We start from the raw sequence: 112,747 nt of genomic DNA, 5'->3' as shown, positions 1-112,747 counted from the left end.
CTCGTTGACCCCGCCGACGCGGGCGGCGTCGATCTGCAGGTAGGAGATGGCCCCGGCCTGCAGGAGCTGCTTGAAGACGATGCGGTTCTGCACGTGCTCGCCGGTCGCGACGGGGATCGGCGCGATGCCGCGGGCGATGGCGGCGTGGCCGAGCACGTCGTCCGGGCTGGTCGGCTCCTCCACCCAGTGCGGGCCGAACTCGCTCAGCGCGTTGACCCACTCGATGCCCGAGCCGACGTCCCAGCGCTGGTTGGCGTCGATGGCGATCGGGAAGTCGGGGCCGCAGACCTCGCGGGCGACCCTGAAGCGCCGCCTGTCGTCCTCCAGGTCGGCGCCGACCTTGAGCTTGATCTGCCCGAACCCCTGCGCGATGGCCTCCTCGCAGAGCCGCCGCAGCTTCTCGTCGTCGTAGCCGAGCCAGCCGGGGGAAGTCGTGTAGGCCGGGTAGCCGGTCTCGATCAGCTCGGCGATCCGCTCCTCCTTGCCGCCCTCGGCCTTGCGCAGGATCTGCAGGGCCTCCTCGGGGGTGAGCGCGTCGCTGAGGTAGCGGAAGTCGACCAGGCCGACGATCTCCTCGGGGGACATCTCGGACAGCAGCCGCCACACCGGCTTGCCGGCCCGCCTGGCCTTCAGGTCCCACAGGGCGTTGACCACGGCGGAGATCGCCATGTGCATGACGCCCTTCTCCGGCCCCAGCCAGCGCAGCTGCGAGTCGTTGACCATCTCCTTGTAGAGGGCGCCGAGGTCCTCGACGTCCTTGCCGAGCACGTACTGCTCCAGCGCGCTGATCGCGGCGGTCTGCACGTCGTTGCCGCGCCCGATCGTGAACGCGAACCCGTGGCCCTCGTGGCCGTCGTCGGTCCGCAGCACCACGTAGGCGGCGGAGTAGTCGGGGTCAGGGTTCATCGCGTCGGAGCCGTCGAGCTCGCGCGAGGTCGGGAAACGCACGTCGTGCGTCTCCATCCCGACGATCCGGTACGCCGGTCGGTTGTCGTTGTTCGTCATGCCTGGGTTCGTCATGCCTGGCCCACCGTCTGCCGCTGCCGCCCGAGACCCTCGATCTCCAGCTCCACGACGTCCCCGGCCCTGAGGTACGGCTGCCCCGGCATGCCCATCGCCACACCGGCGGGGGTGCCGGTGTTGATGACGTCACCCGGCTCCAGCACCATGAACTGGCTGAGGTAGCGCACGATCTCGGCGACGTCGAAGATCATGTTCTTGGTGTCGCCGTCCTGGCGCAGCTCACCGTTGACCCAGAGGCGCAGCGACAGGCTCTGCGGGTCGCCCACCTCGTCCGCGGTCACCAGCCAGGGCCCGAGCGGGTTGAACGTCTCGCACGACTTGCCCTTGTCCCACTGGCCGCCGCGTTCGAGCTGGAACTCGCGCTCGGAGACGTCGTTCGCCACGGCGTAACCGGCGACGGCCTCCAGCGCCTCCTCCCTGCTCTCCAGGTAGCGGGCCCGCTTCCCGATGACGATGGCCAGCTCGACCTCGTAGTCGGTCTTGACGCTGTTGCGGGGGACGAGCACCTCGTCGTACGGGCCGACCATGGTGTCGGCGGCCTTCATGAAGACCACGGGCTCGGCCGGCGGCTCCGCGCCCGACTCGGCGGCGTGGTCGCGGTAGTTCAGGCCGATGCAGACGATCTTGCCGGGCCGCGCGACGGGGGCGCCCACCCGCAGGCCCTCCTCGGCCACGATCGGCAGGTCACCGCGGTCGAGCGCGGCACGGACGCGCGCCACTCCTCCGGAGGCGAGGAAAGCACCGTCGATGTCGGGCTCTCCGATGTCGCGCAGGTTACCGGCCTCATCCAATACCACCGGCCGTTCCTGTCCGACAGGTCCTACTCGCAGCAGCTTCACACCGCATCCTTCATCTATACATCGGATGTCTCGTCTCCCGATGCTGAAGCGCCTACCCGGGATGTGTCAAGGGTGAGGCTACGGAAACATCCGATCTGTGACCTGGACATATTGCTCAAACATCATCACCGGCGACATGAACCGGCCATATCGCCCCGATGACCCGGTTCACGCACAGGATACGTGGCCGTCACACAGACATCGGACGTCGCTCCTACCGGCTCGCCGTGGCTCCTTGACGGTCGTACAGTCACGTAATAGAACACGTTCCAGTACCACTTAACCAAGCGCTTGATCAAGAGGGTGAGCCGGGTGCACATCGACCTCGTCGACAGGGACCGTTACGCGACCGCTGGACCACCGCACGAGCAGTTCGCCTGGCTGCGCGCCAACTCCCCCGTCCACTGGCACGACGGCGAGCCCGGATTCTGGGCCGTCACCCGCTACGAGGACGTGGTCCACATCTCGCGCCACTCCGAGCTCTTCTCCTCCCACCGCAGGCTCGCGCTCTTCGACGAGCTGGAGGAGGAGCAGATCGCCCTTCAGCGGCTCATGATGCTCAACCAGGACCCGCCGGAGCACACCCGGCGCCGTTCGCTGGTAAACCGGGGCTTCACCCCGCGCACCATCAACGCCCTCGAAGAGCACATCCGCGACATCTGCGACGACCTCCTCGACAAGTGCTCGGGCGAGATCGACTTCGTCACCGAGGTCGCCGCGCCGCTGCCCCTCTACGTCATCTGCGAGCTGCTCGGCGCGCCCGTCTCCGACCGCGACAAGCTCTTCGCCTGGTCCAACCGCATGATCGGCGCGCAGGACCCCGACTACGCCGACGTGCCGGGCGAGGGCCCCGACGCCGCCATGGAGGTCTACGCCTACGCCAACCAGCTCGCGGCGCAGCGCAAGGCCAACCCCAGGAACGACATCGTCACCAAGCTCCTGCAGCCCGACGAGCACGGCGAGACGCTCGACGAGAGCGAGTTCGACCTTTTCGTCCTCCTGCTGATCGTCGCCGGCAACGAGACCACCCGTAACGCGGCCTCGGGCGGCATGCTCGCCTTCTTCGACCACCCGGACCAGTGGGACCGCCTCGTCGCCGACCCCACGATGGCCAAGACGGCCGCCGACGAGATCGTCCGCTGGGTCTCCCCCGTCAACCTCTTCCGCCGGACCTCGACCTGCGACCAGGTGATCGGCGGCCAGCCCATCAAGGCCGACGACAAGGTGGTCGTCTTCTACGGCTCCGCCAACCGCGACGCCTCCGTCTTCCCTGACGCCGAGGTCTTCGACATCGGCCGCAGCCCCAACCCGCACATCGGCTTCGGCGGCGGCGGCGCCCACTTCTGCCTGGGCAACCATCTGGCCAAGCTCGAACTCCGGGTCCTGTTCGAACAACTGGCCCGCCGCCGCCCCCGCCTCACCCAGTCCGGCCCGGCCAGCCGCCTGCGCTCCAACTTCATCAACGGCATCAAGGAACTCCCGGTCACCATCAGCTAGGCGGGCAGGTGGACGTGATCGTCGCGGCCGTGCCAGACTTCGTGCGAAATATCAACACACGTAGCTAGTCAGCGCCGGTCGGTCGGTGGAGTGCGCTGGCGTGCTCGCTCGGTCGCGGGCACGTCCGGTCACGCCTCCGCGCGGGGTCCTGGACGTGTACGCGCCGAGCCGTACACCGAAAGGACCGACCATCATGTCCACCGACCAGTTCGGGCTCGCCGGCGGCGACTACGTCCCCGACCCCGATCGCGACACCACGCTGCTGCTGGACGCCTTCTACGAGCGCCTGGCCACGACGGAGGCCGACCTCACCGCCGCCATGCGGGCCCGTCAGGACGAGCTCGAAGCGGCCAACCGGTCGCGGATCGTCGACGAGCCCGCCCGGCACAACCTGCGCCTGACCCTGGCGCTGGTCGCCGCCTATGAAGCCCTCCGGCCCAGGCTCGGCAGGCAACGGGCCATCGACGCCGTCCAGGCGGCGTTCGTCGAGCCGTTCGGCGACGCCATGAAGGAGGGCACCCGGGCCATGCTGGACCATGCGCCGGACGCCTTCCGCGCCATGGTGGAGATGAGCAAGTCGCGGGAGGAGCACGCGTTCGGCAAGGGGTTCGTCTTCGAGCGGCCCGTGGACGACGACGAGCGCTATCACCTCGACGTGCGCCAGTGCTTCTACCACGACGTCCTGGTCGCCAACGGGGCGCCGGAACTGACCCCGGCCATGTGCGCGTTCGACGCCAACTGGATCGAGGCCATCGAGCCGAGCAGGCACGGCTTCCGCTTCGAGCGCCGCACCACGATCGGCCTGGGCGGCACCCACTGCCCGTTCCATTTCGACCGCGTCAACGAGTAGCGGACGCGGCGTCCCGGCGTGCCGCCGGGACGCCCTCCGTCGAACGCCTAGCGGGACGACCGACGGGCACGCCGGTGGCCGGGCGGGTCGTTGACCTCAAGCGCGGTTGAGTTTCTAGGCTCGTCAGCGACTCACCAGGACGAGATGACGAAGGAACTCCACTGTGACGACTTTGGTGACGGGCGCCACCGGGAACACGGGCCGGCACGTTGTGGCGGAGCTGGTCCGCCGAGGAGAGCGGGTCCGGGCCCTGACCCGGGACCCGGCGGCGAACGCGGGAAGATTTCCGGCCGAGGTGGAGCTGGTGGCCGGCACGCACACCGCGCCGGAGAAGTTGGACGCCGCGCTCCACGGCGTCAGCCGGCTGCACATCACGGTGACGGCCGGACTGGCCGAGGTCGGGCCCGAGCTGGTCAAGCGGGCGGTCGCCGCGGGCGTTCGGCGCATCACCGTGTTGTGGGGCGGCTGGGTGGGCCCGGTCGAGCAGGCGGTGGCGGACTCCGGCGTGGAATGGACGCGCCTGGAGGCACAGGAGTTCATGTCCAACACCTTGACCTGGGCCGAATCGATCCGGGCCGAGGGAGTGGTCCGAGAGCCGTACGACTTTCCCAGCGCGCTGGTGCACGAGGCCGACATCGCGGCTGTGGCAGCCGTCGCGCTGCTCGACGACGGCCACTCCGGGCACGCCTACAACCTGACCGGGCCTGAGTCGCTGACGACGAGTGAGCGGATCGCGATCCTGGCGCGGAGGCTCGGCCGCCCCATCGCCTTCGAGCGGATCACGCACGAGCAGGCGGTCGAGAGGCTGATGGCCACGGGCGTGTCCCGGGCGGACGCCGAGTATGTCATCGGCTGGTATGCCGAGCCCACTGATGACTCCACGACCGTGGACGACACGGTCTCGCGGGTGATCGGGCGTCCGGCACTTACGTTCACGCAGTGGGTTGACGAGCACGCGGACCGTTTCTGAGCTGGGATGATCTCCGCCGAGGTGTGCGGTCACCAGGACGTCCAGTCGTTGCCGGGGTTTCGGCGGCGTCTGCCGCCTTGGTAGGAGCGGTGGCGGGCGGCGCGGATGTTGCGGAGGATGCGGGTCGTGGTCTCCGGGGCGGGGCGCCAGCCGCGCTCGATCAGGGCGTCCGCCACGTGGTGGAGGAGGTCGGCGATCTGGCCGGGGATGACGTCACGGCGTACGGCGATCACGCGCCAGCCGCGGCGGCGGAGCTCCTCGCGGCGGTCCGTGTCGCGTCGGCGGTCGGCGGGTGAGGTGTGGTGTTCCTGGCCGTCGTACTCGACGGCGACCTTGAACGCCTCCCAGCCCAGGTCGAGATAGGCGTGGTGGTCGTCGCCCAGGTCGACCCTGATCTGGGTGGAGGGTCTGGGGAGGCCGCCCTCGACGAGGATCACGCGGAGCGAGCTCTCCCTCGGCGAGGCGGCTCCCCCGTCGGCGAGGCTGAGCGTGTCGCGCAGTTGCCAGGAGTTGAGCGGGCGGTGCCACAACGCCTCCAGGTCGAGCCCCTTGCGGGCGAACTGGTCGAGGACCGCCACCGCCTCCATGCGGGGGAGGTGGCGGGCGCAGTCGAGGGCCGTACGTTCCATGGTGGTGAGGCGGACGCCCTTGTGCAGGATGATGTCGTCGTCCGGCAGCGGGGCCAGGTAGGTCACGCAGCCGGGGAGGGTGACATGGCCTCGGGCGATGAGCTCGACCGGCCAGTCGTCGCCCGTGCGGGTCGGGAGGACGTCGAGGCCCCAGATGTGGGCGGCGGTCCGGCGGCAGGCGGTGGCTTGTGGGATGGCTCGGGTGATCTGACGGGTCCGGTCGATCAGAGGGTCTTCGGCGGGTGAGGGGGTGAGCGGAGCCTCGGCTGGTTGGTGCATGGGGTCAGGATGGTGGCCGGCGCGTACGGGCGAGCGGCCGAGCGGGGTTCTGTGGATAACCGGCGGGGTCAGGGGTGCAGGGACAGGCCCTTCAGGGTCTTGTCGAGGGCGTTGCGGGGGCCGTGGACGGCCAGTCCGACCAGCATCAGCTCGTCGCTCGCCACGGCCCGCACCACCGCCCGGTTGTCCGCGTCGTGGCCCGTCTTGAACATCTCCTCGATGTAGACGGCCACGTCCATCCCCCGCCCGATCGCCTTCTCCCGGATCCCGCGCAGTTGCGCCAGGCCGCCCTCGTACACGAGCACCGGCTGGCGGAACATCGGCAGGTACGCGACGCCCGACCCGTCCGCGTACGGCTCCCCCATGGTCTCCGGCACCCCGCCCGCCACCGCGCTCGCCAGGAAGGCGGTCACGTTGAGGCGCTGCCAGACGGCCAGGTCGTCGCGTACCACGATGGCGATCTTCGTATCGAAACGCATGGCCCCCGAGCCTTCCCGACCGAGGGCCTGCCCGTCTTGTACGCTCGTGCGGCCCCAGCCCCTACGCCGGCTCCAGGATCGGACGCCAGTCCGGCACCTCGTGGTAGCGCCGCAGCTCCGCCAGCCCCGCCAGGATGCCGCCCCACGCCGAGTACGGCGGCTGCCCGGCGTCGAAGCCGCTCTGCACCAGCGTCAGCCGGGTACGCCCGCCGCTGCCCTCCAGCTCCCACGTCCCGATCCTGCCGCCGCCCCAGTCGACCGAGAACGTACGCTCGGGCACCAGCTCCAGCACCTTGGCCGGGCTCGGGTCGTTGGCCAGGCCGCCCATCGCGAAGCGCCCGCCCACGTACGGCTCGATCTCGATCGGGTACCCGAACCACTTCGTCACGGCCTCGCTCTCGATCAGCGAGGCGAACACGTCCGCCGGCGAGGCGTCCACGACGGCCTCGGCGCGCAGCTCGGACGAGGTGAAGTCGACCCGCGGCGTCAGCTCCCGCCCCTCCAGGTGCTCGGCCAGGTTGGCGATGGCCAGGCACCAGTACGTCTGCAGCACGCCCCGGATGCTCTTGCCCGTCATGGCGTCCTGGAAGTCGAAGTGGCTCTGGGACACCGTGACGAACGTGGCGACCGGGCCGTCGGGCTCAAGGGCGAACTCGGTGGTGGTCTCCTCGCCGTCGAGGACCCACGCGAAGCGCACGGTGCGGTCGTCGGCGTGCAGTAACCGCTGGTGCGGCGCGTCGCCCTCGGGGGTGGTGGGGCCCCAGAAGGCGTAGCGTCCGGCGGGCAGGTCCACCTCGGCCTGCTCGGCGAGCCAGACGCGCAGCTCGGCGGGGTCGGTCAGCGCCTCGCGGACCCGTGCGATCGGGGCCGGGACGCGGGCGCGCAGCATCATGGGGGCGGCGGGCTCAGGCGTCTGCAGGTCGTCGGTCATCGTCATCGTCTCCTCGACGGTCGTCGGTCTTCGGGTAGCAGGCCACGGCGAGCTTGAAGGCGTCGCCCTCGGCGCCGCCGTAGCGGGTGAACAGGTCCTGGAGCATCGTCTGCAGGTCGGTGAGGAACTGCTGGCGCTGCTCGGTCCGTAGGTGGATCTCGCCGGACAGGCCGACGGAGGGCAGCTCGGGCGCGGTGCGGTCGAGCGCCGCGATGTCCTCCTGCACCTCCTCCATGAGATCCAGGAGGTAGCCGAGGCTGAGCTCGTCGCGGGCCCGGCGCAGGCCGCCGATGCGGCCGACCAGCCGGGGCGACAGCCAGTACGACCGCGCGCCGGCCTGGTAGATCCCCTCGGAGATCCCCCGGACCTTGCGCTCGGCGACCTGGTCCACGAGGCCCGCCTCGACCAGGCGTTTCACGTGGTAGTAGACGCGCTGCGGCGTCTGGCCCAGGACGGCGGCCACCTCCGAGCAGGTACGAGGCTCGGCGAGTTGCCGCAGCACCTCGACGCGTTGCGGCTTGAGCAGCGCCTCGGCCTGCTCGATGGCTTCCAGGTACAGGATGTCTCTCATCGCAAAAATCATCCTTTACGTAAAAACTCTCTTTGTCAATGGGGGACGCGAGGAGGATTGGAGGCGTGGGAAGGGACTGGGCGCGGTACTGGCGGGCCGGGCGGCGACCGCTGGAGGCCATGCACGCCCACTTCGAACGGCACGTCTACCACCGCCACAGCCACGACACCTACTCCTTCGGCGTGACGGAGACCGGCGCCCAGTCGTTCACCTGCCGAGGCGCGGCGCACACGAGCGCGGCCGGCATGGTGATGGCGTTCAACCCGGACGACCCGCACGACGGCCACGCCGCCGACGCGCTCGGCTTCACCTACCGGATCGTGCACATCGGTCCCGGTCTGGTGACGGAGGCGCTGGCGGACGCGACGGGCCGCCGGGCGCCGCTCCCCCTGTTCGCCGCCCCGCTGGTGGCGGACGCGGCGGCGGCGGGCGCGCTGCGCGCCTTCCACCGGGCGCTCCTGGACCCGGCCGCGACGGCCCTGCGCCGCGACGAGCTGCTCGCCGGCACGGTCGCCCACCTGGTCAGGGCGGCGGCGACGCAGGCACCGCCGGACCCGCCAAAAACCGGGACGTCAGCGGCGATGGCCGCGCGGGCGTGCAGGTTCCTGGAGGACCGCCTGTTCGATGACCCGACCGCAGAGGAACTGGCGCGGGCGACGGGCGGCAGCAGGTTCGCGGTGTACCGGGCGTTCGTGGCGCGGTACGGCATGCCGCCCAGCGACTACCAGCGCCTGCTCCGGCTGCGCCGCGCCCGTACGCTGATCGCGGACGGCGTCCCGATCGGCGAGGCGGCGGCGGCCACGGGCTTCGCCGACCAGAGCCACCTGACCCGCTGGTTCGTCCGCTGTTTCGGGCTCACCCCCGGCGCCTACCGGGAAGCCGCACGGGTCTAGGGCCAGGAGCCTTCCTGGTCGGGGTCGCCGCCGTCGGTGAGCAGCTTCATGTCGGCCTCGACCATCATGGCCACCAGCTCGTCGAACGACACCGTCGGCTCCCAGCCGAGCTGGTTGCGCGCCTTCTTCGGGTCGGCGCAGAGCAGGTCCACCTCGGCCGGCCGGTGCAGCGTCTGGTCGGTGACGACGTACCGCTCCCAGTCGAGCCCGGCGGCGGTGAAGGCGGCCTCGGCCAGCTCGCGCACCGACTTCATCCGCCCGGTGCCGATCACGTAGTCCTCGGGCCTGTCGGCCTGCAGCATGAGGTGCATGGCCCGGACGTAGTCGCCGGCGTACCCCCAGTCGCGCCTGGCCTCCAGGTTGCCGAGCCGCAGCTCGGCGGCGAGCCCCAGCTTGATCCTGGCCACGCCGAGCGAGACCTTCCTGGTGACGAACTCCGCCCCGCGCCGCGGCGACTCGTGGTTGAACAGGATGCCGGACACGGCGAACATCCCGTACGACTCGCGGTAGTTCTGCGTGAGGAAGTGCCCGTACGCCTTGGCCACGCCGTACGGCGAGCGCGGGTGGAAGGAGGTGCGCTCGTTCTGCGGCGTCTCGCTGACCTGGCCGAACATCTCGGAGGACGACGCCTGGTAGAAGCGGATCTGCCCGGAGGCCGCCGAGGCGCCGCCGCGCGAGACGCCCGAGCACACCCGGATCGCCTCCAGCATGCGCAGCACGCCCATCCCGGTGACCTCGGCGGTGAGCTCGGCCTGCTCCCAGGACATGGGCACGAACGAGATCGCCCCCAGGTTGTAGACCTCGTCGGGCTGGACCCGCTCGACGGCGGAGATGAGCGACCCCTGGTCGAGGAGGTCGCCGCGGACGACCTGGACGTCCGACAGCAGCCTGCGCACGCGGGAGACGCGCGGGTTGGCCTGGCCTCGGGCGAGGCCCCAGACCTCGTACCCCTGCTCCAGCAGGTGCTCCGCCAGATAGGAACCGTCCTGGCCGGTGATGCCGGTGATCAGAGCGCGCCTGGCCAAGGGTCCTCCAACTTCGCGTCACGCAATCCCGTTGGGACGGAATGTACCGCTATGCACCAGGAAAGAGCAGCAGCCCGGCCTAGAACGTGTTCCACAGAACCACGTTCGGTTACCGCAACGTCGCATGTCGCACGGCCTGCGGGGACGAATGTGAGCAATTCTCGGTGACCTACCGAATGGTAGCCTTCTCGGGCTAAGGTCACATTCAACTGATCTCAGGCGCCTACCGGCGGAGAAAGGGGTGTCCGTGCGGGAGCGAACGCTGCGGATCGCGCTGCTGTCCTACCGCAGCAAGCCCACCTGTGGCGGCCAGGGTGTCTACCTCCGCCATCTGAGCCGCGAGCTGGTCGCGCTCGGACACCACGTCGAGGTGTTCTCCGGCCCGCCCTATCCCGAGCTGGACGAGGGCGTCATCCTGCGCGAGGTGCCCAGCCTCGACCTCTACCGCGACGAGGACCCGTTCCGCACCCCCAAGCTGCACGAGTACCGCGACTGGATCGACCTGCTGGAAGTCGGCACGATGTGGACCGCCGGGTTCCCCGAGCCGCTGACGTTCACGCTGCGCGCCCTGCGTGAGCTGAAGAAGCGGGTCGGCGACTTCGACGTGGTCCAGGACAACCAGACCCTCGGCTACGGCCTGCTCGGCATCCAGAAGCTGTTCCCGGTGGTCGGCACCATCCACCACCCCATCAGCGTGGACCGCCGCATCGAGCTGGAGGCCGCCCAGGGTGTGAAGAAGCTCACGATGCGCCGCTGGTACGGGTTCGTGAAGATGCAGTCGCGCGTCGCGCCCCGGCTCAGCCCGATCCTCACCGTCAGCGAGTCCTCGCTCGCCGACATCCACCGCGACTTCAACGTCCCCCAGGCCAATCTGCGCCTGATCCCGCTCGGCGTGGACACCCGCTACTTCCACCCCCGCCCGGACAAGCCGAAGCGCAAGGGCTCGATCGTGGCCGTGGCGAGCGCCGACTCCCCCATGAAGGGCGTGGCCACGCTGCTGCGGGCGGTCGCCAAGCTGTCCACCGAGCGCGACGTCAACCTCACCGTGGTCAGCAAGCCCACGCCCGGCGGCCCCACCGAGCAGCTCGTCCAGGAGCTGTCGCTGCAGGACCGGGTGCGCTTCGTGCACGGCATCTCCGACGACGAGCTGGGCGAGCTGATCGCCACCTCGGAGATCTCGGTCGTGCCGTCGCTGTACGAGGGCTTCTCGCTGCCCGCCGTCGAGCACATGGCCTGCGGCACGCCGCTGATCGCCAGCCGCACCGGTGCGCTGCCCGAGGTCGTCGGCGACGCGGCCGTACAGGTGCCGCCCGGCGACGCCGAGGAGCTGGCCGCCGCGCTGCGCCGCCTGCACGACTCTGCCGAGGAGCGCGAGCGGGTGGGCAGGGCGGGCTACGACCGCGTCATGGAGCGCTACACCTGGCACGTCGTGGCCAAGCGCACGGTCGAGGCCTACCACGAGGCCATCGCCGCACACCGCCCCTGACCCCCACCCCCGACACCGATCGCGAGGAGAGACCACCAGTGCTGACCGTGGACTTCGCCCGGCTGCCCGTCGGCCCCGGCGTGCGCGTGCTCGACCTGGGCTGCGGCGGCGGCCGGCACGCCTTCGAGGTGCTACGTCGCGGGGCGGACGTGATCGCCTTCGACATGGACCAGGCGGAGCTGGACAACGTGGCGAACATGTTCGCGGCGATGGACAAGGCGGGCGAGGTGCCGCCGGACGCGAGCGGCCGCACCGTCCAGGGCACGGCGCTGGACATGCCGTTCGAGGACGGCAGCTTCGACCGGGTGATCGCGGCCGAGGTGCTGGAGCACATCCCCGACGACATGGCGGCCATGGCCGAGATCTTCCGCGTGCTGAGGCCGGGCGGCACCGCCGCGATCACCGTGCCGAGCTTCCTGCCCGAGCGCATCTGCTGGGCGCTGGACGAGGCGTACCACACCGCGCCGGGCGGCCACGTGCGCATCTACACGCTCGCCGAGCTGTCGGCCAAGCTCAAGTCCACCGGCTTCGAGATCGGCCCGCACCACCACGCGCACGGGCTGCACTCCCCCTACTGGTGGATCAAGTGCGCGGTCGGCGTCAACAACGACGACCACCCGCTCGCGAAGGCGTACCACGAGCTGCTGGTCTGGGACATCATGAAGCGCCCGGCCGTCACCCAGATCGCCGAGGCCGTGCTCAACCCGATCATCGGCAAGAGCGTGGTCCTCTACGTAAAGAAGCCATGATCTCCCGAGCGGAGGTCGTACGCACGGCCGAGAGCATCGCCGCGCTGCAGCAGGAGGACGGCGGCGTCCCGTGGCCGGAAGGGCACGTGGACGCCTGGAACCACGTCGAGTGCCTGATGGCCATGACGGTCGCGGGGCTCGCCGAGCCGGTCCGGCGCGGCTACGCCTACCTGGCCCGCCACCAGCGCGCCGACGGCTCCTGGCCGATGAAGCTGGTGGACGGGGCCGGCGTGGAGCTGGGCGGCGAGACCAACCACGCCGCCTACGTCGCCGTCGGCGTCTGGCACCACCACCTCGTCACCGGCGACCGGGCCTTCACCGAGGAGTCCTGGCCCATGGTCAAGGCCGCGCTCGACTACGTGGCCGGGCTGCAGACCGAGCGCGGCGAGATCGTGTGGGAGCGTGACGCGCGGGGCAGGCCCTCGTCGTACGCGCTGCTCACCGGCTGCTCCTCCATCCACCAGGGGCTGCGCTGCGGCGTGCTGCTCGGCGACCTGCTGGGCGATCCGCAGCCGCACTGGGAGCTGGCCGCCGACCGGCTCGCGCACGTGCTGGGCGCGCATCCGGAGGCGTTCGCCGACAAGAGCCGCTTCTCGATGGACTGGTACTACCCGGTGCTGGGCGGCGCGGTGCGCGGACAGCAGGCGTTCGAGCTGCTGGACCGCGAGTGGACGACGTTCGTGGTGCCGGGGCTCGGCATCCGGTGCGTCTCCGACCAGCCGTGGGTGACCGGGGCCGAGACGTGCGAGCTGGTGCTGGCGCTGGACGCGCTCGGCGACCGCGAGCGGGCCGCGCGGCTCTTCTCCGACATGCAGCACCTGCGGCACGAGGACGGCTCGTACTGGACGGGCTGGCAGTTCGTGAACCGCAAGCACTTCCCGCACGAGCGCTCCGGCTACACGGCGGCGGCGGTGGTCCTCGCGGCCGACGCGCTCATGGAGCTCTCCCCCGGCTCCGGGCTGTTCCGCGACGTGGAGCGTACGGCGACGTTCGATCCCGACGTGTGCGGCTGCGCGGCAGGCATCCGCGTCCCCCCGCAGGCGGCCGAGCGGGAGACCCCCTAGGCAAGCGCTTTTGCCGCTTCTTTGCCCCGGACGTCCGGTGTGCCGCCGGTGAGGGCCGCATTGGGGTCACTAGCTTCGTGAGTGGCCGTACGAGGCGTCTTCGGGGGAAGCGTGGGCGACACGGGCACAACTTCGTTCTTGGACCAGGCCGGGATCGAGCCGACACTGACGCCGGCGAAGAGACTGCGAAGGTTCCTGACCAAGGATCCACTGGAGTCCGATCTGAGCCGGCGGAGATTCCGGCTCAGGCCCGGGCCGGCTCGAACGGTCTTCTCGGAAGCCGAGAAGTCATACATTTTCGGCTTCAATGCGGTGATGTCGAAAGAAGTGGAGAAGGTCGAGGAGGTTCCCGCGGACCGGCGGCCCTTCGGCTACGAGGGGGCGGCGGCCGCCTGCACCGTACTCGACCTGCTCACGCTCTCACGGGGCCGGCGCCTTCACGAGCTGCTCGCCGGCCCCGCCCGGCACCACCGCCACGCCGCCTACCTGGGGGCCGGACGCGGCTACGCGCTGCTGCGGCTGCGGCCGGTGCGCGGCGCGCGCCTGGCTCACCCGCTGCTGCGCTGGCTGGCGGTGGACGGCTTCGGCTTCCAGCGCTCCCTCGCCAGGACCGACCGGCTGGTGGGCGAGCGGGTCATGCCCGACCTGCTGACCCGGGCCCACTGCGCGGCCTTCGACCAGGGGCTGGGGCGGCTGCTGTGGTACCACGACTGCGCCGCGCCCGACGACGTGGCGGCCAGGATCGCCGGGTTCCCCGCCGTGCGGCGGGCGGACCTGTGGAGCGGGGCGGGGTTCGCGGCGGCGTACACGGGCGGTGCCGAGCCCGAGGAGCTGCGGTGGCTGGCCGAGCACGCCTCGGCCGACGGCTTCCGCGCCCATCTGGCGCAGGGGTGCGCCCTCGCGGTGGCCGCCCGGCTGTGCTCGGGGACGCTGCCCGAGCACACGGGGCAGGCGGCGGCCGTCCTGGTGGGAGCCGACGCCGAGGAGGCGGCGTCCTGGACCGACCAGGCGCTCATCGAGCTCGGCCACGAGGCCCGCACGCACGACGACTTCCGCGGCTGGCAGGCGCGGATCCGCCAGTCGTGGACCCGCACCCGGCGCCGCCAGAGCGCCTGAGCGGGCCCGGACGGGCCGGCGCCGTGCCGAGAGTCAGATGCCCGGCGCGACGCGCTCCAGCACGCGCAGCGAGCCCTCCACGGACTTCTCCTGGAACGCTCCGGACTCCAGCGCCCGCAGGTAGACCCGGTAGGGCGCCTGACCGCCGTCGGCCGGGTCGGGGTAGATGTCGTGGAAGACCAGCGCCCCGCCCTCCCGGACGTGCGGCGCCCAGCCCTCGTAGTCGCGGGTGACCGGCTCCTCGGAGTGGCCGCCGTCGATGAACAGCATGCCGAGCGGCGTGTTCCACAGGGCGGCCACGCGCTCGGAGCGCCCGACGACCGCGATGACCTCCTCCTCCAGGCCCGCGTTCGCGATCGTGGCGCGGAAGGTCGGCAGGGAGTCCATCTTGCCGAAGCGGGGGTCCACGAGGGTGGGGTCGTGATGGGCCCAGCCGGGCTGGATCTCCTCCGAGCCGCGGTGGTGGTCGACCGTGACGACGACGGAGCCGGCCTCGCGGGCGGCGGCGCCGAGGTAGACGGCGGACTTGCCGCAGTAGGTGCCGATCTCGCAGATCGGGCCGAGCGCGCCGTACTGACGGGCCGCTTCGTAGAGTGCCAGCCCTTCGGCGAGCGGCATGAACCCCTTGGCGTGCTTGGCTGCGTGGAGCAGCTCCGGCGGCATCGACATGGAAGGCCACCCTAGCCGAACCGAACAACATTCCAGGAGCCTCTTGCAGCCCACTTCTGGAACCTGTTCTACTGGCCACGTGAATCAGCGCGCTCGCATCGCGATGTCGGACGAGGAAGTGGCCGCCCTCCTGGAGGGCTCGCGCAAGCTGCAGCTCGCGACGATCAACCCCGACGGCACGCCCCACCTGGTGACGATGTTCTACGGCCTCGACGACGGCCGCATCGCCTTCTGGACGTACGGCAAGGCCCAGAAGGCCCGCAACCTGGCCCGCGACCCCCGCGTGAGCTGCCTCATCGAGGCCGGCGACGACTACGCCGAGCTCCGCGGCGTCCTGCTGTACGGCAAGGCCGAGCGGATCGACGACCCCGACCGGATCATGGACATCGGCATGCTGGTCGCCCGCCGCATGACCCCCGGGGTGGCCGACGACCTGCTCCGCCCGTACGTCGAGCAGACCGGCCGCAAGCGGATCGCGTACGTCGTCGAACGCACCAAAGTGGTCTCATGGGACCACAGGAGGCTGTCATGAAGGTGAAGGTGGACGAGCTGGTCTGCGAGGCCAACGCCGTGTGCATGGGCCTCGCGCCGGAGGTCTTCGACGTCGACGACGACGACCAGCTCCACATCCTGCTGCCCGAGCCACCCCCCGAGCTGCACGACCGCGTCCGGCACGCGGTCCGCTCCTGCCCCAAAGCCGCCCTCTCCATCGAGGAATAGGTCCACCGCCGAGGAGGAACGCCCCATGCGTGCCGCAATCCTGACCGCCGTAGGCAACGACAAGCTGGAGATCCGCGACGACGTGACGCTGGCGCCCATGGGCCCGGCGGACGTGCGCGTACGGATCAAGGCCACCGGCGTCTGCCATTCGGACCTGTCCGCCATGTCCGGGGTGCTGCCGCAGCCCGTGCCGCTCGTCCCCGGCCACGAAGGGGCGGGCGAGGTGGTCGAAGTGGGCGAGCACGTCGACAACCTCCAGCCCGGCGACCACGTCGTCATCAACTGGTCGCCCGCCTGCCACGCCTGCGACCTGTGCCTGGGCGGGCAGCCCTACCTGTGCACCAAGTTCATGATCGAGTCGTTCAGCAACGGCCGGTTCCGGCTGGGCGGCGACACGACGGCGTTCGGGATGGCGGGCTGCGGCACCTGGGCCGAGGAGATCATCGTGCCCTGGCAGGGCGCGATCAAGATCGACCCGGAGGTGTCGTGGGAGGCGGCGGCGCTCATCGGTTGCGGCATCACGACCGGCGTGGGCGCGGCGATCAACACCGCCAAGGTGCGCCCCGGCTCTACGGTCGCGGTGATCGGCTGCGGCGGCGTCGGCCTGTCGGTCATCCAGGGCGCCCGCGTCTCCGGCGCGCGGACGATCCTCGCCGTGGACCCGCTGGAGTCCAAGCACGAGCTGGCCAAGAAGGTCGGCGCCACCCACGCCGTGACGCCCGACCAGGTCCCCGACGCGATCAACGAGCTGACCGGCGGTGCCGGCTTCGACTACGGCTTCGAGGTCGTCGGCAAGGCCGCCACCGTCCAGACCGCCTGGCAGATCACCCGGCGCGGCGGCGACGTCATCGTGGTCGGCGCGGGCGCGATGGACGACATGTGGTCGGTCTCGGCCTTCAGCCTGCTCTTCGAGGGCAAGCACCTGCACTCCAGCCTGTACGGCGAGTCCGACGTGCGGCACGACTTCCCGTACTTCGCCAAGCTCCACCAGGCCGGCAAGCTGGACCTCGACTCGATGATCAGCGCCAGGATCCGCCTCACCGACCTCAACGACGCCGTGGCGGCCCTGCGCGGCGGCGAGGTGCTGCGCCAGATCGTCGTGATCGACTGACGGGACCAAGCGCCTGGTCCCGCCGGATCGATCCGGCGGGACCGGCGCGTGTCACTCGGTGGCGAAGGCCGCGTCGAAGGCGGTGGCCGGCGGCGTGATGGCGTTGAGCGTACGGATGTAGCCCACCGCCTCACGCGCGCCGTCCAGCCGGTCCATGCCGGCGTCCTCCCACTCGATGGAGATCGGCCCGTCGTAGCCGATCGCGTTGAGCGCCCGGAAGCAGTCCTCCCAGGGCACGTCGCCGCGCCCGGTCGAGACGAAGTCCCAGCCGCGCCGCATGTCGGCCCAGGCCAGGTGCGACGACAGCCGGCCGCGGCGGCCGTCGCCGACGCGCATCCGGGTGTCCTTGCAGTCGACGTGGTAGATGCGGTCCTTGAAGTCGAGGATGAAGTTCACCGGGTCGATGTCCTGCCACACCATGTGCGACGGGTCCCAGTTGAGCCCGAACGCCGGCCGGTTGCCGACCGCCTCCAGCGCCCGGACCGTCGTGTAGTAGTCGTAGGCGATCTCGCTCGGGTGCACCTCGTGGGCGAAACGCACGCCGACCTCGTCGAAGACGTCGAGGATGGGGTTCCAGCGGTCGGCGAAGTCCTGGTAGCCGGCGTCGATCACCGAGGCGGGCACGGGCGGGAACATCGCGACCGTGTGCCAGATGGACGAGCCGGTGAAGCCCACGACCGTGTCCACGCCGAGCAGCGCGGCGGCCCGCGCCGTGTCCTTCATCTCCTCGGCCGCGGCCTGACGCACGGACTCGGGGTCGCCCTCGCCCCAGATGCGGGCCGGCAGGATGCCCTTGTGCCGCTCGTCGATCGGGTGGTCGCAGACGGCCTGGCCCACCAGGTGGTTGGAGATCGTCCACACCTTCAGGCCGTGCTTGTCGAGCTGGGCGCGCTTCTGCTCGACGTACGACGGGTCGGCGATCGCCTTGTCCACCTCGAAGTGGTCGCCCGAGCAGGCGATCTCCAGCCCGTCGTAGCCCCACTCGGCCGCCAGCCGGCACACCTCCTCGAACGGCAGGTCCGCCCACTGTCCGGTGAACAGGGTGATTGGTCGGGTCATCGTCAATCCTCCACGTTCGTGTAACGGCCGCCGTCGGCCGCGCTGCGCTCGACCGCCTCCAGCACCCGCTGCACCCGCAGCCCGTCGGCGAAGGACGGCGACGGGTCGGCGCCGGTGGCGACGGCCTCCAGGAAGTCCTTGATCTCGTGGGTGAAAGTGTGCTCGTAGCCGAGGCCGTGGCCGGGCGGCCACCAGGCTCCCGCGTACGGATGGTCGGGCTCGGTGACCAGGATGCGCTCGAACCCGCCGCCGCCCTCGGAGACCCACAGCTCGTTCATCGACTCGAAGTCGAAGGCGAGGCTGCCGAGCCCGCCGTTGATCTCCAGGCGCATGGCGTTCTTGCGCCCGGTGGCGAACCTGGTGGCCTCGAAGGAGGCGAGCGCCCCGCCCGACAGCCGGCCGATGAACAGCGCGGCGTCGTCGACCGTGACCTCGCCGGTGGACTCGGCCCGCGACGCGCCGAGCCCGGCCGACTCGCCCGCGAGCGGGCGGTGCTTGACGAAGGTCTCGGTCAGGCCCGAGACGCCGACGACCTGCTGGCCGGTGACGTACTCGGCGGCGTCCACGATGTGCGAGCCGATGTCGCCGAGCGCGCCCGCGCCCGCCTTGTCCTTCTGCAGCCGCCACACCAGCGGGAACTCGGGATCGACGATCCAGTCCTGGAGGTATTGGGCGCGTACGTGCCGGATCTCGCCGAGCCGGCCCTCCTCGACGTACCGGCGGGCCAGCGCGATCGCCGGAACCCGCCGGTAGTTGAAGGCCACCATGCTCTTGACCGAGGGCGGCGCGGCGGCGGCGGCCCGCACCATCGCCTCCGCCTCGGCCACGGTGTTGGCCAGCGGCTTCTCGCAGAGCACGTGCTTGCCTGCGGCGAGCGCGGCCACGGCGATCTCGGCGTGCGAGTCACCGGGCGTGCAGATGTCGACGATCTGCACGTCGTCCCGCTCGATCAGCGCGCGCCAGTCGGTCTCGGCGGCGGCCCAGCCGAGCTGCGCCGCCGCTGCCTCGGTGCGCTCCTTCGACCGGCCGCAGATCGCCGCCATGCGCGGCGCCAGCGGCAGGTCGAAGAAGGCCCCGACGCTCCGCCAGGCCTGGGAGTGGACGCGGCCCATGAACGCGTAGCCGATCATGCCCACGCCGATGGTGGTCTTGTCTGACATGCAACCCCCGATCAGGATTCGAAGCCGAGTTCCAGGTATTTCTCGACGTTGTCCTTGGTAATGGTCTCGGAAGCGAGCGTGATGGACTGCGGAACGGAGTTCTCCACGAGGTCACTCATCCCCTTCCCCTGCGCGACCAAGCGAGCCAGCCTGATCGCCGAGGAGGCCATGGTCGGGCTGTAGGTGACGGTCGCCTTGAGCACCGAGGTGCCCGACTGGATCTCCTTCATCGCGTTCAGCGAGCCGGCGCCGCCGACCATGATGAACTCGTCGCGGCCCGCCTCCTTGATCGCGGCGAGCACGCCCACGCCCTGGTCGTCGTCGTGGTTCCACATGGCGTCGATCTTCTTGTGCGCCTGCAGCAGCGACGTCGCCACCTGGTTGCCGGTCTCGACCGTGAACTTGGCGTCCTGCTTGGCCGTCACGCTGAACCCGTAGGTCTTCAGCGCGTCGGCGAAGCCCTTGCTGCGGTCCTGGGTGAGCGGCAGCGTGGCGATGCCCTGGATCTCGACGATCACCGGGTTCGACACGCCCTTGTCCTTGAGCTGCTTGCCGATGAAGTGGCCGGCCGCCACGCCCATGCCGTAGTTGTCGCCGCCGATCCACGTACGGTAGGCCAGCTTGTCGGGGAAGACGCGGTCCAGGTTGATCACCGGGATGCCCGCCGCCGTGGCCTGCAGGGCGACCTGGTTGAGCTGCTGGCCGTCGTTGGGCAGGATGACCAGCGCGTTCACCTTCTGCGCGATCAGCGACTCGACCGCGGAGATCTGCTGGTTGATGTCGTTGGTCGGCTCGACCGGCTTGAAGTCGATGTCGCTGTACTGCTTGGCGGTGGCCTCGGCGTTCTTGGCGATCGCGGCGATCCAGCCGTGGTCGGCCGCCGGCGCGGAGAAGCCGATGGTGACCTTGGTGCCGGGCTGGTCGTTGCCGCTCGCGGCGGGGGCGGGGGCCGCCGCGGCGCTGCTGGGCGCCGCTGCGGGCTCGTTGCTGGTGCAGCCCGCGGCGAGCAGTGCGGCTCCGCCGAGCCCGCCGACGAGGAATCCCCTGCGCGCGACGTTCTCACTCATGTTGCTCTCTCCTTCAGGTTCCGTCGCTGGAGAAGGACGGCGACGACGATGATCAGGCCCTTCGCGATCAGCTGGTCGCTGGTGTCGAGGCCGTTGAGGATGAACAGGTTGGTGATGAGGGTGAAGATCAGCAGACCCAGGATCGAGCCGATGATCGTCCCCCGGCCCCCGGTGAGCAGCGTGCCGCCGATGATCACGGCGGCGATGGCGTCCAGCTCGTACAGATCGCCGTGCGTGGACGAGCCCGTGGTGGTCCTGGCCATGATGAGGATGGCGGCGATGCCGCAGCACAGCCCGGACAGCGCGTAGAGCAGCATGGTGTGCCGGCGCACGTCGATGCCGGCCAGGCGGGCCGCCTCGGGGTTGCCGCCCACCGCGTACGTCCGCCGCCCGAACGTGGTGCGGTTGAGCACCACCCATCCGAGCGCCACGACCAGGGCGAAGATGTAGACCAGCAGCGGGACGCCGAGCACCCGCGTGGTCGACAGCTCGACGAGGGCGGCGTTGTCGGGCTGGACGAGCTGCGTCCTGCGGTCCGACATCCGCTGGGCCAGGCCGCGCGCGGCCACGAGCATGGCCAGCGTGGCGATGAACGGCACCAGCCGCCCGTAGGCGATCAGCCATCCGCTGACCAGCCCGGCCCCGGTGCCGACGAGGATCGCGCAGATGGCCATGACCCATGGCCCGTACGCCTGCGTGGCCAGCGTCGTCGCCCAGACCGAGGCCAGCGCCATGACCGCGCCCACCGACAGGTCGATGCCGCCGCCGATGATGACGAACGTCGCGCCGACCGTGATGACGCCGATCGTGGCGGCCAGCGACAGGATGCTGACCAGGTTGGAGGTGGTGGCGAAGTTCTCCGGCCGGGTCACCAGGCCGACCACCACCAGGATCGCCAGCGCCACCAGCAGTCCGAGGTGGCGCATCTCGCCCAGGCGGCGCGTGGGCGCGAGCGCCGCCACCCCCGCCGCGCGGCGGTCCGTCGTGGGCTCGCTCATCAGGCCGCCCTCCCATTCATGATCATGTCCAGTACGCGGTGCTCGTCGAGCTCCGCGGCGTCGCCCTCGTGGATGACCGACCCCTCGCGCAGCACCAGCACCCGGTCGGCCAGGCCCAGCACCTCGGGCACCTCGCTGGAGACCAGCAGCACGCCGATGCCGCGTTCGGCCAGGTCGTGGATGACGGCGTAGAGCTCGGCCCGCGCGCCCACGTCGACGCCGCGGGTGGGCTCGTCGAGCAGCAGGAGCTTGCGCCCGCCGAGCAGCCAGCGGGCCAGCACGGCCTTCTGCTGGTTGCCGCCCGACAGGGTGCGGATCGGGCGTTCGATGTCGGGTGGCCGGATGTCCAGCATCTCGGACAGGCGCTGGGCCTCGGCCCGTTCCCGCTTGCGGTCGAGCCAGCCGAACCTGGCGAAGCCGGGCAGGCTGCCGAGCGTGATGTTGGCGGTGACGCTCTGGTCGAGGAGCAGGGCCTGGGCCTTGCGCTCCTCGGGGGCGAGCCCCATGCCGCGCCGTACGGCGCCGACCACGCCGCGTCCCGCAGGCTGCCCGTCGAGCAGCACGCGGCCGGTGGCGGAGCGGGCTCCGTAGACGGCCTCCAGGATCTCGGAGCGTCCCGAGCCGACGAGCCCTGCCAGCCCCACGATCTCCCCCGCGCGGACCGAGAACGACACGCCGGAGAAGACGCCGGGCGCGCTCAGGTTCTCCACCCGCAGCACCTCCTCGCCGAAGGTGCGCCCACCGCGCGGCGGGAAGACGTACTCGACGTTGCGGCCGGTCATGAGGGAGACGATCTGCGTGGTGGGCGTGTCGCGGGCGGGCAGGCCGACGGCGACCGTACGGCCGTCCTTCAGCACCGTCACCCGGTCGCCGATCTCGCGGATCTCCTCCAGACGGTGGGAGATGTAGACGACGGCGACGCCCTGGGCGGTCAGCTCGCGGATGATCCGGAAGAGGTTGCCGACCTCGTCGTGGGCGAGTGCGGCCGACGGCTCGTCCATGATGATGAGCCGGGCGTCGTGGGAGAGCGCCCGCGCCATCGACACGACCTGCTTGGCCGCCGGGGACAGCCGGCCCACCTCGGCGGACGGCCGGATCTCGCCGTGGCCGAGGCGTTCGAGCACCTCGCGGGCGGCCTTGTTGGCCGCCGCGCGGTTGACGAAGCCGAGCTTGGCGGGCTCGTGGCCGAGGAAGATGTTCTCGGCCACGCTGAGCCCGTCGACCAGGTCGAGCTCCTGGTAGATGGTGGCGATGCCGAGCCTGATGGCGTCGATGGGACTGGTGGGGCGCACCTGGTCGCCGTTGAAGACGATGGTGCCCTCGTCCGGCTGGTGCGCGCCGGCCAGGACCTTGATGAGCGTGGACTTCCCCGCGCCGTTCTGGCCGAGCAGGCAGTGCACCTCGCCGGCCCGTACGTCGAGGTCCACGCCGTCCAGCGCGCGCACCCCTGGGAACTGTTTGACGATGCCCTTGATCACCAGCATCGGTGGTCCTTGTCTGTCGGCCCGGTGGTCAGGCGCTGACGATGCGGTTGATGTTCTCGGGTGAGAGGTAGTGCTCGATGGCGAGCAGGCCCGCCCCGAGCGCGGCCGCGTCGATCCCGGTGCGGCTCGGCGTGATGGACAGGTGGTGCGTGGCGAGCGGCAGCGAGCGGCGGTAGACCGTCTCCCTGATGCCGGCCAGCAGATGTTCGTGCACCCGCGACAGCGCGCCGCCGATGACGATGACCTCGGGGTTGAAGAAGTTGACCAGACCGGCCAGCACCTCGCCGATGTGCCGGCCGGCCTCCCTGACCAGGCGGAGCGCCTGCGTGTCGCCGGCCTGGACGAGCGCCACCACGTCGGCGCCGCTCTCGGCCGGCAGGCCCAGCTCGGCGAGTTTGCGGGCGATGGCGGCGCCGCCGGCCACGGCCTCCAGGCAGGCGCTGTTGCCGCAGCGGCAGCCGGCGTCGTCCTGGCCGCTCACCCGAATGTGGCCGATGTCGCCGGCCGAGCCCTGGGCGCCGCGGTGCAGCTTGCCGTCGGCCACGATGCCGCAGCCGATGCCGGTGCCGACCTTGACGAACAGCAGGTGCCTGGTGTCCGGGAAGGAGTGGCGGTGCTCGCCGAGCGCCATCACGTTGACGTCGTTGTCGACGAGGACGCTGACGCCGCCGAAGTACTCAGGCACGGGGTAGTCGTTCCAGCCCGGCATGATCGGCGGGTTGTTCGGCCGCCCGGTGGCGAACTCGACCGGCCCCGGCACGCCGATGCCGATCGCGCGGAGCATGGGCCGGGTCCGGCCCGCCTCGCCGAGCAGCCGGTCGAGCCGCTGGTCGACGTGGGCGAGCACGTGCTCCGGGCCCTCGCCGATGAGCAGCGGGTCCTCGCACTCGGCGAGCACCTGCCCGGAGATGTCCATGAGCGCGACCCGGCAGTGCGTGGCCCCGAGGTCGACGCCGGCGAAGGCGTGGTCCTCGGCGTGCAGGCGGAGCTGGCGCGGCGGCCGGCCCCCCGTGGACTCGCCGCTCTCGCTCTCCTCGACCAGGCCGCGCTCGATCAGAGCGTCCACACGCTGGGAGATCGTGGACCGGGCGAGGCCGGTAAGCCTCGCGAGGTCGGAACGGGTCGTCGCCGAGCCGGCGCTGATGAGCGTCAGCACGTCGCCGGCGGAGCCCGGCTGGGGGGTCATGCCGCCGACAATAAGGTCACCGATGCGGCAAATCAATAGTGAGAATCGACCGAACTCGCCTGACTTCCGTCGATGACCGAACAAAGTGGGTGTTGTTGCCGTACAAGCGGAAAGCCGGTCCCCGTGTGGGGACCGGCTTCCTGACAGGCGTCGTACGCCTCTAGAGCATGGCCTTCATCGAGTCGCTCGCCGACAGCACGTACGGCTGCTCCGCCATGATCGACTCCCAGTTGTCCGCGATGGCCTCCGGCGTGATGTCGTCGGTCTTCCAGCCGGGCCCCTCGGCCACGAACACCCGCGCCACCCGCCCCGCGCCGACCGTGAACACCTCGCCGCTGACCTCGCAGGAGTCGTGCACCAGATAGGCCACCAGCGCGCTCACCCGCTCCGGCGTGAACTTGGCCTCGAACTCGGCCGGCAGCAGCGACTCGGTCATCCGGGTCCAGGCGACCGGGGCGATGGCGTTGGCCCTGATGCCGCTGCGCGCGCCCTCGATGCCGAGCGTCTTGGTGAGCCCGACCAGGCCCATCTTGGCCGTGGAGTAGTTGGCCTGGCCGAAGTTGCCGAACAGGCCGGCCGGGCTGGAGGTGTTGACCACGCGGCCGTAGCCGGCGGCCTTCATGATCGGGTAGGCGGCGAGGCTGACCAGGAACGAGCCGCGTACGTGCACGGCCATGACCGCGTCGAACTCCTCGACCGTCATCTTGCCGAACGACTTGTCCCGCAGGATGCCCGCGTTGTTGATGACGATGTCGACCTTGCCGAACGCGTCCACGGCCGCGTTCACGATGTCTCGCGCGCCCTCAGGGGTGGCGACGTTGCCGGCGTTGGCGATGGCCTGGCCGCCGTTCTTGTTGATGAGCTCGGCCACCTCCGCGGCGGGGCCCGCGGAGGCCCCCGTGCCGTCGAGCGCGCCCCCGAGGTCGTTGACGACGACCTTGGCGCCTCGCTCGGCCAGCAGGAGCGCGTGCGACCTGCCGAGGCCGTGCCCGGCCCCTGTGACGATCGCGACCCTGTCATCGAACCGAAGCATGGAACCTCCATGGCAGGAGAACAACGTTCTAGTACGAGTACCATAACCCGCCAGGAGCCCCGCGCCACTGATCCCTACGGATGCCAGAGGTCGGGCTCTCCCGGCGTACGGCGTACCCGTCCCTTGGCCTCCAGCCACACCAGGTGCGCCAGCGTCTCGTTGTTGGCCGAGCGCCGCATGAACGGCGGGATCGTCTCCCAGGGCCGCGACCAGGTGAGCCGCGTCGCGGTGTCCCAGCAGGTGACGCCGTCGTGCCCGGCCACCACCCGCTCGATCTCGGCCAGCCGCTCCTCGTGGTGGGCGAGCACGCTGTCCACCCGTCCGGCCAGCTCAAGGAAGCGGTACTCGTGGGCGGGCAGCACCTCGTCCACCTCCAGCCCGCCCACGGCGGCCAGGGAGTCGAGGTAGTCGGCGAGCGGGTTGGGCGGCGACTGCGGGTGCACGGCCACCATCGGGGTGATCCTGGCCAGCACGTGGTCGCCGGAGAACAGCACCCGCCGCTCGGGCGAGACGAAGCACAGGTGACCGGGCGAGTGGCCGGGCGTCCAGATCGCGCGCAGGTCCCAGCCGGGCAGGCCCAGGTCGTCGCCGTCCTCGACGAGCCGGTCGGGGCGGGCCATGGTGACCATGTGACGGATCATCATCGACGCGCCGGCCAGCTCGTCCAGCGTCGCCGCGGGCACGCCGCACCGTTCCAGCAGCGCCCGCTCGCGGCGGACGAGGCCGTCGATGGCCTCGTCGTCGTAGCGCTCGCGCAGCAGGCCGGCGTCGGCGGAGTGCAGGGCGATCCACGCCCCTGACGCCTCGCGGACCCGGCCGGCCAGGCCGTAGTGGTCGGGGTGGATGTGGGTGACGAGCACGCCCTTGACGTCCGTGATCGCGTATCCGGCCACGCCCAGGCCGGCGCAGAGGGCCTCGTACGCCTCGTCGGTGTCCCAGCCGGCGTCCACGATCGCGACGCCGTCCGGCAGCTCCAGGGCGTAGACCAGGACGTACCGCAGGGGGTTGACGGGGATCGGCACGGGGATGGACCACAGCCCCGGCCGCACCCGCTCCACGTCGGGGATCGCCCCGCCCGTCCACGCCTCCCGCTGCGCCCGGCTGGCAGGGGTCACCACGAATTTCGTCATGAGCTGGATTCTGCCCGAACGAGGTTCTGGATCCGAATCATGTTCTACTGGGACCATGAAGCCGAGCCGCGAGATCTCGGGCGATGGCCGCTTCGTCCGGCAGCCCAACCACTTCACCGGCCGCCTCGGCCCCCCGGAGCCGGGCCGCTACCGCCTCTACGCCTCCTACGCCTGCCCGTGGGCGCACCGGGTGCTGATCGTCAGGCGGCTGCTGGGCCTGGAGGACCTGCTGGACGTCACGATCGTCGACCCGATCAGGGACGAGAAGGGCTGGCGCGTCCCCGGCGGGGACCCCGAACACCTGTCGGAGCTCTACCACGCCACCGACCCCGGCTACACCGGCCGCTACACCGTCCCCTGCATCTGGGACACCCACGAGAAACGCCTGGTCACCAACGACTTCCCCCAGATCACCCTGGACCTGGAGATGTCGTGGGGCACCTCGCCCGACCTCTATCCCGAGCGGCTGCGCCCCGACATCGACATCATGAACGACCGCCTCTACCACGGGCTCAACAACGCGGTCTACGAGGCGGGCTTCGCCCGGGACCAGCAGGCGTACGAGGAGGCCGTGGCGCGGGTCTTCACCACCCTCGACCACCTGGAGGTGCGCCTGGCCGAGTCCGCCTACCTCTTCGACACGCTGACCGAGAGCGACGTGCGGCTCTACACCACACTCGCCAGGTTCGACACCGTCTACTACCCGCACTTCAAGTGCATGGTGCGGCGGCTGACCGACTATCCGGCGCTGTGGGCCTACGCCCGCCGCCTCCACGCCATCCCGGCCTTCGGCGAGACCACGGACTTCGACCACATCAAGCGCCACTACTTCATGACGCAGACCGGGATCAATCCGAGCCGGATCGTACCGGTGGGGCCGGAGCTGGACTGGAGCGTGTGAGCACCGGCAGCCGCACGTACAGCAGCGCCGAGACCAGGGTGACCGCGGCGGCCACGGTCCAGGCGGCGGCGAGGCCCGCCTGGGCGGCCAGCGCGCCGAGCGTGAGGTTGGCCGCGACCCCGCCGGACTGCAGGGACAGCGAGGAGATCGAGGTCAGGGTGGTGCGCTCGGCCGCGGTGACCGCGTTGTGCGTCAGCTCCAGCGACAGCACGGAGGTCACCGCGAGCCCGGCGAACAGCACCACGTAGGCCGCCGCGGCGCTCACCAGGCCGGCGGTCCCGCCGAGGTCCGACGTGGCGGCCAGGGTGGCGACCGAGAGCCCGCACACCACCGCGCCCGCGATCGCGCCCCTGGCCGAGCTCCCAGCCAGGCGGGCCGCGCGGGGCGCGAGCGCGCTGCCCGCCGCGCTGCCCGCGAAGCCGAGCGCCGCGACGACGGCGTAGGCGAAGCTGCCCTGCTCCGCCGAGCCGGCCAGCTCGGCCAGCCGGCCGGGCGTCAGCAGCTCGATGGCGGTCAGCATGACGCCGGAGCACACCGCGGCCAGCATGAGCCGGCGCAGCAGCGCGCGCCCCGCCGCCATCCGCAGCCCGCCGGCGATCGTGGCGGGCACCCCGCGCAGCACCCCGGCCGGCGACATCCGCTCGCGGGACGGCTCGGGCAGCGCCACGAGGACCACGGCCAGCAGCAGCGCCGCCGCCACGGCGGCCACCAGACTCGGCGCGGCCAGCGGGAACATCAGCTTCGGCGGCACCACCGCCGGCAGGACGCCGCCGGCCAGCACGCCGACGCAGAGGGACGCGGACTCCATGGCGCCGCCCCTGGCAAGCCCCGGCTTGAGGTCGGCGTCGTGGCCCTCGATCCGGTGCAGGGTGTCGACGTACCAGGAGGTGGACGGGCCGCTGGACAGCGCCCGCGCCACGCCCTTGAGCACGCCGACGGCCAGGAACGCCCACAGCGTCGTGGCCACGCTCATCAGCGCGAGGCCCGCCGTGAGGAACGCGGCCGAGGCGGCCAGCACCATGCGCCGCCCGATCACGTCGGCCAGCCCTCCGGTGGGCAGCTCCAGGCTCGCGGTGACGACGGAGAACACGGTCACCGTCAGGCCGATCTCGGCCAGCCCGAGCCCCCGCTCGGTCATGAGCAGGACCTGGGAGGACATCATCAGGCCGAGCGGCAGCCAGGTCAGGAAACAGACGAGCAGGTAGCGGCGTAAGGCCGAGCGGGCGGTCATGACTCCTCCTGTCCGGGGCTGCGGGGGACGCCGCCGTACCAGACCTGCACCTGCCTGGCGTCGGGGTCGCCGGCGTGGCGGTCGGCGAGCTCGCGCAGCAGCGCCTCGGCGCGGTCGGCGAACTCGCGGAGCGCGGCGGGGGGCAGCGTGAGGATGTGGTCGCTCATGCCGGAGACGTCCACCCATTCCCGCGGCCAGTCCGCGAGGTCGAACTCCCCCAGCATCCGGCCGACCGTCTCGGCCTGGCGCAGGTGCATGATCCGGATTGCCTCGCGGCCCTCGGGCGTGGCGCTCATCTCGGCCGCGTCCCACGAGGTGTAGACGTGACGGGCGCGCCAGCGCCGCTCACGGCCGTCGCGTCGCTCGTCGTCCTCCTCGACGAAGCCGAACTTGAACAGCTCGCGCAGGTGGTAGCTGGTCGAGCCGGAGCTCTCGCCCACCCTGCGGGCCAGCTCGCTGGCGGTGGCCGGGCCGTCGCTGCGCAGCAGGCCGAGCAGGCGCACCCGCAGCGGGTGGGAGACGGCCCTGAGCACCCGCGGGTCACTGATCCTGTACTGCTCCTCCATACCTGCCACGGTAAACCGCAAAGGCAATTTTGCAAAGTGAATTTTGCGATTTGCTCCCCTCGTAGACTTGGGAGCGTGCTCGACGACATCTGGGTGGACGACGCCGTCCACGAGCTCCGGCCCGACTTCGCCGTGCTGGTCATGACCGCGCACGGGTTGACCAACGGCCCCACGGACGACCGCTCCCGCGCCTGGCTGGCGGCGGCGGCCGAGGCGGAGGCGCAGCCCGTGAAGATCGACGCCTGGAAGGACGCCTACCGCGCCTTCGGCGCCAAGCCGCAGCGCACCCGGCCCTCGGTCGACGCGCTCACCCGGCGCATGCCGCTGCCGGAGATCAACCGGGCGGTCGACGCCTACAACGCGATCAGCGTCAAGCACGCGCTGCCGATCGGCGGCGAGGACCTCGACCGTTACTCCGGCCCGGCGCGGCTGGTGCGCGCGACCGGCGACGAGCCCTCGGAGGAGGCGCTCGGCACGCCGGAGCCGGGCGAGGTGATCTGGCGCGACGACCTCGGCGTCACCTGCCGCAGATGGAACTGGCGCCAGGTGGCCCGCACCCGGCTCACCGAGGAGACGGTCAACGCCATCTTCCTGCTGGAGCGGCTGGAGCCGATGACGCTGGAGGAGCTGAAGGAGGCCGGCGAGGAGCTGGCCGATCTGCTGGCGGAGCTGTCGCCGGGTGTCCGGATCGCCACCAGACTGTTGTCCGCGCGGAACTAAACCTGCCGCCCCGGTGTTGATATCAAACAGTAACAATCCCCAGTGCCACCCGGATTGGCAAGGGGGGGCGTGACCTCTTTGCGCGGTCCTGAGAGGATCGTTCGGGGCGGCGCGCGCTCTTCGGCACGTGCTGCCAGTCCGGGCGAGTAGCCTTGGACAGGTTCTCTAACATCAACGCCGATCTGCGGAAGAGGGCGATTTCCGCCGTGTCGTCTGAGTCGTCGCGGACAAACCCGCTGGCAAGCTTCGGTCAGAACGAGTGGCTTGTCGACGAGCTGTACCAGAAGTACCTCCAGGACCCCGAGTCGGTAGACAAGGCCTGGTGGAACTTCTTCGCTGACTACAACCCTGATTACGGGCCGGGCCGAACCCCGGTCAGGGAGGCGGCGAACGGCACTACGACCGCGCCCGCCCCCGCACCTGCCAAAGCGACGGTGACGGCTCCGGCCGCGGCCAAGGCTCCCGCCGCGGCCGAGAAGCCGAAGCAACCCTCAACCCCCGTGCCCAAGGACGCCGAGGAGGTCAGGCTGCGCGGCGCCGCGGCCCGCACCGCGGCCAACATGGACCTGTCCCTGTCGGTCCCGACGGCGACCAGCGTGCGCGCCATCCCGGCGAAGCTGCTCATCGACAACCGCATCGTGATCAACAATCACCTCAAGCGGGGTCGCGGCGGCAAGGTCTCCTTCACGCACCTGATCGGTTTCGCGATCGTCAAGGCGCTGCGGGCCATGCCGGAGATGAACTACTCCTACGCGGAGGTCGACGGCAAGCCGACGCTGATCAAGCCGGAGCACGTCGGCTTCGGCCTGGCGATCGACGTCCAGAAGAGCAACGGCGACCGCCAGCTCCTCGTGCCCTCCATCAAGGGCGCGGAGGAGATGGACTTCCGCCAGTTCTGGATGGCCTACGAGGACGTCGTGCGCAAGGCGCGCGGCGGCAAGCTCGGGGTCGACGACTTCGCCGGCACCACGATCTCGCTGACCAACCCCGGCACGATCGGCACGGTCCACTCCGTCCCGCGCCTGATGCCCGGACAGGGCACCATCATCGGCGTCGGCGCGATGGAATACCCGGCCGAATACCAGGGCGCCTCCCCCGAGACCCTGTCGCGCCTGGCCGTCTCCAAGGTCATGACGCTGACCAGCACCTACGACCACCGGATCATCCAGGGCGCCCAGTCGGGCGACTTCCTGCGCCAGATCCACCGGCTGCTGCTCGGCGAGGACGGCTTCTACGACGAGATCTTCGAGGCGCTGCGCATCCCGTACGAGCCGGTGCGCTGGGTCCAGGACATCTCGGCCACCCACGACGACGACGTGGCCAAGTCCGCCCGGGTGATCGAGCTGATCCACGCCTACCGCGTGCGCGGCCACCTCATGGCCGAGACCGATCCGCTCGAGTACAAACAGCGCAAGCACCCCGACCTCGACATCCAGTCGCACGGCCTGACGCTGTGGGACCTGGAGCGGGAGTTCGCCACCGGCGGCTTCGGCGGCAAGCCGCTGATGAAGCTGCGCGACATCCTCGGCGTGCTGCGCGACTCCTACTGCCGCACCGTCGGCATCGAGTACATGCACATCCAGAACCCCGAGGAGCGGGCCTGGATCCAGGCGCGGGTGGAGAAGCCGCACAAGTCGCCGGAGCGCGACGAGCAGCTCAACATCCTGTCGCGGCTCAACACCGCCGAGGCGTTCGAGACGTTCCTGCAGACGAAGTTCGTCGGCCAGAAGCGCTTCTCGCTGGAGGGCGGCGAGTCCCTGATCCCGCTGCTCGACTCGGTGCTCAGCGACGCCGCCGACGAGGACCTCGACGAGGTCGTCATCGGCATGGCCCACCGCGGCCGGCTCAACGTGCTGGCCAACATCGTGGGCAAGTCCTACGCCCAGATCTTCGGCGAGTTCGAGGGCAACATCGACCCGCGCACCGCGCACGGGTCGGGCGACGTGAAATACCACCTGGGCGCCACCGGCACGTTCACCGCGCCGAGCGGCAAGACCATCACGGCGTCCGTCGTGGCCAACCCCTCCCACCTGGAGGCGGTCAACCCGGTCCTGGAGGGCGTCGTACGCGCCAAGCAGGACCTCATCGAGCGCGGCGAGGAGGGCTTCACCGTCCTGCCCGTGCTCGTCCACGGCGACGCGGCCTTCGCCGGCCAGGGCGTCGTGGCCGAGACGCTCAACCTGTCGCAGCTGCGCGGCTACCGCACCGGCGGCACCGTGCACGTGGTGGTCAACAACCAGGTCGGCTTCACGACCTCGCCGGCCTCGTCCCGCTCGTCGGTCTACGCCACCGACGTGGCGCGGATGATCCAGGCCCCGATCTTCCACGTCAACGGCGACGACCCCGAGGCCGTGGTCCGCGTCGGACAGCTCGCCTACGAATACCGGCGGGCGTTCCGCAAGGACGTCGTCATCGACCTCATCTGCTACCGCCGCCGCGGTCACAACGAGGGCGACAACCCGGCGTTCACCCAGCCGCTGATGTACGACCTCATCGACGCCAAGCGCTCGACCCGCAAGCTCTACACCGAGGCCCTGATCGGCCGCGGCGACATCACGGTCGAAGAGGCCGAGTCGGCGCTGCGCGACTACCAGGCCAAGCTGGAGCAGGCGTTCACCGAGGTCCGCGAGGCGGCGAAGAAGCCGCAGGAGGCGGCCGCGATGCGGGTGCCGCCGACCGAGGTCGTCAAGTGGTCGCACGACGACACGCCGACGGCGATCACCCACGAGACGCTCAAGCGCATCGTCGACACCCAGCTCAACCTGCCCGACGGCTTCACGCCGCACCCGCGCCTCGCGCCGGTACTGCAGCGCCGCGGTCAGATGGTCGAGCAGGACGCGATCGACTGGGCGATGGGCGAGACGCTGGCCTTCGGCTCGCTGCTGCTCGACGGCCACCCGGTCCGCCTGGTCGGCCAGGACTCCCGGCGCGGCACGTTCACGCAGCGGCACGCGGTGCTGGTCGACCGGATGACCGGCGCCGACCACACGCCGCTGAAGAGCTTCAACCAGGGCACCACGAAGTTCTACGTCTACGACTCGCTGCTCAGCGAGTTCGCGGCGCTCGGCTTCGAGTACGGCTACAGCGTCGTACGCCCCGACGCCCTGGTGTGCTGGGAGGCGCAGTTCGGCGACTTCGTCAACGGCGCCCAGACGATCATCGACGAGTTCATCTCGTCCGGTGAGCAGAAGTGGGGCCAGAAGTCCTCGGTCACGCTGCTGCTGCCGCACGGCTACGAGGGCCAGGGCCCCGACCACTCCTCGGCCCGCATCGAGCGGTTCCTGCAGGTCTGCGCGCTGGACAACATGACCGTCGCGCAGCCCACCACCCCGGCCAACTACTTCCACCTGCTGCGCTGGCAGGTGGAGTCGCAGCGGCGCAAGCCGCTGGTGGTCTTCACGCCGAAGTGGCTGCTGCGCCACAAGGCGGCCACGTCCAAGGCGTCCGACTTCACCTCGGGCACCTTCCAGCCGGTGCTCGGCGACACGACGGTGGACCCGGCGAAGGTCACCCGCGTGGTGATGTGCTCCGGCAAGCTCTACTACGAGCTGCTGGCCGAGCGCGGCAAGCTGGGCCGCGAGGACGTGGCGCTGGTCCGGCTGGAGCGCCTCTACCCGTTCCCGGGTGAGGAGCTGGCGGCCGAGCTGGGCCGCTACGGCCAGGTCGAGCTGGTCTGGGCGCAGGACGAGCCGGTCAACATGGGTCCGTGGCCCTACCTCACGCTCAAGCTGGCCGAGGACCCGCAGGCGCTGGGCGGCCGGCCGGTGCGCCGGGTCTCGCGCACGCCCAACAGCTCGCCGGCCTCGGGCTCGCACAACGCGCACGACACGGAGCTGGAGGAGATCCTGCGCCAGGTCTTCGCCTGATCCGGGTTTCTCCACGGATGCCGGTGGCCCTTCCGGGGCCACCGGCATCCGCCGTTTCCGGGTCCGTGCTGGCCAGGGGCTAGAGTTCGGGCGAGACGCAGTGAGCGGACGGATGACGGGATGGAGAGCGATGTACTTCACCGACCGGGGGATCGAGGAGCTGGTCGAGCGCCGGGGCGAGGAGGAGGTCAGCCTGCTGTGGCTGGGTGAGCGGCTGCGCGAGTTCGTGGACCTCAACCCCGAGTTCGAGACCCCGGTGGAGCGGCTGGCCACGTGGCTGGCCCGGCTGGACGACGAGGACGACGAATAGCCGCCGGCCGGATAAAACGCGATACATCTTGAGTTTCCGCCGAACGCGACATATCGTGTTCTCATACGAGGTGTTGCCAGAAGGGCGGAAGCATGCAGCAGTGGACCGTCGAAGCGCCGGAGCAGCTGACCTTCGGCGCCGTGGAATCGCTCGACGTGCGCATCGTCGCCGGCCGGCTGGCGGTGCTCGCCAGTGAGGGCCCGCCGACACTGGAGGTGGCCGAGATCGACTCGGCCTCGCCGCTCATCGTGACCTACGACGAGGACACGCGCTCGCTCACCGTCGCCTACAAGGACCTCACCTGGGACGGCCTGCTCGGCTGGCTGCGCCGCGACCGGCGCAGGACCGTGCTGTCCATCGCCGTCCCCAAGTCGTGCCGGGTGAGCGCGGGCGTGGTGTCGGCGCCCGCCGTCGTGGCCGGCTTCGAGCGCTCCACGCGCGTCAAGGGCGTCTCGGCGGAGATCGTGCTCGACGGGGTGAGCGGCGAGGTCACCGCCAACACCGTCTCCGGGCCGGTCGAGAGCCGGGCGATGGAGGGCGACCTGTCGTTCAACAGCGTCTCGGGCGACCTGACGGTGGCCGACGGCACGCCGCGCCGGCTCAGGGCCAACACCGTCTCCGGCCGCATCACCGCCGACCTGGCGCTGCGACCCACCGGACATGTGACGTTCACCAGCGTCTCCGGTGACATCCTGGTCAGGCTGCCGGACAACGTGGACGCGGACGTCACCCTCCGCTCCACCTCCGGGCGGCTGGTCAGCACGTTCGACGAACTGTCCGACTCGAGCGGGCCCGGCATGAAGACCATGTCGGGGCGGCTCGGCGGCGGCATGGCCTCGGTGTCGGCGACCACGGTCTCCGGCGAGGTCGCACTGCTCAAGGGGGAGAAGGAATGAGCCCTGTCTTCGGTCACGGCCGGCTCCGGCTGTACCTGCTCAAGCTGCTGGAGGAGAGCCCGCGGCACGGCTACGAGGTGATCCGGCTGCTCCAGGACCGCTTCCTCGGCGTCTACTCGCCCTCCCCCGGCACGATCTACCCCCGTCTGGCCCGGCTGGAGGAGGAGGGCCTGGTCACCCACGAGGTGGCCGACGGCAAGAAGGTCTTCTCGATCACCGACAAGGGCCGCGAGGAGCTCAACGCCCGCCTCGACGAGCTCGACGACCTGGAGGAGGAGATCTCCGCCTCCGTGCGCGACATCGCCCGCGAGGTCAAGGAGGACGTGCGCGAGACGGTCAAGTCCCTGCGCGACGAGCTGACCCGGATGGCGAAGGACGTGCGCACCGGCGGCCGCGAGGACCCGGTCGGCTTCGGCCGGCGGCAGAAGGAGGAGTTCCAGCGGCTGCGGGACGAGCAGTGGCGGCAGTGGCAGGACCACGCCCACCAGTGGCAGGGCGAGAGCGAGCGGCTGACCAGGGAGTGGCGCCGGATGTGGACCGAGATCTGGGGCACGCTCGGCGGCGCGCCGCCGTCCCGCGCCGATCTCGACGCCGAGCTGGGCGAGCTGCTGGCCGACTTCGTGGCGCAGGCGCGCAGGGAGGCGTCCGACGCCCGGCTGACCGGCGAGAAGCTGCACGACCTGCGGACGGCGCTGGACGACGCCTCCCGCCGGATCCGCGACATCCTCGAACGCTGAGCTCCGCTACGCGGCGGCGCGGGCGGCCCTGCGGGCGCGGTAGGCGATCGGCATGTACCTCAGCCGTTCCGGCAACCGCGGCGTCAGCGCCGCGACCGCCTGCCCGACGCGCCGCAGCCGCCGCTCGTCCCGGATCGTCCAGCGCAGGCCGAGCTTGTCCCGCACGGCGGGCGGCAGGGTGCCGACCGTGACGAAGTGGTTGAACTCGCCCGCGCCCGCTCCCACCGGCGTCCACAGCCGGCGCAGCGGTGCGGGCAGTCCCGGCGGCGCGGGCGTCCCCCGCATGACCGACAGCACGTCCAGCGCGGTCGGATGCGGCTCCAGCCGCTCGGCCACCATGCGGTCGAAGTAGCGCCAGTAGTCGTCCAGGTCCGCGGGCAGCTCCCGCTCCGGCACCCGCAGCATGCGTCCGAGCTGCTGCGACTCCACGTAGAGCCGGCGCTGCTCGGCGCCGGTGAGCGGGGTGCCGAAGTGGCGGTTGAGCGCGACGAACCGCTCGAACAGCGTCAGGTGCACCCAGGCCCACGCCTCGGCGTTCAGCGCGTGGTAGGGCCGGCCGCGCTCGTCCACGCCCCTGATCGTGCGGTGGATCTCCCTGAGCCGCCGCCCCTCCGCGGGGCCGGCCTCGCCGCCGTACACCCAGGTCTGTACGGACTCCAGCGTGCGGTTGAGCCGCCCCCACGGATCCGACTTGTACGTCGAGTGCTCGGCGACCGCCGCCCCCACCGCCGGATGCATGGTCTGCAGGACCAGGGCGCTGCCGGCCACCAGCAGGTTGCGATATTCGCCCGCGGTTTCCCAGTGCATCGAACCCGGGCCGAAGGGCTCCACGTCCATGATCGGGCCTCCCGGTGATACAACTCTCTTTCCTTTGTATCACCGGGCGCCCGAAAAGTAACCCGTTACTTATCAGGCGGTGAAGACGATCTTCCCGAACAGCTCGCCCTCCGCCATGGCGGCGAAGCCGTCGCGCGCCTCGGCCAGCGGCAGCGTCCGGTCGATCTCCGGCCGCACGCCCGTCTGCTCCAGGAACACCGCCAGCCGCTGAAGCTGCTCGCGCGTCCCCATCGTCGAGCCGACCACCGAGAGCTGCAGGAAGAACACCCGGTTGAGGTCGGCCGGCGGCACGGCCCCGCTGGTGGCGCCGCTGACCACGATGCGCCCGCCCGGCTTGAGCGACTTGAGCGAATGGTCCCAGGTGGCCTGGCCGACGGTCTCCATGACCGCGTCCACCCGCTCGGGCAGCCGCGCGCCGCTCTCGAAGACCTGGTCGGCGCCCAGCCGCAGGGCCCGCTCGCGCTTGTCCGCCGAACGGCTAGTCGCCCAGACCCGGAAGCCGCCCGCCCGGCCGAGCGCGATCAGCGCGGTGGCCACCCCGCCGCCCGCGCCCTGCACCAGGACCGTCGAGCCCGGCTGCAGCCCGGACTTGTCGAACAGCATCCGGTAGGCGGTCAGCCAGGCCGTCGGCAGGCACGCGGCCTCCTTGAAGCTGAGCGCGGCCGGCTTGGGCACCAGGTTGCGGCGCGGCACGGCCACCCGCTCGGCGAAGGTGCCGTCGTGCACCTCCGACAGCAGCGAGCGCCGCGGGTCCAGCGTCTCGTCCGGGCCGGAGCCGATCACCGCGTGCACGATGACGTCGTTGCCGTCCTCGTCCACGCCGGCGGCGTCGCAGCCGAGCACGATCGGCAGCCGGTCCTGGCGGATGCCGACGCCCTTGAGCGTCCAGAGGTCGTGGTGGTTGAGCGCGGCCGCCCGTACCGAGACGGTCGTCCAGCCGTCCGGCGTCTTCGGCTCAGGGTGCTCCCCCAGCGTCAGGCCGGCGAGCGGGTTGTCGGGGTCGGTCTGTGTGGCGGTAACGGCGAACATGGCCGCACCCTACAGAACCGGCCGCGGCTAGTCCTTGAAGGTCACCCTGATCCCGCGCAGCGCCTGCTCACGGTAGGCGTCCGGGCCGGTCACCGCGATCTGCACGCCGCCGCGGCACACCGCGCGCGCCGGCCGGCCACGCCCGCTGATCACGAACGGCACCGGATCCGTCTTCCCACAGTGGGGCGTCGGCACGAGCGCGACCATCGCCCGCCCGCCGCCGCCGAACCAGAGCTGCGGCCCGACGGGATTGCCCCGGGCCTTCTCCCCCGGCCGGGCCAGCCGGACCGGGCCGCCGCCCGACAGCACCAGGTAGCCGTCCTCGGTCTCCTCGCCGCGCAGCCGCCTGGCCACGGCGAGCCGCTGCTCGAACGTCAGGCCGTCCCCCACGTCGTACAGGGCGAGGCGCCAACGGCCGAAGGCGAACAGCAGCACCTGGCCTCGCCCGCCGCTGCCCGCCTGCTGGGGCCACAGGGTGACGTTGGGGGCGTACTCGCGGATGGGCTCGCCGCCCTGGGTGATCTCGATCTCCCCGTTGTACGGCGCCGTCACCTGCCGGTACATCCCGTCGATCCACAGCCCTTGGAACGGCCGCACCCCCATGCCTGCCAGGCCCAGCTCGACGGGATAGCGCACGCTCGCCCGCCGCCCGTCCGGGAACACCACGTCGATGACCGCCTCGCCGCCCTTCGTCACCGGCGTGACCCGCAGCACGTTGGGCGGGCTGTCGATCCTGGTCAGCGACCTGATCGGCTCGGGGGCGGGCGGCGGCGCGGCGGGCGGCGGCCGGCGGCTCGCGATCAGGCCGATCACCGGCACCAGCACGGCCACCAGCAGCACCGCCAGGCCGAGCCTGCGGCGGCGCCCGCTCTGTCCCGCTTCGATGACGTCTAACCGGTCGGCCACCGGCGTTCCTCGTGAAGTAGTGCGGCTGTCGCCCTCGTTCCCAGTTCAAAGGAGCGGCTACCGACGGCGCAAGCCCTCAGATCCGGCGAACAGGTCACGAATCCACAACCGGTCACCAGGAGGCGAGGTTGACCTTGCCGTCCGGCGAGACGAGCCGGACCCGCTGCCCCACCAGTTCCCGCGACTCGGCCTCCGCCAGCAGCCCCGGCTCCTCCACCACGGCGTGCGCCCGCCCGCCGCCGGGCAGGTCCACCACGAGGATGCCGCGTTCGGCCGCGCCGTCCCTGCCGTGCGCGACGGTGTAGCCGGCGACCGTCGCCTCGCCCTCGTGGACGTCCACGACGGGCACGCCCGTGGCCGTGAACACGGGCGCGGCGCTGCCCAGCCGGCCGCCGGGCTCGCTGGACCACACCGCGTACGTGTGCTTGGTCAGGTGCATCCCCACCCCGGTCACCAGCCCGTGCCCCGCCTGGGCGCGCAGCAGCCCGGCCATGGTCGCCGTCGAGTGGAGGACGTAGTCGCTGGCCGGGCCGCCCGCGTACGGCAGCCCGCCGGTGACGGTCAGCCCGCGCCGGTCGAGGGGGTCGAGCCCGATCGCGTCGCACGCCTGCCGCAGCGCGATGGCGAAGCAGCTGTAGACGTCGAGCGCGTCCATGTCGGCGAGGCCGAGCCCGGCCCGCGCGAAGGCGGCGGCGGCCACGCGCGGGATCGCCTCCGAAGAGCCGAGCGCGGGCCGCGCCGCCACCTCCCAGGTGTCCTCGCCGTACGCCCACCCGCGCAGGTAGACCCGCCGGTCCTGCGGCACGCCCAGCCGGTCGGCCAGCCCGGTGCCGGCGAGCACGACGGCCGCCGCCTGGTCCACCTCCAGCACGGCCACGGTGTCCCTGGTGTACGGCCAGCCGACGAAGCGGCTGCCGGTCACCAGCTCGTCAGGACTACGCGGGGTGCGCCGCCAGGCGTACGGGTTGGCGGCGGCCACCTCGGTCATCGGCGCCAGCAGCCGCCCGCGCTCGCGCATCTCCTCCTCGACGGACATCCCGAGCGCCGCCCGCCGGGCCGTCTCCATGATCGGGTACGTGTGCACCGGCAGCACCAGCCCGTGCGCCAGCTCGGCCGGACGCGGCGGCCGCTCCCAGCCGTACGGGGGTTTGGGGTCGGCCGGATGGCTCCACGGCGTCCGCTCGCCTGCCCGCCGGTAGGCCCGCCGCGTGGCCAGCGCCTCGGCCCCGGTCACCAGCGCGCAGGTGAACTCCCCCGCCGCGATCCCGGCCGCCGCCGCGCCGATCAGCGTCTGCGGCGCCGTGCCGCTGACCTTCGAGTACGCCCGATGCCGCGGCGCCGCCCCCAGCCGCTCGGCCAGCCGCCCGACGGGCGAGTCGTACTGCCAGGAGTCGGTGTGCACGATCTGGATCGACTCCAGCCGCTCGACCGGCAGCCGCGCGTCGTCGGCCGCGGCCCGCGCGACCTCCTCCCAGAGATCGAGCGGTTCGGGGCCGGGCTGCTCGCGCACGGTGCGTTGCGCGATGCCGATGAGACAGGGGGTGCGCGAGTCCATGCCCCCATCCAACCAGAACAAAATTCGGTTGGTAAGTGGTGACTTTCATGAATGCAGTCGGCACCGTTACCAGAAACGCGAAAAATCGGCTCTGACCTGCGGAGATGCTTTCTCGTCATACATGCGATCCCGCTATCTCGCCTCTTCTTTCCGTCGATTACTCACGACCCGCCGAGGCCCTTCAATACCGTTTCCAGCGTTTTCCTGGCCCACCGGGGCCGCAGCGCCCCGCCCTGGGCCGCCGAGAACCGGAAGGAGCTCCATGCATTCCCGAGCAAGGCGCCTCGCGACCACCCTGACAGCCGCCGGGCTGGCAGCGGGGAGCCTCAGCAGCGCGGCCGGCGCGACGGCACCCTCGAACGTCGTCGCCAGGAACGTCACCACCCCCGCCGAGCAGGCGGTCCTGTTCTGGACGCCGGACCGCCTCAGACAGGTCACCGGCTCCGCGCCGCCCGACGGCAGACGCGTCACCCTGCCCGGCACGGTGGGACGCGTGTTCTTCACGCTGCCCCGTACCGACCCGCGCGACCCACGCAACTGGCGCTCCTGCTCGGCCACCTCGGTGCGGAGCAAACACCGCGACCTCGTGGCAACCTCCGCCCACTGCGTGTACGACACCAGGCGCAACGCCTTCTACGACAACTGGGTGTTCATGCCCTCCTACCAGAACGGGAAGAACCCCCCGTACGGCGTCTACGCCGCCAGGACCTTCAACGCGCACGAGGGCTTCGCGGTGACGGAGGACTACGACTACGACTACGCGTTCGTCAACGTCCACAACGGCGTGAAGGTCTCGTGGCAGAAGACCGGCAGGTCCTGGCGCGGGCAGGTCAGGAACGCCGGCCGGCTCGGCGACAACGTCGGCGGCCAGGGCTTCACCTGGAACCGGAGCGCCAAGCTGGACGTGTTCGCCTTCGGCTACCCGGCGGGCGGCCCCGCCATGAAGCACTGCTCCGGCAGGACCCGGCCGATGCCGGAGGCCAAGAAGTACAACGCGCAGGAGCACATCGGCCTCGCGTGCTCCTTCACCGCCGGCGGCGGCCCCTTCCTCTCCGGCTACAAGAGCGCCTCGCGCACCGGCTACCTGGTCGGCGTGGGCAGCGTGGCGTGGGACACCGACGGCGACGGCCGTGACGACCGCATCTCGTCGCCGTACTTCAACGGTGAGACGTACAAGATCTACAAGGCCGCGGCGAACCGGTGGACCGGCAACATACCGTGACCGTCCCGCCGCTGAGAGACCCCGGCTCCCGCAGGGATCCGGGGTCTCCCCGATCTCATTCCGCGTGACTCCCGCCACCTGATCACGACGAAATGCCGGCGCGTTCCGATCCGCCCACCATGATCACGATCACGGCTCTGACCTGGGCGAACGCCGAAAGACTTTTGATCGTTCCGACGTATCGAAGTGGCGGCCTGACGGCATCCTTATAGTTCACGTTGGAACCTGGATCAGGTAACGAATCCCTATCCGGGCTGCAATACCCTCCACTCATCTGGAAAAATCGCCCCTTACGACCCCAAGAAAGGCATTTTCATGATCTCCCGGGCCCGGCAGCTGCTGGCCGCCGCGCTGAGCGGCGCGCTGCTGATGCTGCCTGCCCACACGGGGATCGCCGCCGCGCAGACAGCGCAGACAGCGCAGACCGCGCAGGCCGGGAAGGCCACCGCCGCGGCCGGCAAGGTGCAGAGCATCGCCCTCGCCAAGACCGCCGCGGACGTCAAGCGGGTCGCCGACTACTGGAAGCCCGAGAAGTTCAAGCACACCGACAGCTTCAGCCCGGCCACGCCCGGCGCCGCCGTCGTGCCGAAGTCCACGTCCACGTCCGCGGGCGGCGCCGCCGGCCCGGCCGCACGCACCGCCGCGAGCAAAGCGAGCGCCACGAGCACCGGCAAGCTCAGCACCGGCAAGCTCGGCACCGGCAAGCTCGGCACCGGCCGCCTCGCCGCGCCCGCGCTGCCGCGCAAGGGCGCCCAGGTCGGCAGCACGATGGGCAAGGTCTTCTTCCGCTTCGGCGACAAGGAGTACTGGTGCTCGGCCAGCGCGGTCACGGCCAGGAACCGCAGCGTGGTCGCCACCGCCGGGCACTGCGCCTACGATCCGCGGCAGGCCAAGGTCGCCGACTACTGGATCTTCGTCCCCAACCCGGGCCTCGGCGGCGAGCAGCCGATGGGCATCTACGTGGCCTCGTCCATCAGCCTGCACGAGGACTGGATCGGCAGGGGCGACTACGACTACGACTACGCCTTCGTCACCGTCCACCGCGGCTTCACCTGGGTGAACAAGAACGGCCAGTACGTCATGCAGGACGTCGGCCGGCTCCAGGACAACGTGGGCGGCCTCGGCCTGGAGCTCAACAGGAAGCCGGGCACCTACACGGCCGCGGCCTTCGGCTACCCGGCCGGGGCGCAGCCCGACGGCAACCGCCTGTACGACGGCAAGACGCTGCGGATGTGCCGCGAGGGCCGGACGATCTGGAACAGCCCCGCCCCGCCGCTCGACCTGCAGAAGGGCGTACAGCTCCCGGCGTGCGACTTCAGCGCGGGCACCAGCGGCGGCCCCTGGGTGATCGGCTACGACCCGGACCGCAAGATCGGCAGCCTGGCCGGCGTCAACAGCCTGAACTGGGACCGCAACGGCGACAAGCGCTACGACGCGATCTCCTCGCCCTACTTCGACACGGTCGCGGGCATGGTCTACCAGCGCGCGGCGGCGCAGAGCACGCCCGCGAAAATCGCCTGACGACACACCTTTCTGACAAATGTGACCCAAGTCATATGCAACCGGTCGGTCACAGCGCGCGATCAGCCGATCTCCGGATCTCGGGAAGGTCACGGCGACCGCTGGAACGTTGACGCGCTCTCCTCACAACTTCCACGCCTGTGGTCAGCGTTATAGGTTCCGGGTCGTCCAATTTTGCTGAGTTTCGTCAGGTGCACGAGGCGCCTCATGTCAGCACAACCTGGAGTTATCGTGACCCGAATCCTTCTGCCCGCCGGCGGCGCGATCCTCGCCACCGGCCTGCTCGCGGCCGGCCTGTCCGGCACCGCGCAGGCCGACGGGGGCGTCTCCCACGACCCCATGGCCCGCAGCAACGCCCAGGCCGCCTCGGTCGCCTCCTTCTGGCTCGCCTCGAACGGCGCCGCCCTTCGCGCCGCGAAGCAGTACACCTGGGACTCCAAGGAGGTCAGGAAGGTCGTCTCCAAGGGCGGCTACACCCCTGACGGCCGCCCCGGCACCACGGCGCCGACCGGCTCGGCGAAGTCCGCGGGCAGCGCCCAGAACGTCAACCTGCCCCGCACCGTCGGCAAGGTCTTCTTCGTCGACGGCCACGGCAAGTTCCGCTGGTGCTCGGCCACCTCCGTCCAGTCGAACCAGCGCAACCTGGTCGCCACCGCCGGCCACTGCGTCTACGACACCGACACCAACAAGGCCGTCATGGACAACTGGGTCTTCGTGCCCGGTTACTACCAGGGCAAGGCCCCGTGGGGCATCTACGTCGGCAAGCAGGCCTTCACCCACTACGACTTCGACGTCTACGAGGACTACGACAAGGACTACGCCTTCGTCACCGTCTACAACGGCATCCTCTTCGACGGCGTCAAGCAGGTGAACCGCCGCGACTACGAGCGCTTCACCGGCCCCAAGCGCCGCTGGGGCGGCCACTACTACATCCTGCTGTCGAAGGACGCGGGCCGGCTCGGCGACGTCGTCGGCGGCCAGGGCTTCGCCTGGAACCAGGCGAGCGGCAAGTACGTCCGCACCTTCGGCTACCCGGCCGCGCCGCACCCGGACGGCAACAAGCCGTACAGCGGCGTCACGCCCAAGCACTGCTACGGGCGGACGACGGGTAAGGCCGTGGGGGCCTCCTGGCTGAAGATCGAGGAGCACATCGGGCTCAAGTGCGCCGTGACGCCCGGCTACGACGGCGGCCCCTGGCTGCTGAACTACAGCAACGCCAAGCGCGTCGGCTACGTCAACGGCGTCACCAGCACCTTCGCCGACCAGGACGGCAACGACCGCATCGACTACATCACCTCGCCGTACTTCGACGGTGAGACGGCCGCGGTCTACAACGCGGCCAAGAACGTCTGGTCCGGCAGGATCGTCGGCCCGAAGGGCGAGCTCTACAAGTAGCACCACCGAGCCCTGCCAGGGGAACGCGAGGGCCTCCGCCAGTCACGGCGGGGGCCCTCGCGCTGTTTTCTGTGAGTTCCGGACCGCTTCCTGAAGATCACCTGTGAAGATCGGCCGGAATTAGACGGGGGACACCCGATTTCGGTTCCTGTGATCTATGTCACATACTCGCCGTGATCGTCCGCTAACGGAACTTTCTTCCCGCAAGCCGCAAACCCCATTTACCCTGCAAAAACAGCCGCAACACGGGACGGCCTCTGACAGATAACGACGAGGTAACGGGGGTAACGGGGCCTTCCGAATCGTCCAGACCGGGTTTCACCTGCGGAGATCACCGCGCTATGTTCCTTGCAATCCCTTTACTGACGCATGGGCCGCGTGTTGCGACCCACGACAGACCAAGGAGCAGTTCCCTTGAAGCGCATCCTCATCCCCGCCGGTGGCGCCATCCTGGCTACCGGCCTTCTGGCCGCGGGCCTGGCCGGCTCGGCTCAGGCCACCTCCGACGTCGCCAAGGACAACATGGCGACCACGGCGGCCAACGCCAAGGCGATCGCCGAGTTCTGGGCGGAGAACAACGGTGCTGCCCTCAAGGCCGCCAAGGAGTCCAACGTCTGGGACAAGTCCGACGTGGCCAAGCTCCAGACCAAGGGCGGCTACAGCTCGGACACCAAGCCGGGCTCGACCGCCCCGATCGGCGAAGAGAAGAAGACCACCGCCAAGGTTCAGAACGTGAACCTGCCGAAGACCATCGGCAAGGTCTTCTTCGTCAACGGCAAGGGCGAGAAGAAGTGGTGCTCCGCCACTTCCCTCCAGTCCAAGTACCGCAACCTGGTCGCCACGGCCGGCCACTGCGTCTACGACACCGGCTCCAACAGCGATGTCATGAGCAAGTGGGTCTTCGTGCCGGGCTACTACCAGGGCAAGGCCCCCTGGGGCATCTACGTGGGCAAGACCGCCTACACCCACTACGACTTCGACGTCTACGAGGACTACGACCGCGACTACGCGTTCGTCACCGTCTACAACGGCGTGAGCATCGGCAACGGGACCACCAAGAAGGTCACCAAGGCCGAGTGGGACAAGTTCCAGGGCGTCAAGGACGCCAAGGACGAGGAGATCACCGCTTCTGAGTACCAGAAGTGCAAGGACCTCAACGGCGGTGAGACCCCCGACTGCTGGGCCAAGGCCAACACGACCGAGGACCTGGTCGGTCCGGACTACAAGGGCGCCATCAAGGTGCTCAAGGAAGTCTCCAAGGAGCAGTTCGACGCCGCCCCCGTCGGCCAGAAGAACGGCGCCAAGGCCAACCGGGCCACGGTCACCGAGCACGTGACCGAGTCGCAGTACAAGAGCTACGACGGCCCCGGGTACCGGAAGATCGACGACAAGGGCAACTTCACCATCACCCACTACTTCCTCAAGTACTGGGTGAAGAAGACGTCCTCGGTGAAGTACTACCGGACCACGTTCTTCATCGTGGAGGGCTACGTCAAGGACGCCGGTCGCCTCGGCGACAACGTCGGCGGTCAGGGCTTCGCCTGGAACCAGCCGACCGGCAAGTACGTCCGCGTGTTCGGCTACCCGGCCGCTCCTCACCCCGACGGCAACAAGAACTACACCGGCGTCACGCCGAAGTGGTGCTACGGCAAGACCACCAAGAAGCTGGTCGGTTCCGCCGCCAAGAAGATCGAGGAGCACGTGGCGCTCAAGTGCGCCATGACCGAGGGCGCCGACGGTGGTCCGTGGCTGTACAAGTACAGCAACGCCAAGCGTCTCGGCTACGTCAACGGCGTCACCAGCACCTTCAACGACCAGGACGGCAACGGCCGCGTGGACTACATCTCGTCGCCGTACTTCGACGGCGAGACCAACACGGTCTACAAGGCCGCGGCCTCCAACTGGTCCGGCAAGATCGTCTAAGTGACACACCGCGATCGGTCATGAACCGTTCGTAAGAAAGGGCCCGGCCTCCAGCCGGGCCCTTTCTGCGTTCCACCCCTAATGTGAAGGCCTTTGGACGCACGCCGGGCCCAGACGGTGCCATCAGAGCACTGTGATCTGTGTCACACTCCCTGCGGAGCGGAGATCTCGAGAACGCCGGCGCTCAGCGGACCGCCCTCACAACTCCCTTATGTTGATCAGGGCAAATGACCGCAAGGGCCGCTTCTCTCGACTCCTGCCCACGAGCCGCCTAAACATCACAGAACGATTACGCCCGACTTGTCGCCTCTTTTCCTTCCAAAGCGACTACCCGAGCTCAAGATCAACACTGTATGTTCCTGGCTATCCCTTTACTGACGCATGGGACGCAAGAGGCGTTCCACGACAGCGCAAGGAGTTACCTTGAAGCGCATCCTCCTCCCCGCCGGTGGCGCCATTCTGGCCACCGGTCTGCTGGCTGCTGGTCTGGCCGGCACGGCTTCCGCCTCGGGTGTCGTCGACGACGCGCCGCTGACCCCGAACAACAAGGTCGCCGAGACTGTTGACTTCTGGCTCAAGGCGAACGGCGCTGCCCTGCGGGCCGCGTCGGTCTACCGCTACGACTACAAGGAAGTCAACAAGGTCGTCATGAAGGGCGGCTACACCCCGGACACCAAGCCGGGCTCGACCGCCCCGATCGGCGAAGAGAAGAAGTCCGCCGTCAAGGTTCAGAACGTGAACCTGCCGAAGACCATCGGCAAGGTGTTCTTCGAGGGCCGCGACGGCAAGCTGTACTGGTGCTCCGCCACCTCGATCCAGTCGACCTACCACAACCTGGTCTCCACCGCTGGTCACTGCGTGTACCAGACCGGTGCGAACGGGCACGTCCTCGACAAGTGGGTCTTCGTCCCGGGTTACTACCAGGGCAAGGCTCCTTGGGGCATCTACGTGGGTAAGCAGGCCTTCACCCACTACGACTTCGCCAACTACGAGGACTACGACCGCGACTACGCGTTCGTCACCGTCTACAACGGCATCACGCTGGGCAACGGCGACAAGAAGGTCGTGTCCAAGGCCGACTGGGACAAGTACGAGGGCATCAAGGACGCCGTCGAGGTCGAGATCTCCCCTGAGGAGTACAAGAAGACCGTCGACCTGAACGGTGGCGAGTCCGCGGACGCTTGGGCCAAGGCTGGCTCCAAGGTTGACTACGTGGGCCCCGACTACAAGGGTCCCAAGGAGCTCACCAAGATCGAGGTCTCCGCGGAGCAGTACAAGGCCGCCCCTGAGCACAAGGGCCCCTGGGACAAGATCGCCAACGGCGCGCGGCTCTTCGCCCAGACGGAGAACGTGACCGAGGCTGAGTACAAGGCGTACTCCGGCCCGGGCTACCGGAAGCTCGACGACAAGGGCAACTTCACCATCACGCACTTCTACGTGGCGCAGTGGGTGAAGAAGACCAACGACACCAAGTACTACAAGACGGTCTTCTACATCTTCTCTGGCTTCAGCAAGGACGTCGGTCGCCTCGGCGACAACGTCGGCGGCCAGGGCTTCGCGTGGAACCAGCCGACTGGTAAGTACGTCCGTACCTTCGGGTACCCGGGTGGCGAGCACCCCGACGGCAGCAAGCCCTACACGGGTGTCACGCCGAAGTGGTGCTACGGCAAGACCAACACCAAGCGTACGGTCGTCGCGGCCATCAAGGCCGAGGAGCTCGTGTCGCTGAAGTGCGCGGTCACCCCGGGCTACAACGGCTCCCCGTGGCTGCTCAAGTACAGCAACGCCAAGCGTCTCGGCTACGTCAACGGCGTCACCAGCGCCGTGTTCGGCGACCTGGACGGCAACAACCGGTACGACACGATCTACTCGTCGTACTTCGACGGCGAGACGGCTGCCGTTTACAAGGCTGCCGCGGCCGTGTGGTCCGGCAAGGTCGGCTGACCTTAGTCTGTCCGTCCCTGGAGCTGGGGGTCCAAACCTCAGACCAACTGCTTTACCCGAAGGGCTCGGCTTCTGCCGGGCCCTTCGGCCTTTTAGCAGGAAAACCGAGAGAGACCCTTACCAGAGTTACAAATGTGTCGATAGGGTCTTTACGCTGTTTCTTGACAATCGCTGTGGAGCCCCCCGTTGAAGCGCCTGCTCATCCCCCTCGCCGCCGCCGGCCTGACCGCCGCCACCTTCGCCTTCCCCGCCAGCGCGGAGCCCAGCTGGGCCACCGACCCGCTCGCGCCGAAGCCCGCTGACGCCTACAGCAGCGCGAACTTCTGGCTCGACGCCAACGGCGCCGCCCTGCGCAAGGCCACCCAGTACTACTGGGACTTCAAGAACGTGCCCAAGCTCGTGGGCGCCCAGAGCAAGACCCCCGACGACGGCAAGCCCGGCCTGACCGCACCCACCGGGTCCGTCGCCACCGCCACCAAGGTGAAGAACGTCAACCTGCCGAAGACCATCGGCAAGGTCTTCTTCGTCGACCGCTCCGGCAAGTACCGCTGGTGCTCGGCCACCTCCATCCAGTCCCGCCACCGCAACCTGGTCGTCACCGCCGGCCACTGCGTGTACGAGCGCGGCAAGGACGTCTTCCGCAAGTGGGTCTTCATCCCCGGCTACTACCAGGGCAAGGCTCCGTGGGGCATCTACGTCGGCGCCTACGCCTTCACCGCCTACGACCTCGACGTCTATGACGACTACGACGGCGACTACGCCTTCGTCGCCGTCCACAACGGCTACTCCCTCGCCGGCTCCAAGCAGGTGAGCAAGGAGGAGTACGACAAGTGGTACGGCGACAAGTGGGCCAATGACGTCGAGATCACCCAGGCCGAGTACACCAAGTGCGTCGACCTGAACGGCGGCGAGTCGGCCGACTGCTGGGCCAAGCTCGCCACCACCAGCGACGTCGTGGGCCCGGACTACCAGAACAAGAAGCGCGCCTTCAAGGAAGTCGACAAGGAGGAGTACGACAAGGCTCCCACCGGGACGGGCAACGGCGCCAAGGAGCCGGCCAAGACCGTCGTCGACCAGGTGACCAAGGCGGAGTACGACGCGTACAAGGGCCTCGGCTACCGCAAGCTCGACGAGCGCGGCAACTACACCATCACCCACTACTACCTCGGCTACTGGGTGAAGGAGACCACGAAGACCCTCTACTACAGGACGGTCTTCACGGTCGGCGTCGCCAAGGACCTCGGCCGGCTCGGTGACGTCGTCGGCGGCCAGGGCTTCGCCTGGAACCAGCCCATGGGCCAGAACGTCATCGCCTTCGGCTACCCGAGCGCCCCGCACCCCGACGGCGACAAGCCCTACACCGGCCTGACGCCGAAGTACTGCATGGGCAAGACCGCCACGAAGACGTACCAGATCAACACCTTCAAGGTGGAGACCCACCAGGCGCTCAAGTGCTCGATGACGCCGGGCGCCGACGGCGGCCCCTGGCTGATCAAGTACAACAACAACAAGCGCACCGGTTACGTCAACGGCCTGACGAGCACCTTCGCCGACCAGGACGGCAACAACCGGATCGACTTCATCAGCTCGCCGTACTTCGACGGCGAGGTCGCCGACGTCTACAACCAGGCGAGCCTGGCCGAGACGAAGGCCATCGTGAGCCCGAAGGGCGAACTGCTGCAGTAGCCCGGCAGAGCGGCCCGGAGCGTCCCGCGTGGACGCTCCGGGCCGTCCGCTTTTCCTCAGACCGCCGCGAGCTGGCGGGTGGCCTCGTGCAACTCAGCCACCGCCCCCTCATGTTTGTACGGCTCCAGCCGCCGCCGCAGGTCCGCGGCGTAGGACCGGGACCGGGCGGACTGCAGCTCACCGGCGAGCGACAGCGCCCTGGAGGCGACCACGCAGGACTGCTCCAGCTCCCCGCACTGGAGCAGCCCGGCCGCCAGCAGGGACAGGTTGAACATCCGCCCCCGCACGAAGCGGGAGTCCATGTCGAGCGAGCGCCGCGCGTGCTGGACGGTCCGGTGGCCGTCACCGAGGTCGCGGAAGCAGTGGGCGAACTTGGCGGACAGGTAGGCCTCGTCGAAGTAGCCGAGCCACGAGGGCTCGTCGGCGGGCTTGCGGACCCCGAAGAAGTGCTCGGCCTGGTTGAGCGAGGCGCCGCAGGAGCGGGAGTCGCCCCGCGCCGCGTGCGCGTGCGCCTCCAGGACGTGCGCGGAGGCCAGCAGGGTGCCGACGCCCGCGCCGCGGGCCGCGAGCTGGGCCGCCCGCGCCAGGTCGAGCGCGTGGTCCGGCTGGCCCATGTAGATGGCCTGGTGGGCCATGCCGGCCAGGATCTCGCCGCCCAGGGTCTGGTCGCCGGCGCCCCTGGCCAGGCGGAGCGCCTGGATGAGGTAGCGCTGCGCGAGACCGTGCTGCTCCATGTCGTAGGCCATCCAGCCGGCCAGCCGGGTCAGCTCGGCGGCGGCCGCCGCGAGCTGCCGGCCGGTGGCGTCGCCGTAGAGGCCGTCCTTGAGCAGCGGCGTGACGGCGGTGTCGAGATATTTGATGACGGACGCGCGGACCCGGCCGCTGCCGAAACGGTTGTCGAGCTCCCCGAAGGACCGGGTCACCTCTTGGATGGCGGCGATGTCGGCGCGGCCGACGCGCCGCGCCCCGCCGCCGCTCGGGCGTCCCTCGGGTGGGGACGTCAGCCAGCGGACGGCTCCGACCGAGCCTGCTCCGATGGCGAAGGTCGAGTCGATCAGGAACCGCCGTCTTTCCACGTCGGCCCGCCACAGTGCGGTCACAGTCGCGACCCCCTCCTGCCAGGTGTGCGTGAACTCCTGTCCAAGATCGAGGGGCGTGACGACGGCGGGCATGCCCAGGTCTTCCGTGGTGACCGGCCTGCCCAGGCGCATCGCGAAGATCTCCGTGAGCAGTCCGGGGACCGGGTCCCTCGGTCGCTGGCCACCGATCCAGCGCAGCACCGAACTATGGTCATATTTGAGGCCCGGAGTGCCGCGGGCGGCACCCAGGTCGTTGAGGCGCCTGGCCAGTCCCTTGTGGGAGAAACCCGCCTCCGCGATGAGCTGCTGCAGCAGTCGGTTGGGCTCGCGTTCCATCGCTCTCCTCTGCACAGGAGTCGGCGCCCACGGTCATTACAGAGAGCTACAGTTATAGCACCTTGGGTAAAGGATGAGGACCGTTCTCAAAGGTTGCCCCAAGTCTCTGCAACAACTTCCCCCAGCAGCTTCCTGCAGCTCGACCGTCACCACCTCAACGCGGCGGCGGGCGGGGCCCGCAAGAGCCCCGCCCGCCGAAACCACTGCAGCATGCCGATCAGAGCCGGGCGACCCCGTCGGCGCGCGCCTGGGCGGCCACCGCGGCGGTGACGGCGGGCGCGACGCGCTCGTCGAAGGGGCTCGGGATGACGTACGTCGCGGCGAGGTCGTCGCCCACGACGGCGGCGAGCGCGTCGGCCGCGGCCACCTTCATGTTCTCGGTGATCGTGGAGGCCCGCACGTCGAAGGCGCCCCGGAACACGCCGGGGAAGGCCAGCACGTTGTTGATCTGGTTGGGGAAGTCGGAGCGGCCGGTCGCGACGACCGCGGCGTGCCGGGCGGCGACCTCGGGGTGGACCTCGGGGGTGGGGTTGGACAGGGCGAAGACGATCGAGCCGTCGGCCATGGAGGCGATGGCCTGCTCGCTGACCGTCGAGCCGGACAGTCCGACGAACACGTCGGCGCCGGCCAGGGCCTCCTCGGTGGAGCCGGTGAGCCCGGACCTGTTGGTGTCGCGGGCGAGCGCCTCCTTGACCGGGTTGAGCCCCTCCCTGCCCTGGTAGATCAGGCCCTTGGAGTCGGAGACCGCGATGTCGCCGATGCCGGCCTCCAGCAGGATGCGGGTCACCGCGACGCCGGAGGCGCCCGCGCCCGCGACGACCGCCCGCAGGTCGCCGAGGGTCCGGCCGGTCAGCCGGGCGGCGTTCTGGAGCGCGGCGAGCACCACGATGGCGGTGCCGTGCTGGTCGTCGTGGAAGACGGGGATGTCGAGCAGGTCGCGCAGGCGGGCCTCGACCTCGAAGCAGCGCGGCGCGCTGATGTCCTCGAGGTTGATGCCGCCGAACGACGGCGCGAGCCGCGCCACGGTCTCGACGAGCGCGTCGACGTCGGTGCAGTCGAGGCAGATGGGCACGGCGTCGATGCCGCCGAACTCCTTGAACAGCAGCGCCTTGCCCTCCATGACGGGCATGGCGGCCGCCGGGCCGATGTCCCCGAGGCCGAGCACGGCGGTGCCGTCGGAGACCACGGCGACGACCCTGGAGGCCCAGGTGTAGTCGTGGGCGAGCGCCGGCGTCTCGGCGATGGCGGTGCAGACCCGGGCGACGCCGGGCGTGTAGGCGAGCGACAGGTCGTCGGCGTCGCGGACCGGAATGGTGGAGCGGATCTCGATCTTGCCGCCGCGGTGCAGCGCGAAAGCGGGATCAAGATCGAGGTTTTCGACGGATGAGGAACCTGGCGCAGAAGCGGGCGTGACAGCCACAGCGACCCCTGGAGTCATCGGAAGCGGAACAACCTTCGGCGGATGATCGCGAGCGGGATGGCTTCTGTAGCTGCCAGGGTCCCCTCGGCGTCATCTCGTGATGGGGGTTCGGGGGTCACCCGTCACCCCATAGTGCCACATCGTGAGACGGTGGTCCGAGCCAGCGTCCCCGCTGGGGCACCATGGGGCACCCGGATGGACGGTTCGAGGCCGTTCCGTTGACGCATCGTTAAACCGCCGATGACGGAACGGCGCAAAATCGCATCTAAACTGCACAAAACGCAAGTTCTGTGGCTTTTCACTTCCTAGGAGGCCGTACATGGCCCTCAGCCCCAAGGGCCGCCGTGGCTACGCCGCCGGCGCGCTCGCCCTGACCGCCGCTCTCGCCCTGTCCGCGTGCGGCAGCGACTCCGGCTCGGGCGGCGCCGACACCAGCGCCAGCGCCGGCACCGGCTCGGGCGCCGCCGCGGTGAAGCTGGTGCAGCCCGGCAAGCTCACGGTCTGCACCAACATCCCCTACGAGCCGTTCCAGTTCAAGGACGCGAGCGGCAACGTCGTCGGCTTCGACGTCGACATCGTCGACCTCGCCGCCAAGAAGCTCGGCGTCACCCAGAACATCGTGGACATCGACTTCGCGGTGATCAAGAGCGGCGCCGCCATGGCCGCCGGCAAGTGCGACGTGGCCGCCGCGGGCATGACCATCACCCCCGAGCGGGCCCAGAACATCACCTTCTCCGACCCGTACTTCGACGCCACGCAGGCCCTGCTGGCCAAGAAGGGCACGGGCGCGAAGTCCCTGGAGGACGTCAAGGCGAAGGGTCTCAAGCTCGGCGCCCAGGCCAGCACCACCGGCCTCGACTACGCCAAGAAGCAGGGCTTCAACCCCACCGAGTACGCCGACTCCCCCAAGGAGCTGCTGGCGCTCCAGGCCGGCCAGGCCGACGTCATCATCCAGGACCTGCCGGTCGTGCTCACCTGGCTGAAGAAGCCGGAGGTCGCCGAGAAGTTCGAGCTGATCGCCAGCCTCGACACCGGCGAGCAGTACGGCATCGGCCTGAAGAAGGACGCCGACCCGACCCTCGTCAAGACCATCAACGAGGAGCTGGCCAAGGCCAAGCAGGACGGCACCTACGAGAAGATCTACGTGAAGTGGTTCGGCAAGAAGCCCGGCGAGCTGGGCTGATCCATGACCGACCTGCCCAAGACGGCTGAGCCTGTCCGCGCCAGGCTCAGCCCGCGGAAGAAGCAGCAGATCAGCCGCGCCGTCCAGTACGCCGTGCTGGTCGTCGCGCTGGTCGCCGTCATCCTGTACGCCGACTGGGGCAGCCTGGCGCAGAACTTCGCCAAGCCCGACGTGGCCGGGCACGCACTGCCCGAGCTGTTCACGGTCGCGTTGCGCAACACGATCATCTACGCGGTCGGCGGGTTCGTCTTCGCGTTCGTGCTGGGGCTGCTGCTGGCCCTCATGCGGCTGTCGCAGGTGCGGCCGTACCGGTGGATCGCGATCGTCTACATCGAGATCTTCCGCGGCCTGCCCGCGCTGCTGATCTTCCTGATGATCACCTTCCTGCCGCTGGCGCTGCCCGGCTTCCAGGTGCCCTTCGGCACGTACGGGCAGGGCATCCTCGGCCTGGGCCTGGTCGGCGCCGCCTACCAGGCGGAGGTCTTCCGCGCGGGCCTCCAGGCCGTGCCCAAGGGCCAGACGGAGGCGGCCAGGTCGCTCGGCATGTCCGCCACCCGCGCCCAGGTGACAGTGATCATCCCGCAGGCCATCAGGATGGTCATCCCGCCGACCACGAACCAGTTCGTGGCGCTGCTCAAGGACTCCTCCCTGGTGCTGTTCCTGGGCGTGTCCGGCGAGTACGTCGAGCTGGCCAAGTTCGGCAACGACCTGGCCTCCCAGTACGCCAACGCCACGCCGATCATGGTGGCGGGCGTGACGTACCTGATCGTCACCATCCCGCTGGGATACCTCGCCTCCCGGCTGGAGGGGCGCAAGGGGAGGAAGCGATGACGCACGCCATCGAGATCGCGGACCTGCACAAGTCCTTCGGCGACAACCAGGTGCTCCAGGGCATCGACCTGACCGTGGAGCCCGGCCAGGTGGTGTGCGTCATCGGCCCGTCGGGCTCGGGCAAGTCCACCCTGCTGCGCTGCGTGAACCTGCTGGAGACGCCCACCAAGGGCAAGGTCTTCGTGGAGGGCGTCGAGGTCACCGACCCCGACGTGGACCTCGACGCGGTACGCCGCCGCATCGGCATGGTCTTCCAGCAGTTCAACCTGTTCCCGCACATGACCGCGCTGCAGAACGTCATGATCGCCCAGCAGCGGGTGCTGAAGCGGAGCAGGAGCGAGGCCGAGGCCGTCGCCAGGGAGAACCTGGAGAAGGTGGGCGTCGCCGACAAGTGCGACACCCATCCCGGCCAGTTGTCGGGCGGGCAGCAGCAGCGCGTCGCGATCGCTCGCGCCCTTGCCATGAACCCCGACCTCATGCTCTTCGACGAGCCCACCTCGGCGCTCGACCCCGAGCTGGTCGGCGACGTGCTCGCCGTCATGCGCAAGCTGGCGGAGGAGGGCATGACCATGCTCGTGGTCACCCACGAGATGGGCTTCGCCCGTGAGGTGGCCGACCGGGTGGTGTTCATGGACGGCGGCGTCGTCGTCGAGGACGGCCCGGCGTCCCAGGTGATCGGCGACCCCGCCCAGGAGCGGACGAAGACGTTCCTGCGGCGCGTGCTGCACCCCGAGGGCTGATCACGGTGGGGGCTCCGGCGCGGGCCGGAGCCCCCACCGGGCGTGTAATACTCCGGCATGGACCTGACCTCTTACGCCGCGTGGGCGGTCCGGCTCGTCAACGATCTCGTGCCGCCGCCCGAGCTGATCCGGCTGCGCCAGGAGCTGGCCGCGGTCTTCGACGTGGCCGGCGACGAGCGGGCCGTGGCCGAGCGGCTCAACGCCCTGCTCGTGCGCTATCCCGTACGGCCCCAGCTCTCGGCCCACGACGGCGGGCCCTGGCACCTGCACCTGGCCGAGGACCCGGCGGCCACCGCCGCGATGGGCCTCGCCGCGGTCGTCGCGGAGCTGGGCGCGGACCGGCTGGGCCGCTGCCGCGAGCCGCGCTGCGGCCGGGCCTTCCTCGACACCTCCTCCAACCGCTCCCGCCGCTACTGCTCGGCCCGCTGCGCCAGCCGGGCCAACGTGGCCGCCTACCGGGCCCGCCGCCGCCAGGAGACGCCCTAGGCCGTCCTGAGCCGCTCCAGGCCGCCCTGTGGGCCGCGCTCACCGCCGCCGGCGGACCAGCGGCCAGTACCGCAGCACGACGCGCCCCACGATGTCGTGGACCGGCCCGAAGTCCCAGCTGTCCCGCCGGCCGCTCGCCCGCTGGTTGTCGCTCTCCAGCCACCATCCGTCCGCCCCGTGCCACTGCGCCCGTTTCACGATGAGCCGTTCAGGTTCGCCGGGCAGCCGGGCCACGACCACGTCGCCGGGGCGCACGGGGACGTTCCTGCGGACGAGGAGCCAGTCGCCGGGGACCAGACCGGGTCGCATGGAATCGCCCTCGACACGCACTCTCATGGGCTCTACCCCCCACTCCGCCGCCTTCCGGACCCGAGTAAGGTCGGTTGTGGACCAAGCTGATTCAGCATCCAGGAAGGACTTTCCGATGCTCGCACGACTGCTACGACCCAAGCACGTCGCCTCCGCGCACTGCGACCTGCCCTGCGGGGTCTACGACCCCGCCCAGGCCCGCATCGAGGCCGAGTCGGTCAAGGCAATCATGGAGAAGTACGCGGCCAACGAGGACCCGGTGTTCCGGGGCCGCGCGCTGCACATCAAGGAGGAGCGCGCCGAGCTGGTCAAGCACCACCTCTGGGTGCTCTGGACCGACTACTTCAAGCCGCCGCACCTTGAGCAGTACCCTCAGCTCCACCAGCTCTTCTGGGACGCCACGAAGCTCGCGGGCGCCGCGGGCGCCAAGGGCACGGTCGACGTCGCCAAGGCGGACGAGCTGCTGGGCAAGATCGACGAGATCTCCAAGATCTTCTGGGAGACCAAGGCTGCCTAAAACGGCACAAAGGCTCTGCGCGGTCCACGACCGCGCAGAGCCTTTTCTGTAGATGGCGAGTCTGATTCGTCCAAGCACCTCTCCGGGGCGGTAAGTTGCAGTTGGCGTCGGATATGCGAGGAGGAACGTGACCGAGGAAACCGAGACGCGCGCGCAGGGCGTGGCCGGCATCCGCGACGTGGTGAGCATCCGGCTCCCCGCCGCGAGCGCCTACCTGTCCGTGCTGCGTACGGCCACCGCTGGGCTGGCGGCGCGGCTGGACTTCACGCTGGACGAGATCGAGGACCTGCGGATCGCGGTCGACGAGGCGTGCGCCATGCTGCTCAACGAGGCGGTGCCCGGCACCGACCTCACCGCCGAGTTCGAGCTGACCGGGCAGGAGATGCAGGTCAGGGTCGAGGTGGCGACGGTCGGAAGTTCCGCGCCCAAGCGTGACGACTTCGCCTGGATGGTGCTCACCGCGCTGGCCGACGACGTCGACGCGGTAACCGACAGCGCCGACCGCATGGCCATCGTCCTCCGTAAGCGCCGAGGGACGGCCCAGAGCACGGCGGGGCCGGCGTGACGGAAAGGACTGGAGCCATGGCCACCAGCGAACACGCCGTGCCCGACAGGGTGCGCGCCCGTCAGCTCTTCGCCGAGCTGGCCGAGCTGGGCCCCGAGGAGCCGCGCCGTCAGCGCATCAGGGACGAGCTGGTCGAGCTCCACCTTCCCCTGGTCGAATACCTGGCTCGCCGCTTCCGCAACAGGGGCGAGTGGCTGGACGACCTGACCCAGGTCGCCACCATCGGTCTGATCAAGTCCATCGACCGTTTCGACCTCAACCGCGGCGTGGAGTTCTCCACCTACGCCACGCCCACCATCGTCGGCGAGATCAAGCGGCACTTCCGCGACAAGGGCTGGGCGGTCCGCGTGCCGCGCCGCCTGCAGGAGCTGAAGCTCTCGCTGACCAAGGCCATAAGCGATCTGTCGCAGCGCGAGGGCCGCGCCCCGACGGTCGCCGAGCTGGCCGCCTACCTCAAGATGACCGAGGAGGAGGTGCTGGAGGGGCTGGAGTCGGCCAACGCCTACTCGACGGTGTCCCTCGACGCGCCCGACTCCGGCGACGACGACGCCCCCGCGGTGTCCGACTCGCTCGGCATCGTGGACGAGTCGCTGGAAGGCGTCGAATACCGCGAGTCGCTCAAGCCGCTGCTGGAGCGGCTGCCGCCGCGCGAGAAGCGCATCCTGCTGCTGCGGTTCTTCGGCAACATGACGCAGTCGCAGATCGCCACCGAGCTCGGCATCTCACAGATGCACGTCTCCCGCCTGCTCGCCCGCACCCTCGCCCAGCTGCGCGAGGGCCTGACAGCCGAGGACTGACGGGTCAGGGCTGCTCGCGAACGTCGATGAGACGGCCGGGCAGCTAGGCCGCGTGCTGCTCGTCGCCGTAGAGCGCGTGCGTGGTGGGCGGCGCCAGCAACGCGACCAGCCCCGCCAGCGCGGCCACCAGCAGCGGGACACCGAGCTGCGGCAGGTCCGACTCGAAGAGCGTGTAGATCACCGGCAGCAGGAAGATCTGGGCCACCACACCGGGCGCGCGGCCCCACCGCTCCATCCTGAACAGCCCGCCCCAGGCCACCCAGAGCAGCCCGGCGCCGATCAGCACCCCGAACGCCGCCTCGGCGATCGCGCTCGTCAGGTGGCCGGGCCTGCCGACCACGGTCTCGACGGCGACGAAGACGCCCAGGCCGAGGGCGAGCAGCCCCTCCAGGCTGACGACGGCGGCGGCGATCACGAGGGTGAGCGGACGACGGTTCACGCCCCGTACCCTACCTCCCCGAGGCCACTGAAGCGGGTCCCCGATCAGGGGCTACGCTGGCGGCATGCGCGCGATGCTGCTGGTGAACCCCAAGGCCACGACCACGAACGCCCGCACGAGGGACGTCCTCATCCGCGCGCTCGGCGCGGCCGTGGAGCTCGCCGTCGAGGAGACCCGCTACCGCGGGCACGCCGCCGGCCTGGCGGCGACCGCGCGCGACAAGGGCTACGACGTGGTGGCCGTGCTCGGCGGCGACGGCACCATCAACGAGACCGTCAACGGCCTGCTCAACCCGGTGAACGGCGACGGGCCGCCGGCGCCGCAGGACGTGCCGGACGATCCCAGCACCCGCCGCCCCGCGCTCATCGTCATCCCCGGCGGCAGCGCCAACGTCTTCGCCCGCGCGCTCGGCCTGCCCAACGACCCGGTCGAGGCCACCGGCGCGGTGCTGGAGGCGCTGCGCGAGGGCCGCCGGCGGACGGTCGGCCTGGGCCAGGCCCTCTGGGAGGGCCAGAGCCGCTATTTCACGTTCTGCGCGGGGATGGGCTATGACGCCGAGGTCGTACGGGCCGTGGAGGGCCTGCGAGGCACCGGCAGGAAGGCTACCCCCGCCCGGTATGTGAACACCGCTCTACGCCACTATCTGGCCACGGACAAGCGGCATCCCGCGATGAAGGTGACCGGCCCCGGCATCCCGGCGGCCGAGGGCGTCTTCATGGCGATCATCTCCAACACCTCACCGTGGACGTACGTCGGCACGAGGCCCGTCCGCCCCACCCCGTGGGCGAGCTTCGAGACCGGCCTCGACCTGCTCGGGCTGCGCCGGATGGGCCCGGTCGCGCTCACGCCCCTGATCCAGCACATGCTCACGGAGAGTGAGGCCCTTCCGTCGGGGAAACACCTCGTCCAGCTCCACGACGAGGCCGAGTTCACGCTCACCGCGCACCGTCCCGTGGCCTTTCAGCTGGACGGCGACTACCTGGGCGAACGCGAGTCAGTGACCTTCCGGTCTACCCCGAACGCATTACAAGTGTTGGTCTAGCTGGTTACATTCGGTCATTGTGTGACGCATCCGACATCCATAACGGCCAAAACTTCGCGCAAACCCTCTTGCGTGCACTCTGCGTGGCTGACAGGCTCAGACTGACGTCGGAACGTAGGACCTTTAACAACCCCTAGGCCCTTCGACCGTCAGCGGACGACCCCGGTCCTCGACAGGATTCGGGCCATCGTTCGCTGGAGTTAGTGAAACTCTTCACAAAGTAGTAGCCGCACGGAGCCGACCAAAGGCTTCATCTACTAAGGAGTGGACGCATGGACTGGCGCCACCGAGCTGCCTGCCGTGACGTGGACCCCGAGCTGTTCTTCCCGATCGGCAACACCGGCCCCGCCCTCATGCAGATCGAGGAGGCCAAGCAGGTCTGCCGTTCCTGCCCGGCGGTCGACGCCTGCCTGAAGTGGGCCATCGAGTCCGGCCAGGACGCCGGCGTGTGGGGCGGCCTCAGCGAGGACGAGCGTCGCGCGCTCAAGCGCCGCGCCGCCCGTGCCCGCGCCCGCGCGACCGCCTGACCCCCACCTGCACAAGCGACCTCAACCGCTCGCCGGACGCGGGATCGAGAGCACGACCTCGGTGCCGCCCGCGGGGCGCGGCTGTACGGACAACCTTCCCGACAGCTCCCCCTCGACCAGCGTACGGACGATCTGCAGCCCCAGACTGGTGCTGCTGTCGAGGTCGAAACCCTCGGGCAATCCCCGCCCGTCGTCCCAAACGGTGACGTTGAGCCGGTCGAGCGCCGGCTCCACCACCACCTCCAGCCGCCTGGGGCGCCCATGTTGCAACGCGTTCTGCAGCAGCTCGGTCAGCGCCATGGCCAGCGGCGTGGCGATGAGGGACGGCAGCACCCCGAACGCCCCCACCCTGCGCGGCGTCACCGCCGCCTCCGCCGCCGAGACCTCGCCGGCCATCGCGATGACGCGGTCGGCGATCTCGTCGAAGTCGACGAACTCCTCGGGCGCGTGCGACAACGTCTCGTGCACGATCGCGATGGACCCGACCCGGCGCACGGCCTCCTCCAGCGCCTCGCGGCCCTCGGGCACCTGCAGGCGGCGGGCCTGGAGCCGGAGGAGCGCCGCCACCGTCTGCAGGTTGTTCTTCACCCGGTGGTGGATCTCGCGGATCGTGGCGTCCTTGGTCATCAGCTCGCGCTCGCGCCGCCGCAGCTCGGTGACGTCCCTGATGAGCACCAGCGCGCCGATGCGGCCGCCGCCCACGATCAGCGGGATGGCCCTGAGCTGCACGGTCGTGCCGCCGGACTCGACCTCGGTCTCCTTGGCCGCCCGGCCGCTGGCCACGATCATGAGGTCTTCGTTGATCGGCTCGTCGGAGTAGCACAGCGTCGCGGTGACCGGCCCCAGCTCGGAGCCGACCAGGTCGGCGTGCAGGCCGAGCCGGCGGTAGGCGGACAGGGCGTTCGGCGAGGCGTAGGTGACGCGCCCCGCCCGGTCGAGGCGGAGCAGGCCGTCGCCGACCCGCGGCGAGCGGACCAGGATCGGCTCCTCCCCCGAGAACGGGAAGCGCCCCTCGGCCACCATCTGCGCCAGGTCGGAGGCGCTCTGCAGGTAGGTCAGCTCCAGCCGGGAGGGCGTGCGCGCAGAGGACAGGTTGGTGGAGCGCTGGATGACGGCCAGGAAGCGGCCCTCGCCGCCCTCGACCGCGCGCCGGACCGGGATCGTCTCCTCCCTGACCGGCACGCCCGTGGACCAGTCGGGATCGCCCTCGCGGCAGATGCGGCGCTCGTTCCACGCGGTGTCGATGAGGGCCCGCTCGCCCTTGGCCGCCACGCTGCCGACGATGTCGTCGTGGTAGACGGTGGGGCCGGTCGTCGGGCGCATCTGGGCGATCGCGATCCAGCCGCTCTCCCCCGCCAGCGGCGCCCACAGGACGAGGTCGGCGAAGGACAGGTCGGCGAGCAGCTGCCAGTCGGAGACCAGCGAGTGCAGCCAGTCGAGATCCGCCTCGTCAAGAGCGGTATGGCGGGCGACGAGGTCGCTGAGAGTCGGCACGAGTGCATCATGCGTGCTTTCCCCCGCCACGACCAAACCGGCGGCCGGAGCACCGCCGTTCATTTGCCGGACTCCTTTGGGCAATCTCATATTGTGAGAACCGTCACAATGATCGAATCGCCCGAATCCTGCGGCGGGGGCGGGCCCTCGGTGATCACCACGGTCACGCGACGGCGCCGCACCGCTGGTCAGGCCGTGGCGGGGCGCGCCACGGGCGCCGGCGCGGCGGCCTCGGTTGCGGGGAGCCTCGCTGCTGTGGATATCCTTCACCATCAGCCTGAGCAGCCCGGATTCGCGCGTGCCCGGCACCGTACGCGCTCGGTGCCGACCGGCCGCCGCCGCCCGCGGTTGACCTCCTTGGCCAATGTGGGTTCCGATGATCTCGCGGTGATCAGACACGCCTCACCGCCGTGGCAGAAGTGAAGGTGAGCGCGTGACAGACGACAGCCCCCGCGTTCCGAAGTACTACGACGTCAAACGGGCCCTGCTGGAGCTGACCAAGAGTCTGCCGCCTGGCACCGCCCTGCCGCCCGAGCGCACTCTGGCCGTGCGCTTCGAGACCTCCCGCACCACCGTCCGGCAGGCGCTGACCGAGCTGGTGGTCGAAGGGCGGCTGCTGCGCATCCAGGGCAAGGGCACGTTCGTGGCGCAGCCGAAGGTGGCGCAGGTGCTGCAGCTGACCTCGTACATCGGCGACCTGCGCACCGCCGGCCTGGAGCCCGACACCAAGATCCTGGAGATGGGCTACATCACCGCCGACGAGGCCCTCGCCCGCCGCCTGGCCATCAACCCGGGCGGCCGCGTGCTGCGCATCCACCGCCTGCGCCTGGCCAACGGCGAGCCGGTCTCCATCGACACCACCCACCTGTCCGCCCGCCGCTTCCCCCGGCTGCGGCGCGAGCTGGAGGTCCACTCCTCGCTGTACGAGACCCTCCACAACGCCTACAACGTCCGGCTGACGGACGCCGAGGAGATCATCGAGACCGTGCTCGCCACCCCGTACGACGCCAAGGCGCTCGGCGTGGACGTCGGCCTGCCGATGCTCCTGCTCACCCGGCACGCCTTCGACGCCGACGGCCACCCGGTCGAGTGGGCCCAGTCGCTCTACCGGGGCGACCGCTACAAGTTCGTCACCCGCCTGCGCCGCCCCTGACGCCGCGTGGCGGGGATCCACGAGTTGGTCGCCGGCCGCGTCTAGGCTGGCCGGGTGAGCGTACTGATCGTCACAGGCACCGGCGAGACGGTGGGCAAGACCGTGGTGACGGCCGCCGTGGCCGCGCTCGGGCGAGCCAGGGGCGCGGGGGTGGCCGTGGTCAAGCCCGCCCAGTCCGGGCTGGCCGCCGGCGCGCCCGGCGACCTCGACACGGTGATGCGGCTGTCGGGGGTGACGACGACGTTCGAGCTCGGCCGTTTCGCCGAGCCGCTCTCCCCGGCCGCGGCGGCGCGGGCGGCGGGCCTGCCGCCGGTGTCCCTGCCGGCGGTGGCGCTGCTGGTGCGCGAGCTGGCGGAGAGCAACCGGCTGGTGCTCGTGGAGGGCAGCGGCGGGCTGCTGGAGCGCTACGACGAGGACGGCGCCACCATCGCCGACCTCGCGCGGCTGCTGAGCGCCCAGGTGCTCGTGGTGTCCGGCTCAGGGCGCGGGGCGGTCAACCACGCCGCGCTGACCCTGGAGGCGCTGGCCCACCGCGGGCTCGACCTCACCGGGCTGGTGATTGGGCGCTGGCCGGCGGAGCCCGGCCCGGTCGAGCGCAGCACGGCGGCCGATCTGGAGATGCTGGCGGCGCGGCCGCTGGCCGGCGCGCTCCCGGACGGCGTGGGCGCCCTCGACGGGGACGCGTTCGCGGACGTGGCCCGCCGGAGCCTCGGTCCCACGCTGGGCGGCGCGTTCGACCCGTCCGCGTTCCGCCAGCTGATCGGAGGGTGGGGCTAGCCCCACCGTCGAACGGCACACCAAGCCCATTTCGCGTCCATCGCCCCGGTCAATACCGTTGAGGCCATGAAGGTCCCCCGCCCGTGGTCGGCGCGTGCCTGGCTGGACACGGCGCACGTGATGATCGGCCTCCCGGTCGCCGTGATGCTGGCCGGCTCGACGCTGGTCGCGATCGCCGTGCCGCCCGTGCTGCGGGGCGGCCTGCCGCTGTTCACGCGGCTGCAGCGCTCCCGGTTCGAGGCGTTCCTCGGGGCGCGCATCCCGCCCGTGCACACGCCGAGCACCCTGCGCAGCGCGGCCACGTGGCGGCAGATCGGCTACCACCTGCTGTCGCCGGTCGTGGGGCTGGGCGCCGCGGTCCTGGTGGCGCTCGCCTGGGGCGGTGCCGTGGTGGGGCTGCTGGCGTTCCTGCCGGACAAGATCGAGCGGCCGCCGCTGCAGTTCGAGTTCAACCTGCGCGACGGGCGGGTGGTGGCTGTCTTCATGGCCGTCGGGCTCGCGCTGCTGCTGCTCGCGCCGGTGCTGGCGCGCGGGATGGCGGCGCTGGACCTGCTCGTGGCCCGTACGCTGCTCGGCCCGAGCCGTTCGGAGCTCGGGCAGCGGATCGAGACGCTGACCGAGAGCCGGGCGGGCGTGATCGACGCGGCCGACGCCGAGCGCCGCAGGATCGAGCGGGACCTGCACGACGGCGCCCAGCAGCGCCTGGTGTCGCTGGCCATGAACCTGGGGCTGGCCCGCGCCACCCTCACCGACCTGCCGGAGCCGGCGCGGGACGCCATCGCGCAGGCCCACGAGGAGGCCAAGCAGGCCCTGAAGGAGCTGCGGGACTTCGTCCGAGGCCTGCACCCCGCCGTGCTCAACGACCAGGGGCTCGACGCGGCGCTGTCCGGCGTCGCCGCCCGCGCCCCCTTCCCTGTCAAGCTGCGCGTCGACATCGAGCGACGCGTCACCCCGACCATCGAGGCGGTGGCCTTCTTCATCGTGTCCGAAGCACTCACCAACATCGCCAAGCACGCCGCGGCCACGAGGGCCGAGGTGAGCGTGCGGCGCGAGCGCGACCGCCTGCACGTGCTCGTCCACGACGACGGCTGCGGCGGCGCCCGCATGGACGGCGGCACCGGGCTGCGCGGCCTGGCCCAGCGCGTCGACGCCGTGGACGGCGCGCTCCGGCTCTCCAGCCCGCTCGGCGGCCCGACCACGATCGAGGTGGACCTGCCGTGCGCGTAGTGCTGGCCGAGGACTCCGTACTCCTGCGCGAGGGGCTGATCCGGCTGCTCGACGCCGCCGGCATGACGGTCGTGGCCGCCGTGGACGAGGCCGAGGGGCTGCTGCGGGCGGCCGAGGAGCACCGGCCCGACCTGGTGATCACCGACGTGCGGATGCCGCCCACGCACACCGACGAGGGCCTGCGCGCCGCGCTGGTGCTGCGCCGCCAGCAGCCGGGGCTGCCGGTCCTGGTGCTCTCCCAGTACGTCGAGGAGCGCTACGCCGCCCAGCTCCTCGCCTCGGCCGCGAACGGCGGCGTCGGCTACCTGCTGAAGGACCGGGTGGCGGACGTGACCGAGTTCATCGACGCGCTGCGCCGCGTGGCCTCCGGCGGGACCGCGCTCGACCCCGAGGTGGTCGCGCAGCTCATCGTGCGCGGCGACAGCCACCCCCTGGAACGCCTGACGCCCCGCGAGCACGAGGTGCTCCAGCTCATGGCCGAGGGCCGCTCGAACGCCGGCATCGGCCAGGCACTGGTGCTCAGCGAGGGCGCGGTCGGCAAGCACATCGGCAACATCTTCACCAAGCTCGACCTGTCCCCCGCCGAGGGCGACCACCGGCGGGTGCTGGCCGTGCTCCAGTTCTTGAAGATCAGGAGCTCGCCGTGAGGGCACTCTGGCTGACCGCCGGCGCGATGGCGACCGTGATCGCGCTCGTCTGGTCCACGGCGGCGCTCTGGACCGCCTTCGCCCGCGCCCGCGAGCCGGTCGTCATCGGCCTGCGGTCGATCCCGTTCGACGGCGACACGGTGGAGATCAAGGCGACGGCCACGCCGATCAACCTGTCCATCGTGCCCGGCCGGGCCGGCGAGCTGCTGATCAGCCGGTCGCTGAGCTGGTCCAAGGAACGGCCGAAGGTGTCGGAGAACTGGGACCCCGCCGCCGCCACGCTGCGGCTGGGCACCGACTGCCCCGGCTCCGGCCAGCCGGACGGCTCGCTCTGCCAGGCGGACTACACGGTCTTCGTGCCGCCGGAGACCGACGTCGTGGCGGGGACGACCGCCGGGGAGCTCTCCGCGGACGACCTGTTCGGCAGCCTGCGGCTGACCTCGGTCTCGGGCACCGTACGGCTCGACGGGGTCGCCGGGCCGATCTGGGCGCGGACCGGCAGCGGCGACATCGACGCCGGCGGGCTGGGCGGCGAGTCCGCCGACCTGGAGACGGGCGCGGGCGAGGTGCGGATGGCGTTCACCGGCCGGCCGACGTCCGTGCGGGCCGTGGTGCGCACGAGGGGCGACGTCACTGTCGTCGTCCCGCCCGCGCCGTACGCCGTGACGGCCTCCGGCACCAACGTCACACTCGCCGTCGAAAGGGACATGGCCGCGCCACGGAAGATCGAGGTCAGCACCCACACGGGCACGGTGTCGGTGTGCTGCCGGTGAAGGTCTGTTTACGAGTGTGACTGGTTGGTAAGTTCCCGGCATGGAGTCTGCGAAGCATGCCGGTGACGTGGCCGTCGCCGTGTCCAAGGCCTATGGGGCCGAGACCATGTTCACCCTGTCGGGAGGGCACGTCTTCCCGCTCTACGACGGCGCGGTGCACGAGGGCATGCGCATCCTCGACGTACGCCACGAGCAGAGCGCCGTGTTCGCCGCCGAGGCGACCGCCCGGCTGACGAGGAAGCCGGGCCTCGCCGTGCTGACCGCCGGTCCCGGCATCACCAACGGCGTCAGCGGGGTCGCCACCGCGCACTTCAACGGCTCGCCGGTGGTCGTGCTCGGCGGCCGGGCGCCCCAGTCCCGCTGGGGCAGCGGCGCACTGCAGGAGATGGACCACCCGCCGCTGCTCGAACCGATCACGAAGCTGTCGTTCACCGCGAGCGGGGCCGACTCGGTCGGCCAGGACGTCGAGATGGCCTTCCGCACGGCGGTCGCGCCGCACCGCGGCCCGGTCTTCCTCGACTTCTACATGGACCACCTGTTCGCCCCCTCCGAGCCGCACGCGGTGGAGACGCAGACGCCGTCGCCGCTGGAGCCGGACCCCGACGACCTGGCGGCCATCGCCCGGCTGCTGGCCGAGGCCGAGCGCCCGGTGCTGGTCTACGGCTCCGACGTGTGGATGGACCGTGCCGAGGAGGCCGCCCGCGACTTCGCCGAGGCCTGGCGGCTGCCGGTCATCCCGAACGGCCAGGGCCGCGGCATCCTGCCCGCGGGCCACGAGCTGCTCGTGACGCGCGCCCGCGGGCTCGCCTTCGCCCAGGCCGACCTGGTGGTCGTGATCGGCACGCCGCTCGACTTCCGGCTCGGCTACGGCTGGTTCGGCGGCAAGGACGGCGCCCCGCTGGCCAGGGTCGTGCACATCGTCGACGCGCCCTCGCAGCTCGCCACGCACATGCAGCCGGCCGCCAAGGCCGCCGGCGACCTGTCGGTGGTGTTCTGGGGCCTCGGCGCGGCCTGCGGCGACGCCGGGGTCAAGCCGGACGCGTACGCCTCCTGGGTCTCCAAGCTCTCCGAGGCCGCCGCTGCGGCCATCGCGGGCGACGCCGAGCTGCTGGCCGCCGACGCCGACCCGATCCACCCCATGCGCATCTACGGCGAGCTCAACCGGGTCCTGGACGACGACGCCGTGGTGATTGGCGACGGCGGCGACTTCGTCTCCTACGCCGGCAAATACGTCGAGCCGCGCCGCCCCGGCAACTGGCTCGACCCGGGCCCGTACGGCTGCCTCGGCACCGGCCTCGGCTACTCCATCGCGGCCCGCCTGGCCCGCCCGTCCTCGCAGGTGGTGCTGCTGCTCGGCGACGGCGCGGCCGGCTTCTCGCTGATGGACGTCGACACGCTCGTCCGCCACCGCCTCCCGGTCGTCATGATCTGCGGCAACAACGGCATCTGGGGCCTGGAGAAGCACCCCATGCAGCTGCTGTACGGCTACGACGTGGCCGCCGAGCTGCAGCCCAACTGCCGCTACGACCAGGTGGTCACCGCGCTCGGCGGGGGCGGCGAGCTGGTCACCGACCCGTCGGAGATCGGCCCGGCGCTGCGCAGGGCGTTCGACTCCGGCATCCCCTACATGGTGAACATCGCCACCGACCCGCAGATCGCCTACCCCCGCAACACGACGGGGGTCTGAGCGCTATTTGGAGGTGGTCGGGCTGGCCGTCGGGCTCGGCGACTCGCAGCCGCCGTCGATGACGACCATCTTGACCACCTTGCCCACTTCGAGCATCGTCCCGCCCTTCGGCGACTGCGCGGAGATCTTGCCGCAGCGCAGGCCGTCCGTGGTGACCGTGTTGTTCTCGACGCGCGCGGTGAACCCGGACGACTCGACCGCCGCCTGCGCGTCCTGGTAGCGCATGCCGACGAGCTGGGGCACCTCCGCCTTCTTCGCCGTGGACGCCGGCGTGCTGGTGGGGGTCTTCGTGGGGGTCGGCGTGGGCGTCGGGGTCGGCGTGGGCGTCGGGGTGGGCTCCTCCGAGGTCTCCACCGGCTGCGGCCGGGTGGTGACCGTCCTGGGGGTGGGCGACAAGGTGGGCTTCTTCTTGCGCTTGGTCACCGTCGGCGTGGGCGACTCGGCGTCCATGTGATCGGTGCTGGGCGTGACCTGCGGCGGCGCATCGGTGGTCATGCCGGTGAGCGCGACCGCGGTCGCGCCCGCGCCGAGCACCACCACGGCGGCGATGGCCGCGACCAGCCCGCCCCTGCGCGGCGCCTTGGCGGCCCGCCGCCCGCCGCGCCGCTCGGCGATCGTGGTCTGCTCCTGCGCCGGCAGGTGGGCGCCGGTCTTGTACTGCTCGTAGTGGCCGGTCTCGGCGTAGTGGCCGCCCTGCTCGTAATGGCCGCTCTGCTGCGGGTAGTCCGTTGGGGGCGCCATCGTGGCGCCGGTGACGGGCGGCGCCTGGCCGGGGGACGGCTCGGGAAGGGCCGGGGCCTGCCCGCTGCCGGCGGCCCTGGCCGCGTCGCTCATGGCCCTGGCCGACGGGAAGCGCCGGGCCGGGTCCTTCGACAGCGCGATCTCGACCAGGGCGCGCACCGGCTGCGGGATGTCGGCCGGCAGCGGCGGCGGCGCCTCGCGGATGTGCTTGAGCGCGATCGTGACCGCGCTGTCACCGTCGAACGGCCGCTGCCCCACCAGGCACTCGTAGGCGACCACGCCGAGCGCGTAGATGTCGACGGCGGGCGTGACGGGCGCGCCCTCGGCCTGCTCGGGCGCGCAGTAGGCGGCCGTGCCCAGCACCATGCCGGCGTCGGTGAGCCGGTTGGCGAGGTCGGAGCGGGCGATGCCGAAGTCGGTGAGCACGAGCGTGCCGTCGCGCTGCACGAGCAGGTTGCCCGGCTTGACGTCGCGGTGCACGATGCCCTGGTCGTGGACGGCCTGCAGGGCGGAGGCGGCCTGCGCGATGAGCTCCATGGCCGCCTGCGGCGGGATGCGGCCCAGCCGGGCCAGCAGCCGGTCGAGCGGCTCGCCGTCGACGAACTTCATCACCAGATAGACGGTGTCGCCGCTCACCCCGTAGTCGTAGACGTCGACGACGCCGGAGTGGTTGATCGTGGCCATCGCCCGCGCTTCCCCCTGAAAGCGAGCGACGAAGCCGGGGTCCTGCATGCGGCCCGGAAGCAGCACCTTGACGGCGACGGTGCGAGCGAGGACGGTGTCCTCACCCCGCCACACCTCGCCCATGCCACCGGCGCCGATGCGGGTATCCAAGCGATACCGCCCCGCCAGTGTGGTTCCTTGGGCCACCATGATTCCCCCGCTACCCTCCTACCTCTGTAACCTCTCGCCCCCGCGGGTTCCCAACAAAGCGAACTTGTGTCGCGGCGAGGTAACACAGTGGTCACGGAACTCAGAGAGTGTACGACTCACCTGACCCACATGCCACTCAAATGTCTTAAGCCGTACAAACCATATCCTGGGGCCTTGTGGTGGCACTTGTCCGCGTTTCCGGGAAGTCGGCATCCCTGTCGCTAGGCTGACCCCATGACGCTCGCTCCTGGTCTCCGCTCTCAACTGCTCATCATGGTCGAGATGTCGGACACCGCGAAGCGGGCCGGCAGCGGCGACGTGCCCGTGCTGGCCACGCCGCGCCTGCTCGCGCTCGCCGAGGCCGCGACCGTACAGGCGGTCGAGAAGCACCTCGCGCCCGGCGAGACCTCCGTCGGCACCAGGGTGGCGCTCGAACATCTCGCGGCCAGCCCGCTCGGCACGCACGTGCAGATCGGCGTCGAGCTGACCGAGGTGGACGGCCGCCGGCTGGTCTTCGCCTTCGAGGCCCACGACAAGCGCGGCGTCGTGGGCCAGGGGACGATCGAGCGCGTCGTCGTCGACCGGCACAAGTTCCTCGCGGGCGCGCAGCGCCGTCTCGGCTGACCGGGCGGCGGGCGGGCGGCTAGTCGATGACGGCGATGAGATCGCCCTCCTGGATCACGTCGCCCTCGGCGACCTTGAGCTGCGCGACCACGCCGTCGTCCTCGGCGAGCACCGGGATCTCCATCTTCATGGACTCCAGGATGACCAGCGTGTCGCCGTCCGAGACGGTGTCGCCCTCGCTCACGAGGACCTTCCAGACGTTGGCCACCATCTCAGCGCGTACCTCAGCCACCGGGGCTCCCCTCTTTCGTCAATGTGTTCACTCTAGGCCCGTCCGCCGCGCATCCGCGCGACGAGCGCGGTGTCGTAGTCGCCGCTGACGAACTCCTCGTTGTCCAGCAGCTCGGCGCAGAACGGCAGGTTGTTCTTGGGTCCCGCGACCGCGAACGCCTCGACCGCCTTGCGCCCCTTGGCCAGGGCGTCCGCGCGGTCCTCGCCGTACACGCACAGCTTGGCCATGAGCGGGTCGTAGAACGGCGTGACGGTGTTGCCCGCCTCGTAGCCCGAGTCGACCCGTACGCCCTCGCCGACCGGCTCGTCCCAGGTCGTGATGACGCCGGGGCCGGGGAAGAAGCGCTTGGGGTCCTCGGCGTAGACGCGGAACTCGATCGCGTGCCCGCGGGGCCGTACGTCGAGGTCGGGGCTCTCGCCGGCCGCCACCCGCAGTTGCAGCTCGACCAGGTCGAGGCCGGTGACCAGCTCGGTGACCGGGTGCTCCACCTGGAGCCTGGTGTTCATCTCCAGGAACACGAAGTCCTGCTGGTCGGCGTCCACCAGGCACTCGACCGTGCCCGCGCCGAGATAGCCGACCGCCTCGCCGGCCCGTACCGCGGCGGCCAGCATGCGCTCGCGCAGCTCGGGGGTGATGCCGGGGGACGGCGACTCCTCGACGACCTTCTGGTGGCGGCGCTGCACCGAGCAGTCGCGCTCGCCGAGCGCCAGCACCCGGCCGTCGGGCAGGCCCAGGATCTGCACCTCAACGTGACGGGCCCGCTCGATGTAGCGCTCGATCAGCACCGCGGGGCCGTCGAGCGCGTCGCCGGCGAACCTGGACGCCGCCCGCGCCGCCTGCTCGTACGCCTTGGCCAGCGCCTCGTCGTCGTGCGCCACGCTCATGCCGATGCCACCGCCGCCGCCCGCGGTCTTGGCCATGACGGGGTAGCCGATGCGCTCGGCGGCCCGCAGCGCGAGCGACAGGTCGGTGACCGGCTCGCGGGTGCCCGCCGCGACCGGCACGCCGGCGGCCTCCATGAGGTTCCTGGCGTTGATCTTGTCGCCCATGCGGTCGATGGCCTCCGGCGACGGCCCGATCCAGGTCATCCCGGCCGCGACCACGGCGCGGGCGAAGGCGGCGTTCTCCGAGAGGAACCCGTAACCGGGGTGGATCGCCCGCGCTCCGGTGGCGCGGGCCGCCTCCAGCACCTTGGCGACGTCGAGGTAGCTCTGCGCGGGGTTGGCGGGGCCGAGCAGCACGGCCTCGTCGGCCTCCCGTACGAACGGCAGGTCGGCGTCGGCCTCCGAGTGCACGGCGACGGCCCGCAGGCCCATCCGTTTGACCGTGCGGATGATCCGGCGCGCGATCTCCCCTCGGTTGGCGATCAGAACGGGTCCGAGCGTCTCAGTCAGCACGCGGATTACCCTATGACCGCGGGTGGCTTTTCCCCTTTCGCCCGAAACCACCGATCCGGCGGAGCCGAACTGTAGGAACCCCACAATGGGGTCAGAGCCGACCCCGGTCGATCACCCGGGCCAGCGCCTCCAGCGCGTGCGGATCGTACGCGCCGCCCGGCGCGCAGCGGATGCGCTCCAGCGCCGCCCCCGCCCGGTCGCGGTCGGTCGAGGGGCCCACCAGGTCGTCGTAGGCGTTGGCGACCTTGATGATCCGGCTGGACAGCGGCGGGTCGGCGGAGATCGGGTCGCACTGCCGCCGCACCACCTCGGCCACCCGGTCGAGCACCCCGGTCTGCCTGATGACCTCGGCGCCCAGCTCGGCGATGCGGCGGGCCTGCTCGGGCTCGGTGAGCACGGTCGCGCCGCCGGGGATCGGATCGCGCAGCGAGAGCTGCCCGATGTCGTGCATCAGGGCCGCGTACTCCAGCTCCAGCAGCTCGGGCTCGGCCATGCCCAGCTCCCTGCCGACGGCCACGGCGAGGCGGCTCACCCGGCGCGAATGGCCGGGCTCGACGTAGCCGCCGACCTCGGTGACCCGCGACAGCGCGCGCACGGTCTGCAGGTAGGTCGCCCGGATGCCGGCGTACTTGCGGAAGGCCACCTGCGTGACCAGCAGCGGCGCGGCGAACACCAGCAGCGCGACGAGGTCCATGCTGTGGGTGGCGAGCGCCAGCAGCACGCCGGAGGCGGCCACGGCGGCGCCGAGCGGGAAGGCCATGTTGAGCTCGTCGCGCACCGCCACCCGGAACGCGGTGCGCACCTGCTCGGCCCGCAGCCAGGCGGCGATCAGCACGTCGACCAGCAGACTGACGGCGATGAGGGTGACCATCACGGCGAGCGCCGGCCACCAGGTGCTGGTGGGCGGCTCGGTCATCCGGCGGAGCGGATCGGCCAGCGGACGGAAGGCGAAGGCCAGCAGCGCGCCGGTGAGGAGCCTGCGGGCCATCGCGTCCAGCCGGGGCGGGCGGCCCACGGCCAGGTGGGGCGCGGCCCCCGCCGCCATGCCGACCGCGATCACCGCCACGACCTGCAGCGCGGAGTGGGTCAGCGGATTCTGGCTGAGGTCGAGCAGCAGGGTGTAGCCGAGCGCGGCGGCGGCCCCGATGGGCGCGACCTCCCGGTTGCCCGGCATGGTGAGCCTGGCCAGCTCGCCGACCGCGATCAGCGCGCCGAACCCGACGGCGATCTCCGGCCGGTCGAGCCCGACGGTGGCGGTGTGGGCGACGCCCGCCACGGCGACCAGGCCGGCCGCGCAGATGAGCAGCAGCTGGCCCGAGTCGAGCCTGCGCAGGACGGTGCTGAACGAGCGTCCCGTGGTGCGCGCGACACGTCCGGTGGCGATCATGGCCCGGTCACGACCTGGATGGGCGTGGTGGGGTCGTCGTGGTCCTTGATGGTCGTGGCGACGGCCTCGGGCGGCGGCGGGTCGACCCGGCGCGGTGGCTGCCACGGCTCGCGTTCGAGCGCCCGGATGAAGGCGTCGACCATGACGGGGTCGAAGTGGGTGCCCGCGCTCTTGCGCAGCTCCTCGACGGCGACGGGCACCGGCCGCGCCCCGCGGTAGGAGCGGTCGGAGGTCATCGAGTCGAACGCGTCGGCGACCGCGATGACCTTGGCGAACTCGGGGATCTCGTCGCCCGCGAGGCCCATCGGGTAGCCGGTGCCGTCGTGCTTCTCGTGGTGGTGCATGATGCCGGCGTAGGCCTCGTCGAGGAAGCCGATGCCCCGGACGATCTCCAGGCCGCGCATCGGATGGAGCTGGATCGCGGCGAACTCCTCCTCGGTGAGCGGCCCGTCCTTCTGCAGCACCTTGGTGGGCACGCCGAGCTTGCCGACGTCGTGGAGCATGCCGGCGTAGCGGATCGCCCGCACCCGCTCCAGGCCCATGCCGATCTCCTGCGCGATCATCGAGGAGGCGTGCGAGACGCGCGTGCAGTGGCCCCGCGTGTAGTAGTCCTTGGTCTCCACGGCCTGGCACAGGGCGGCGATGGTGGCGTCGTACGAGCGCTGCTGCGCGTGATACTGCCCGAACGCCCACCGCGCCACGAACAGCGGCAGCAGCACCAGCACCGCCGAGATCGACTGCACGGTCGCCCAGAGCCCGGCCACCAGCAGCCCGAACGTGCCGTAACCCAGATAAGACAGCAGGAACTGCGCCATCCCGCGCATCGGCACCTCGGTGTCCCGCACCCCGGTGGCCAGCGCCACCATGGTGAGCGTGAGCACGATGTTGAGCGGCACGAAAACAGCGGTGGCCGCGGCGTAGGGCCCGATGAGGTCGTCGAAGGCGTTGACCTGGGGCACGCCGACCCGCCCGTCGAGCGCGAGGTAGACCTGCCCGGCCGCGTAGCCGCAGATGGCGAACTGCGCGCCGTTGAAGAGGCGCTTGATCAGCGGCAGCCCCGGCCGGACGCTCAGCACCGCGGTCAGCCCCACCAGGGCCGCGCCCTCGGGGCCGATGAGCACCACGGCGGCGAGCGAGGCGGAGAAGCTGACCGACACCGCGAACTGCTCCACGTTGAGCAGCGTGGGCATCGACTCGCAGACGAGGAACAGCAGCGCGAGCACCAGCAGGACGTCGAGGTCCCCGGTGGCCACGGGCATGCCGGAGACCATCCCGGCGCGGGCGATGAGCGCGGCCGCCGCGCCGATGACGGCGACCAGGTAGACCCTCGCGGGCCATGGCAGGTCACGCATGCGGCTCCCCCTCCGGCGTCGTCAGGTCCAGGACACGCCGCGAGGCGTCACGCCGCCGGCCCGCGCAGGCGTCCGGGCGACCGTCACCTTCACCATGCGATGCCTCCACGTCGACTTCTGGGCTTCAACGCTACAGAAGACGACGCGGCCGCACCGGCCGGCCGGAGAATCGCAAGCAAAGCGTAATCAAGCCACTACGTGCGGCGATGCGAGCGCGCCCATTCGACGGTCTGCTTGATGCCGGTCGCGAGGTCGGTGCGCGGCTCCCAGCCGAGCCCGACCTGGGCGGGCACCGGGTCGACGGCCATGGCGGGCAGGTCGCCGAGCCGCGCCGGGGCGAAGCCCGGCTTGTCGGGCGCGCCGGCGGCGTCGGCGATCAGGGAGTGCAGGCGGCGGTCGGTGGTCTGGATGCCGGTGCCGAGGTTGAACCTGCGGCCGTCGCCGCGCTGGCCGCAGGCGCGGGCGAAGCCGTCCACGACGTCCTCGACGAAGACGTAGTCGCGGGTCTGCGTGCCGTCGCCGAAGACGACCGTCGGCGTGCCGTTGAGCAGGGCGTCGGTGAAGATCGACACGACGCCGGCCTCGCCCTGGGGCGACTGGCGGGGGCCGTAGACGTTGGAGAGCACCAGCGTGGTGTACTCGATGCCGTGCAGGGCGCGGAAGGTGGCGAGGTAGATCTCGCCGCTCAGCTTGGAGGCCGCGTACGGCGAGCGCGGATCGGTCGCCGCGTCACCGGGCACCGGAATGGTGGCAGGCCGCCCGTAGACCGCCACGGACGAGGCGAAGACCACCTTGCGGGCGCGGCCCTCGTGCGCCGCCTCCAGGACGCGGGCGGTGCCCTCGACGTTGACGGAGGCGTCGTGCACCGGGTCGGCGACGCTCTTGCGCACGCTGATCTGCGCGGCCAGGTGGCAGATGACCTCCGGCTGCACCTCGGCGGCCAGGCCCACCAGGGCCGGCTCGCGTACGTCGAGGACGTGCAGCCGGAACCGCTCGCTCCCCGCCGCCCCGGTCAGGTTGTCCCTGCTGCCGGAGGACAGGTCGTCCACGACATGGACCTCGTGGCCGTCGGCAAGCAGCCGATCGACGAGGTTCGATCCGATGAACCCGGCACCCCCGGTGACCAACACGCGCATGGGGAGCATCCTAGTCGGCGAGGTCGGCTCTCACCTGTGCGATTCGGTCCAGCACTTTCGAGCGAAGGTCTGCGGGGACGGGATCACAGCCGCAATGTTTGGCTACGAGCGCCTTGACCGCTTTGTCGAGGTCGTACTCCTTCAGACACGGGCTGCACTCGTCGAGGTGCACGCGGATCTCGACGACGTCGTGCTCGGTCAGCTCGCCGTCGAGATAGGCGTAGACCTTGTCGAGCACCTCGCGACAGTCCGTGTCATGTGGGTTGCCACAGCTCATTTCGATTCCTCCGCCGGGACCAGGCCGCGCTCACGGGCGTAGTCCTCAAGGAGGCCCCGCAGCTGCCTGCGTCCCCTGTGCAGCCTCGACATCACGGTGCCGATGGGAGTGCCCATGATGTCGGCGATCTCCTTGTAGGGGAAGCCTTCGACGTCGGCCAGGTAGACCGCGATCCTGAACTCCTCGGGCAACGCCGCGAGGGCCTGCTTGATGTCGCCGTCGGGCAGGTGCTCCAGCGCCTCGACCTCGGCCGACTTCAGGCCGCTCGAGGTGTGGGACTCCGCCCGCGCGAGCTGCCAGTCCTCGATCTCCTCGGTGCCGGACTGCTTGGGCTCGCGCTGCTTCTTGCGGTAGCTGTTGATGAAGGTGTTCGTGAGGATCCGGTAGAGCCACGCCTTGAGGTTGGTGCCCTGCTGGAACTGATGGAACGACGCGAACGCCTTGGCGAAGGTCTCCTGCAGGAGGTCTTCCGCGTCCGCGGGATTTCGGGTCATCCGGAGCGCGGCGCTGTAGAGCTGTTCGAGATACGGCATGACGTCGCGTTCGAATCGCTCGCTCCGCTGCTCCAGCGTCTCCGCGCCTGTCGCGGGCACCGGACCCACCCCCCTAAGATCACCGGTGGCCGGCTGCTGCGGGTCACCGTACTCGGGGAAGGATACCCGCTGGCCCAGGGCGGGCCTGGCATCGGGGAGGGGCGCTGCCAATGTGAGCATGCTCGTCGCAACATCCCCGCGCCCCCGTCTGTTCCCGCAAGATAGAAGGTACGAAGGACCCGGTGCGGGGAACGTCATACGTACCGGCTGGTAGCCCTTTTTCCGTCACCCAGGAGTCGCGTGTGCTGCCCATTCCGGCCGAGGAACTCAACGGCTCAGGGACGCTCGGGCCGTACTGGACGTTCTACCGCGCCGTCGCCGCCGAACAACTCAACCGCTGGCTTCCCGCCGACCCCTCCGTGATCCTCGACCTGTCCGGCGGCCGTGGGCGCTGGTCCGGGCAGGCGGCGAGGGCCGGGCACAAGGTGATCGAACTGCTGGACTTCCGCCGTACCGTGGACCTGCAGTCCCGGTTGCGGGACGCTGACCGGGTTCGTCATATACGCGCCGATGATCTGGCGTTTCTCCCCGACGCGAGCGTGGACGCGGTGCTCGCCGAGGAGCGCGTGATGTCGATCGAGCTCATGGCGGAGTCGGCCATGAGCGACGTCGCCCGGGTGCTGCGGCCGGGCGGCCGGGCGCTGGTGTGCGTCGACTCGCTGGTCCTCGGCATGGCGATCCTGGCCGAGCAGGAGCAGTGGCAGCACCTGCGGCAGACCGGCGAGGTCATGCTCGTGCCCTGGCCCGACGGCAGCATCACGCGCTGCTTCAGCAGCGGGCAGTTGCGCGAGCTGCTGATCGGCGCCGGCCTTGAGGTGGAGTGGGTGCGGCCGCGCACGGTGCTGTCGCCGTCCACGGTCGACCACGTGCTCGGCTCCGACGCGCGCTCACTGACCTGGCTCGTCCGCACCGAGCTGGAGGCCCACCCGGACGACGACGACACCGTGGGCATCCACCTCGTGGCCAGCGCCAGGAAGAAGGGCTGACGCCCTCAGGGGGTGACCGCCGTTCTTCGTGGCCGGCGGCGCTCCCGGAGGGCTGGGGTCCTTCTCCCGCGGCAGGACCTGGCACCTGCTCAGCGGCAGGGCTGGGGACCTTCTTCCGCGGCAGGGCTGGGAGCCCGCTCAGCGGCGCCGCTCCCGCTTGCCCTGGCACTCGACGCACCTGGCGGCCTCCGGCCGCGCCTCCAGGCGGCCTTCGGGCACCGGTCTGGCGCAGTCGACGCAGCGGCCGTACACGCCTTCCTCCAGGCGTTTGAGCGCCTGGACGACCGCGTCGCGCTGCGTCCCCGCCACGGTCAGCATGGCGCGGGCGCGATCGGCGTCGGTCAGGTCGGAGCCGGCGTCGGCCGCGTGGTGCTCGCGCACCGCGACCGGGTCTCCCTGCAGAACGGCGATCGAACGGTCCAGTTCGGCCAGCATGTCTTCCAGCCGCTCACGAGCGGTCGTGACGTCCACGAATCCGCACCTCCGGGTGAAAGGAAGCAGCCCGTGGCGAGAACTCCCCGGCTGTTCCGCCCGGTGCAGTCAAAGGGGCATGTGCGGCGGTGACCTCGAGTAAACGAATGCACGCGCTTTCCTCACCGGATGCCCATTTCCCGCACTTCCTACACCTTCAGAAAAGGGCGGTCTCCTCTTGTTCGGGGAGAGGTTTGATGAGGTCGGGCCCATTGTTTCTGACGTTGTTGACATCGGTCGACACCGCGTACGCGGTGAGCCTCCCCTGCTCGGCCGGCACCAGCAGCCGGGTGGCCTCGGCGGGGTCGGTGAGCTTGGGATCGAGCCATTCGGCCCAGCGCTCCCGCTCGATCATCATGGGCATCCTGTCGTGGATGCGGCCCAGGTCGTCCTCCGCGTCGGTGGTGATCACGGTGCAGGTGACGAGCCATTTGAGCGGGTCGTCGTCGGCGCGCGAAGGGTCCTTCCAGAACTCGTACAGGCCGGCCATCGCCAGCACCCCGCCGTCGGCCGGATGAATGTAGTAGGGCTGTTTCTTACGCTTCTCGCCCTCGACCGGCATCCATTCGAAGTAGCCGTCGGCGGGCAGCAGGCACCTGCGCTTGGCGAACGCCCGTCGGTAGGACGGCTTCTCCGCCACCGTCTCGATCCTGGCGTTGATCATGCGCGAGCCGATCGACGGGTCCTTGGCCCAGGCGGGCACGAGGCCCCATTTGACGACCCTGAGCTGCCGCACCGCGCGGTCGCCCTCGTCGGGCACGCGGTCCATGATCGCGTAGACGTTCTTGGTGGGCGCGACGTTGTAGTCGGGGCCGAGCTCCTTGTCGGGCTCGCCGTCCAGCTCGACCTGGAACTCCTCCAGGAGCTCGTGCTTCTTGCGCGCCGAGGCGTATCTACCGCACATGACCCCACCCTGCCACGCGGCGCCGACACCTACGCCTTCCCGCCACGTGTTCACCGTCGTCCACAGGTGGTGACCCCGGCCCGTCACGCCCGGATAGGCTTTGACCATGTCCGTTCCGCACTGGCCCGCGCCCACCGCCGCCGCGCCCGTCAGCGCCGCCGTGCCGCTGCCCGGCAGCAAGTCGGTGACCAACCGCGCGCTCGTCCTGGCCGCGCTCGCCGAGGGTCCCGGCGTGGTGCGCAGGGCCCTGCGCAGCCGCGACGCCGACCTCATGGTCGCCGCGCTGCGCGCGCTCGGCGCCCGGCTGGAACCGTCCGCCGAGACCCCGGCGAGCGTCGACTGGCACGTCACGCCCGGCCCGATCCGCGGCGGCGCGGCGGTCGACGCCGGCCTCGCGGGCACGGTCATGAGGTTCGTGCCGCCGATCGCCGCGCTGGCCGACGGGCCGGTCTCCTTCGACGGCGACCCGCACGCCCGCAAGCGCCCGATGGGCCCCATCCTCGACGCCCTGCGGGCGCTCGGCGCGCGGGTCGACAACGACGCGCTGCCGTTCACCATCAGCGGGCCGCTGACCGGCGGCGAGGTCACGCTCGACGCCTCGGGCTCCTCGCAGTTCGTGTCAGGGCTGATGCTGTCGGCCGCGCGCTTCGCCAAGGGCGTCACGATCCGGCACGCCGGCCCGCCGGTGCCCTCCCAGCCCCACATCCGGATGACCGTGCAGATGCTGAGGGCGGCCGAGGTCGTGGTCGACGACGGCGAGCCCGACGTGTGGCGGGTCGAGCCGGGGCCGATCGCGGCGCGCGACGTCACGGTGGAGCCCGACCTGTCCAACGCGGCGCCGTTCCTCGCCGCCGCGCTCGTCACGGGCGGCACGGTCACCATCCCCGCCTGGCCGCGCGTCACCACCCAGCCGGGCGACGCGCTGCGCGGCCTGCTCACGTCCATGGGCGCCACCGTCGCCCGCGACGAGCACGCCGACTCCGCCGACCTGGTGGTCACCGGCACCGGCGAGATCACCGGCATCGACGCCGACCTGCGCGAGGTCGGCGAGCTCACGCCCACCATCGCCGCCCTGGCCGCGCTCGCCACCACGCCCACCCGCATCCGCGGCGTGGCCCACCTGCGCGGCCACGAGACCGACCGGCTGGCCGCGCTGGCCACCGAGATCAACCGGCTCGGCGGCGACGCCGAAGAGACGGACGACGGGCTGATCATCCGCCCGCGCCCGCTGCACGGCGGCGTCTTCCACAGCTACGACGACCACCGCATGGCCACCGCCGGCGCGGTGATCGGCCTGCGGGTGCCCGGCGTCGAGGTGGAGAACATCGCGACGACCGCCAAGACCCTGCCGGAGTTCGTCCGCATGTGGACGGCGATGCTGGAGTCCCGGTGACCGTCCGGGCCGGTTTCGCGACCGGCGCTCCGGGCACCTCGCAAGGGGGCCGTACGACCCGAAGGAAGGACCTCACGCATATGGGAGCGGACCGCTGAGAAAGCGGGAATACGACGAGGACGACGTACGGGTGAGGCCGGGCAAGGGCTCGCGGCCGCGCACCCGCATCCGTCCTGCGCACGAGGACGCCGTCGAAGGATTCGTGGTCGCCGTCGACCGGGGCCGCTACACCATCCTGGTCGAGCCCGACCGCGCCAAGGGCTCGGCGCACAAACGCAGGCAGCAGCACCAACGCCGGCTCGTGGTCGCCATGAAGGCCCGCGAGCTGGGCCGCAAGGGCATCGTCGTCGGCGACCGGGTGGCGCTGGTGGGCGACGTGTCGGGCCGGCCCGACACGCTGGCCCGGGTGGTGCGGGTGGAGCCGCGCACCTCGATGCTCCGCCGTTCGGCCGACGACACCGAGGACACCGACGGCATCGAGCGCCCGATCGTGGCCAACGCCGACCAGCTCGTGATCGTCACCGCGCTCGCCGATCCGCCGCCCCGGCCGCGGATGATCGACCGCATCCTCGTGGCGGCGTTCGACGCCGAGATCGACACCCTGCTCTGTCTCACCAAGTCCGACCTCGCCCCGCCCGACGGCCTCGTGGCCCTCTACGAGCCGCTGGGCGTCTCGCACGTCGTCGTCCACAAGGGCGGCTCGCTCGACGAGCTGCGCGAGCACCTGACCGGCCGGATCAGCGTCCTGGTCGGGCATTCCGGGGTCGGCAAGTCCACCCTGGTCAACGCCCTGGTCCCCGACGCCAACCGGGCCGTCTCCCAGGTCAACGCGGTCACCGGCAGGGGCCGGCACACCTCCACCTCGGCGGTGGCCCTTGAGCTGCCGGAGGGCGGCTGGATCATCGACACGCCGGGGGTGCGCAGTTTCGGCCTGGCCCACGTGTCGGTCGAGACGGTGCTGGCCGCCTTCCCCGACCTGGTGGAGGGCACGGTCGACTGCCCCAAGGGCTGCACGCACCTGGCCGACGGCTGCGCGCTCGACGCGTGGGTGGCCGCGGGCAACGCCGATCCCACCCGGCTGGAGTCGCTGCGCCGCCTGCTGTCCAGCCGCGAAGGCGCGCTCGACGACGCCGCCGAACGCACGTGACGACCGGCGCCGACGCCAGCGCGAGTATCAGCGCCGACGTCAGGCCCGGCTTCAGCACCGGTATGAGGGCCGGCATCAGCACCGACATCGGGACCGGCATCAGGGCCGGCGGTGTCAGCGCCGGTGGGGCCGTAGCGTCCACGTGATGGCGACCGTCGAGACGAGCACGCCGTCGCCGTCCGTCAGCTCCACCGCCACGTCGAACTCCGGCCGCCCGCCCGCGTCCAGCTCGGCGACCACCGCCTCCCGCGTCGCCAGCAGCCGGGCCTCCGCGCGCACCTCGCCCTTGGCGAACTTGCGGTACTCCACCCTGGCGCCGGTGGTGAGCGGCGTGGCCCGGCCGAGCTCGTCCCCCAGCAGCGAGAGCATCGCCGCCCCCGAGGCCGTCTCGGCCAGCGTGAACAGCGCTCCGGCGTGCGGCCCCGCCACGTGGTTGCGCACGTCCTCGCGGTCGGGCAGCCGGCAGACCGCCCGCCCGTCGCCCACCTCGTCGAAGACGATTCCCACGGTCCGGGCAAAGGGGACGCTCTCCAGCAGAAATGCACCAACATCCAATGACATATCCGCATGCTACCCGCGAGTAACTAGAGGGCCGGTTACCAGAAAAGGGGCCTCTGCGACTGATGTTCCCTCCGCCCGGCACGATAGCGTGGGCGACCGTGCAGGGTTACAACGATGATCTACGCCTCGCGCACGTCATGGCGGACGCCGCCGACGACCTCACCATGCGCCGGTTCAAGGCCGTCGATCTCAAGGTCGACACCAAGCCCGACCTCACCCCGGTCAGCGACGCCGACCGCGCCGTCGAGGAGGCGATCCGCGGCACGCTGCGCCGCGCCCGGCCCCGCGACGCGGTCGTGGGCGAGGAGTACGGCACGACCGGCCACGGCGCCAGGTCCTGGATCATCGACCCCATCGACGGCACCAAGAACTACGTGCGCGGCGTGCCCGTGTGGGCGACGCTGATCGCCCTCATGGAGTACGGCCGCGTCGTCGTCGGCCTCGTCTCCGCCCCCGCGCTCGGCCGGCGCTGGTGGGCGGCCACCGACGGCGGCGCGTGGACCGGCAAGAGCCTGGCCAAGGCGTCCAGGATGCACGTCTCCTCGGTCTCCGACCTGGGCGACGCCTCCTTCTCCTACTCCAGCTTCGGCGGCTGGGAGCAGACCGGCAGGCTCGACACCTTCCTCGACCTCAGCCGCGCCTGCTGGCGCACCCGCGCCTACGGCGACTTCTGGTCGCACATGATGGTCGCCGAGGGCTCGGTCGACTTCTCCGCCGAGCCCGAGCTGTCGGCCTGGGACATGGCCGCGCTCACGGTCATCGTCGAGGAGGCCGGCGGCGTCTGGACCGACACGACGGGCGTACGCGGGCTGGAGGGCGGCAGCCTGGTCTGCAGCAACGGCCTCCTGCACGACGAGGTCATCGCCCGGCTCAACGGCACCCGCGTCCGCTGAACGACCGCGCTCACAGCTCCAGCACCCGCCGCACCGCCGTCATCAGGCTCCCCCGGTAGGACCCGCCGTACAGCACGACGTGCACCAGCAGCGGATGGAGCTGGTGCAGCGGCACCCGCTCGCGCCACCCGTCCGCGAGCGGCCACTCCTCCCGGTACGCCCCGAGCACCCGGTCCAGGTGAGGCAGCCCGAACAGCGCCAGCATGGCGAGGTCGGTCTCCCGGTGCCCGCCGTGGGCGGCCGGATCGACCAGCACCGCCGAACCGCCCGACCACAGCACGTTCCCGCTCCACAGGTCACCGTGGATCCTGGACGGCGGCCCGGCCGGGCCCGCCACCTCGGCGAAACGGTCCACGGCCCGCTCGACCTCGGCCACGTCGGCCGCCGGCAGCCGCGCCTGACGCAGGAACGGCAGGACGCGGCGCTCGGCGTAGAACTCCGGCCACGAGCCGCACGGCCGGTTGTCCATCGGCAGCTCGGCGATGAACCCGGGCCACGGCGCGCCGAACGCCTCCGCGCCCGCCCGGTGCATCCGGGCCAGCTCCCGCCCGAACCGCTCGGCCGCCGCAGGACCAGGCCGCTCCTCCTCCACCCAGGACAGCACCAGCCGGTCCGGCCCCGCCTCGATCACCTCGGGCACCGCGGCGACCTCGCCCAGCCAGCGCAGCCCCGCCGCCTCCGCGGCGAACACCTCCGAAACGACGCCCGCGGGCCCGCTCTTGACGAACACCGGCCGCCCGTCGTCCAGCACGCCCTCCCGCAGCCGCCAGCCGTGGGACGTGCCGAGCTCCCTAACCGATCTCATCGGCGACGTGCTTGGCCACGCCCTCGGCCGCCGACTCCACCAGCGAGAGCACCTCCTCGAACCCCTCGCGCCCCCCGTAGTACGGATCGGGCACCTCGGCCCCGGACGGCGCCGCCGGGTCGAACGAGCGGAACAGCCGCACCTCCACCCCGGGAGGCGCGAGCCGCCGCAGGTTGGCCAGGTTGTCACGGTCCATGGCCAGCACCAGGTCATAACGGTCGAACCAATCGGCGGTGAACTGCCTGGCGCGGTGCGCGGCCCCGTCGTAGCCGCGTTCGGCCAGGATGCCGAGCGCCCGCTCGTCCATGGGCTCGCCCACGTGCCAGCCGCCCGTCCCGGCGCTCTCGACCACGACCTGCTTGCCCAGCCCGCGGTCCTCCAGGACCCGCCGCAGCACGACCTCCGCCATGGGTGAGCGGCAGATGTTCCCCATGCACACCACGCAGATGCGATACGTCATGACACCCATCATGAGGGTGACCGAGGGCGTTCACCGTACGTTCACCCTTGCTAGGGATCCGAGTCACTTTCGCTGCGTAGCTTCATCGGCGACTGAGGACCAAGTGAAAAGGAACCCCACCGTGAAGTATGCAGGCCGGCTCGCCGCCGTCGCCGTCGTCGGTGCGCTCTCGCTCGCTGCGTGCGGCACAGACAACAACGCCTCGGCGGGCAACGGCGGCACCACCGCCGCCAGCGCCCCCGCCGCGGGCAACGACAACGCGCTGAGCGGCACCATCAACGCCGCGGGCTCCTCCGCCCAGGCCAACGCGATTGACGAGTGGAAGAAGAACTTCCAGGCCACCAACTCGGGCGTGAGCATCAACTACCAGCCCAGTGGCTCGGGCGCGGGTGTGCAGGCCTTCATCCAGGGCACGGTCTCCTTCGCCGGCTCCGACTCCGCTCTGAACGACGAGAAGGGCGAGCCGGCCCAGGCCGACGCCCGCTGCAAGACCGGCAAGGCCATCAACATCCCGATGGTGACCGGTCCGGTGGCCGTGGTCTACAACCTGCCGGGCGTGGACGGCCTGCAGCTCTCGCCCAAGACCATCGGCGGGATCTTCAACAGCCAGATCACCAAGTGGGACGACCCGGCGATCAAGGCCGAGAACCCTGACGCCAAGCTGCCCTCCACCCCGATCCAGGCGTTCCACCGCTCGGACGAGTCGGGCACCAGCGACAACTTCACCAAGTTCCTCAAGGCCACGGCCGAGTGGCCGTACGAGCCGGCCAAGGCCTGGCCCGCCGACGCCAAGGGCCAGGGCGCCAAGGGCTCCGACGGCATCGCCTCCTCGGTCAAGGACACCGAGGGCGCCATCAGCTACGTCGAGATGTCGTACGCCGACAACTCCCAGCTCCAGAAGGCCAAGGTGGCCAACGGCTCGGGCGAGTTCGTCGAGCTGACCCCCGAGAGCGCCGCCAAGACGGTCGAGACCGCCGAGGTCAAGGGCACCGGCAACGACCTCAAGCTCTCGATCGACTACGGCACCAAGACCGCGGGCGCCTACCCGATCGTCCTGGTGACGTACGAGATCACCTGCGAGAAGGGCCTGCCGGCCGAGGAGGCCAAGCTGGTCAAGGAGTTCCTCACCTACACCGCCAGCGACGAGGGCCAGGCGGCGCTCAAGGACCTGGGCTACGCCCCGCTCGCCGGCGGCCTGCTCACCAAGGTCCGCACCGCCATCGAGGCCATCTCCTAGCGGCCGATGACGACCGACACGAAGATCCGCGACGGCGGACCGGCCATGCGCCGGTCCGCCTCGCGGCGCACCTCCGGTGAAGGGGCCTTCAAGTTCCTGGCCACCGCGGCCGGGGTCGTCCTGCTGGCGATCATGGCGGCCATCGCCGTGTTCCTCATCGCCGAGGCGGTCCCCGCGCTGCAGGCGAACAAGGGCGGCTTCTTCACGGACCTCGTCTGGGAGCCCAACAGCAGCCAGGTGTTCGGCATCGGCGCGCTGGCGTTCGGCACGGTGCTCAGCTCGGGCATCGCGCTGGTCATCGCGACCCCGATCGCGGTCGGCGTCGCACTGTTCATCTCCCACTACGCGCCGCGCCGCCTCGCCGGGCCGCTCGGCTACCTCATCGACCTGCTCGCCGCCGTCCCCAGCGTCATCTACGGCCTGTGGGGTCTGGCCTTCCTCGTGCCGCTGCTGCGGGAGCCCTCGCAGTGGCTCAACGAGCACCTCGGCTGGTTCCCGCTGTTCGCCGGCGAGGGCGCGATCGGCGGCAAGACCATGCTGGCCGGCGGCATCGTCCTGGCGATCATGATCCTGCCGATCATCGCGGCCATCTCCCGCGAGGTCTTCCTGCAGGTGCCGCGCATGAACGAGGAGGCGGCGCTCGCGCTCGGCGCCACCCGCTGGGAGATGATCAGGATGGCGGTGCTGCCGTTCGGCCGCCCCGGCGTCATCAGCGCCGCGATGCTCGGCCTCGGCCGCGCCATGGGCGAGACCATCGCGGTCGCGCTCATCTTCCCGGCCACGTTCGACATCAGCATCCAGATCCTCACCCCGCACGGCAACAGCATCGCGGCCAACATCGCCAACGGCTTCGGCGAGGCCACCCCGATCGGGCGTGGCGCGCTGATCGCCTCCGGTCTGGTGCTGTTCGTCATCACGCTGCTGGTCAACATGGCCGCCCGTATGATCATCAACCGCCGCAAGGAGTACGCGAGGGCCGGCGCATGACCCTGCAACAGGAGGCCGTGCGCAAGCCGCGCGGGGTCCAGCACATCTCGACCGGCCGCCGGGTGAAGGACCGCTTCGTCCAAGGGCTGGTCTACCTGGCGTTCGCGCTGGCCGTGGTGCCGCTGGTCTCGGTGCTGTGGCTGGTGATCTCCAACGGCCTGGCCCGCTTCGACCTGGAGTTCATGACGCACTCGATGCGCGGCATCGGCGCGCGGGACGCGGGCGGCGGCGCCTACCACGCCATCATCGGCACCGTCGAGCAGGTGCTGCTCGCCTCGGCCATCTCGGTCCCGATCGGCCTGCTCACCGCCATCTACCTGGTCGAGTACGGCAACGGCGGCCGGCTGAGCCGGGCCATCAGCTTCTTCGTGGACGTCATGACCGGCGTCCCCTCGGTGGTCGCCGGCCTGTTCATCCTCGCGTTCTGGATCCTGTTCCTCGGCATGCCGTACAGCGGGTGGGCGGGCGCGATGGCCCTGTCCATCCTCATGATGCCGACCGTGGTCAGATCCACCGAGGAGATGCTCCGGCTGGTTCCGGGCGATCTGCGCGAGGCCTCGTACGCGCTGGGCGTCCCCAAGTGGCGCACGATCATGAAGATCGTGCTGCCGACCGCGTTCACCGGCATCGTCACCGGCGTCATGCTGGCCGTGGCCCGCGTCGCCGGCGAGACCGCGCCGATCCTGCTCACGGTGTTCTTCACCGACTCCATCAACAACGACCCGTTCAGCGGGCCGCAGATGGGCCTTCCCCTCTATGTCTTCGACCAGGCGGCACGTCCCAACGACACCGCCATCGACCGGGCGTGGACCGGAGCCCTCACGCTCATCCTGATCGTCATGCTGCTCAACCTGGTGGCGCGCCTGATCGCCTGGTGGCGTGCGCCCGCCAAGGGCCGATAGGGGGTACCGCCACTCATGTCAAAGCAGATCCAGGTTTCGGGACTGGACGCGTACTACGGCGCGCACAAGGCCATCGAGGACGTGTCGATGACCATCGAGCCGCGCTCGATCACCGCGTTCATCGGCCCTTCGGGGTGCGGCAAGTCGACGTTCCTGCGCACGCTCAACCGGATGCACGAGGTGATCCCGGGCGCCCGCGTCGAGGGCAAGGTGCTGCTCGACGGCGACGACCTCTACGGCGCCTCCGTCGAGCCCGTCTCGGTACGCCGGATGATCGGCATGGTCTTCCAGCGCCCCAACCCGTTCCCCACGATGTCGATCTACGAGAACGTCGCCGCCGGCCTGCGCCTCAACGGCCGCCTGCCGAAGTCGCAGCTCGACGGCATCGTCGAGGAGTCGCTGAAGGGCGCCAACCTCTGGAACGAGGTCAAGGACCGCCTCAACAAGCCCGGCGCGGGCCTGTCCGGCGGCCAGCAGCAGCGGCTCTGCATCGCCCGCGCGATCGCGGTCAAGCCGCAGGTGCTGCTCATGGACGAGCCGTGCTCGGCGCTCGACCCGATCTCCACGCTGGCCATCGAGGACCTCATGGCCAAGCTCAAGGACGAGTTCACGATCGTCATCGTCACCCACAACATGCAGCAGGCCGCCCGCGTCAGCGACCGCACCGCCTTCTTCAACCTGGCGGGCCAGGGCCAGCCGGGCAAGGTCGTCGAGATGGACGAGACCTCACGCATGTTCACCAACCCGAGCCAGAAGGCCACCGAGGACTACATCACGGGGCGCTTCGGCTGATGACCCGACAGCAGTCGCCCGCCACGATGAACGGGGACGTGAGGACCAGGCCCGTGCTGCTCATCGCCGACCCGGACCGGGCCGTGGTCGACGAGGTCGCGGACGCCCTCGAACGCGAGGGCGTGGCCGTCACCGGTGCCTCCGACGGCGCCCAGGGTCTGCTGCAGGCGGGGGCCCTGCAGCCGGACGTGGTGCTCGTCTCGGCCACGATCGCGGTCATCGACGCGGTCGAGTTCGTCCGCGCGGTACGGCTCGCCCGGGCCGTACCGGTGCTGCTCGGCGTCGGCGAGGGGCACGCCGAGCAGGCCGTCCGCGCCCTCGCGGCCGGCGCCGCCGCCTGCGTGGCCAGGCCGTACCGGGTGCCGGAGCTACTGCCGTTCATCCACGCCGCCTCGCCGGAGTCGCGCGACGTGCTCCACGTCGGCGGCGTGGAGCTCGACGCCCAGGCCTACCAGGTACGCGTCGGCGGGCGCACCGTCCATCTGCCGCTGCGCGAGTTCGAGCTGCTGCAGTACCTGATGCGCAACGCCGACCGCACGGTCACCCGCGAGCAGATCATGCGGCACGTCTGGCACACCGCCGCGACGACCTCGACGAACACCATCGCGGTGCACGTCAAGCGGCTGCGGGCGCGGCTCGGCGACGAGGACGACCAGCTCATCCAGACCGTACGCGGCGTCGGCTACCGCCTGGTCACGCCGAGCATCTCCGGAAGTCCCGCATGATGCGCCGGGCCACGCCCTCGACGGTCGCGATGCCCTGACGGACGTCCGAGGCGCCCTCGCTGAGCACGGCCACGGCGTAGTGGTGGCCGTCGCCGCTGATCAGACCGACGGTGACGACGGCCCAGCGCCCGGTCGAGACCCGCCTGAGCCAGCCGTTCTTCAGCGCTGCCCGCTCGCCCCGGCACGCCGCGGCGCTCAGACCCCAGTCCTGGCCCTCCACGACCGTGCCCATGAGGTCGAGCACCCGCGAGCGCTCCCCGGCCTTCAGCGGGCTCCTGGGGGACACCAGGGCACTCATCAGCCGGATCTGGTCATCCACTGACGTACGGGTGATTCCCCAGCAGAACAGGTCGACGCAGGAGCCGGGCACGCCCAGGGTGTGCTTGAGCCCGAACCGCCGCGCCGCCTTCGTGAACCCGCCCGCGCCGCCGATCCGCAGCCAGAGCCGGTCCGCGGCCTGGTTGTCGCTGGTGCGGATCATCACCTCGGCGTCCCGCCGTACGTCCCGCGGCAGCTTCTTCCACGGCGTCCGCAGCAGCAGCGCCATGAGGATGAGCACCTTGGAGCTGCTCGCGGTGATCAGCCGCTCGCCCGGGTGGTACCGGTAGAGCCGCCCACTCTCCAGATCCTTGACCATGGCCGTGACCCGCCCGGGGCGGCCCGCCAGGTAGCGGTCGAGCCGCCTGCCGATCCGTTTCGCGGGGACCGGCCGCAGCGGCTCCGCGGCCGCGACCCGCTCGGCCCGCCGCAGCGTCACACCGGCCGTCGCCCGCGCCACCACCATGACGACCCGATCGGTCCGCTCGATCTGCCCGATCTGCTCAACCGGCACAGTGACCAGGGACAGGAGCAGGGCGAGAGCGAGCAGCACCCGCACCGTCACCTGCCCCTGGCCTGTGATCACCCGGGCATTATGGCGAGAACCCGGACGAGTGGGCTAGACGGCTGAGGCCATCAGCCGGGCGATCGAGTCGTCGTCGCAGGTGGCCCAGAAGCCGCCCACGACGTCCTCCAGGTGCTCCAAGGACTCCGCCGCGAACAACACATCCTGATATTTCGTGATGTCGTAGTGCGTGGTGCCCATAGCCGCCAGCTCCAGCGGCCGGATGTCCATGCCGCGAAACTCCTCGATCTCCCCGTACGACGACAGGATCCCCGCCCCGTACGCCCGCAGCTCGCCCTGCTCCCGCATCACCCCGAACTCCAGGGTGAACCAGAACACCTTCGAGACGAACTCCAGCGCCTCCTCGCCCTCGACCCGCCGCGCGGCCTGCCCGGCCAGCCGGTAGAGGGCGGCGTACCGGTCACTGGCCAGCGCGTTGGCGTGCCCGATGACCTCGTGCACGACATCCGGCTCCGGCGTGTAGAACGGCACCGAGTGGTGCCGGATGTACTGCGTGGAGTGGAAGAACCCGTCGGCGAGCACCCCGTAGAAGTCACGCAGCGGCACCAGCCCGGCCGCCGGCAGATACCGGAACCCGGTCAGCGGCTCCAGCAGTCGCGAGACCTCCTCCAGCTGCGGGATGCGATCGGCGGGCAGGCCCAGCCGGTCCACGCCGTCCAGGTATTCGGCGGTGGCGTACTTGGCGTGCTTGATCGCCAGCTCTCTGCTGACCATCGTCCACACCTCGTGCTCCTGCTCGGTGTACTCGGCCGCCGGGATGGGCTTCCCCGGCCGGTAGCCGAGCGCCAGAGCGGCGATCGCGTTCCGCCGCGCGCGGTACACCGGGTCCGCGAACCCCGGATGCGACGCGGCCAGCTCGACCACCACCGACCCGTCCTCCTGGGCGGCGACCGGCGCGAAGTACTGTGCTTCCTCGAACATGTCCAGATAACAGCAAGTCTCGCTTTTCCTGGCAAGAGCGCTCACCTTTGCTGCGCGATACGCTCAATTCCGCCCGCCCGAACCGGCGTTCCCTGGTCGAATCGCACACTTCCCCGGAGGCCCTCCATGGACGATCTCGACGCCCGCCTGCTGGTGACCATGCGCGCGCACCCGCGCGTCGGCCTGACCGAGCTCGCCCGGCTGCTGGGCGTCGCCCGCGGCACCGTGCAGGCCCGCGTCGAGAAGCTGACCGCGCGGGGCGTCATCCAGGACTTCGGCCCCACGGTCTCACCCGCCGCGGCCGGCTATCCCATCCTGGCCTTCGTCTGGCTTCAGATCGCACAGGGCCGGCTGGAGGAGGCGGTCGCCGCTCTTGGGGCCGTACCGCAGATCCTGGAGGTGCACGGCACCAGCGGCCAGCACGACCTGCTCTGCCGCGTGGTGGCCAGGAGCACCGATCACCTGCAGGAGATCATCGCCCGCATCCTGGCCTCACCCGCCGTGCAACGCACGGACACCACGATCGCCCTGAGCACCCAGATCCCGTACCGCATCGAGCCCCTGCTGCAGTAAGACGCAAAGACCCCAGAAATGCAGAAGGGCCCCGACTGAACCAGTCGGGGCCCTCCATACAAAGATTGTCCGGCGGTGACCTACTCTCCCACACCCTCCCGAGTGCAGTACCATCGGCGCAGAGAAGCTTAACTTCCGGGTTCGGAATGTAACCGGGTGTTTCCTTCCCGCCATAACCGCCGTAACCCTCCGAAACAAACAAACACAGCCGTGTTTGCAGTCTCAGAATTGCCTAGTGGACGCGAGCAAAAACTTAGAAAGTAAGTATGCTTTGAGGTCAAGTCCTCGGCCTATTAGTACCGGTCAGCTCCACACGTTACCGCGCTTCCACCTCCGGCCTATCAACCCGGTCGTCTACCGGGAGCCTTACCCACTCTCGTGGTGGGAGACCTCATCTCAAGGCGAGCTTCCCGCTTAGATGCTTTCAGCGGTTATCCCTTCCGAACGTAGCCAACCAGCCGTGCACCTGGCGATACAACTGGCACACCAGAGGTTCGTCCGTCCCGGTCCTCTCGTACTAGGGACAGCCCCTTTCAAGTCTCCTGCGCGCGCAGCGGATAGGGACCGAACTGTCTCGCGACGTTCTAAACCCAGCTCGCGTACCGCTTTAATGGGCGAACAGCCCAACCCTTGGGACCTACTCCAGCCCCAGGATGCGACGAGCCGACATCGAGGTGCCAAACCATCCCGTCGATATGGACTCTTGGGGAAGATCAGCCTGTTATCCCCGGGGTACCTTTTAGCCGTTGAGCGACACCGCTTCCACACGCCGATGCCGGATCACTAGTCCCAGCTTTCGCTCCTGCTCGACCCGTCAGTCTCACAGTCAAGCTCCCTTGTGCACTTACACTCAACACCTGATTGCCAACCAGGCTGAGGGAACCTTTGGGCGCCTCCGTTACCCTTTAGGAGGCAACCGCCCCAGTTAAACTACCCACCAGACACTGTCCCCGATCCGGATCACGGACCAGAGTTAGACGTTCAAAACGACCAGAGTGGTATTTCACCAATGACTCCACCCGAACTAGCGTCCGAGCTTCCCAGTCTCCCACCTATCCTACACAAGACGCTCCAAACGCCAATGTCAAGCTGTAGTGAAGGTCCCGGGGTCTTTCCGTCCTGCTGCGCGAAACGAGCATCTTTACTCGTAGTGCAATTTCGCCGGGTCTGTGGTTGAGACAGCGGGGAAGTCGTTACGCCATTCGTGCAGGTCGGAACTTACCCGACAAGGAATTTCGCTACCTTAGGATGGTTATAGTTACCACCGCCGTTTACCGGCGCTTAAGTTCTCACCTTCGCCCAACCGAAGTCGGACTAAGCGGTCCCCTTAACGTTCCGGCACCGGGCAGGCGTCAGTCCGTATACATCGTCTTACGACTTCGCACGGACCTGTGTTTTTAGTAAACAGTCGCTTCCCCCTGGCCACTGCGACCCCCACCAGCTCCGAGTGCAAGACTCATCACCAGCAGAGGTCCCCCTTCTCCCGAAGTTACGGGGGCAATTTGCCGAGTTCCTTAACCACAGTTCACCCGATCGCCTTAGTATTCTCTACCTGACCACCTGAGTCGGTTTAGGGTACGGGCCGCCACAACACTCACTAGAGGCTTTTCTCGGCAGCATAGGATCATCCACTTCACCACAATCGGCTCGGCATCACATCTCAGGATTAGTGCGAGGCGGATTTGCCTACCTCGCTCCCTACATGCTTACCCCAGGACAACCATCGCCTGGGCTGGACTACCTTCCTGCGTCACCCCATCGCTTACCTACTACCCGATCGGACCGAGCGTTCAGCCTGACACCCGCCCCGAAGGGCCGGCCGACTTAAGGACTCTTAGCATCACGAGGTTCAGTATGGGCGCATTGAAGCGGGTACGGGAATATCAACCCGTTGTCCATCGACTACGCCTGTCGGCCTCGCCTTAGGTCCCGACTTACCCTGGGCGGATTAGCCTGCCCCAGGAACCCTTGGTCATCCGGCGCGAGGGTTTCTCACCCTCGATTCGCTACTCATGCCTGCATTCTCACTCGCACAGCCTCCACGACTAGATCACTCTGCCGCTTCACCGGCTGCACGACGCTCCCCTACCCATCAACCCTCGCAAGGAGGATCAATGCCACGACTTCGGCGGTGTGCTTGAGCCCCGCTACATTGTCGGCGCAGAATCACTTGACCAGTGAGCTATTACGCACTCTTTCAAGGGTGGCTGCTTCTAAGCCAACCTCCTGGTTGTCTCTGCGACTCCACATCCTTTCCCACTTAGCACACGCTTAGGGGCCTTAGTCGGTGATCTGGGCTGTTTCCCTCTCGACTACGAACCTTATCGCCCGCAGTCTCACTGCCACGCTCTCACTTACCGGCATTCGGAGTTTGGCTGACGTCAGTAACCTTGTCGGGCCCATCGGCCATCCAGTGCTCTACCTCCGGCAAGAAACACGCGACGCTGCACCTAAATGCATTTCGGGGAGAACCAGCTATCACGGAGTTTGATTGGCCTTTCACCCCTACACACAGATCATCCCCCAGGTTTTCAACCCTGGTGGGTTCGGTCCTCCACCCAGTCTTACCTGAGCTTCAACCTGCCCATGCGTAGATCACTCCGCTTCGGGTCTACAGCATGCGACTCAAACGCCCTCTTCAGACTCGCTTTCGCTACGGCTCCCCCACACGGGTTAACCTCGCCACACACCATAACTCGCAGGCTCATTCTTCAAAAGGCACGCAGTCACATCACAGCCGATCCGAAGACCAGCTAAGCTCCTACGGCTTGTAGGCACACGGTTTCAGGTACTATTTCACGACCCCTCACCGGGGCACTTTTCACCTTTCCCTCACGGTACTCGTGCACTATCGGTCATCAGGGAGTATTTAGGCTTACCAGGTGGTCCTGGCAGATTCACACAGGATTTCTCGGGCCCCGTGCTACTTGGGATCCCCTCCAGAAGTCCATCTGATTTCGTCTACCCGGCTCTCACGGTCTACGGCGCCCCTTCCCAGAGGCTTCAACTATCAGACGGATTTATAACTCCTCGAAGCAGCGGCAGCCACTTCAGGAAGGTCCCACGACCCCGGACATGCAACGCCTGCCGGCTATCACACACGCCCGGTTTAGCCTCATCCGCTTTCGCTCACCACTACTCACGGAATCACTTTTGTTTTCTCTTCCTACGGGTACTGAGATGTTTCACTTCCCCGCGTTACCACCAACCGCCCTATACATTCAGGCGGAGGCAACACCACATGACTGGTGCTAGGTTTCCCCATTCGGACATCCCCGGATCAACGTCTGGTTGGCGACTCCCCGAGGCTTAACGCAGCCTCCCACGTCCTTCATCGGCTCCTGATGCCAAGGCATCCACCGTGTGCCCTTAAAAACTTGGCCACAAAGATGCTCGCGTCCACTATGCAAATCTCAAACAACAAACAGCAACCACCTCCCAGCCCGACAAGCAGACTGTTCAGTGGCCCTGTGCTCCGAAGAAGACGAGCGCAATCAATGTGCCCGTTCCTTCAGGACCCAACAGTGTGTTTCAGACCCGGCCCGAACCCCCGGCGACCCCGTTCCCACTCCCAGCCCTGCCTCCCAAGAGAGACACGACGGGCGGTACTTGCGGCCCGGCGACCCGGTCCGGCTGACTAGCCAGTGCTCCACTAGTGAGCTGTCACCCCACCACACGTTCGGTGGTGACAGGTGAGAGTGCTCCTTAGAAAGGAGGTGATCCAGCCGCACCTTCCGGTACGGCTACCTTGTTACGACTTCGTCCCAATCGCCAGCCCCACCTTCGACCGCTCCCCCCAGCAAGCTGGTTGGGCCACGGGCTTCGGGTGTTGCCGACTTTCGTGACGTGACGGGCGGTGTGTACAAGGCCCGGGAACGTATTCACCGCAGCATTGCTGATCTGCGATTACTAGCGACTCCGACTTCATGGGGTCGAGTTGCAGACCCCAATCCGAACTGAGACCGGCTTTTAGGGATTCGCTCCACCTCACGGTATCGCAACCCTCTGTACCGGCCATTGTAGCATGTTTGCAGCCCAAGACATAAGGGGCATGATGACTTGACGTCATCCCCACCTTCCTCCGAGTTGACCCCGGCAGTCCCCCATGAGTCCCCAACCACCCGAAGGTGTTGCTGGCAACATGGAGCAAGGGTTGCGCTCGTTGCGGGACTTAACCCAACATCTCACGACACGAGCTGACGACAGCCATGCACCACCTGTCACCCAGCCCAAAAGGGAAGCCCCATCTCTGAGGCGGTCCGGGTGATGTCAAACCTTGGTAAGGTTCTTCGCGTTGCGTCGAATTAAGCAACATGCTCCGCCGCTTGTGCGGGCCCCCGTCAATTCCTTTGAGTTTTAGCCTTGCGGCCGTACTCCCCAGGCGGGGCGCTTAATGCGTTAGCTCCGGCACGGAACCCGTGGAAGGGTCCCACACCTAGCGCCCAACGTTTACAGCGTGGACTACCAGGGTATCTAATCCTGTTCGCTCCCCACGCTTTCGCTCCTCAGCGTCAGGTAAGGCCCAGCAAGCCGCCTTCGCCACCGGTGTTCCTCCTGATATCTGCGCATTTCACCGCTACACCAGGAATTCCACTTGCCCCTACCTACCTCTAGCCGGCCCGTATCCACCGCAGACCCGCAGTTAAGCTGCGGGCTTTCACGGCAGACGCGACCAGCCACCTACGAGCTCTTTACGCCCAATAATTCCGGACAACGCTTGCGCCCTACGTATTACCGCGGCTGCTGGCACGTAGTTAGCCGGCGCTTCTTCTGCAGGTACACGTCAACTTCGTCCCTGCTGAAAGAGGTTTACAACCCGAAGGCCGTCATCCCCCACGCGGCGTCGCTGCGTCAGGCTTCCGCCCATTGCGCAATATTCCCCACTGCTGCCTCCCGTAGGAGTCTGGGCCGTGTCTCAGTCCCAGTGTGGCCGGTCGCCCTCTCAGGCCGGCTACCCGTCGTCGCCTTGGTAGGCCACTACCCCACCAACAAGCTGATAGGCCGCGAGCCCATCCCCGACCGAAAAACTTTCCACCACCATCCGATGCCGGAGGCGGTCATATCCGGTATTAGACCCAGTTTCCCGGGCTTATCCCAGAGTCAGGGGCAGGTTGCTCACGTGTTACTCACCCGTTCGCCGCTCGAGTACCCCGAAGGGCCTTTCCGCTCGACTTGCATGTGTTAAGCACGCCGCCAGCGTTCGTCCTGAGCCAGGATCAAACTCTCCAAACAATGCTTTTCAAGGCTTGTTCGGATGAATCATCCAAGCAAGAATCCGTCAAAAATGACGGGGTCATACATGTGTGATGCACATGCACTGGCTTTTAACACACTGTTGAGTTCTCAAGAAACGGACGCGTACTTCCTCACCGGTTTCCCTTGCGGGCCCCGCCTCGGAGGCGTTCATTTCGTCTTCGTTGTGTCTTAATTCTTTCAGCCGTTCAAGTCTCTGTCAAATTGACCGGACTTGCTCGACCTGCTGGAATTAATCCGCGCCCCGTTTCCGGGGCAACCCCTCTAACTTACCAGCCCGTCCGAAGTGGTCGGTCCAGGTCCGCCAGTGGGATTTGCGGGCCGACTCCTGGAGCTCCGTGAGCCCCGGGCGTCCCGCGCGAAGCAACTCTAGCAGCCGATCGCCGGTGCTTCGCGCAACTCGGGTAATCACATGGTCCTTCCCTCCCCTGCAGTCCCCCAAACCTCTCCCATGCTTCGCCCGCCCGACACGCCCGGTCAAGCGCACAGCAAGTCATCCGCAATCGCCCCTCGGTAGGAAGTACTCCACGAGCAGAGCGCTCTCTCGGAGGTGTCCGCCATGACCCGCTCGGAGTTCGACGACATCCGCGCCTTCCTCGCCGACAAGGGGACCAGCGCCGGGGACCTGCTGCGGGTGGCCATGACGCTCATCGACGATCTCGAGCACGTCCACACGCGCGAGGCCGTCCAGCGTTCCCGGTATCTGCAGTTGCTGACGGCCGCGCGAGCCAGTGCCGCGGCCGAGATGGCGAGCGAGCCGGACCCCCTGTCGTTCGTACGGGACGAGCTGGCCCGGCGCGGCGAGCTTCCCCAGGACGACGATGAGGTGCGGCGCATTCTGGCCGATGCCAGAACGGCGGCCGCTCTGCTCACCCACATGGAGAGCGGCGTCGACCCTGTCCCGCCGAGCCCGCGCGGCCCGCGGCTGCGCCGTTGCGCCGGCACCCGCCGCACTCTGCGGCACTGAGGCGCCGAGACGGCGGGGCGGCCGGCGCCGGTCGGGCCAGACCTGACTCGTTGGCGACTACGGACATACCTGTCCTTTCACCCTGGACTGCCAGACTGCCGATATGTGGCAACGGAGGCTGAACTGGGCGGCGATCCTCCTGGTCGGGATCTTCGGCCTGTTGTGGGCCGGTGTCGTGCTCTACGCGGACGACTCCTCGCCATGGATGCACATCGCGCAGGTCGTCTTCGGCTTCCTGCTGATCGGCTGGGCCGTGCACAAGGCGGCCGCCTTGATGGGCAAGCGCCTCTGAGCCGGACCGGTCAGGTGTTTCCTTCGTCCTCGGGGATGGGCTCGTTCTCGTTGCGGATGTACTCCAGCAGGTCGGCTTCGTCGATCACCTCGTCGGCGGGCGGTGCCGTGATGACGACGCGGGAGCCCCAGGCGGAGTAGCGGGTGTCGGTCCGTTTGACCAGGGTCGCCTCGGTGTCCGTGGTGAGCAGGCGCTTGAGCGTCCCGTCACGACCGGTCCAGAACTTCCAGGTGATCTTGCCTCGGCTCTTCGGGCCGATGGGACGGCCGCTGGTCCAGTGGAACAGCGGCGTCTTGGTGATCTTGTCCAGGTCGCGGTAGCTCATGGTGCCCTGGTAGAGGAAGCCGGGCTTGCGGGTCGAGCGCTTCAGCACGGCCTTCAGCGTCGTCGGGTCGTACACGTTGATCGGCTGCTGGCTGGCGTCGGCCGCCATGTCGCGGGCCATGACTCCCCGGTGCTTGTTGGGGAACCGGATCCACTTCTTGCCGTCGGGAATCGGCCCGGGGTGGGCGTTGCTGCCGTCGTACACGGTCGAGCCGACGCGGATCACGCGGTAGGTCTCCTTGCGGGGGACGCTCCACCAGGTGAACTGCGCCGCGGCGGGGCCTGCCGGCGCGAGCCGGAGCCGGCCGGTGATCCGGGTCTCCGATGGCCGCTTGCCGAGCGTGATGCGGGTGGTCTCGGAGATCCGTACGCCGTGGCCGGCGCGGAGGTGCCGTTCGAGGGCACCTGCCGGGTCCGTGGCGGCCTGGGCCGGAACCGGTGTGGAGGCGACCAGCACGGCGACCGTCAGGAAGGCCCACCGTCTCGGCGTCGAAAGTCCCATGGGCCCATCCTCGCGGAAAAGCCCTGCCGGAGTGCGGTCAAGCCGAGGGAAAAGAACAAGGCCCTGGTCTCCGATTTCTCGGTGACCAGGGCCTTCTTGGTAGCGGGGACAGGATTTGAACCTGCGACCTCTGGGTTATGAGCCCAGCGAGCTACCGAACTGCTCCACCCCGCGTCGGTGTGACTTCATCAACTATACAGGCTGGCGAGAGTGCTTCGTACCGGGACGAATCTGGCCCGGAAACGAGCGAAGGCCCGGTTTCCCGGGCCTTCGACTTCTTGGTAGCGGGGGCAGGATTTGAACCTGCGACCTCTGGGTTATGAGCCCAGCGAGCTACCGAACTGCTCCACCCCGCGTCGCTGCGTTGCGCCTTAAGACTAGACGGCAACGCGGGGTGGATGCAAACCGGATGGCTAGGTGCCTCCTGTCAGCGACGCCGATGGGGACGGCGTGCCAGGCGGAGACGCCGTCGGTGAGGCCGAGGGTGAAGCCGACGGCGACGCGGACGGTGACGGGCTGGCGGAGGCGTCCGGCTGCTGCCGGTTCGCGCCCTCCAGCGCCTTCAGCGCCTCCTGCAGCCGCTTCTGTGCCTCGCCGTACGCGTCCCAGTCGGGCGGGCTGGCCTGCAGCGCCTTCTGGGCGTCGTCGTAGGCCTTCTGCGCGTTGGTGATCGCGGAGGAGAGTGCGGTGTTGGCCTGGGCCTGGCCCTGCTCCTGCTGCTGGTTGTTCTGTTCCTGCTGCTGTTGCTGTTGCTCCTCCGCGCCGAAGACCTCTTGGAGAGCCTCGGTCAGGGTGCGTCCCACACCGATCTTGCTGCCGAACGACACCAGGACGCGCTGCAGGATCGGGTAGGGCTCCTGCCCGCCGCCCGCGGTCACCTGGATGTACACCGGTTCGATGTAGACCAGGCCGCCCGCGTACGGGAGCGTGAGCAGGTTGCCGTAGCGGACCGACGAGGCGCCGACGCCGAGGAGGTTGAGCTCGCCGGCGAAGCGGCTCTGGAAGGCGTTCTGCGCCTGACCGGGGCCGGGGATCGGGGTGCTGGACGGCATCCGCAGGATGCGGATGCGTCCGTAGTCGGACTCGGCCGAGGAGTTGACCGCCATGAACGCCGCCAGGTTGGGGCCCTGGCGCGGCACGAACGTGGTGGTCAGCGAGAACGTCGGCTGCTCACCCGGCATCGTGGTGGTCAGGTAGTAGGGCGGCTGCTTGGTGTTCTTGTCGCCCTGCGTCGGGTCGCCCGGGACGTTCCAGAAGTCCTGGCCGCTGTAGAAGGCGGACGGGTCGGTGATGTGGTAGCGCGACAGGGTGTAGCGCTGCACCTTGAACAGGTCCTCGGGGTAACGGACGTGCGCCTTCAGGTCGGCGCTCATCTCGGAGGCCGGGCGGATGACGCCGGGGAAGGCGGAGCTCCAGGTGCGCAGCACCGGGTCGTTGGTGTCCCAGGCGAACAGCTTGACCGTGCCGTCGTAGGCGTCGACGGTGGCCTTGACCGAGTTGCGGATGTAGTTGATGCGGTCGGTCGGCTGCTGGGCGATGACGCGGCGGTCACTGGAGGTGTCGCGCGTCATGTCGCCGAGGCTCTCGCTCTGCGAGTACGGGTAGTCGTTGGACGTGGTGTAACCGTCCACGATCCACACGATGCGGCCGTCCACGATCGCGGGGTAGGGGTTGCCGTCGAGCGTCAGGAACGGCGCGACCTTCTGGACGCGGTCGCGCGGGTGGCGCTCGTAGAGGATCTTCGAGTCGGCGTTGACGTCGCCGGACAGCAGGATGTTCGCCTCGCTGTACTTGGCGGCGTAGAGCATGCGGTTGAAGAACGAGCCGAGGGCGACGCCGCCGCCGGTGTAGGTGGTGTTCTTCTGGCCGGTGCCGCCGGTCTGCGGGTAGTCGAGCTCCTGCGGCCGGTTGGGGTTGCCGCCGGCGATGACGTATTCGGCCGAGGCCGGCTCCTCGCCGAAGTAGACGCGCGGCTCCTTCAGGCCCGTGCTGGTCGCGAGCGGGCCGGTGACCGGCATGTCCTTGGCGTCGTAGTCGGGCAGGCCGCTGCTGTCGACCTTGTTGCCGGGCGCGGCGACGAAGCCGTAGCCGTGGGTGTAGACGAGGTGGCGGTTGATCCAGTTGTTCTGGCCCTCGGGCGGGCCGGTCAGCTCGCGGACGCCGACGACGTGGTCGATCATCTTGCCGTTGGCGTCGGGGTAGCGGTCGACGTCGAGCGGCTCGGCGAAGTTGTAGAAGCCGCGGATGCGCTGGGTCTGCTCGTACGTCGAGGAGACCAGCGCCGGGTCGAGCAGTCGCACGCCGGAGACCGAGGTGTCGCCGCCCGGCTGGACCTTGGCCGGGTCGGCCTGGGCGTTGTACGTCTCGACCTCGGTCTTGTCGACGTTGTACGCCTCCCGGGTGGCGTCGATGTTGCGCTGGATGTACAGCGCCTCCTTGCCCTGCTGGTTGGGCTTGACCTGGAACTGCTCGACGAGCGCCGGGTAGACGCCGCCGATCAGGATGGCCGAGAGCACGAGCAGGCCGAAGGACACGCCGGGCAGCATGCCGCCGGGCCGCACCACGCCGGCGAAGAAGAGCGCGGCGCAGATCAGCGCGATGATCGCGAGGATGGTCTTGGCCGGCAGGACCGCGTTGACGTCGGTGTAGGACGCGCCGTGCACGAAGCCCCGGTCGGAGAAGACCAGTCCGTAGCGGTCGACCCAGTAGGCGATGGCCTTGAGCAGCACGAAGATGCCGAGCAGCACCGACAGGTGGACGCGGGCGGCCCGGGAGGCGTGCAGACCGGGCGACTGCAGGCGGAAGCCGCCGTACAGGTAGTGCGTGATCGCGGCCAGCAGGATCGAGATGATGATCGCGGTGAACAGGAAGTTCAGGACCATCCGGATGAACGGATAGTCGAACATGTAGAACGAGATGTCGAAGCCGAACAGCTCGTCCTTCTTGCCGAACGACGCGCCGTTGACGAACTGCAGCCACGTCTGCCACTGACCGGCGAAGGACGAGCCGGAGAAGAGCGCGAGCAGCCCCATGCCGATGATGAAGATCAGCTTGCGGTGCGGGTCGAGCGCCATGCGGTAGCGGTCGGCTCCGCTCGCCCCGCCGAACATCGCGGGGCCGAACATGGGCCGCGTGCGGAACGCCAGCAGCATGTTGCCGCCCGCGATCACGACCATCAGCAGCGCGCCGACCAGGAACAGCACGATCTGGGTCAGCACCACGCCGGTGAAGACCGACGTGTAGTCCACGGCGTCGAACCACAGGTAGTCGGTATAGATGCCGCTGAAGAGGAAGAACAACGCGACGATCGCCACAAGGGCGATCGCCACAGGTAGAAGCAGTCGCGGTCGGCGGGGCAAGCGCATCGCCCTGCCGGCTCCTGGGGTCCGGAAGCTCAAGGCCAACCCCTCGTCGTAATGAAGAAACGGTCCGTGTCTGGCAACCTACACCGCTAGGCCAGCCGTACGGCTAACGCACGGCGGCCGGCGAAAGTTTCCTCGTCCGGGGGTTTGTCTGCGACTACGCAGGTTCAGGAAGGGCAGGCCGGGACGTTGCCCGTGCCCGTGCGCAGCGCGTCGAGCGCCTGCACCGCGGCGTGCAGCGTGTCGGCGCGGACCAGCCGCAGCCCGTCGGGCGCCGCCTGCACCGCCTCGCCGCAGTTGTCGGCCGGCGTCAGGAACACCGTCGCGCCGGCCTTCTTCGCGCCGATCATCTTCTGCTGGATGCCGCCGATCGGGCCCACTTCGCCCGTGGGCTCGATGGTGCCGGTGCCGGCGATCTTCTTGCCGCCGGTGAGCTCGCCGGGGGTGAGCTTGTCGAGTATGCCCAGCGAGAACATCAGCCCGGCGCTCGGCCCGCCGACGTCGCCGACGTTGATGTCGACGTCGAACGGGAATTTGTACTTGGTCTGCATGAGCACGCCGACCTGCGGCTGCCCCTTCGGCCCCGCGATCGGCCGCAGCGGCACCGCGATCTTCTGCCCGCCCCGTAGGACGCCGAAGACCACCTCTTCGCCGGGTTTGTGCGCCTTGACGGTGCTGCTGACGATGTCGACGTCCTTGGCGTCCTTGCCGTCGATCGAGGTGATCTCATCGCCCTTCAGCAGCTTGCCGTCGGCGGGCTTGCCCTTCTCCGTGGAGACGACGGACACGATCATGCTGTAGGGGATCTTGAGCTCGTTGAGCGCGGCGGCGGTCGCGGAGTCCTGGGAGTTGGTCATCTCCACCGTGTTCTCCTCCTCGACCTCCTTCGGGTCGCGGTTGGGAGCGAAGATGGTCTCCTGCGGGACCACGGCCACGTCGGGATCGATCCAGCCGCGCAGCGCCGTCAGCAGGTCGATCTGGGCGGCGGGGCCGCCCTGGTAGGCGACAGTGACCAGGCTGAGCGCGCCGCTGGTGGGATAGGTCTGCCGGCCGGAGATCGAGATGACCGGCTTCTTCTCGAGCTCGCCGAGGGTGTTCTCGGTCGGGCCGGGGCTCAGCACGACGTAGGGGACCGGCCTGAAGGCGCCCGCCACCCCGAACGCGAGCACGAGGAATCCCGCGAGCAACAGCGTCAGGGCGCGTCGAGACATGGTCAAGAGCTTATTCGCCGGCGCCGACCCACTCGGTCGCGCCGTCGGCGAACTCCTGGTGTTTCCAGATGGGGACCTGCGCCTTGAGGTCGTCGATCAGCCTGCGCGAGGCGCGGAACGCCTCGTCGCGGTGGGGCGCGGCGACCGCCACGATCACGGCGATGTCGCCGAGCTCCAGGTCGCCCACCCGGTGGACGGCGGCCACGGCCGTCAGGGGGAAATCGGCGGCGATCTTCTCGGCGACCGCGCGCAGCTCGGCCTCCGCCGTGGGGTGGGCCGAGTAGGAGAGCTTGGTCACGGGCTTGCCGTGGTCCTGCTCACGCACGGTGCCCACGAACAGGGTGGTGCCGCCCGCGGCGTGGTCGCCCACGGCGGCCAGCACCTCGTCGACGGACAGCGGGGTGTCGCGAATGGCGAGCAACCGGATGACGTCCACGCCGCAAGACTACCTTTCCGCCGTCGCCGCTTCCCGCCGCTCGCCGGGCCCTGCGCCACCGGCTATTGACGGCGCTTCTTGCGTACCTGGCGGACGATCGCGGCGGTGCCGATGACCGCGACGGTCGCGCCGGCCGCGGTGAGGGTCGCCTCCTTGACCGGCAGGCGCCTGCCGACCACGGTGGTGGCGTCCTCGCGCAGCTCCAGGAGCTGGCGGAAGGCCGCCTCGTTGGTCCAGGCGGGCTTCCAGCCGGCCTCGCGCAGCGTCGTGCAGTCGACGACCCACGGGTAGACGACGTAGTGCAGGTCGGTGGCCGGGGCCGGGGTGATGCCGAGGCGGTGCAGGCGCTGCGCGGTGCCGAACGTCAGCCCCGCGGGCAGCTCGAACCTGCGGATGCCGGACAGCTCCTCGACCTGCTCCTGCTCCAGCCAGCCCTCGCTGCCGACGGCCACCACGCCGGTGACGACGCCGCGCGCGGCCAGCTCCAGCACCGAGATCAGGTCGTCGAGATGGCAGAACTGCCAGCGCGGCATGCAGCCCTTCACGGTCAGCAGCCGGGGCGACTCGAAGTGCCGGGTGATCACCGTGTCGATGCCGGGGCCGACGATCGCGGCCGGGCGGACCACGGTCACCTCCAGGCCGGGGTGGCTGCGCAGCGAGCGGCGTACGAGGGACTCGATCTCCAGGTGGTCGCCGACGAGGCCGGTGTCGGGCTCGGCCGCCACCGGGGCGTCCTCGGCCAGGGGCACCTCGTTGTCGGGCGCGGCGCCGTACACCATGGCGCTCGTGACCAGCACCACGCGCCGTACGCGCGCCGCGGCGCAGGCGGTGAGCACGGTCTGGGCCGCTCTCAGGTTGTAGGCGCGCCGCTCGACCGGGTCGGAGTCGAGGGCGTAGTCGCCGGCCAGGTGGACCAGGACGTCGATGTCGGAGATGCGGTTCGCCAAGAGCGGATCTCGTACGTCGATGACTCTCCAGGTGGCCTCCCGGATGTCGCCGCGTTCTTCGTCGATGGCCACCACCCTGCGGAAATCCGCGGAGGACACGAGCTTCGCGAGCAGCTCCCGGCCTATGCCGGAGGCGGCGCCCGTAACGGCGACGACGGGTTGGCGCGGGCGTTTCGAGGTAGGCACCAGGTCCTCACTTTGCACTGATCCGCCGCAGGACGACTAACGTGGCGGATGTGGACTCCTCCATCCTGCACGAGGTAGAGCGGTGACTGACCTGCCAGGTCGTGAAAACGACCCCAACGAAAACCCGTTCGCGATGTTCGGCAACCCTGAGCAGATGGCTCAGGCGATGCGCCAGTTCGCCGACATGCTGTCGGCGCCTCAGGGCTCCGGCCCTGTCAACTGGGACATGGCGAAGAACATCGCCCGGCACGCCGTGGTCGCCGAGGGCGACCCGAGCGTCATGGAAGGCGAGCGCCGCCAGATCGTGGAGGCGCTGAGCCTGGCCGACCTCTGGCTGAACGAGGCGACCACGCTGCCCAGCGGCGTGGTGAATCCGCAGGCCTGGAGCCGGTCCGAATGGATCGAGAACACCGTCCCGGTGTGGCGAAAGCTTTGCGAACCCATAGCCCAGCGCATGGTCGACACCATGGGCGGCGCGCTCGGCGGCGCCGGTCTGCCGCCCGAGGCGCAGCAGATGGCCGGCCCGCTCATGGGCATGCTGAAGCAGATGGGCGGCATGATGGTCGGCCAGCAGATCGGCCAGGCCATCGCCTCGCTCGCCCGCGAGGTCGTCGGCACGACCGACATCGGCCTGCCGCTGTCCGACAGGGCGGCGCTGCTGCCGGGCGGCATCGCCCACTTCAGCGACGGCCTGGAGATCCCCTCCGAGGAGATCAGGATCTACCTGGCGCTGCGCGAGGCCGCGCACCACCGGTTGTTCCAGCACGTGCCGTGGCTGCGTTCGCATCTGCTGGGCGCGGTCGAGGAATACGCCAGGGGCATCACGGTCGACACCTCCAAGCTGGAGGAGCAGATCCGTGGGCTCGACATCAACAACCCCGAGGCACTCCAGGAGGCGCTGAGCGGGGGCAACCTGCTCAAGCCCGAGGAGACCGAGCGGCAGAAGGCCGCCCTGGCCCGGCTGGAGACGACGCTCGCGCTGGTCGAGGGCTGGGTCGCCACCGTGGTGGACAGCAGCGCCTCGGGCAAGCTGCCTTCGGCGGTCGCGCTGGCCGAGACCGTACGCCGGCGCAGGGCCACCGGTGGGCCCGCCGAGCTGACCTTCGGCACGCTGGTGGGGCTGGAGCTGCGGCCCCGGCGGCTGCGCGAGGCGGCGGCGCTGTGGCGGGCCCTCGAGGAGGCGCGCGGCGTCGACGGCCGCGACGCGCTGTGGGGGCACCCCGACCTGATGCCGACGGCCGACGACCTCGACGACCCCGAGGCGTTCGTCCGGGGCGAGCAGGCGTGGGACATCTCCGAGCTGGAGCGCAAGCCGGACGACGGCAAGGGCGACGGCGAGGGCGAGGGCGGCGCCAGTTGAGCCTGCACGGCGACGCGGTCTCGGTGCTGTCGGCCTGGACCGCGCCCACGCCCGAGGAGGAGGCGCTGCGCGTCGAGTTCCTCGGTCACCTGCGGGACCACGACGACGCGATGCTGCGCGCCTGCGTGCCCGGGCACCTGACGGCGACCACCGCGGTGCTCTCGCACGACGGCGCGCGGGTGCTGCTCACGCTGCATCCCAAGGCCGGCATGTGGCTGCCCATGGGCGGGCACTGCGAGCCCTCCGACGCCTCGCTGACCGAGGTGGCCCTGCGTGAGGCGCGGGAGGAGTCCGGCATTTCCGGTCTTGAGCTGCTGCCCGGGCCGCTGGCCGTGGACAAGCACGAGGTGTGGTGCCATCCGCCGAGGAGCTGGCACCTCGACGTCGAGTACGCCGCCGTGGCCCCGCCCGGCGCGGAGGCGGTGATCAGCGAGGAGTCGCTCGACCTGCGCTGGTTCCCCGTCGAGGAGATCCCCGAGCTTTCCGACGAGGCGACGCGCCGGTTGGCCAGACGTGGACAGGCGGTGCTCGGCCTGCGTTCCGGCCGCGTTGGCTAGAGTCCTTTGTGTCGTTCCAAAGGGGGTCTGGTGAGCGCTCCGGCTGAGTCGCCCGTGGGGGGCACGATCGTCACGCCCGTACGCAGACGCCGGGGAACACCCGGATCCGTCCTGACCTGGATGGCGGTGACCCCTTTCGCGGCCTGGGCCGCCGCCAGGGTGGCGGGGCTGGAGCGCGGCTCGCTGCCGACGCAGATCATGACGGCGACGCCGTACGTGGCGGCGGGATCGCTGCTCCCGCTGCTGATCGCGGCGGCCGGGCGGCGGCGCGCGGCCACCGCCGTGGCGCTGGTGGCGACCACGGCGCTCGGGTTCGCCGTGCTTCCCCGGGCGCTCGGCAGGGCCGAGGCGGCCGCCGGGCGGCCGTTCAAGGTCATGACGATCAACATGCTGTTCGGGCGGGCCGACGCCGGGACGATCGTGCGGATGGTGCGTGAGTTCGAGCCCGACGTGCTGAGCACGCAGGAGCTGACGCCCGGCGCGGTGTCCGACCTGGACGCGGCCGGGCTCAAGGAGCTGCTGCCCCACCGTGTGCTGGAGGCCGAGTGGAGCGCCGGCGGCAGCGGGATCTACTCCAGGCACGAGCTGCGTGAGCTGCCTGACGTGGTGCCGGACGTCGGGCACAAGATGCCGGCCGCGGTCGTGTCGGTGCCGGGCGGGGAGCCCATCGAGTTCGTGGACGTCCATCCCTATCCGCCGCTCGGGCCGAACGTCGTCAACTGGAACCAGGCGCTGCGGACGCTGCCGTCCGCCTCCCGCGACCGGGTGCGGATCCTGGCCGGCGACTTCAACGCCTCGCTCGACCACGCGGCGCTGCGCGAGCTGCTGTCGCGGGGCTACAAGGACGCGGCCGACCAGGTGGGGGCCGGGCTGATCCCTACGTGGCCGGCCAACAAGAAGGTGCCGCCGATCATCACCATCGATCACGTGCTGGTGGACCGGCGGGTGGCGGTGCGGGCGGTGGACGTACGGACGGTGCCGGGCACCGATCACCGGGCCGTGCTGGCCGAGCTCACGCTTCCTTGAGCAGGGCCCGGGTGTTGTCCCAGCCTTCGAGACCGGGGTCCAGGCGGTGGACGTCCTCGGGGGTCCGCAGGCGGTGCCAGCCCGGCGTGGTGGCGACCCTCCGGGGTCCGGGGGCCTGCGTGCGGAGCGTGGCCACGACGGCGGGATCGTCGAGATCGGGGTCGGCCCAGGCCGGAGCGGGCAGCGCGCAGGCCAGGGCCACGGCGCCGCCTCCTTCCGCTGGGCAGACCGTGATCTCCGCGCGGCCGAGCTCGCGGAACAGCTTGCCCACCAGCAGCGGCGGCAGGTCGGGCGCGTCGGCGCCGATCACCGCGGCCTGGTCGCCCGGGAGCCGGGACAGCACGGACGCCAGCGGCTCGTCCTCGCCGATGTCGATGATCTCGGTGCCGGGCCAGACGATCTCGTCGAGGCCGGGGACACTGGTGACGAGGACCGGGGTGACGAGGTCGAGGCCGGCTGCCATCTCGTAGGTGTCCTCGGCCATCGCCTCCAGGAACGCCTTGGGGTCGATGCCCGCGGGGGCCGCGTTCGCCATGCGGTGACGTACGAGGACGGCGACGACGCGGATCAACATTCCTCCGGGGCCGAGTGGGCCGCGGCGGAGAATCCTTCAAGGAAGCCGCGGGCCCGCTCCGCCTTGGGGTACTGTTCGACCAGAGCCCAGAACGCGGCGCCGTGGCTCGGCACCAGCAGGTGCACCAGCTCGTGGATGATCACGTAGTTGATGACCCATTCCGGCAGGCCCTTGAGCCGCGTCGAGATGCGGATCGTGCCGTTCTCCGGGGTGCACGAGCCCCAGCGGTGCTGCTGGTTGTCGACCCAGCGGACGCTCACGGGCTCGGCGTCGCCGCCCAGATACTTCGCCGACAGCTCCCTGGCTCTCTCCAGCAGCGCCTCGTCCGTCGGTCTGCGGCGGCTTTCCTTGGCGGCCAGCCGATCCAGCATGCGGCTCACCCATTCATCCGCGTCTTCGCCGCTCAGCCAGGCGGGCAGGAGCACGATGGTCTTGTCGCCGTCGCGGTATGCGGAGACCGTACGCCGGCGACGAGAACTTCGACGAACCTCGACTGTCTCGGGGGGCACATATGCACGGTAGCCGAGTTGACGGAAATTCCACAGAGGGGAGGCGCTGTTTCTGCTGGTCAGATGATTAAGAGCCGGTGAATTTGGGCACGCGCCTTTCCCGATGCGCGGCCAGGCCCTCGAGCAGGTCCGACGTGGCCATGGTGATCGGCTGGGCCAGGGATTCCCACCTCAGCGCGGCTTCCAGGTCTTGATGGTCTTGGTTGAGGGCCAGTTTGGTGAGTCGTGTGGCAATGGGAGCGTTCTGAGCGATCTTCTGGGCGAGGGCTCTGACTTCGGGGATCAGGTCATTGTTAGGGAAAGATCGATTTACCAAACCTTTATCCGCCGCTTCCCTTCCGGTCAGCGTGCGGCCGGTCAGCAGCATCTCGCGGGCCAGTCCGACGCCCGCTCTGCGGGGCAGCAGGTACGTCGCCGCCATCCCCGGGTGCAGCCCCAGCGAGGTGAACGGGACCAGGAGCTTCGCGTCGTCGGCGGCGTAGACGAGGTCGCAGGCCAGCGCCACGCACAGGCCCGCGCCGACCGCCGGGCCGTTGACGGCGGCGATCGTGGGAATCTCCAGCTGGTTGATCAGCAGCCAGGTCCGGTAGAAGGCGAGCATGCGCTCGCGCAGCTCGGGGACGGCCTCGGCGCCGCGCTCGCCGAGCCAGGACAGGTCGCCGCCGGCCGAGAAGGCGGTGCCCGCGCCGGTCACGACGACACAGCGGGCGTCGGGGTCGGCGGCGAGCGCGGTCATCGTCTCGCGCCAGCGGTCGGTCATGGCGTCGGTCATGGCGTTGCGGCGTTCGGGGACGTTGAGGGTGAGGAGCACCACGCCGTCGTCGTCGCGATCAACCAAGAGCTCGTTCATGCGGAGAGCGTACTCGGGGGGCCTTCGCCGCCTTGATCGCCGGTGGGTGGGCGGGGTTATCCACAGGCGGCGCGGAACGCTCTCGGGATCATGGTCCGGCGTGCCAACCTTCCCGCCATGAGGCCCCGAGTGAAGCCCACCCTCCGGCGCGTACTCCGCGATGAGCAGACCCTTCAGTACGGCGTGCACCCCCTGCGCGCCGTCGTGATGTCCGGCCTGGCCCGGCCGATCCGGCAATGGCTGGAATGTCTCGACGGCACCCGCGATCTGGATCACGTCCTGCGTGCCGCGGGCGCCGCCGGTCTCGACGAGTGCCGCGCCCGTTCCCTTCTCGACCAGCTCACCGCCCAGGGCGCGCTGCACGACGCGTCGGTCTGCTCCGGCGTGCTGAGTGATCTCAGCCTGGCCGAACGCGACCGGCTGAGACCCGACCTCGACGCCCTCGACCTCGCCTCCGCGTCACCGGACGGCGGCATGGGGCTGGTCGCCCGGCGCCGCGCCTCCCGGGTGCGGGTCTACGGGGCCGGGCGGGTGGGAGCGCAGATCGTCGCCCTGCTCGCGGCGGCCGGGGTGGGGCACATCCGGGTGATCGATCCCGGCACCGTACGGCCTGCTCACATCACGCCGGGCGGGCTGTCGTGGGCGGAGGTGGGGATGACGCGGGAGGAGGGCGCGGCGGCCGTGGCGCGGCGGCTCACCTCCGGCGGTCGCCCGCCTGTTCCCGATGTCCGGGACGATGTCCCCGCGTCCGGCTCCGGCACGCCTGGTTCTCCTGGTTCCCGCTCTGTCCCGGGCCCGGCCGGCGCATCCGCGGCGACGGCCCGGTCCCCGCGGGCCGCTGTTGCTGGCCAGGCGCCGACGACGGGGGCACGTACGGGTGGCGGTGGCGGGGCGGCTGGGACGTCGCGCTCTGGTGCCGGCGGCCGGATGTCCTCCCCCGCCGTCCCGCAAGCTGTTCCCTCTGGCGGCTCCTCCGTGGGCCGACGTCCTGGCGCGGTGCCTCCGACCGGCGAGCGGTCGCCGGGAGGTGGCACGCCACCCGCGTCGCAGGTCACGGGGCCCAGAACCGGCACGGGTGCAGGCGCAGGTGCCAGAAGCGGCACTGGCATGAGCGGCGCGGGCGTGAACAGGGGCGCAGGCGCGTATGTGGGCAATGACATGCGATACCTCGGCAGGCCGACGAGTCAGCGGGCCGCCGAGTTGGCCGCGCGGCAGGAGGCCCTCGCACGGCCCAGGAAACCGCGCGACAGCCGGTACATCGACGGTCATGACCTGGTCAGACCGACGGTCGAGGTACTTGCCGGAGGGACATATCTTGGGGATCAGTCGGATAGGCCGGATCTGGTGGTCATCGCGCCGGTCACGCCCCTGGACGGGGTGCTGGCCAACGAACTGGCCGCCCTGGGCATCCCCCACCTCCTGGCGGCCGCCTTCGAGGGGCATGGGATGGTCGGGCCACTGGTCCTGCCGGGAAGGACCGCGTGCCTGCACTGCCTCGACCTCGCGCGTCGCGACAGCGACCCCGCCTGGCCGATCGTGACCGCGACGGTGGGCGGCTACCCGCCGGGCGAGATCGCCTGTGACGCGACCCTGGCGACTCTGGTCGCGGCGGAGGCGACCGGACATGCGCTTGCTCATCTCGACGGCAAGGAATCCGCTGTGACCAACGGCACAATGGACGTAACGCCTGATTGGCGCTGGAAAAGACGCTCCTGGCAGCAACATCCGCATTGTCGTTGTATGCGAAACAATCCATCTCCGCTAACAATGGTCATGTCGCCTCACCGCGACTGACGTGCTCAGAGGACGACCACGAAGGGGGGAAGCGGACCTCTGCCGAGGTTCCGCGCATCAGTGTGAGCGATCTTCCACGCCGTGCTGTCACGCGCTCCGCCAAGCTGGCCACGCTTCCCCTCGGATTCGCCGGGCGTACCGCCATCGGGCTGGGCAAGCGGCTGGGCGGCAAGTCCGCCGAGATCGTGGCGCAGGAGGTTCAGCAGCGCACCGCCGACCAGGTCTTCAAGGTGCTCGGCGAGCTCAAGGGCGGCGCCATGAAGCTCGGGCAGGCCCTGTCGATCTTCGAGGCGGCGCTCCCGCCGGAGATCGTCGGTCCCTACCGCGCCACGCTGACCAAGCTCCAGGACGCCGCTCCCCCGCTGCCGGTCGCCACCGTCCACAAGGTGCTGGCCGAACAGCTCGGCGACGACTGGCGGGAGAACTTCCGCTCCTTCGACGACCAGCCGACCGCCGCCGCCTCCATCGGCCAGGTGCACAAAGCCGTCTGGCACGACGGGCGCGAGGTGGCCGTCAAGATCCAGTACCCGGGAGCGGGCAAGGCCCTGCTCGGCGACTTCACCCAGCTCGCGCGGCTGGGCAAGCTGTTCGGGGTGCTGCTGCCCGGCCTGGACATGAAGGCCGTACTGTCCGAGCTGCGCGAACGCATCGAGGAGGAGCTCGACTACCTCCGCGAGGCCCACGCCCAGCACGCCTTCGCCGGCGAGTTCCACGGCGATCCCGACTTCCTGATCCCCGACGTGATCGCGGCCAACGAGATGGTGCTGGTCACCGAGTGGATGGACGGTATCCCGCTGTCGCGCATCATCACCCAGGGCACCAAGGAGGAGCGCGACCGGGCGGGGCTGCTCTTCGTGCGGTTTTTGTTCTGCTCGCCGGCGCGGGTGGGGCTGCTGCACGCCGATCCGCATCCGGGCAACTTCCGCATGCTGCCTGACGGCAGGCTCGGGGTGCTCGACTTCGGCGCGGTCAACCGGCTGCCGGACGGCTATCCGAGGGTGTTCGGGCAGCTGATGCGGATCTTCAACCATGGCGACATGGAGAGCGTCGTGACGGGGCTGCGTCAGGAGGGGTTCATCCGGCCCGAGATCGAGATCGATCCCGACGCGCTGCGGGCCTTCCTGGCGCCGTACGTGGAGCCGACGGCGGTCGATGAGTTCACCTTCAGTCGCGAATGGCTCCAGACCCAGGCCGCCAGCGTCGCCGACCTGCGCCCTGGCAACGTGGTGCGCCAGCTCAACCTGCCGGCGTCGTACGTGCTCATCCACCGGGTGCACGCGGCGGGCGTGGGCGTGCTCTGCCAGCTCAACACCACGGCTCGGTTCCGGGACGAGGTGATCCGCTGGGTGCCCGGCTTCTCCGACGACCCGGACGACCAGCCCGACGACAAGGCCCTGGCCGTCAGCTGACCCCGACCCCCGGACCCCGACCCCCGGATCCAGGGCCTGATCTGAGTGCTGGGTACGGGCCGCACCACGTCAGCAGCGTGAGCGACTCGGCATTGAGGCCCGGCCCGGTCCTGACGCTGGGCTCGTCGGCGGGCGGCGTTTCACGCGGAAGCGCGGAACCGCGCAAGCGCGCAAGCGCGCAAGCGCGCAAGCGCGCAAGCGGAATCGGAAGCACAGGGGCGGGCGTGCGGCAAGGGCGGGAGGCTCAGGGTTCGGGGTGCCGACGCGAGTGCGGGCGCAAAACGCGGAGGTGAGGGACGCGCAAGCGTGCAGGTGCGGCGCGGGGGTGAAGCGCGGGCGCGGGGTGCAGGGTTCGGGGTGCCGGTGCAGGCGCAGGCGCAAGGTGCGGAGGTGAGGGGCGCAGAAACTCCGGCGCGGGGTACGAGCGCGAAGCGCGGACGGAGGTGCAGGGTTCGGGGTGCCGACGCGAGTACGGGCGCAAAACGCGGAGACGCAGGCGCGGGATGCGGAGGCGCGGGATGCGGAGGCGCGGGATGCGGAGGCGCGGGATGCGGAGGCGCGGGCGCAGGCCCGGGTGCGGGAATGGGCCTGTCAGGGGTCGGCTTGGTGTGTGTTCCGGACGC

General features: G+C 69.9%; 106 protein-coding genes, 2 tRNA genes and 3 rRNA genes (1 of these 111 only partly in view). 56 read left to right on the top strand and 55 right to left on the bottom strand.

The genetic code is table 11. From position 1 onward, the window contains the following. Both AC27IY_RS46470 and AC27IY_RS46465 read right to left on the bottom strand, forming a co-directional pair. On the bottom strand, nt 1–1,020 hold the 5' portion of the coding sequence (locus AC27IY_RS46470; protein WP_449953312.1) for an L-fuconate dehydratase. 303 nt of this gene lie to the left of the window's left edge; the window shows 1,020 of its 1,323 coding nt (coding positions 1–1,020); it begins with the start codon at nt 1,018–1,020; its stop codon lies off the left edge, out of view. Beyond that, nucleotides 1,017–1,820, bottom strand: a complete 804-nt coding sequence (locus AC27IY_RS46465; protein ID WP_344217582.1) for a fumarylacetoacetate hydrolase family protein — start codon at nt 1,818–1,820, stop codon at nt 1,017–1,019. The genes AC27IY_RS46470 and AC27IY_RS46465 overlap by 4 nt, the downstream gene beginning before the upstream one ends. A 354-nt stretch (nt 1,821–2,174) precedes the next feature. On the opposite strand from AC27IY_RS46465, the gene AC27IY_RS46460 reads away from it, so the two are divergent. The 3 genes from AC27IY_RS46460 (at nt 2,175) to AC27IY_RS46450 (ending at nt 5,179) form a co-directional block, all read left to right on the top strand. After that, nucleotides 2,175–3,359 (top strand): cytochrome P450, encoded by a 1,185-nt coding sequence (locus AC27IY_RS46460; protein ID WP_487181855.1) that lies wholly within the window; start codon nt 2,175–2,177, stop codon nt 3,357–3,359. A gap of 193 nt (nt 3,360–3,552) precedes the next feature. After that, nucleotides 3,553–4,209, top strand: a complete 657-nt coding sequence (locus tag AC27IY_RS46455; protein ID WP_487181854.1) for an L-2-amino-thiazoline-4-carboxylic acid hydrolase — start codon at nt 3,553–3,555, stop codon at nt 4,207–4,209. A gap of 163 nt (nt 4,210–4,372) precedes the next feature. Beyond that, nucleotides 4,373–5,179, top strand: a complete 807-nt coding sequence (locus tag AC27IY_RS46450; RefSeq protein WP_487181853.1) for an NmrA family NAD(P)-binding protein — start codon at nt 4,373–4,375, stop codon at nt 5,177–5,179. A 29-nt stretch (nt 5,180–5,208) separates the two neighbouring features. On the opposite strand, the gene AC27IY_RS46445 is transcribed toward AC27IY_RS46450, so the two are convergent. The 4 genes from AC27IY_RS46445 to AC27IY_RS46430 all read right to left on the bottom strand — a co-directional run bounded on the left by AC27IY_RS46445 (nt 5,209) and on the right by AC27IY_RS46430 (nt 8,068). Next, nucleotides 5,209–6,087: a DUF559 domain-containing protein gene (locus tag AC27IY_RS46445; RefSeq protein ID WP_487181852.1), complete on the bottom strand. Its 879-nt coding sequence runs from the start codon at nt 6,085–6,087 to the stop codon at nt 5,209–5,211. A gap of 68 nt (nt 6,088–6,155) precedes the next feature. After that, nucleotides 6,156–6,566 (bottom strand): DUF2000 family protein, encoded by a 411-nt coding sequence (locus AC27IY_RS46440; protein WP_449953294.1) that lies wholly within the window; start codon nt 6,564–6,566, stop codon nt 6,156–6,158. A gap of 61 nt (nt 6,567–6,627) precedes the next feature. Next, nucleotides 6,628–7,497, bottom strand: coding sequence for an SRPBCC domain-containing protein (locus AC27IY_RS46435; RefSeq protein WP_449953291.1), 870 nt, complete (start codon nt 7,495–7,497; stop codon nt 6,628–6,630). After that, entirely contained in the window at nt 7,472–8,068 is a 597-nt protein-coding gene (locus tag AC27IY_RS46430; RefSeq protein ID WP_344217595.1) for a helix-turn-helix domain-containing protein, read from the bottom strand. The genes AC27IY_RS46435 and AC27IY_RS46430 overlap by 26 nt, the downstream gene beginning before the upstream one ends. A gap of 65 nt (nt 8,069–8,133) precedes the next feature. Between AC27IY_RS46430 and AC27IY_RS46425 the strand changes: the two genes are divergently transcribed. Further along, nucleotides 8,134–8,961 (top strand): AraC family transcriptional regulator, encoded by an 828-nt coding sequence (locus AC27IY_RS46425; protein WP_487181851.1) that lies wholly within the window; start codon nt 8,134–8,136, stop codon nt 8,959–8,961. Here the strand turns inward: AC27IY_RS46425 and AC27IY_RS46420 are convergent. Next, nucleotides 8,958–9,986, bottom strand: coding sequence for a GDP-mannose 4,6-dehydratase (locus AC27IY_RS46420; RefSeq protein ID WP_344217599.1), 1,029 nt, complete (start codon nt 9,984–9,986; stop codon nt 8,958–8,960). The two genes, AC27IY_RS46425 and AC27IY_RS46420, sit on opposite strands and share 4 nt — an antisense overlap. Before the next feature lie 241 nt (nt 9,987–10,227). Between AC27IY_RS46420 and AC27IY_RS46415 the strand changes: the two genes are divergently transcribed. From AC27IY_RS46415 to AC27IY_RS46400, 4 genes are all read left to right on the top strand, one after another. Then, on the top strand, nt 10,228–11,472 hold the full coding sequence (locus tag AC27IY_RS46415; RefSeq protein ID WP_487181850.1) for a glycosyltransferase family 4 protein: 1,245 nt from the start codon (nt 10,228–10,230) through the stop codon (nt 11,470–11,472). 38 nt (nt 11,473–11,510) lie between these two features. Then, a complete protein-coding gene (locus AC27IY_RS46410; protein WP_344217603.1) occupies nt 11,511–12,221 on the top strand; it encodes a class I SAM-dependent methyltransferase in 711 nt (236 codons plus the stop codon). Further along, nucleotides 12,218–13,285 carry a prenyltransferase gene (locus AC27IY_RS46405; RefSeq protein ID WP_364454276.1) on the top strand — a complete coding sequence of 356 codons (1,068 nt, stop codon included), beginning with the start codon at nt 12,218–12,220 and terminating at the stop codon, nt 13,283–13,285. The genes AC27IY_RS46410 and AC27IY_RS46405 overlap by 4 nt, the downstream gene beginning before the upstream one ends. 81 nt (nt 13,286–13,366) lie before the next feature. Further along, on the top strand, nt 13,367–14,401 hold the full coding sequence (locus tag AC27IY_RS46400) for a DUF1702 family protein (RefSeq protein ID WP_449953280.1): 1,035 nt from the start codon (nt 13,367–13,369) through the stop codon (nt 14,399–14,401). A 33-nt stretch (nt 14,402–14,434) separates the two neighbouring features. Here AC27IY_RS46400 and AC27IY_RS46395 read toward each other — a convergent pair whose 3' ends face one another. Then, nucleotides 14,435–15,064: a class I SAM-dependent methyltransferase gene (locus tag AC27IY_RS46395; protein WP_487181913.1), complete on the bottom strand. Its 630-nt coding sequence runs from the start codon at nt 15,062–15,064 to the stop codon at nt 14,435–14,437. An 85-nt stretch (nt 15,065–15,149) separates the two neighbouring features. Between AC27IY_RS46395 and AC27IY_RS46390 the strand changes: the two genes are divergently transcribed. Genes AC27IY_RS46390 through AC27IY_RS46380 form a run of 3 tightly spaced genes read left to right on the top strand, consistent with a single transcriptional unit; the run spans nt 15,150 to nt 16,901 of the window. Next, complete coding sequence (locus AC27IY_RS46390) at nt 15,150–15,602, top strand: pyridoxamine 5'-phosphate oxidase family protein (protein WP_344217609.1); 453 nt, start codon at nt 15,150–15,152, stop codon at nt 15,600–15,602. Next, a complete protein-coding gene (locus tag AC27IY_RS46385; protein WP_020544112.1) occupies nt 15,599–15,790 on the top strand; it encodes a ferredoxin in 192 nt (63 codons plus the stop codon). Before AC27IY_RS46390 ends, AC27IY_RS46385 begins: the two co-directional genes overlap by 4 nt. 25 nt (nt 15,791–15,815) lie before the next feature. Further along, nucleotides 15,816–16,901, top strand: coding sequence for a zinc-binding dehydrogenase (locus AC27IY_RS46380; RefSeq protein WP_423446587.1), 1,086 nt, complete (start codon nt 15,816–15,818; stop codon nt 16,899–16,901). Nucleotides 16,902–16,952: 51 nt separating this feature from the next. Here the strand turns inward: AC27IY_RS46380 and AC27IY_RS46375 are convergent, their stop codons facing one another. The 8 genes from AC27IY_RS46375 to AC27IY_RS46340 form a co-directional block, all read right to left on the bottom strand. Further along, the gene (locus AC27IY_RS46375; protein ID WP_344217614.1) at nt 16,953–17,960 is read right to left on the bottom strand and encodes a sugar phosphate isomerase/epimerase family protein; all 1,008 of its coding nucleotides are present in this window, start codon (nt 17,958–17,960) and stop codon (nt 16,953–16,955) included. A 2-nt stretch (nt 17,961–17,962) separates the two neighbouring features. Further along, complete coding sequence (locus tag AC27IY_RS46370; protein ID WP_423475524.1) at nt 17,963–19,120, bottom strand: Gfo/Idh/MocA family protein; 1,158 nt, start codon at nt 19,118–19,120, stop codon at nt 17,963–17,965. 11 nt (nt 19,121–19,131) lie between these two features. Continuing rightward, nucleotides 19,132–20,187: an ABC transporter substrate-binding protein gene (locus tag AC27IY_RS46365; protein WP_329590313.1), complete on the bottom strand. Its 1,056-nt coding sequence runs from the start codon at nt 20,185–20,187 to the stop codon at nt 19,132–19,134. After that, nucleotides 20,184–21,185, bottom strand: a complete 1,002-nt coding sequence (locus AC27IY_RS46360; RefSeq protein WP_329590311.1) for an ABC transporter permease — start codon at nt 21,183–21,185, stop codon at nt 20,184–20,186. The genes AC27IY_RS46365 and AC27IY_RS46360 overlap by 4 nt, the downstream gene beginning before the upstream one ends. Further along, nucleotides 21,185–22,669 carry a sugar ABC transporter ATP-binding protein gene (locus AC27IY_RS46355; RefSeq protein WP_423446589.1) on the bottom strand — a complete coding sequence of 495 codons (1,485 nt, stop codon included), beginning with the start codon at nt 22,667–22,669 and terminating at the stop codon, nt 21,185–21,187. The genes AC27IY_RS46360 and AC27IY_RS46355 overlap by 1 nt, the downstream gene beginning before the upstream one ends. Before the next feature lie 28 nt (nt 22,670–22,697). Next, entirely contained in the window at nt 22,698–23,855 is a 1,158-nt protein-coding gene (locus AC27IY_RS46350; protein ID WP_487181849.1) for an ROK family transcriptional regulator, read from the bottom strand. A gap of 160 nt (nt 23,856–24,015) precedes the next feature. Then, a complete protein-coding gene (locus tag AC27IY_RS46345) occupies nt 24,016–24,888 on the bottom strand; it encodes an SDR family NAD(P)-dependent oxidoreductase (RefSeq protein ID WP_487181848.1) in 873 nt (290 codons plus the stop codon). Between the two features lie 74 nt (nt 24,889–24,962). Further along, entirely contained in the window at nt 24,963–26,018 is a 1,056-nt protein-coding gene (locus AC27IY_RS46340; protein WP_487181847.1) for an MBL fold metallo-hydrolase, read from the bottom strand. Nucleotides 26,019–26,073: 55 nt separating this feature from the next. Between AC27IY_RS46340 and AC27IY_RS46335 the strand changes: the two genes are divergently transcribed. After that, a complete protein-coding gene (locus AC27IY_RS46335) occupies nt 26,074–26,919 on the top strand; it encodes a glutathione S-transferase family protein (protein ID WP_423475531.1) in 846 nt (281 codons plus the stop codon). Here AC27IY_RS46335 and AC27IY_RS46330 read toward each other — a convergent pair. Together AC27IY_RS46330 and AC27IY_RS46325 are read right to left on the bottom strand one after the other, a co-directional pair. Continuing rightward, the gene (locus tag AC27IY_RS46330; RefSeq protein ID WP_487181846.1) at nt 26,867–28,150 is read right to left on the bottom strand and encodes an MFS transporter; all 1,284 of its coding nucleotides are present in this window, start codon (nt 28,148–28,150) and stop codon (nt 26,867–26,869) included. The genes AC27IY_RS46335 and AC27IY_RS46330 overlap by 53 nt on opposite strands. Continuing rightward, nucleotides 28,147–28,716 carry a winged helix-turn-helix domain-containing protein gene (locus tag AC27IY_RS46325; protein WP_487181845.1) on the bottom strand — a complete coding sequence of 190 codons (570 nt, stop codon included), beginning with the start codon at nt 28,714–28,716 and terminating at the stop codon, nt 28,147–28,149. Before AC27IY_RS46325 ends, AC27IY_RS46330 begins: the two co-directional genes overlap by 4 nt. A 75-nt stretch (nt 28,717–28,791) precedes the next feature. On the opposite strand from AC27IY_RS46325, the gene AC27IY_RS46320 reads away from it, so the two are divergent. The 5 genes from AC27IY_RS46320 (at nt 28,792) to AC27IY_RS46300 (ending at nt 35,245) form a co-directional block, all read left to right on the top strand. After that, complete coding sequence (locus AC27IY_RS46320) at nt 28,792–29,436, top strand: B3/B4 domain-containing protein (protein WP_487181844.1); 645 nt, start codon at nt 28,792–28,794, stop codon at nt 29,434–29,436. 206 nt (nt 29,437–29,642) lie between these two features. Then, nucleotides 29,643–33,302 carry a multifunctional oxoglutarate decarboxylase/oxoglutarate dehydrogenase thiamine pyrophosphate-binding subunit/dihydrolipoyllysine-residue succinyltransferase subunit gene (locus AC27IY_RS46315; protein ID WP_487181843.1) on the top strand — a complete coding sequence of 1,220 codons (3,660 nt, stop codon included), beginning with the start codon at nt 29,643–29,645 and terminating at the stop codon, nt 33,300–33,302. Between the two features lie 130 nt (nt 33,303–33,432). Next, nucleotides 33,433–33,612, top strand: a complete 180-nt coding sequence (locus tag AC27IY_RS46310; protein WP_020544136.1) for a DUF6104 family protein — start codon at nt 33,433–33,435, stop codon at nt 33,610–33,612. A 92-nt stretch (nt 33,613–33,704) separates the two neighbouring features. Further along, complete coding sequence (locus AC27IY_RS46305; protein WP_371251653.1) at nt 33,705–34,508, top strand: DUF4097 family beta strand repeat-containing protein; 804 nt, start codon at nt 33,705–33,707, stop codon at nt 34,506–34,508. Beyond that, entirely contained in the window at nt 34,505–35,245 is a 741-nt protein-coding gene (locus tag AC27IY_RS46300; RefSeq protein WP_329590290.1) for a PadR family transcriptional regulator, read from the top strand. Before AC27IY_RS46305 ends, AC27IY_RS46300 begins: the two co-directional genes overlap by 4 nt. 6 nt (nt 35,246–35,251) lie before the next feature. On the opposite strand, the gene AC27IY_RS46295 is transcribed toward AC27IY_RS46300, so the two are convergent. The 4 genes from AC27IY_RS46295 to AC27IY_RS46280 all read right to left on the bottom strand — a co-directional run bounded on the left by AC27IY_RS46295 (nt 35,252) and on the right by AC27IY_RS46280 (nt 39,572). Beyond that, nucleotides 35,252–36,082 carry an oxygenase MpaB family protein gene (locus AC27IY_RS46295; protein ID WP_371251655.1) on the bottom strand — a complete coding sequence of 277 codons (831 nt, stop codon included), beginning with the start codon at nt 36,080–36,082 and terminating at the stop codon, nt 35,252–35,254. A gap of 72 nt (nt 36,083–36,154) precedes the next feature. Next, nucleotides 36,155–37,111: a zinc-binding dehydrogenase gene (locus AC27IY_RS46290; RefSeq protein WP_487181842.1), complete on the bottom strand. Its 957-nt coding sequence runs from the start codon at nt 37,109–37,111 to the stop codon at nt 36,155–36,157. A gap of 27 nt (nt 37,112–37,138) precedes the next feature. Next, nucleotides 37,139–38,017, bottom strand: a complete 879-nt coding sequence (locus tag AC27IY_RS46285) for a hypothetical protein (protein WP_487181841.1) — start codon at nt 38,015–38,017, stop codon at nt 37,139–37,141. 112 nt (nt 38,018–38,129) lie between these two features. Further along, nucleotides 38,130–39,572, bottom strand: coding sequence for an acetyl-CoA synthetase (locus AC27IY_RS46280; RefSeq protein ID WP_487181840.1), 1,443 nt, complete (start codon nt 39,570–39,572; stop codon nt 38,130–38,132). Between the two features lie 262 nt (nt 39,573–39,834). On the opposite strand from AC27IY_RS46280, the gene AC27IY_RS46275 reads away from it, so the two are divergent. From AC27IY_RS46275 to AC27IY_RS46250, 6 genes are all read left to right on the top strand, one after another. After that, entirely contained in the window at nt 39,835–40,794 is a 960-nt protein-coding gene (locus tag AC27IY_RS46275; RefSeq protein WP_487181839.1) for a trypsin-like serine peptidase, read from the top strand. Between the two features lie 315 nt (nt 40,795–41,109). Then, entirely contained in the window at nt 41,110–42,315 is a 1,206-nt protein-coding gene (locus tag AC27IY_RS46270; RefSeq protein ID WP_487181838.1) for a trypsin-like serine peptidase, read from the top strand. A 231-nt stretch (nt 42,316–42,546) separates the two neighbouring features. Then, nucleotides 42,547–43,710: a trypsin-like serine peptidase gene (locus tag AC27IY_RS46265; protein ID WP_364454355.1), complete on the top strand. Its 1,164-nt coding sequence runs from the start codon at nt 42,547–42,549 to the stop codon at nt 43,708–43,710. A 414-nt stretch (nt 43,711–44,124) separates the two neighbouring features. Beyond that, nucleotides 44,125–45,633 (top strand): trypsin-like serine peptidase, encoded by a 1,509-nt coding sequence (locus AC27IY_RS46260; protein ID WP_487181837.1) that lies wholly within the window; start codon nt 44,125–44,127, stop codon nt 45,631–45,633. A 423-nt stretch (nt 45,634–46,056) separates the two neighbouring features. Further along, the gene (locus tag AC27IY_RS46255; protein WP_487181836.1) at nt 46,057–47,577 is read left to right on the top strand and encodes a trypsin-like serine peptidase; all 1,521 of its coding nucleotides are present in this window, start codon (nt 46,057–46,059) and stop codon (nt 47,575–47,577) included. Between the two features lie 186 nt (nt 47,578–47,763). Beyond that, nucleotides 47,764–49,263, top strand: coding sequence for a trypsin-like serine peptidase (locus AC27IY_RS46250; RefSeq protein ID WP_487181835.1), 1,500 nt, complete (start codon nt 47,764–47,766; stop codon nt 49,261–49,263). 56 nt (nt 49,264–49,319) lie between these two features. Here the strand turns inward: AC27IY_RS46250 and AC27IY_RS46245 are convergent, their stop codons facing one another. Next, complete coding sequence (locus AC27IY_RS46245; protein WP_487181834.1) at nt 49,320–50,678, bottom strand: NsdA family TPR-like regulatory protein; 1,359 nt, start codon at nt 50,676–50,678, stop codon at nt 49,320–49,322. Nucleotides 50,679–50,895: 217 nt separating this feature from the next. Further along, the gene (locus AC27IY_RS46240; protein WP_487181833.1) at nt 50,896–52,098 is read right to left on the bottom strand and encodes an NAD(P)-dependent malic enzyme; all 1,203 of its coding nucleotides are present in this window, start codon (nt 52,096–52,098) and stop codon (nt 50,896–50,898) included. Between the two features lie 319 nt (nt 52,099–52,417). Between AC27IY_RS46240 and AC27IY_RS46235 the strand changes: the two genes are divergently transcribed. From AC27IY_RS46235 to AC27IY_RS46220, 4 genes are read left to right on the top strand one after another with little or no spacing between them, the layout of a single operon-like run. Further along, nucleotides 52,418–53,281, top strand: a complete 864-nt coding sequence (locus AC27IY_RS46235) for an ABC transporter substrate-binding protein (protein ID WP_344217667.1) — start codon at nt 52,418–52,420, stop codon at nt 53,279–53,281. A 3-nt stretch (nt 53,282–53,284) separates the two neighbouring features. Beyond that, nucleotides 53,285–54,112 (top strand): amino acid ABC transporter permease, encoded by an 828-nt coding sequence (locus AC27IY_RS46230; RefSeq protein ID WP_487181832.1) that lies wholly within the window; start codon nt 53,285–53,287, stop codon nt 54,110–54,112. Next, on the top strand, nt 54,109–54,852 hold the full coding sequence (locus tag AC27IY_RS46225; protein ID WP_364454377.1) for an amino acid ABC transporter ATP-binding protein: 744 nt from the start codon (nt 54,109–54,111) through the stop codon (nt 54,850–54,852). The genes AC27IY_RS46230 and AC27IY_RS46225 overlap by 4 nt, the downstream gene beginning before the upstream one ends. Nucleotides 54,853–54,909: 57 nt before the next feature. Next, complete coding sequence (locus AC27IY_RS46220; RefSeq protein ID WP_487181831.1) at nt 54,910–55,338, top strand: CGNR zinc finger domain-containing protein; 429 nt, start codon at nt 54,910–54,912, stop codon at nt 55,336–55,338. A 39-nt stretch (nt 55,339–55,377) separates the two neighbouring features. Here the strand turns inward: AC27IY_RS46220 and AC27IY_RS46215 are convergent, their stop codons facing one another. Then, entirely contained in the window at nt 55,378–55,674 is a 297-nt protein-coding gene (locus tag AC27IY_RS46215) for a S24 family peptidase (protein WP_344217675.1), read from the bottom strand. Between the two features lie 88 nt (nt 55,675–55,762). On the opposite strand from AC27IY_RS46215, the gene sodN reads away from it, so the two are divergent. From sodN to AC27IY_RS46200, 3 genes are all read left to right on the top strand, one after another. Further along, the gene (gene sodN / locus AC27IY_RS46210) at nt 55,763–56,164 is read left to right on the top strand and encodes a superoxide dismutase, Ni (protein ID WP_242375941.1); all 402 of its coding nucleotides are present in this window, start codon (nt 55,763–55,765) and stop codon (nt 56,162–56,164) included. A gap of 127 nt (nt 56,165–56,291) precedes the next feature. Further along, entirely contained in the window at nt 56,292–56,729 is a 438-nt protein-coding gene (locus AC27IY_RS46205; protein ID WP_329590254.1) for an ATP-binding protein, read from the top strand. A gap of 17 nt (nt 56,730–56,746) precedes the next feature. Continuing rightward, complete coding sequence (locus AC27IY_RS46200; RefSeq protein ID WP_177240539.1) at nt 56,747–57,526, top strand: RNA polymerase sigma factor SigF; 780 nt, start codon at nt 56,747–56,749, stop codon at nt 57,524–57,526. Nucleotides 57,527–57,569: 43 nt separating this feature from the next. Here the strand turns inward: AC27IY_RS46200 and AC27IY_RS46195 are convergent, their stop codons facing one another. Continuing rightward, complete coding sequence (locus AC27IY_RS46195) at nt 57,570–57,965, bottom strand: hypothetical protein (RefSeq protein WP_487181830.1); 396 nt, start codon at nt 57,963–57,965, stop codon at nt 57,570–57,572. A gap of 64 nt (nt 57,966–58,029) precedes the next feature. Between AC27IY_RS46195 and AC27IY_RS46190 the strand changes: the two genes are divergently transcribed. Then, nucleotides 58,030–59,007, top strand: coding sequence for a diacylglycerol/lipid kinase family protein (locus tag AC27IY_RS46190; RefSeq protein WP_371251666.1), 978 nt, complete (start codon nt 58,030–58,032; stop codon nt 59,005–59,007). Between the two features lie 272 nt (nt 59,008–59,279). Further along, nucleotides 59,280–59,534, top strand: a complete 255-nt coding sequence (locus AC27IY_RS46185) for a WhiB family transcriptional regulator (protein ID WP_344217683.1) — start codon at nt 59,280–59,282, stop codon at nt 59,532–59,534. A gap of 21 nt (nt 59,535–59,555) precedes the next feature. Here the strand turns inward: AC27IY_RS46185 and AC27IY_RS46180 are convergent, their stop codons facing one another. Beyond that, the gene (locus AC27IY_RS46180) at nt 59,556–61,028 is read right to left on the bottom strand and encodes a histidine kinase N-terminal domain-containing protein (protein ID WP_344217685.1); all 1,473 of its coding nucleotides are present in this window, start codon (nt 61,026–61,028) and stop codon (nt 59,556–59,558) included. A gap of 433 nt (nt 61,029–61,461) precedes the next feature. Between AC27IY_RS46180 and AC27IY_RS46175 the strand changes: the two genes are divergently transcribed. From AC27IY_RS46175 to AC27IY_RS46150, 6 genes are all read left to right on the top strand, one after another. Beyond that, the gene (locus AC27IY_RS46175) at nt 61,462–62,181 is read left to right on the top strand and encodes a GntR family transcriptional regulator (RefSeq protein ID WP_091078782.1); all 720 of its coding nucleotides are present in this window, start codon (nt 61,462–61,464) and stop codon (nt 62,179–62,181) included. Nucleotides 62,182–62,235: 54 nt separating this feature from the next. Continuing rightward, nucleotides 62,236–62,958: a dethiobiotin synthase gene (gene bioD, locus AC27IY_RS46170; RefSeq protein WP_449958693.1), complete on the top strand. Its 723-nt coding sequence runs from the start codon at nt 62,236–62,238 to the stop codon at nt 62,956–62,958. A gap of 66 nt (nt 62,959–63,024) precedes the next feature. Then, the gene (locus AC27IY_RS46165; protein ID WP_423446633.1) at nt 63,025–64,185 is read left to right on the top strand and encodes a sensor histidine kinase; all 1,161 of its coding nucleotides are present in this window, start codon (nt 63,025–63,027) and stop codon (nt 64,183–64,185) included. Next, complete coding sequence (locus tag AC27IY_RS46160; protein ID WP_364454398.1) at nt 64,176–64,832, top strand: response regulator transcription factor; 657 nt, start codon at nt 64,176–64,178, stop codon at nt 64,830–64,832. The genes AC27IY_RS46165 and AC27IY_RS46160 overlap by 10 nt, the downstream gene beginning before the upstream one ends. Next, complete coding sequence (locus AC27IY_RS46155; protein WP_487181829.1) at nt 64,829–65,605, top strand: DUF4097 family beta strand repeat-containing protein; 777 nt, start codon at nt 64,829–64,831, stop codon at nt 65,603–65,605. The genes AC27IY_RS46160 and AC27IY_RS46155 overlap by 4 nt, the downstream gene beginning before the upstream one ends. Nucleotides 65,606–65,645: 40 nt before the next feature. Beyond that, nucleotides 65,646–67,292, top strand: a complete 1,647-nt coding sequence (locus AC27IY_RS46150) for an acetolactate synthase (protein WP_423446638.1) — start codon at nt 65,646–65,648, stop codon at nt 67,290–67,292. 3 nt (nt 67,293–67,295) lie between these two features. On the opposite strand, the gene AC27IY_RS46145 is transcribed toward AC27IY_RS46150, so the two are convergent. Then, nucleotides 67,296–68,867, bottom strand: coding sequence for a serine/threonine protein kinase (locus tag AC27IY_RS46145; protein WP_487181828.1), 1,572 nt, complete (start codon nt 68,865–68,867; stop codon nt 67,296–67,298). A 273-nt stretch (nt 68,868–69,140) separates the two neighbouring features. Between AC27IY_RS46145 and AC27IY_RS46140 the strand changes: the two genes are divergently transcribed. Beyond that, nucleotides 69,141–69,530, top strand: a complete 390-nt coding sequence (locus tag AC27IY_RS46140; RefSeq protein ID WP_329590228.1) for a thioesterase family protein — start codon at nt 69,141–69,143, stop codon at nt 69,528–69,530. A gap of 19 nt (nt 69,531–69,549) precedes the next feature. Here the strand turns inward: AC27IY_RS46140 and AC27IY_RS46135 are convergent, their stop codons facing one another. From AC27IY_RS46135 to AC27IY_RS46105, 7 genes are all read right to left on the bottom strand, one after another. Beyond that, a complete protein-coding gene (locus AC27IY_RS46135; protein ID WP_329590226.1) occupies nt 69,550–69,762 on the bottom strand; it encodes a biotin/lipoyl-binding carrier protein in 213 nt (70 codons plus the stop codon). A 32-nt stretch (nt 69,763–69,794) separates the two neighbouring features. Next, on the bottom strand, nt 69,795–71,159 hold the full coding sequence (locus tag AC27IY_RS46130) for an acetyl-CoA carboxylase biotin carboxylase subunit (RefSeq protein ID WP_487181827.1): 1,365 nt from the start codon (nt 71,157–71,159) through the stop codon (nt 69,795–69,797). A 91-nt stretch (nt 71,160–71,250) separates the two neighbouring features. After that, a complete protein-coding gene (locus tag AC27IY_RS46125; protein WP_364454414.1) occupies nt 71,251–72,546 on the bottom strand; it encodes an HD-GYP domain-containing protein in 1,296 nt (431 codons plus the stop codon). Beyond that, a complete protein-coding gene (locus tag AC27IY_RS46120) occupies nt 72,543–73,898 on the bottom strand; it encodes an HD-GYP domain-containing protein (RefSeq protein WP_423475563.1) in 1,356 nt (451 codons plus the stop codon). The genes AC27IY_RS46125 and AC27IY_RS46120 overlap by 4 nt, the downstream gene beginning before the upstream one ends. Nucleotides 73,899–74,092: 194 nt before the next feature. Next, complete coding sequence (locus tag AC27IY_RS46115) at nt 74,093–75,034, bottom strand: NAD-dependent epimerase/dehydratase family protein (RefSeq protein WP_344217707.1); 942 nt, start codon at nt 75,032–75,034, stop codon at nt 74,093–74,095. A gap of 10 nt (nt 75,035–75,044) precedes the next feature. After that, nucleotides 75,045–75,311, bottom strand: a complete 267-nt coding sequence (gene rsrA / locus AC27IY_RS46110; protein ID WP_344217709.1) for a mycothiol system anti-sigma-R factor — start codon at nt 75,309–75,311, stop codon at nt 75,045–75,047. Next, a complete protein-coding gene (locus tag AC27IY_RS46105; RefSeq protein WP_329592803.1) occupies nt 75,308–75,913 on the bottom strand; it encodes a sigma-70 family RNA polymerase sigma factor in 606 nt (201 codons plus the stop codon). The genes rsrA and AC27IY_RS46105 overlap by 4 nt, the downstream gene beginning before the upstream one ends. 233 nt (nt 75,914–76,146) lie before the next feature. Between AC27IY_RS46105 and AC27IY_RS46100 the strand changes: the two genes are divergently transcribed. Continuing rightward, entirely contained in the window at nt 76,147–76,890 is a 744-nt protein-coding gene (locus AC27IY_RS46100) for a class I SAM-dependent methyltransferase (protein WP_344217711.1), read from the top strand. A 138-nt stretch (nt 76,891–77,028) separates the two neighbouring features. Here the strand turns inward: AC27IY_RS46100 and AC27IY_RS46095 are convergent, their stop codons facing one another. Next, entirely contained in the window at nt 77,029–77,361 is a 333-nt protein-coding gene (locus AC27IY_RS46095; protein WP_091078819.1) for a TraR/DksA family transcriptional regulator, read from the bottom strand. A 157-nt stretch (nt 77,362–77,518) separates the two neighbouring features. Continuing rightward, entirely contained in the window at nt 77,519–78,265 is a 747-nt protein-coding gene (locus tag AC27IY_RS46090; protein WP_344217714.1) for an SOS response-associated peptidase, read from the bottom strand. A gap of 106 nt (nt 78,266–78,371) precedes the next feature. On the opposite strand from AC27IY_RS46090, the gene aroA reads away from it, so the two are divergent. Further along, nucleotides 78,372–79,658 carry a 3-phosphoshikimate 1-carboxyvinyltransferase gene (aroA, locus tag AC27IY_RS46085; protein WP_487181826.1) on the top strand — a complete coding sequence of 429 codons (1,287 nt, stop codon included), beginning with the start codon at nt 78,372–78,374 and terminating at the stop codon, nt 79,656–79,658. Nucleotides 79,659–79,788: 130 nt separating this feature from the next. Continuing rightward, nucleotides 79,789–80,805 carry a ribosome small subunit-dependent GTPase A gene (gene rsgA / locus AC27IY_RS46080; RefSeq protein WP_423446651.1) on the top strand — a complete coding sequence of 339 codons (1,017 nt, stop codon included), beginning with the start codon at nt 79,789–79,791 and terminating at the stop codon, nt 80,803–80,805. Between the two features lie 114 nt (nt 80,806–80,919). On the opposite strand, the gene AC27IY_RS46075 is transcribed toward rsgA, so the two are convergent. After that, the gene (locus AC27IY_RS46075; protein WP_364454431.1) at nt 80,920–81,366 is read right to left on the bottom strand and encodes a DUF4442 domain-containing protein; all 447 of its coding nucleotides are present in this window, start codon (nt 81,364–81,366) and stop codon (nt 80,920–80,922) included. Between the two features lie 62 nt (nt 81,367–81,428). Here AC27IY_RS46075 and hisN point away from each other — a divergent pair, with 62 nt between their 5' ends. Further along, nucleotides 81,429–82,259: a histidinol-phosphatase gene (gene hisN / locus AC27IY_RS46070; protein ID WP_371252880.1), complete on the top strand. Its 831-nt coding sequence runs from the start codon at nt 81,429–81,431 to the stop codon at nt 82,257–82,259. A gap of 10 nt (nt 82,260–82,269) precedes the next feature. Here the strand turns inward: hisN and AC27IY_RS46065 are convergent, their stop codons facing one another. Then, a complete protein-coding gene (locus AC27IY_RS46065) occupies nt 82,270–83,064 on the bottom strand; it encodes a fructosamine kinase family protein (RefSeq protein ID WP_487181825.1) in 795 nt (264 codons plus the stop codon). Next, entirely contained in the window at nt 83,051–83,524 is a 474-nt protein-coding gene (locus AC27IY_RS46060) for a low molecular weight protein-tyrosine-phosphatase (protein ID WP_364454438.1), read from the bottom strand. The genes AC27IY_RS46065 and AC27IY_RS46060 overlap by 14 nt, the downstream gene beginning before the upstream one ends. Before the next feature lie 121 nt (nt 83,525–83,645). Here AC27IY_RS46060 and pstS point away from each other — a divergent pair, with 121 nt between their 5' ends. Genes pstS through AC27IY_RS46035 form a run of 5 tightly spaced genes read left to right on the top strand, consistent with a single transcriptional unit; the run spans nt 83,646 to nt 88,167 of the window. After that, complete coding sequence (pstS, locus tag AC27IY_RS46055) at nt 83,646–84,761, top strand: phosphate ABC transporter substrate-binding protein PstS (protein ID WP_364454441.1); 1,116 nt, start codon at nt 83,646–83,648, stop codon at nt 84,759–84,761. Between the two features lie 6 nt (nt 84,762–84,767). Next, the gene (pstC, locus tag AC27IY_RS46050) at nt 84,768–85,748 is read left to right on the top strand and encodes a phosphate ABC transporter permease subunit PstC (RefSeq protein WP_344217730.1); all 981 of its coding nucleotides are present in this window, start codon (nt 84,768–84,770) and stop codon (nt 85,746–85,748) included. Beyond that, on the top strand, nt 85,745–86,650 hold the full coding sequence (gene pstA / locus AC27IY_RS46045) for a phosphate ABC transporter permease PstA (protein WP_364454445.1): 906 nt from the start codon (nt 85,745–85,747) through the stop codon (nt 86,648–86,650). Before pstC ends, pstA begins: the two co-directional genes overlap by 4 nt. 15 nt (nt 86,651–86,665) lie before the next feature. Then, nucleotides 86,666–87,442 carry a phosphate ABC transporter ATP-binding protein PstB gene (gene pstB, locus AC27IY_RS46040; RefSeq protein WP_344217734.1) on the top strand — a complete coding sequence of 259 codons (777 nt, stop codon included), beginning with the start codon at nt 86,666–86,668 and terminating at the stop codon, nt 87,440–87,442. Continuing rightward, nucleotides 87,442–88,167, top strand: coding sequence for a winged helix-turn-helix transcriptional regulator (locus tag AC27IY_RS46035; RefSeq protein WP_344217736.1), 726 nt, complete (start codon nt 87,442–87,444; stop codon nt 88,165–88,167). The genes pstB and AC27IY_RS46035 overlap by 1 nt, the downstream gene beginning before the upstream one ends. On the opposite strand, the gene AC27IY_RS46030 is transcribed toward AC27IY_RS46035, so the two are convergent. Together AC27IY_RS46030 and AC27IY_RS46025 are read right to left on the bottom strand one after the other, a co-directional pair. Further along, a complete protein-coding gene (locus AC27IY_RS46030) occupies nt 88,136–89,071 on the bottom strand; it encodes a serine hydrolase (protein ID WP_487181824.1) in 936 nt (311 codons plus the stop codon). The genes AC27IY_RS46035 and AC27IY_RS46030 overlap by 32 nt on opposite strands. Before the next feature lie 33 nt (nt 89,072–89,104). Further along, nucleotides 89,105–89,992 (bottom strand): phenylalanine 4-monooxygenase, encoded by an 888-nt coding sequence (locus AC27IY_RS46025; protein ID WP_487181823.1) that lies wholly within the window; start codon nt 89,990–89,992, stop codon nt 89,105–89,107. A 126-nt stretch (nt 89,993–90,118) separates the two neighbouring features. Here AC27IY_RS46025 and AC27IY_RS46020 point away from each other — a divergent pair, with 126 nt between their 5' ends. Continuing rightward, nucleotides 90,119–90,565: an Lrp/AsnC family transcriptional regulator gene (locus AC27IY_RS46020; RefSeq protein WP_364454455.1), complete on the top strand. Its 447-nt coding sequence runs from the start codon at nt 90,119–90,121 to the stop codon at nt 90,563–90,565. 67 nt (nt 90,566–90,632) lie between these two features. Here AC27IY_RS46020 and rrf read toward each other — a convergent pair. From rrf to AC27IY_RS46005, 3 genes are all read right to left on the bottom strand, one after another. After that, nucleotides 90,633–90,749 (bottom strand): 5S ribosomal RNA (gene rrf / locus AC27IY_RS46015). 89 nt (nt 90,750–90,838) lie between these two features. Further along, nucleotides 90,839–93,948, bottom strand: a 23S ribosomal RNA gene (locus AC27IY_RS46010). A 326-nt stretch (nt 93,949–94,274) separates the two neighbouring features. Further along, nucleotides 94,275–95,797 (bottom strand): 16S ribosomal RNA (locus tag AC27IY_RS46005). The 16S, 23S and 5S rRNA genes sit together here, the layout of an rRNA operon. Nucleotides 95,798–96,377: 580 nt before the next feature. Between AC27IY_RS46005 and AC27IY_RS46000 the strand changes: the two genes are divergently transcribed. Both AC27IY_RS46000 and AC27IY_RS45995 read left to right on the top strand, forming a co-directional pair. Next, complete coding sequence (locus AC27IY_RS46000) at nt 96,378–96,785, top strand: hypothetical protein (protein WP_487181822.1); 408 nt, start codon at nt 96,378–96,380, stop codon at nt 96,783–96,785. A gap of 103 nt (nt 96,786–96,888) precedes the next feature. Then, nucleotides 96,889–97,077, top strand: coding sequence for a hypothetical protein (locus AC27IY_RS45995; protein ID WP_487181821.1), 189 nt, complete (start codon nt 96,889–96,891; stop codon nt 97,075–97,077). Between the two features lie 10 nt (nt 97,078–97,087). On the opposite strand, the gene AC27IY_RS45990 is transcribed toward AC27IY_RS45995, so the two are convergent. The 7 genes from AC27IY_RS45990 to AC27IY_RS45960 all read right to left on the bottom strand — a co-directional run bounded on the left by AC27IY_RS45990 (nt 97,088) and on the right by AC27IY_RS45960 (nt 104,048). Next, nucleotides 97,088–97,903: a hypothetical protein gene (locus AC27IY_RS45990; protein WP_487181820.1), complete on the bottom strand. Its 816-nt coding sequence runs from the start codon at nt 97,901–97,903 to the stop codon at nt 97,088–97,090. Nucleotides 97,904–98,000: 97 nt separating this feature from the next. Beyond that, nucleotides 98,001–98,077, bottom strand: a tRNA-Met gene (locus AC27IY_RS45985). A 105-nt stretch (nt 98,078–98,182) separates the two neighbouring features. Next, a tRNA-Met gene (locus tag AC27IY_RS45980) sits at nt 98,183–98,259 on the bottom strand. Nucleotides 98,260–98,316: 57 nt separating this feature from the next. Further along, nucleotides 98,317–101,268 (bottom strand): UPF0182 family membrane protein, encoded by a 2,952-nt coding sequence (locus AC27IY_RS45975; protein WP_487181819.1) that lies wholly within the window; start codon nt 101,266–101,268, stop codon nt 98,317–98,319. 164 nt (nt 101,269–101,432) lie between these two features. Next, entirely contained in the window at nt 101,433–102,476 is a 1,044-nt protein-coding gene (locus AC27IY_RS45970) for a YlbL family protein (RefSeq protein WP_423452563.1), read from the bottom strand. Nucleotides 102,477–102,486: 10 nt separating this feature from the next. Beyond that, complete coding sequence (locus AC27IY_RS45965; RefSeq protein ID WP_344210504.1) at nt 102,487–102,912, bottom strand: molybdenum cofactor biosynthesis protein MoaE; 426 nt, start codon at nt 102,910–102,912, stop codon at nt 102,487–102,489. 62 nt (nt 102,913–102,974) lie between these two features. Continuing rightward, nucleotides 102,975–104,048, bottom strand: a complete 1,074-nt coding sequence (locus AC27IY_RS45960; protein ID WP_364455763.1) for an NAD-dependent epimerase/dehydratase family protein — start codon at nt 104,046–104,048, stop codon at nt 102,975–102,977. Nucleotides 104,049–104,178: 130 nt separating this feature from the next. On the opposite strand from AC27IY_RS45960, the gene AC27IY_RS45955 reads away from it, so the two are divergent. From AC27IY_RS45955 to AC27IY_RS45945, 3 genes are read left to right on the top strand one after another with little or no spacing between them, the layout of a single operon-like run. Continuing rightward, nucleotides 104,179–105,405, top strand: a complete 1,227-nt coding sequence (locus AC27IY_RS45955) for a zinc-dependent metalloprotease (protein ID WP_364455765.1) — start codon at nt 104,179–104,181, stop codon at nt 105,403–105,405. Beyond that, nucleotides 105,402–105,962, top strand: coding sequence for an NUDIX hydrolase (locus tag AC27IY_RS45950; RefSeq protein ID WP_344210507.1), 561 nt, complete (start codon nt 105,402–105,404; stop codon nt 105,960–105,962). The genes AC27IY_RS45955 and AC27IY_RS45950 overlap by 4 nt, the downstream gene beginning before the upstream one ends. 30 nt (nt 105,963–105,992) lie before the next feature. Continuing rightward, nucleotides 105,993–106,988 carry an endonuclease/exonuclease/phosphatase family protein gene (locus AC27IY_RS45945; protein WP_487181818.1) on the top strand — a complete coding sequence of 332 codons (996 nt, stop codon included), beginning with the start codon at nt 105,993–105,995 and terminating at the stop codon, nt 106,986–106,988. On the opposite strand, the gene AC27IY_RS45940 is transcribed toward AC27IY_RS45945, so the two are convergent. From AC27IY_RS45940 to AC27IY_RS45930, 3 genes are all read right to left on the bottom strand, one after another. Then, complete coding sequence (locus AC27IY_RS45940) at nt 106,975–107,562, bottom strand: DUF2064 domain-containing protein (RefSeq protein ID WP_487181817.1); 588 nt, start codon at nt 107,560–107,562, stop codon at nt 106,975–106,977. The two genes, AC27IY_RS45945 and AC27IY_RS45940, sit on opposite strands and share 14 nt — an antisense overlap. After that, nucleotides 107,556–108,071, bottom strand: coding sequence for a M48 metallopeptidase family protein (locus AC27IY_RS45935; protein WP_177241275.1), 516 nt, complete (start codon nt 108,069–108,071; stop codon nt 107,556–107,558). The genes AC27IY_RS45940 and AC27IY_RS45935 overlap by 7 nt, the downstream gene beginning before the upstream one ends. A gap of 67 nt (nt 108,072–108,138) precedes the next feature. Then, complete coding sequence (locus tag AC27IY_RS45930; protein WP_487181816.1) at nt 108,139–108,921, bottom strand: enoyl-CoA hydratase/isomerase family protein; 783 nt, start codon at nt 108,919–108,921, stop codon at nt 108,139–108,141. A 129-nt stretch (nt 108,922–109,050) separates the two neighbouring features. Here AC27IY_RS45930 and AC27IY_RS45925 point away from each other — a divergent pair, with 129 nt between their 5' ends. Both AC27IY_RS45925 and AC27IY_RS45920 read left to right on the top strand, forming a co-directional pair. Beyond that, nucleotides 109,051–110,715 carry a ThiF family adenylyltransferase gene (locus AC27IY_RS45925; protein WP_487181815.1) on the top strand — a complete coding sequence of 555 codons (1,665 nt, stop codon included), beginning with the start codon at nt 109,051–109,053 and terminating at the stop codon, nt 110,713–110,715. 62 nt (nt 110,716–110,777) lie between these two features. Further along, nucleotides 110,778–112,124, top strand: a complete 1,347-nt coding sequence (locus AC27IY_RS45920; protein WP_487181814.1) for an ABC1 kinase family protein — start codon at nt 110,778–110,780, stop codon at nt 112,122–112,124. Nucleotides 112,125–112,747 lie beyond the last annotated feature (623 nt).

The sequence above is a fragment of the Nonomuraea sp. B208 genome (assembly GCF_057536035.1).
Note: the sequence above shows the minus strand (reverse complement) of the source record. Positions and strands in the feature narration are given on the sequence as shown.

Excerpts from the sequence above, each read along its gene's own strand:
- AC27IY_RS46455 (WP_487181854.1), top strand. The coding sequence starts at position 3,553 with ATGTCCACCGACCAGTTCGGGCTCGCCGGCGGCGACTACGTCCCCGAC.
- AC27IY_RS46445 (WP_487181852.1), bottom strand. The coding sequence starts at position 6,087 with ATGCACCAACCAGCCGAGGCTCCGCTCACCCCCTCACCCGCCGAAGAC.
- AC27IY_RS46440 (WP_449953294.1), bottom strand. The coding sequence starts at position 6,566 with ATGCGTTTCGATACGAAGATCGCCATCGTGGTACGCGACGACCTGGCC.
- AC27IY_RS46435 (WP_449953291.1), bottom strand. The coding sequence starts at position 7,497 with ATGACCGACGACCTGCAGACGCCTGAGCCCGCCGCCCCCATGATGCTG.
- AC27IY_RS46430 (WP_344217595.1), bottom strand. The coding sequence starts at position 8,068 with ATGAGAGACATCCTGTACCTGGAAGCCATCGAGCAGGCCGAGGCGCTG.
- AC27IY_RS46405 (WP_364454276.1), top strand. The coding sequence starts at position 12,218 with ATGATCTCCCGAGCGGAGGTCGTACGCACGGCCGAGAGCATCGCCGCG.
- AC27IY_RS46395 (WP_487181913.1), bottom strand. The coding sequence starts at position 15,064 with ATGCCGCCGGAGCTGCTCCACGCAGCCAAGCACGCCAAGGGGTTCATG.
- AC27IY_RS46385 (WP_020544112.1), top strand. The coding sequence starts at position 15,599 with ATGAAGGTGAAGGTGGACGAGCTGGTCTGCGAGGCCAACGCCGTGTGC.
- AC27IY_RS46380 (WP_423446587.1), top strand. The coding sequence starts at position 15,816 with ATGCGTGCCGCAATCCTGACCGCCGTAGGCAACGACAAGCTGGAGATC.
- AC27IY_RS46375 (WP_344217614.1), bottom strand. The coding sequence starts at position 17,960 with ATGACCCGACCAATCACCCTGTTCACCGGACAGTGGGCGGACCTGCCG.
- AC27IY_RS46370 (WP_423475524.1), bottom strand. The coding sequence starts at position 19,120 with ATGTCAGACAAGACCACCATCGGCGTGGGCATGATCGGCTACGCGTTC.
- AC27IY_RS46365 (WP_329590313.1), bottom strand. The coding sequence starts at position 20,187 with ATGAGTGAGAACGTCGCGCGCAGGGGATTCCTCGTCGGCGGGCTCGGC.
- AC27IY_RS46360 (WP_329590311.1), bottom strand. The coding sequence starts at position 21,185 with ATGAGCGAGCCCACGACGGACCGCCGCGCGGCGGGGGTGGCGGCGCTC.
- AC27IY_RS46355 (WP_423446589.1), bottom strand. The coding sequence starts at position 22,669 with ATGCTGGTGATCAAGGGCATCGTCAAACAGTTCCCAGGGGTGCGCGCG.
- AC27IY_RS46350 (WP_487181849.1), bottom strand. The coding sequence starts at position 23,855 with ATGACCCCCCAGCCGGGCTCCGCCGGCGACGTGCTGACGCTCATCAGC.
- AC27IY_RS46345 (WP_487181848.1), bottom strand. The coding sequence starts at position 24,888 with ATGCTTCGGTTCGATGACAGGGTCGCGATCGTCACAGGGGCCGGGCAC.
- AC27IY_RS46340 (WP_487181847.1), bottom strand. The coding sequence starts at position 26,018 with ATGACGAAATTCGTGGTGACCCCTGCCAGCCGGGCGCAGCGGGAGGCG.
- AC27IY_RS46335 (WP_423475531.1), top strand. The coding sequence starts at position 26,074 with ATGAAGCCGAGCCGCGAGATCTCGGGCGATGGCCGCTTCGTCCGGCAG.
- AC27IY_RS46330 (WP_487181846.1), bottom strand. The coding sequence starts at position 28,150 with ATGACCGCCCGCTCGGCCTTACGCCGCTACCTGCTCGTCTGTTTCCTG.
- AC27IY_RS46325 (WP_487181845.1), bottom strand. The coding sequence starts at position 28,716 with ATGGAGGAGCAGTACAGGATCAGTGACCCGCGGGTGCTCAGGGCCGTC.
- AC27IY_RS46310 (WP_020544136.1), top strand. The coding sequence starts at position 33,433 with ATGTACTTCACCGACCGGGGGATCGAGGAGCTGGTCGAGCGCCGGGGC.
- AC27IY_RS46305 (WP_371251653.1), top strand. The coding sequence starts at position 33,705 with ATGCAGCAGTGGACCGTCGAAGCGCCGGAGCAGCTGACCTTCGGCGCC.
- AC27IY_RS46300 (WP_329590290.1), top strand. The coding sequence starts at position 34,505 with ATGAGCCCTGTCTTCGGTCACGGCCGGCTCCGGCTGTACCTGCTCAAG.
- AC27IY_RS46295 (WP_371251655.1), bottom strand. The coding sequence starts at position 36,082 with ATGGACGTGGAGCCCTTCGGCCCGGGTTCGATGCACTGGGAAACCGCG.
- AC27IY_RS46290 (WP_487181842.1), bottom strand. The coding sequence starts at position 37,111 with ATGTTCGCCGTTACCGCCACACAGACCGACCCCGACAACCCGCTCGCC.
- AC27IY_RS46280 (WP_487181840.1), bottom strand. The coding sequence starts at position 39,572 with ATGGACTCGCGCACCCCCTGTCTCATCGGCATCGCGCAACGCACCGTG.
- AC27IY_RS46275 (WP_487181839.1), top strand. The coding sequence starts at position 39,835 with ATGCATTCCCGAGCAAGGCGCCTCGCGACCACCCTGACAGCCGCCGGG.
- AC27IY_RS46270 (WP_487181838.1), top strand. The coding sequence starts at position 41,110 with ATGATCTCCCGGGCCCGGCAGCTGCTGGCCGCCGCGCTGAGCGGCGCG.
- AC27IY_RS46245 (WP_487181834.1), bottom strand. The coding sequence starts at position 50,678 with ATGGAACGCGAGCCCAACCGACTGCTGCAGCAGCTCATCGCGGAGGCG.
- AC27IY_RS46235 (WP_344217667.1), top strand. The coding sequence starts at position 52,418 with ATGGCCCTCAGCCCCAAGGGCCGCCGTGGCTACGCCGCCGGCGCGCTC.
- AC27IY_RS46230 (WP_487181832.1), top strand. The coding sequence starts at position 53,285 with ATGACCGACCTGCCCAAGACGGCTGAGCCTGTCCGCGCCAGGCTCAGC.
- AC27IY_RS46225 (WP_364454377.1), top strand. The coding sequence starts at position 54,109 with ATGACGCACGCCATCGAGATCGCGGACCTGCACAAGTCCTTCGGCGAC.
- AC27IY_RS46220 (WP_487181831.1), top strand. The coding sequence starts at position 54,910 with ATGGACCTGACCTCTTACGCCGCGTGGGCGGTCCGGCTCGTCAACGAT.
- AC27IY_RS46215 (WP_344217675.1), bottom strand. The coding sequence starts at position 55,674 with ATGAGAGTGCGTGTCGAGGGCGATTCCATGCGACCCGGTCTGGTCCCC.
- sodN (WP_242375941.1), top strand. The coding sequence starts at position 55,763 with ATGCTCGCACGACTGCTACGACCCAAGCACGTCGCCTCCGCGCACTGC.
- AC27IY_RS46200 (WP_177240539.1), top strand. The coding sequence starts at position 56,747 with ATGGCCACCAGCGAACACGCCGTGCCCGACAGGGTGCGCGCCCGTCAG.
- AC27IY_RS46190 (WP_371251666.1), top strand. The coding sequence starts at position 58,030 with ATGCGCGCGATGCTGCTGGTGAACCCCAAGGCCACGACCACGAACGCC.
- AC27IY_RS46185 (WP_344217683.1), top strand. The coding sequence starts at position 59,280 with ATGGACTGGCGCCACCGAGCTGCCTGCCGTGACGTGGACCCCGAGCTG.
- AC27IY_RS46165 (WP_423446633.1), top strand. The coding sequence starts at position 63,025 with ATGAAGGTCCCCCGCCCGTGGTCGGCGCGTGCCTGGCTGGACACGGCG.
- AC27IY_RS46150 (WP_423446638.1), top strand. The coding sequence starts at position 65,646 with ATGGAGTCTGCGAAGCATGCCGGTGACGTGGCCGTCGCCGTGTCCAAG.
- AC27IY_RS46140 (WP_329590228.1), top strand. The coding sequence starts at position 69,141 with ATGACGCTCGCTCCTGGTCTCCGCTCTCAACTGCTCATCATGGTCGAG.
- AC27IY_RS46125 (WP_364454414.1), bottom strand. The coding sequence starts at position 72,546 with ATGATCGCCACCGGACGTGTCGCGCGCACCACGGGACGCTCGTTCAGC.
- AC27IY_RS46120 (WP_423475563.1), bottom strand. The coding sequence starts at position 73,898 with ATGCGTGACCTGCCATGGCCCGCGAGGGTCTACCTGGTCGCCGTCATC.
- AC27IY_RS46115 (WP_344217707.1), bottom strand. The coding sequence starts at position 75,034 with ATGCGCGTGTTGGTCACCGGGGGTGCCGGGTTCATCGGATCGAACCTC.
- rsrA (WP_344217709.1), bottom strand. The coding sequence starts at position 75,311 with ATGAGCTGTGGCAACCCACATGACACGGACTGTCGCGAGGTGCTCGAC.
- AC27IY_RS46090 (WP_344217714.1), bottom strand. The coding sequence starts at position 78,265 with ATGTGCGGTAGATACGCCTCGGCGCGCAAGAAGCACGAGCTCCTGGAG.
- aroA (WP_487181826.1), top strand. The coding sequence starts at position 78,372 with ATGTCCGTTCCGCACTGGCCCGCGCCCACCGCCGCCGCGCCCGTCAGC.
- AC27IY_RS46075 (WP_364454431.1), bottom strand. The coding sequence starts at position 81,366 with ATGTCATTGGATGTTGGTGCATTTCTGCTGGAGAGCGTCCCCTTTGCC.
- hisN (WP_371252880.1), top strand. The coding sequence starts at position 81,429 with ATGTTCCCTCCGCCCGGCACGATAGCGTGGGCGACCGTGCAGGGTTAC.
- AC27IY_RS46065 (WP_487181825.1), bottom strand. The coding sequence starts at position 83,064 with ATGAGATCGGTTAGGGAGCTCGGCACGTCCCACGGCTGGCGGCTGCGG.
- AC27IY_RS46060 (WP_364454438.1), bottom strand. The coding sequence starts at position 83,524 with ATGACGTATCGCATCTGCGTGGTGTGCATGGGGAACATCTGCCGCTCA.
- pstC (WP_344217730.1), top strand. The coding sequence starts at position 84,768 with ATGACGACCGACACGAAGATCCGCGACGGCGGACCGGCCATGCGCCGG.
- pstA (WP_364454445.1), top strand. The coding sequence starts at position 85,745 with ATGACCCTGCAACAGGAGGCCGTGCGCAAGCCGCGCGGGGTCCAGCAC.
- pstB (WP_344217734.1), top strand. The coding sequence starts at position 86,666 with ATGTCAAAGCAGATCCAGGTTTCGGGACTGGACGCGTACTACGGCGCG.
- AC27IY_RS46035 (WP_344217736.1), top strand. The coding sequence starts at position 87,442 with ATGACCCGACAGCAGTCGCCCGCCACGATGAACGGGGACGTGAGGACC.
- AC27IY_RS46025 (WP_487181823.1), bottom strand. The coding sequence starts at position 89,992 with ATGTTCGAGGAAGCACAGTACTTCGCGCCGGTCGCCGCCCAGGAGGAC.
- AC27IY_RS46020 (WP_364454455.1), top strand. The coding sequence starts at position 90,119 with ATGGACGATCTCGACGCCCGCCTGCTGGTGACCATGCGCGCGCACCCG.
- AC27IY_RS46000 (WP_487181822.1), top strand. The coding sequence starts at position 96,378 with ATGACCCGCTCGGAGTTCGACGACATCCGCGCCTTCCTCGCCGACAAG.
- AC27IY_RS45995 (WP_487181821.1), top strand. The coding sequence starts at position 96,889 with ATGTGGCAACGGAGGCTGAACTGGGCGGCGATCCTCCTGGTCGGGATC.
- AC27IY_RS45990 (WP_487181820.1), bottom strand. The coding sequence starts at position 97,903 with ATGGGACTTTCGACGCCGAGACGGTGGGCCTTCCTGACGGTCGCCGTG.
- AC27IY_RS45975 (WP_487181819.1), bottom strand. The coding sequence starts at position 101,268 with ATGCGCTTGCCCCGCCGACCGCGACTGCTTCTACCTGTGGCGATCGCC.
- AC27IY_RS45970 (WP_423452563.1), bottom strand. The coding sequence starts at position 102,476 with ATGTCTCGACGCGCCCTGACGCTGTTGCTCGCGGGATTCCTCGTGCTC.
- AC27IY_RS45955 (WP_364455765.1), top strand. The coding sequence starts at position 104,179 with ATGTTCGGCAACCCTGAGCAGATGGCTCAGGCGATGCGCCAGTTCGCC.
- AC27IY_RS45940 (WP_487181817.1), bottom strand. The coding sequence starts at position 107,562 with ATGTTGATCCGCGTCGTCGCCGTCCTCGTACGTCACCGCATGGCGAAC.
- AC27IY_RS45930 (WP_487181816.1), bottom strand. The coding sequence starts at position 108,921 with ATGAACGAGCTCTTGGTTGATCGCGACGACGACGGCGTGGTGCTCCTC.